The organism is Paenibacillus sp. FSL K6-1217, from assembly GCF_045040735.1.
In the GTDB taxonomy this organism is placed as follows: Bacteria; Bacillota; Bacilli; order Paenibacillales; family Paenibacillaceae; genus Paenibacillus_AQ.
Window position 1 is genome coordinate 1,672,477 of the sequence record NZ_CP150271.1, and the last position, 115,343, is coordinate 1,787,819.

Sequence of the window (115,343 nt, forward strand, 5' to 3'; positions counted from 1 at the left end):
CGGACCAGCTCAAGCTCCGCCAGATCCCCGGCCAACCCTCGCGAACGGGCCACAATCTCCGAGAGCGGAATATCCAGCTTATGGACAAAAGAGAAATCCGCAATCCACCCGCTGAGGTACTGATCCAGGCGTTTATAGCTGTCGCGGTAGGCTTCCCACAACAAGCTGAGCTGACGGCAGCCCTCTTGAGGCTCGTCCCAGCCCACGCCATTAATCAGCTCATAGATATGCAGGAAGATATAAGAGAGGTCGGTCTTCGGGTACCGCCCCTGCCGGACCTCATCCCGCCAGAAGAAATACCATCTGCTCTGCGCGCCGGTCATATGCCCGTAGGTAGGCCAATAGCTTTTGAACGGGACGAACAGCGCCGCAGGCTCCTCGTGCTCTACAAGCTCACGTGCCCGCTGGACGAACTCACTCTCTGTGGTGGTTACCGGCTCCACACTCTCTTCCATATCCCAAAGCTTAAGCTGGACTGTATCGTAACCGGATGTTTTCTTCTTAACCGGCTCTGACTTAGGCTTCCGGCTGCCTTCATCTACAGTACCGCGCGGCGGAATCGCCACATTCTGCTCCGTACTCTCCCAGACCAGCTCCGAGAAATGCAGCCCCTGCCTGTCTTTAGCCATGCTCATCGCCCCACCCGTATGTCTTGGTAATTCTCACATTATATCATATACCCTATGCAGCGGATGCAGCCGTTCCAGTCATGTGCAGGTACGGTTAATGAAACTACTCTTACTGCAACTCTGCTTCTTTCTCGATACTACTCACTTCTACTCACTTCTACTTACTGTTACTTACAGCTTCTCCCTACTTCTTTACAGCAACTCACATCTACTTAGCTATTCCCTACCACTTCATGTTACTATTACTCCCCACCCGCTCTGCCGGACTGAGATTCCGTTATGCTGAACAAATCAGGCAAATATGACGGTCAAGCGGACTCAGAATCCCTTAATTGAACGATAACGTCTCATTTCAGGGCCGAATAACCCAAATAAGCGCTTCTCAGTCCGCTCGGGCCTCATAAAGTAGCTTTTTGAAGAAATAACGGATTCTCAGTCCACATCACCGCTAAAATATCCGAGGTGCCGTCCGCATCTATGTAGTCGCACAGTTGCACAGCAGGAATCCACCTGCCCTCAGGTTTCCCGCCATAAATCAATAAAAAGACCTTGAGAGACTAACTCCTCAAGATCTTGGATGAGAGCGCCTGTCACCGCACCGCAACTTGATTTTACCTGCCGGGCAATGAGAACGTTCGTTTGTGTCTCCATAAGAATATACTATACTCACCCTGCGGGCTGCAAGCGGAGCAAGGCTGCAGGAGTTTAACTTGTACTTGTACTCCCACCTGTTCCCTCGCCCCACCCTCACCCCCTCAAATAATCACTAGGGCTGCGCCCGGTAATCATCTTGAACACCTGACTGAAATAGGCGGGGTTGTTGAAGCCTACCATTTCACTGATCTCATACACCATATGCTGGCCGGATTGCAGGAACTCGATGGCCCGGTCCACCCGGTACTGGTTCAGGTAGCTGACGAAATTCTCACCGCTGATCCGTTTGAACAGCTGGCTTAGATATTTCGGATGCACATGCAGCTCCTGCGCAAGTCCCATGAAGCTGATCTCCTGGTTATAGTGGGCTTCCACGTAGTTTTTGACGCTCTCTACCAGCCGGTTCTTCTTGACATTCATCTCGGTGAAGGCCGCTGTCAGGAATGCCGGAATCATCTGGCCCATCCACTCCGTTAAGCTTCTCCAGGTATAGTAGCCCGTCACGGCCTGCAGAAATTCGGACATGCTCATAGGAGGAGTGCGGCCGGGGCAACAGGCATTCCAGTAATACATTAATGTAGTGAACAGTCCGACACACACCGTCTGTATATCCTGAATATTATTCTGGTCCTCCTGCCGGAGCCTGCCGAAGATGATCTCCCAGGTAGCCCATATTTTGGACGACTCCTTACACAGCAGTACCTCATTCCACTCCTGGAGCAGCCGGGAATAGTCCTCCAGTGTCCAAGGGCTGGTGCCCCCGCATGGCTCATAAGCGTAGATCGGGCTGGTCTCCTGAAATTCAGCGGCGGCAAGTGCCTCCCTGCTCTCCAGATACGAATCCATCAGTTCATGTATAGCAGGCTTGACCGATCCGATTCCGGCATAGGCCTGGAGCTGAATATAATTCCGGATTTTATCCATCGTCTCCTGAACGACCTCCTTCAGAACCGGGATCGGCTCTCCCGCCTCACGGTCCAGCAGCAGAACCACCAGCAGATCGTCGGAATAGTCCAGCACATGCCCCTGCACAGAGGGATGACCGGCAAGCTTGTGCTGAAGCGTCTCCCTGCAGATATTCCCAGCTCCGAAGCGCAGCAGCTGCCACTCGCGCTCCTTCAGCTTATGCAGCGGCGCAGGACGGTTCAGCTGGATGCTGGCCGCCGCCAGCCGCTGCGGACGGGCAATCTGCAGATATCCGAGCCGTTCCTCGGAGCATTCCTCCGCACTGTAGCGGGTGGTCAACAGCTCCATAAGCAGGCGTTCCCGCACAAAAGGAAGGGTGCGCCCGATCTCCTGCTGATAACGCTCCTCCAGCCGCTTCTTCTGCTCTCCGGCCTCCAGATCCAGCAGCACAGCGCGGAGTACCGCTTCTATCTCCTCTACCCGGGCCGGCTTCAGCAGGAAATGGCTGACTCCCCAGCGCATCGCCTGCCGGGCATTCTCGAACTCCTCGTAGCCGCTAAGGATGATAACCGGCAGCTCGGGTGCCAGCTCCCTCAGCGCCTCTGTAAGCTCCAGGCCGCCCATGCCCGGCATATAGACATCGGTCATCACCAGATCGGGGGAGAGCCTGCGGAACAGCTCCAGCGCTTCATGGCCGTTGACCGCTGTTCCGGCCAGGGTCAGGCCCAGCTTCTCCCAGCTGACATGTCTCGTTAGGGCTTTCAGAATATGCGGGTCGTCATCCACCAGCAGTATAGAGCGGCTCATGTCTGATCTCGCAGCAGCCGCTCCAGCTGCTCCTCCGTCTCAATGACTGGCAGCGTAATCATAGCCGCAACCCCTTTCTCCGGCCGGTTGGTCAAATATAGTCCATACGGTTCACCGCAATACAGCTGAATCCGGCTCATCACATTCCGGGTGCCAATGCCACTCACCTGCTCCATCGACCAGCCTTCCGCCAAGCCCCGGCCGTTATCCAGCAGCGTGATTTGCAGGTAAGGCTGGCTTCCCGGCACCTTGACCTCCCGAACCTCCAAATGAATCTGCAAAGGACCTGAGCCCGGCTCCCGGCTACCGTGGAGAATTGAATTCTCGATCAGCGGCTGGAGGATGACCTTCGGAATGAAATAGCTCCGGACCGCCGGGTCCGCAATCGACTCCGTATACTCAATGGCAATCGGCAGCCGTTCCTGCTGGATGCTCACATAACACCGCGCATGCTCCAGCTCGTCGCGCAGACGGATGAGCATTCGGCCGCCGCTGAGGCCAATTCGCAGCATTTTGCCAAGCTGGGTAATCATGTAGCTGATATCCCGGGCATCGTAATCCATCGCCTTCCAGTGAATCATATCCAGGGTGTTGTACAGGAAATGCGGCTTGATCTGGGCCTCCAGCAGCCCCGCCTGCGCCTCCCGCTTCGCGGCGCTTGCTTCACGCTCGCTCTGCACCAGCTCCTGCAGCCGGTTCACCATGTGGTTGAAGCCGTAAGACATCTGCGTGTATTCCTCCGTCAGCGACTCACTCATACTGGCACGGAAATCTCCGCGTTCCAGCTTCCGCATCTCCTGAATCAGCCTGCGCACCGGACGGATCATGCTGCGGATGAAGAAGTACGCCAGCAGCGCCGACAGAAGCAGGCTGAGCAGGCCGATCCCGATCACCTGCCTGTCCGCCTTGCGAACCTCCTGCAGCAGCTCGCGGGTCGGGATGACCTGGACCAGCCGCCAGGAGATGGTGCTCGGTCTGGAGAACAGGACGAGATAGGACTGTCCGGCCTTCTTCAGCAGCTCATAGCCTTCATTGCCCTCATACGTATGCTGGTAGAGCCAGCCCGCATCCAGCACAGCCTTACCGGGAGAACCATTCTCCTTGTTCACCAGCAGCAGGAGATTGCCGCTTGTGTCCACCAGATGAATCTGCCCGTCCAGCACCGTAGGAATATCCTTGAACTGCTTCAGGATATCGTCTGCGGACAGCCGGATATAGAGGTAGCCGATCGTCTTGCCTTCATTTCCGAACAGATGCTGGATATGGCCGATCAGATAAGGCTCATCATCACCGCCGCTGCCCTCCAGAGGAACCCACAGCGAATCCGCCTGCTTCAGCTGGGGATACCAGCTCTCGTTCCTTATCGAAGAGACCGGAAAGACCAGATCCGTGGAGCTTTGCGGCACCCCGCTGAACAAATCACTGTAAATCTCAATCGAGCTTACCCCTTCGTTCAGCACCAGCGAATGCTGAAGAATCTCCGTAATCTCGCGCCTCCTGGAGATCATCTGATACTTGGAGGCAGGAGTAGTCTCCAGCCCCTCAATAATGCTCTTGTTCGCTGCAATGGAGTAAGCGGTCCCCGACACATTGGTCATGAAGTCGAAGCCGCGCTTCGTGCTCTCATTAAGCAGGGCAAGCCTGGTGGTGCTGATCTCCCTGAAAGTTACATCCGAGAAGGTACGGTACGCCAGCAGGACAATGAACCCGAGAAAGATCAGATTGAACGTAATAATACTGGCCGCCATCAGCGTGGAGAGCTTGCTCCGCCTGATCCGCAGCAGCCAGGTGCCGAGCATTCTTTTTTGCATCTGCCCCACCCTATGCTTTTCCCAAGATTCTATCCTTTCAGGCCGGATGTCGCAATTCCCTCCACGAAATACTTTTGCAGTGTGATGAAGAGGACGAAGCATGGCACCAGCGACAATACCGACATGGCGAACATCGGGCCCCAATCCGACTGGGAGCTGGAGTCCAGGAACAGCCGCAGCCCGAGCGGTACGGTATATTTGCCAATATCGCTTAAGAAAATGAGCTGGCTGAAGAAATCATCCCAGGTCCACATAAAGGTGAAAATCATCGTCGTGATCAGTGCAGGCAGCGCCAGCGGAATAATAATCCGGCTAAAAATCTGAACCGGGCCGCAGCCGTCAATGGTTGCCGCTTCGTCCAGCTCCTTCGGCAAGCCGCGGATGAACTGTACAGTCAGGAAGATGAAGAAGCCGTCCGTCGCCATCCACTTGGGCAGAACCAGCGGCGCAAAGGTGTTCACCCAGCCCAGTTGGTTAAACAGGATGTACCGCGGGATGAGCGTCACATGCAGCGGCAGCATAATCGTCATCAGCATCAGCGCGAAGCCCGCCGCCTTGAACCGGAAATTCAGCCGCGCGAACGCATACGCTGCCATGGAGCAGGTGATGACGTTGCCGAGCACGGCCCCCAGAGAGACCAGAGCGGAGTTCTGGAGGAACCGGGCGAAGGAGCTTCCCTGGAAGCCGAGCCAGCCGCTTACATAATTATGGAAATTCCACTGGCGGGGCCAGAACCAGATTTCCGAGAAAATCATATTCGCCGGCTTGAACGAGCTGCCAACCAGCCACAGCACCGGGTACAGCATGACAAAGGCGCTCAGACAGATGATGAAGTGCTTCAGCATAGCGGTACTTTTTGATGCGCTGCCTGTATCCATAGCTTATTTCCCCCCATCTTCATAATGCACCCACAGCTTGCTGCTGCCGAACAGCAGGAGTGTAAATATCCCGATCAGCAGCACCAGCACCCAGGCCATCGCCGAGGCGTATCCCATCTGGAAGAAAGAGAAACCCTTCTTGTACAGGTACAGGGAATACATCAGGGTGGAATTCACCGGGCCCCCGCTGCCGTTACTGATAATGAACGCTTGGGTGAACGACTGGAAGGCGGTGATCGTCTGCATGATGACATTGAAAAAGATGACCGGAGACAGCACCGGCAGCGTTATATGCAGGAATTGCCCCACTTTGCCCGCACCGTCCACCGAAGAGGCGTCATAATATTCCGGCGGTACCTGCTTCAGCCCGGACAGGAAGATGATCATCGACGAGCCGAATTGCCAGACCGACAGCAGGATAAGCGAATACAGCGAGTATTTGGGATTCGATACCCAGTCTGGCGCCTGTATCCCCACCATGGCCAATAGCTGATTCACAAGGCCCCCGCCGCCCAGCATCTTGCGCCACAGCATGGCAATGGCGACACTTCCTCCGAGCAGTGTGGGAATGTAATAGACCGTCCGGTAGATGCCGAGGCCCCGTATTCCTTTGTTGAGGAGCAGGGCCACGGCCAGGGCGAACATCAGCTTCAGCGGCACAGACACGAATACGAAGATGAAGGTGACTTTCAGCGATTGGATAAATAACGGATCTGCGGTGAGCATCGCCCTGAAGTTGTCCAGACCGATCCATCTGGAGCTCTCCAGAATACTGTAATCTGTAAAAGAAAAATAGAGTGAGGCCGCCATCGGCCCCAGTGTCAGGCACACCAGCCCCAGCAGCCAGGGCGACAGGAACAGAAGCGCAATCCCGTTCTGATTGTAACTTAGCTTTGTTTTAGGCCGCTTCATTCCTGCTGGTCTATCTACCGTAATCAGATCTGCACTCAATGGCTTCCTCGCTCCTCTGTATTTATTTGGCCTTGTCCAGTATGGCGTTCGAACCGGAGATGAACTGTTCGCTTACCTGCTCAATTCCGGCCTGACCGAAGGAGATCTGCTCACTGGCGCTCTTGAAGTTCTTATCAATCTCCGAGAAGCCCTGCGGGTAAGGCGGATCAATATCGCTTGAATGCTTGGAGACCACATCGATAAAATCAAAAATCAACTGCTCTTCGGCGGTAAGCGACGGCTTCAGCTGCTCCCGAACTGCGGAGTTAACCGGTACTCCCCGTTCAGCCCCCAGAATAGCGGTACCTTCCGGGTCGTTGACCATGAAGTCGATCAGCTTCGCTACCTCCTTTGGATGCTTGGTTTTGGCATTCCCGGAGATGAACTGGCCGGGCTTCAGATATTCGCCGATCTTCTGTTCCCCTTCCATATGAGGAATCACCTGCATCTTCAGCTTCTGGCTCTGGTCCTTCAGGACATTCTGATAGGTAATCAGCTGGTTGGACCAGGCGAAATCAAGGGCGGACTGGCCGACAGACAGCGGCCGGGTCTCCAGGGCATTCGTCATCGCGGCAGTCACCTCTGCCGTTGTAGCGCCGCCGCTGTCCCGCAGCCCCTGCCAGTAATTGAACCATTCATCGATGACCTCCTTGGAGACACCGAGCTTGTTCCCGGCGAACAGGCCGCTCCCGTTCTGGCGCACGAATACCTCGAAGATATTCGTAGTGCCCGAGATATCCGGCGTGCCATAATAGCCGTCGCCTTTCTTCTTAGCAATCGCATTCGCCATCTCAGCAAAATCCTTCCAAGTCCATGACTCCTGCGGCTCGGCAATCCCCAGCTCCTGCAACACGGAAGCATTATAGATCACGCCGGGAGCGTTCACTCCAAGCGTAACGGCATAGAGTTTGCTGTCGATGCTTCCGGCCGAGAGCATACTGCTGTCATGCCCCTCCGTCCGCAGTGTTCCATCCTGGGTATAGGGCGTCAGATCCAGCAGGGTGCCGCGCTTGGCGTAATCGGACAGGAACGCATAGTCCATCTGAATGATATCCGGAGCATTCGAGCCTGCCACCTGGGTAGACAGCTTATCGAAATAGCCGTCCCAGCCGGAATATTCCGGCTTAATCGTGATACCCGGATTCTTCTCCTCGAAGCGCTTGATCATCTTGGTCGTCAGATCGTGGCGTGTCTGCGATCCCCACCAGGTCATGCGCAGCTCGATAGCAGAGGCTGAACCCTCTGTCTTGGCGGAAGCCTTGGCCCCCTCCGGTGAATTCGCTCCACTGGATGAGCATGCAGCGGTAGTCAGCAGCAATATTGAGCTTAGAAGCAAGGCAAGTCCTTTGGTCCCCTTGATTGTCATCTGGTGCCTCCTCAAATTTGTGAAGTAAGCGGTTACATGAATGATTATACGGAACGCCCTGCATAGGGTAAATCCAGAAAAGTAAGGGGTTATATCAAATAAGTAAGACAAAAGCCAGCCGAAGAGTTCCGGCTGGCCAGTGAAATATGAATCTGTCCGTAAGCAATCTACTCCAGTTCCAGGCCCTTCGTTTCTTTCCCCAGAAACAGCACCGCTAGGGCGCCGATTACAATCGTAACGAAGAAGATCATGAAGATCGAGCCGATCCCTACAGCCTTGCCAACCATCAGACCGACCAGCGTAGGGGCGATAATGCCTCCAATCCGTCCAAAGGAGGTGGCAAGACCGGCCCCTGTCGAACGGATCGCCGTCGGATACAGCTCAGGCGTATAAGCGTACATCCCGCCCCAGGCTCCAAGGTTGAAGAAGGACAGGCAGATCCCAGCTGCCATCAGCATGCCTTCGGTCGTCGAGTTGCCGAACCAGGCGGCGCTGACTGCTGTCAACAGCAGATAGATGACCAGCACGAACTTGCGGCCGTATTTCTCAATGAAATAGGCGGCGGTGAAGTAACCCGGCAGCTGGGCGAGGGTCATGATCAGCACATACTCGAAGCTTTTGACCAGACTGAACCCCTTCAGCACCATCACCGTCGGCAGCCACAGGAACATGCCATAATACGAGAACACCACAGTGAACCACAGAATCCACAGCATGATCGTTGAGCGGCGGTGCTCAGCCGACCAGACTGCCGCCACCCGCTTCTTCAAAGGCACTGGAGGAGCTTTCTTGATCTCCGCGAACTTCGGTGAATCATCGATCGCCTTGCGCAGATAGAGCGCATATAACGCCGGTACCGCCCCGATGGCGAAGGCGACCCGCCAGCCGTAATCCGGAATGACGAAGTAAGCAATCAGCGCCGACAGAATCCAGCCGAGCGCCCAGAAGCTCTCCAGCAGCACAACGGCCCGGCCTCTATCCTTCACTGGCATGCTCTCGGAGACCAGTGTAGAGGCCACCGGCAGTTCTCCGCCCAGCCCGAAGCCGGCAATGAAGCGCAGCACACACAGTACGGCATAGCCTGCGGCGAATGCCGACAGTCCGCTTGCAACGGAGAAGATCAGCAGCGTCCACAGCAGCACCGATTTGCGGCCGAAGCGGTCCGCCATGATTCCGGCTGCAGCCGCTCCGACTGCCATCCCCACCGAGTTAATGCTGGTTAAATAGCCGATTTTCTCCGGCCCGAGTGTCCATTCCTTGGCCAGTGCGGCCACGACGAACGAGATCATCCCTACATCCATCGCGTCGAACATCCAGCTTAGACCTGCGCTGAAGAGCAGCTTCCGCTGCTTGCGATTCTGCAGCAGCGACATTTGATTCCACATGACTTAAGGCCCCTCTCCCCTGATTCCCTCTATTCCTCTAATCCCGGACTAGTATCACTTACACATTCTAGAAGCGGACGGTTCAAAAATCAAGGAATAACACCGCATTGAAATATTGCCGGGCCATCGCCTGAAAATAACAGGTCTGCACCGATATTGCAGCGATCAGCAGCATATTCTGCACCGCATCCCGCTGCCCCCGGCTCAGGTGGCTGAGCCGCTTCATCATTCCGTCCATGGCCGACTTGATCGCGCTGTCCGATTTCCACAAATACTCCTTTGGATTCCCGGTTAGAGCCTGCCCCTGCGCCGGCAGCGGGGAGCGGGTCTTAATCTCCTCGAACAGCTCGGCGTACCCGTGATACAGCTGTGCCGGCTCCACCAGATCATCGTCATCGCGTTCCGGCGCCAGGAACAGCATACGGAAGAGCTGGCGGATGCTCTCGAAATCAAGGGCAGCCTTGAGATCATCTATTATAAATAGAATTGCAGCCTGATTAATGGAGTACTTCTTCCCTTCACGCGGAGACCCGAGGTATTCCTTGAAATCCCGCTTTACCCAATTCTGCATAGCCGAGACGGATAATGTGGAATACTCAATCAGTCTGCCAAGCGAAGCAATTTCACCCAGGGACAGCCCTTTGACGCCGCCGCCTTTGATCAGCTTTTGCAGAATCGGGGGAATATCCGTAGACAGAAAAGCAGGCAGGCTCGTCCCCTCCCGCACCTCGTCACGGTGGAACTTGGTCCAGGCTTCCTGCAGAATATGGAGCGGCTTCCGCTCCGAGTTTGGCCCTAGAGACAGTAATAGTCCGGACATCTCTATCCGGCTAAGTGTAAAAGCTTCCATAGCTGGCAACCCTCCACCATTTGATATTTCACTGAAAAGTTCGTACAATAGGTTCATATGAACTCATAATATGAGTATAACCTATTTTAGGAACGAAAGGGATGGTAAAGATTATATGGGTATAGGACTTAGTTTGACGCTCGTGGCAATTTTGATTATTTTAACCGCATTTTTTGTAGCGACGGAGTTTGCAGTAGTGAGATTACGGGGAAGTCAGGTCAGCCAAATGGTGCTGGACGGCAAGAAGAATGCACTGGCGGTTCAGCGGGTAGCCGCTAACCTGGATGGATATTTGTCCGCCTGTCAGCTCGGTATCACGATTACTGCACTCGGGATCGGGGCATTGGCAGAGCCTGCATTTGAGCAGATGCTCCTTCCACTGTTTGAAATGGCAGGCATTAGCCACAACGCCAGTAAGCCCTTTGCTTTTGCATTGGCCTTCATTATCGCCACTTTCCTGCATGTCGTGGTCGGTGAGCTTGCACCGAAGACTGCCGCTATAAACATTCCGGAGAAAATTGGTCAGATTACCGCACCGCTGATTATTTGGTTCTACAGAATATTGTACCCTTTGATTTGGATCATGAACGGTTCCGCCAACCTGCTCGTCCGCATGTTCGGCATGAAGCCTGCCAGTGAACACGGTGATGCGCACAGCGAAGACGAGATCCGCCTGATCCTGTCCGAGAGCTATGAGAGCGGCAAAATCAACAAAGCGGAATATGGTTATGTCAACCGGATTTTCACCTTTGATGAGATGCTCGCCAAGGAAATCATGGTTCCCCGGACAGATATGGTATGCCTGTTCACCGATCATTCGCTGCAGGAGAACATTGATATTATCCGCAAGGAGCAGTATACCCGCTTCCCTGTGGCAGACGGCAGCAAAGACAATATCATCGGTATGATCAATACCAAGCAGCTCTACCTGCAATATGACAACAATCCCGATTTCGATTTCAAAAGCCTGATCCTCCCGATTCTTACGGTGTCGGAGGTTACGCCGGTGAAGACCCTGCTGACCCGCATGCAGAAGGAACGCGTGCATATCGCCCTGCTGCTGGATGAATACGGCGGCACCTCCGGCCTGATTACGATTGAGGATATTCTGGAAGAGATCGTCGGCGAGATCCGCGATGAGTTCGATGAGGATGAACGCCGCAATGTGGAGAAGCTGAGCGAGACCCATTATCTGTTCGACGGCAATGTCTCCCTGCTGGAGGTCAAGGATCTTACCGGACTTGATTTCCACGATGATGAAGTCACAACCATCGGCGGATGGCTCTACAGTCACCTGGAAGAGCCGGTGGTCGGCAAAAGCCATCAATACGAGCATGTCACCCTGACCGTCCGTGAGATGAACCGCCACCGTATCCGCAGTGTTGAGATCCTGATCGATCTGTCGGTCACCGAGGATTCTGCTCCAGGCAACGAATAAGGCGGATAGATAAGCCGCAACAAATAAGGCGCTCCCCTTGAGCTACTGGGGAGCGCCTTTCTTTGTTCTTTTACTAGGAAACTATAGTTTTCTACTGCTGTGGAAAAGATGTGTGTAAATTTGTGGATATGAGTTCTTTGAATGATTCGTAGAATAACTTTGAAGCTGAATGCGACTGTAGGTTAAAGGTATGATTAAACTGAATACAATTAGCTGGCACAGCGCATATGGACCAAATGTATGTGAAAAACAGCATACATTTTGCTCGCAAACAGGCGGACGGTCTGAGTGTATGTGAAAAACAGCATACATTTCGCTCGCAAACGGGCAGATGGTCTGAGTGTATGTGAAAAACAGCATACATTATGCTGAAAACGGGCAGACGGTCTGAATGTATGTGAAAAACAGCATACATTTTGTTCGCGCGAAGGTAATTCTCTTTATCCGTTAAAATGATTTTATTCCTATAGTTAATGCAATTAACTATAGACTTTACCCATATAGTATTCATCCACCCATTGTCCGTCCACCAGCAGCGATTTTGGCTTCAAGCCCTCGATTTCAAAGCCTTGCCTCTTATACAGCGCAACCGCCTGTTCATTATGCTGCATCACCGTAAGCTCCAGACGCACCAGGCCGCACTGCTTGGCCCACCGGTCCATTTCTCTGAACAACGCGCTGCCGATACCCCTACCCTGATATTGCTTCAGGATGCCGGTAATAATATAGGCGCTGTGCCGGTTGCGGCTGAAGCCCCCGCCTTCGACTGACAGGTATCCCGCAAGCTCACCGTCTGCTTCCGCTCCCAGAATAAGCGAGTTCTCCGCTTGGTCTAAGTCTCTAATCATGTCTTCCACCTGGGGAATGCCGCTCTGTCTCTCGCCCGGGGCCAGCAGCATAAAGGAGGTTTCCCCATCCAGACGATGCTGGAGGTTCAACAGCGCCGCTGCATCTCCAGGGAACAACTCCCTCAGTGTTACGTTCATTTCCATGCCTCCTGCAATAAAGAGAAAATATTTTCCTTGTATAATTAATGTCATTAACAAATATAATTAACCCAATTAACTAAGTGACGGAGCGGCAGATCATCAGCACATTTCCGTCCGGGTCCTGGAAGTTAAACCAATGGTCATTCTCAATATCGGTAAGGATCTCCGCTCCGCTGGCTTTGACATAATCATAGGCGGCATCGATGTCCTCTGTAAGCAGATGAAAGGTCGGTACCTTCAGTACGGCCTCAGTCGTGAATATTTTGCTGTCCAGTACAATCCCCGGTCCCTGCATCGGCACATCGTACAGATGCCCGAACAATACCTCGCCGTCCAGCGGCAGCCCCAGCAGGCTGCAATACCAGTTTTTAGACCTTTCGATATCACTAACCGGAATGAAGACAGCGCCAACCTGATTGCGTATCGGACTTGTCACAGCAGTATAGCCTCCTCATATAAGTGCAAGTTTTTGAATCCTATAGCCTTTAATGATTTCGATAAAATCTGTCAATTTCCTGCCTGTTTGGTGACGGGAATATAAGTTATGCTATAATCTTGTCAGATCCTATCCCTATTGTCAGGAGAATGAACTTGGCTAACCTTTTCTTTGGGCATCTGAAGCTGACGCCGCCCAAAATACTATCACTGGGCTTCGTGCTCCTGATCGCTGCCGGAACCCTGTTGTTATCGCTGCCCGCTGCTTCTACCGGCGGAAGAATCTCATTCATTGATGCGCTGTTCATGGCCACCTCGGCGACCTGTGTAACCGGTCTTGCCGTTGTCGACACGGGAACGCAGCTCTCGACCTTCGGACAGATCGTACTGCTGGTGCTGTTCCAGTTCGGCGGTCTCGGCTTCGTAACGATGGCTACACTGATCACCCTGGTACTGAACAAGCGAATCTCACTGAAGGAGCGTCTGCTGCTGCAGGAATCCATGAATCAGAATTCCATGCAGGGGATCGTGAAGCTGATCCGCCGGGTTCTGATCTATTCCCTGGTGATTCAGCTGACCGGAGCCATCCTGCTGGCTGCCAGATTTCTAGTGGATATGCCTGTAGGCAAGGCAGCCTATTACGGATTATTCCATAGCATCTCTATCTTCAATAATGCGGGTTTCGACTTGTTCGGCGATGTTCATGGACCATTCAGCGGTTTGACCCGGTATGTAGAAGATCCTGTTGTCAATATTACCTCCATGCTGCTGATCTTTCTTGGCGGAATCGGCTTCATCGTCTTGTCCGATGTGATCGACTATCGGAGGCGCAGGCGGCTGACACTGCATTCGAAGGTCGTGCTGGCAACTTCAGCCGTGCTGATTCTGGTCGGAGCCGTGATCTTCTTCTTGCTGGAGCTGAATGCTACGCTGAAGCCGCTGCATGCCGGAGGCAAGATTATGGCTTCCTTCCTGCAAGCCATAACGCCCCGTTCCGGCGGCGTGACGACCATCGAGATTCCGCTGCTGCGGGAATCCACGCAGTTCCTGATGATTCTGCTGATGTTCATCGGGGCTGCTCCAGGTTCAACCGGCGGCGGAATCAAGATTACCACCTTTGCCATTCTGGCCAGCACCGCCTACGCCAAGCTCCGGGGCAAAGAGGATATCGTGATGTTCCGCCACCGCATCTCGAAGGAGAATGTCTACAGAGCCATTACCATGACACTGCTCTCCCTGATGCTCGTAGTCATCTCCACCATGCTCCTGTCCGTAACGGAGAGCGCAGATTTCCTGAGCGTATTGTTCGAGTCAGTGTCCGCCTTCGGCACCTCGGGCATCACCATGGGACTGACCACAGAGCTTACCACGACCGGTAAGGTGCTGGTGATCATACTCATGTTCGTGGGCCGGACTGGACCGCTTACCCTGGCCTATGCGCTCAAACCGAAGAACAGCAAGGAGCTGTACCGCTACCCGGAAGGCAATATCACCATCGGCTAATGCAATGAAACGGTGTAACAAGCAAGCGGATACGTGAACTCTTACGGGAACTATTAAAAATGCGACCCTGCTCGTCCAAGGCCATCGGCCTAGGCGGGGGTCGCATTGTTGTATCCGGGCGAAGCTTAAGCTTCCTCCTCCGGGATCTCCTGGGTATCCAGTGCTGCATCCAGCAGCTGATTGTACAGATCATCGTCATGCTCCAGCAGCGCATCCACTTCCAGGAACTGCTCCTCACTCCCCGGCTCACCGGCGAAGCTCAGGCTGTAATCCCATTCGGTTCCACGGGAGCTGAAGAACGTAATTTCATAGGGGGAATGATGATTCTCTAATGTAAATACTGCTCTCCCTACAAAACTTCGGTCCTCCACGCGTTTCATTTCTGCTTTGGTGATTTCCAGGTTCATCCTCTTTCCTTCCTTTCATCTGATCATGCCCACAATACACAGTATAACATTGATATGTCAGCAATTCCTTTCCTTTTGCGCTGTAATTGACTTTTTTCATCCGGCGGTTAATAATTTAGTACAATGCTGATACAGAGCTAAAAATTATGGTAATGGAGGAAATCGCAATGACAGAAACAGAGCTTCAGGACAAGCTAAGTAAATATGCGGATCTCGCGGTACAAATCGGTGTGAATGTTCAGCCGGGACAGGTCCTGGTCGTGAACGCTCCGATCACTGCGGCCGAGTTCGTCCGCCTGATTACCGCCAAGGCGTATGCCATCGGCGCAAGCCAGGTCAAGGTGAACTGGAGTGACGAGTTCATCACCCGCCAGCAGTTCGAGCATGCCGCACCCGAAGTATTCACCAAGGCCCCAACCTGGTTCGCCGGTGAAATGACTGAGCTTGCAGAGGACGGCGCCGCCTTCCTGTCGGTCATTGCCGAGAACCCGGATGCCCTCAAAGGCATTGATCCGGAGCGGATAGCGAACTTCCAGAAGACCCGGGGTGCAGCGCTTACGAAATACCGCGAATTGCAGATGTCCGACAAGGTGAGCTGGAGTATTGTAGCGATCCCGTCCCAGCCTTGGGCAGACAAGGTATTTCCTGACGTTCCTGCCGAAGCGCGTGTGGACAAACTCTGGGAAGCCATCTTCCATACGGTCCGTCTGGACCGCGAGGACCCTGTTGCCGCCTGGCAGGAGCATCTCGATACGCTGGAGTCGAAGGCCAATGTCCTTAACGCGAAGAAGTACGCAAGCCTGCATTACATAGCCCCTGGAACTGACCTTAGCATCGAGCTGCCTGAAGGCCATTTATGGGCGCAGGGAGACAGCATCAATGCCAAAGGTCATTCTTTTGTCGCTAATATGCCGACGGAAGAAGTGTTCACCGCTCCGAAAAAAACCGGCGTGAACGGTACGGTCCGCAGCACGAAGCCGCTCAGCTACGGCGGGAATGTGATTGACGGATTCTCGATCACCTTCGAACAGGGCCGGATTACCAGTGTGAGCGCCGAGCAGGGCCAGGAAGCCCTGGAATACCTGATCAGTCTGGATGAAGGCGCCAAGTATCTGGGGGAAGTCGCGCTTGTGCCGCATAAGTCCCCGATCTCCGAATCAGGGATTCTCTACTTCAATACCTTGTTCGATGAGAATGCCTCCAACCATCTGGCTATTGGCACCGCCTATGCCTTCTGTCTGGAAGGCGGCAAAGAAATGAATCAGGAAGAACTGACCGCCCGCGGCCTCAACACCAGTGTAACCCACGTTGACTTCATGATCGGCTCCGCCGAGATGGATATCTACGGAATTACTGCTGACGGTACGCGCGAACCCGTCTTCCTGAAGGGCAACTGGGCCTTCTAAGCCCTGATAAGCTATTGTATTTCATTAGATGATGAATGGAGCTGAAGCTATTGCTGAATTTCAACCAAAAGCTGGAGAATTACGCACTGCTCGCTGTAAAGATCGGCGTTAACATTCAACCCGGCCAGACCCTTGTCGTTAATGCGGATATCGTATCGGCTGAGCTGGTCCGCCTGATTGTCCGTCAAGCCTATGAGGCCGGAGCGAAGCTCGTCAAGGTTAACTATTCCGACGAATTCGTCACCCGTACCCGTTATGATCTCGCGCCGTCCGAGAGCTTCCTGGAGCCGCCGAAGTGGCAGGCCGATGAATTGGAGGATCTGGCCCGGAACGGCGCTGCGTTCCTGACGATCATCTCGGCGAATCCGGACCTGTTGAACGGCGTTGAGGCCAGCCGGATCGCCGACCATCAGAAGACGGCAGGCCAGGCTATGACCGCTTACCGCGAGATGCTGATGGCTAACCAGGTCAGCTGGAGCGGCCTCGCCTTCCCTTCCCCTTCCTGGGCCGCCAAGGTATTCCCGGATGCTGCGCCAGAGCAGCAGATAGAACTGCTCTGGGACGCTATCTTCAAGGCTGTGCGCGCAGACCAGGAGAACCCGGTGCAAGCCTGGAGTATCCATCTGGCCGGCCTGAAGCAGCGCTGTGAGCTGCTGAACGCGAGGAAATACCGCAAGCTGCACTACACGGCTCCGGGCACCGATCTGACGATCGAATTGCCCGAAGGCCATATCTGGTGTCAGGCCGGTGCGGTGAACAGCCGCGGCATGTCCTTCCTGGCGAACATTCCGACCGAGGAAGTGTTCACTGCTCCGCTGAAGACCGGGGCGAACGGTACGGTCCGCAGCACGAAGCCGCTAAGCTATGGCGGCAACATCATCGACCGCTTCAGCCTGACCCTGGAGAATGGTAAAGTGACGGACTTTACCGCTGAGGTGGGCCAGGAAGCCCTGGCTTCCCTGCTGGCGATGGATGACGGCGCCGCTTATTTCGGTGAAGTTGCACTGGTGCCCTTCCACTCTCCGATCTCGGAGAGCGGCATCCTCTACTACACCACACTGTATGACGAGAATGCTTCCTGCCATCTGGCACTTGGCGCTTCCTACGCTTTCACCTTGCAGGATGGTATCAACCTGACCAAGGAACAGCTGGTGGACAGAGGCATGAACCAAAGCCTCACCCATGTCGACTTCATGATGGGCTCCCCGGAGATGAACATCGACGGAATTGCCGATGACGGTTCCACAGACCCGATCTTCCGTAATGGAGATTGGGCTTAAGCTTAATCATTGTACTATAAAAGAGACCCCGCTATTTCCTCTTGAGGAATATGGCGGGGTCTTTGTGTTTTTCAGGGGGAATTTTCCCCTGTGAGTGCTATGTGGTGAGAGTGCCATGAGATTTTATGAGTGAGTGGCTGATTGCACTTTCTGCAATAGAATTCACGGAAACTACGGTTAAAACACCTTCTGCTGTATTTCGTACAACAGATTTCCGGATTTCAGCTCCAAACCCCCGTTTTCTCAAAATTCTAGTGTATAAAGTGCAATAGATTCATTTTTTCGGCGAAATTAGCACTCATCTAATGTATAAAGTGCAACCGGAGGTGAAGTTAAGTGGGTCAATGCAACCAAACAGCCCAAATGTGAACATTTAGTCAAAGAATTTTCACAATATTGTTGAAATTAGTTCACAAATATGTCACAATACAATTATAGATAGTGTTTACAGTGCCAAATGAGGAATGTTCTAGTCCAAGAATAATCTAAGGAGGGAATTCTGATGAAAGAATCTTTTAATATTGACAACACGGATTCTACGGAATCGGAACGTCTGGAAGTCCAGGCTCCCAAAGACTTAAGTATCGTTGCCTCCGATGCCATCAAGTACACGGCCTACATCATGCTGCTGTTCGGGTTCTTGTACTTCCTGGTCGCCTATCTTGGCCCTATGCTGTAATGCTGCTTCACAATACACAAGAGATGCGGGACAATCATATATACGTAAGCGCTTACGGCCAGTCTGCTCCTGCGGGAATAAGATTAGCCGTTTTTATTTGTTCCCCATGTCAAAATACCAAAAACGGCAGCCCTCTTCATGCTGAGGACTACCGTTCTTAGTTTATTTCCAGGTTTATTTCCAGCCCAGCGCCTTGTTGATCCAAGCCACCGCCTCCGGTGCCCAGGCCGCTTCCATGCGTGAACGCAGCCAGGCTATCGCCTCTTCTCTCGACCCCGCAAAGGGCTGAATGTCTGCTTCCTTCATCCAATGACCCGTGGTTTCATAAGAGGTGCTGTTCCAGCCATTCGGCTCTCCGTCCGCATTCACCCGCTGCTTCACACCGGAGATTACGATATCCAGAGACCCTTGCAGCTCCGTTACCGCGTTGTCAAACGCTGTTTTCTTCTCCTTGGCCTTCATATCGGCCATAGAGCGCAGCTCCCGCGTCTCTATTCCCTCGTTCGCCCGGACAATCTCCAGCAGGCTCAGCGCTTCCCTGGTAGCCAGACCGCTCTCATACCGATCTATCATAGACTGCTGAGGCCCGGCCGCTGCCAGATACGCCGGAAGCCACTCGCGGGATACGAGTATGGCTTTTTTCTTGATGAACTTCCCGTAGCCGGCTAAGCCTTCTCCAGGGAATCTGACCCGCCAGCCCCAAGGGTCCAGTTCGGTATCGGTATGCCAATTCTCCGCCAGCGTCAGCCCGTTCACGGACGGATGCTCCGGGATCAGGGAGGCCAGCGGTACAATCCCCAGCCTGGCGACTACCTCAGCCATCTCTTCAAAGGTGGTTACACCTTCATGCTTCTCAGTTCTTCCCAAGTAAATCCGCCTCCTGCATCAATCTGGCTTGTACATCTAATTCAGCTTATCATTATTTACGGGCAAATTCATTCCTCTTCTTTCCTTCCCGCAGGTTAATCACATTTTTTAACTTCCCCCCGATAATTAGCCATTCTAAAACTGGCCCCGCATCCGCATGAGGCTTTGGCATTAGGGTTATTCATGGTGAATCCGCCTATCATACCGCTTTGTTCATAGTCAATTTCGAGACCATCAATATATGAAATACTCTTCGTGTGAACGACTATACTGAATTCACCTTTATTGAATACCATATCCTCTTCCGTTTGCTGCTCATCCAGGACAAGGGTATAAGATAATCCGCTGCAGCCCCCTTCTTCAACCCCTACTCTAAGAAAAGAATGCCGGGTATCTGCGCTTAATAAGATTTCGGCAATTTTCTCTGCTGCGATCTCACTGACCTCAATGTTCATTTTCATTCCTCCTGTACAAGCTTCATTTAGTTTCTGGTACTCCAGTCCATTAGACAGGGTATGAATGTAGCGAGAGCCACTCCTTTTGGCGTAAGTTCATAGAAGGTTTGCGGAGGGCATTTCAGACTTGTTTTCTTGACCAGATTATGGTGTTGAAGATCCTTTAGACGTCTGGAAAGGATTCTTTGCGAAATGGAAGGGATACTCCGGTTCATTTCGCTAAATTTCTTCGGACCATAAGAAAGAGTGAATAAGATATGAATCGTCCATTTAGACCCGATGATGTCATAGGCAATAAGAAGCTTCTCCTTATCCTCAATGGACAATGACCGGTACACCCTCTTTCTTAGGATCACCATTCCGGCTGGTTTGCTGTGAGATCCGTGTACTGGCAGTCAGACTTATGACGATCAACAAGAGATGGAAGCCCATGGCTACAATTAAGCCGGATTGCAGTGACATTCCAGCAGCCTGACAAACAACAAGGATAGAACCTCCAATCCCGATAACTACACCGGGTGTAAAAGAATCCGCAAATTGCAGATTTGCCGAGGTTTGGCCCGCGCCGCCTTCCCCGGCTTGAGAAAAGGCTACAACACCGCTGACCGGATGCGCCAATCCAATACCGACCCCGGCGATAATCTGACCCATAACGGCAACGGCAACAGAAACAACCGGTATCCAAAAGACGATGGCAATCCCTACGGCAAGCAGAAATACCCCCAGAATGATTCTCATATGACGTCCACGGCCCTGATCTGCCGCATCCCAGCGTCCTTGCAGATATGAAATGATACACCAGCTTAATGCTGCACTCGCTACGATTAAGCCGGCCTGAGAAGGGATTATTCCTTTCACCTCAATGAGGGCCAATACCAGGAAATTCTGTGTGCTGGCATAGGCAGCGAAGAACAGCCCGCGTGTTGCCAGAATCGCTGGCATCCCTCTCCGCAGCGTAAGCGTTCCCTTCGGCAGCAATTGACGGAGCGGTAATATCATACCTACGAGGCCAATCAGGGCGAAGACAAATCCCATCATACTCGGAAGCATACTTAGACCAACCAGGAAAAGGCCGGTACCCATCGTTAAGAGTAACGCCATCCAAGTAGATGAAGATCCGCTAGCCCCTCCCGTCTGCTGCACTTTCAATTTCCTGAAAGCCGGTAAACTAAGCACTGCTGAAACAACAAGTGCAGGTAAAATTCCCCAGAAAACAAACCGCCAGGACCACTGATCTGCTATAAGACCTGCTACGTATGGACCGAGCATAGACGGAAGAACATAGGCTGTACCAAAGGCTCCAAGTATTTTGGCACGTAACTCATCCGGGTAACTTAAAGAAATAGCCGTATACACACAAGTCATCATAGCTCCGGCACCCAAACCTTGCAGGGCCCGTGATCCTATCATGATATACATATCGCCTGCTGTTGCCGCAGCGACCAGTCCTGCGATAAACAACAGAAGCGCATAAGTGAATGGTGCAGCAGGGCCTCTTTTATCTATGATTCGACCGACGACCAGCGTTCCGATAATCTGCGCAAGCAGATACGTACTGAATATCCACCCGAACAGGCTAAGACCGTTCAAGTCTCCAGCAATTGAGGGAGCAATGGTGGTTACGGACAGACCTTCGAATCCCACGGCCATCACTGACAAGATAATTCCTATGGATAATGCAAAGTAACGCGGACTGAAAATACTTTGATGATTAGCCGACATGAATGGTGACCTCCAAGAAAATGTGATATGTATACATCGTATCCGGATACTTAGTAAACATTTTTGTTTATAATGTCTAAGCTACAGTCCGCCTTTGACTTTGTCAACATTTTTGTTTAAAATGTAGGGAATGATGTAGATTGAGTTGCTTCAAAAAGGAGGTGCAGCATGAGCCGGAATCAAATCAAAAAAGATGTCTCCACCAGTACCCGAAGAGCGATCATTGATCTGTTAAAGGAACGGGGGGGCATGGATGTTGTGGCACTCTCCTCGCAATTTTCGTTGTCTGGAATGGCTATTCGTCAGCATTTGAATGCGCTGAAGGAAGAAGGTTTGGTGACGAATGTGGAAGAGGCCCGTCCCATGGGCCGACCCACCAAGCTATGGATCTTAACTCCCGAGGCCAATCGTTTTTTCCCAACCGGCTATTCGGATCTGTCCATCAGTCTCATCCTTTCGATGAAAGAAGCTTTTGGTAATGAAGGGCTGGACAAGCTGCTGGATGTTCGAAATAAAAATATGCAGGAACAATATCTGCAGCATCTTGGCGCTGCATCGGATATTAGAGAGAAATTGGAGAAACTGGCCGAGATCCGAACGAATGAAGGTTATATGGCCGAGGTGAAGGAGCAGGAGGATGGCAGTCTCTTATTCATCGAGAAGCATTGTCCGATCTGTGAAGCTGCTGCTGTATGTACCGGGTTATGCAAGAATGAATTACATTTATTCAAGACGGTTCTAGGGAATGACGTTTCTATTGAACGGGGGGAGCACATTTTAAAGGGAGGAAGAAACTGCATCTATACCGTTAAGCAGAATACGCCGTGACAACAAAGAGCAACCTCACTCGGAGATTGCTCTTTGTTGTTATTTCAGGCTTGCATCGTCCGATCCCATACAGCGGATTCCCGCAATATAGGTATTAATCAGCCGGGTGAGAGTCACATTCAGGTCAAGCGGCATTCCAAATCCGCCTTGATGCTCCAGGGTAGACAATCCATGCAGGATACTCCGTAGTCCACGGACAGCATGCAGATTGCCTTCCTCATCCAAACCGAACGCGGATATCATTTGGATGATGAGCGTCAGGATCTTTGCACTCGCCGCCTCCAGAGCGGTATCCCCCTGTTCGGGTGCTTGGAGCGTCGTCTGGTAGAGCCCCGGGTGTGCTCTGGTGAATCCGAGGTAAGCCTGACTCATGGCATGTAAGGCTGCTTCTCCACTGAGCCCCTCCGTTGCCTGCGATATAATCTCATACAGCTGCTCCAGACCATATACCGCCATTAAGGTACGCAGCCCCGCGAGCCCGTTAATGTGATTATAGAGCGACGGGGAACGGACCCCCAGCTTCGCGGCTAATGCAGCCAGCGTCACTTCCCCGATCCCGTATTCATCCGCCAGCTCTGCGGCTGCCAGCACCAGTGTGTGCGTATCCAGACCTGCTCTAGCCATGTACCCTCTCTCCTCTCTTAACTGCCCCTTCAGCCTCAGCCGCCGCCCGCTTCATCGCTTCCACCGGATCTCTGAGCAGATCCCCGTGTCCTACCGCCAGTACAGCAGGGGCAAGATCAATCAGCTTGTAAGCACTAACCAGGGCTTGCTCCAGACTCCAGGTCGCCATGGCCGGAAAAGGAAACCACGGGACCTTCTTGCCGGACACCGCCGTGGCCCGGAAGGTCTGGAACGCATCACCAACGATCAGCGCTCCACTGCGCCGATCCTGGAAAGACATCGATCCCGGCGTATGTCCGGGAGTGCTGAACGCCGTCAGGGAGCCGATGGTATCCCCGTCATGCAGCAGGATGTCGGGCCGAGTCACTATTTTGCCGGGGACGCTGCCCTTAATGGGAGTCTGCTGCTCCCCGGCTCTTAGCGAGCGGTCACCTGCCAATAGCGCGGCATCCCGCTCCGAGATATACACCTTAGCCTCCGGCACCCGCTTCTTCAAGGCATCGAGCGCCCCGACATGATCCATGTGGCCATGAGTCAGGATGATGCGGGTCAGCGGCTTACCGAGCCTGGCAGCCTGACTCAGAATCCCTTGCAGACTGTAGGACATTCCTGCATCTATAAGTGTAAGCTCCTGTTCCTCTTCGACCAAATAACAGTTCACCGGAAACACACTCGGCAGCCACGTTAACTGAAACAAATCGCCTTCTTGTGTCACTCTCATTGGTTCTCCCCCTCAAAACTAATCTTATTAGTTTAAATATAAACTAATAAGATTAGTTTTGCAATAGCTATTTGCCCATATAAAAGTGAACGGCTTCCACAGCGGTGTGGCGACATCCAGTCCTTGCTCCTCGCGCCAGTCCAATGTGATCGGTTTTTCACTTACATTGGGTCCGCCCCCCTCGCAGCCCATTATCTCCTGAACAGCCAAAAACACCACCCGCAATGGATGGTGTCCTGAATGTTCTATGTTATCGATTTTTTATACCCTTCTATACATTTCTTCCGGTCAGCCAAACCGGCCCATGATATATTCCTGAGTCATCTGGTTCTCGGGGTTCGAGAAGACCTTCTCGGTCTTGTCGTATTCCACCAGAGAGCCGAGATAGAAGTAAGCGGTATAATCCGAGATCCGTGCGGCCTGCTGCATGTTGTGGGTGACGATCACGATACGCAGCTGCTCCTTCAGCTCCTTGATCAGCTCCTCCACCTTACCGGTCGATACCGGGTCAAGCGCCGAAGCCGGCTCATCAAGCAGCAGGATCTGCGGGTTAACCGACAGCGCCCGGGCGATACACAGACGCTGTTGCTGTCCGCCGGAGAGCGCCAGAGCGGAGTCCTTCAAGCGGTCTTTGACCTCGTCCCAGAGGGCGGCGCGGCGCAGGCTGCTCTCTACGATTTCATCCAGCGCCTGCTTGCCCTTAATGCCATGATATTTCGGGCCGAAGGCGATATTGTCGTAGATCGATTTATAGAATGGATTCGGCTTCTGCCAGACCATGCCGATCTTTTGCCGCAGCTTGATGACATCGGTGCCCGTAGCATTGATATCCACCCCGTCAATCCAGATGCTGCCTTTGGTGGTTGAGCCGGATATATCGTCATTCATCCGGTTCAGTGAACGGAGAAAGGTGGATTTCCCGCAGCCCGAAGGGCCGATTAGTGCCGTTACGGTATTCTGGGCAAAAGGCAGGCTAATCCCCTTAACCGCCTCATACGTGCCATAATAAATACTCAGATCCTCCGTTTGAAACGATTCGCGCACCACTGGTTCCGCTATTCCCATCTCTTACTCCCCCTAAAAGTTATGATTGCTTGTGTATAACAACCCTAGCTCATTCTCTTGGACGCAGTGAGCTTGCGGTAGATGAATCTGCCGAAGTAGCGGGCCGCCAGATTGAAGATTAATACGGTCAGCACCAGCACAGCCGAAGCCCCTGCGGCAATCTGCAACGCATCCGGTGCCAGGCCTTCACTGTTGACCTTCCAGATATGCACCGCCAGCGTCTCCGCCGGGCGGAACGGGTTGAGCGGCGAGGAAGGGCTAAGCGGATTCCAGTTGCTGAAGTCCAGGCGCGGACTGCTCATCCCTGCGGTGAACATCAGCGCAGCCGCTTCACCGAACACACGGCCGGCCGACAGGATCGTGCCAGTGATAATGGTCGGCAAGGCTACCGGAAGCAATACCGAAGTTACGATCTTCCACTTGGATAATCCAAGCGCGAAGCCTGCCTCCTTCTGCTGCTTGGGCACTGTGCGGAAGGCCTGCTCCGTAATACGCACCATCAGCGGAAGGTTGAAGAAGGTTAACGCAAGGGCACCCGAGATTAGGGAGAACCCGAGATTAAAGGTGTTGACGATCAGCAGGAGGCCGAACAGACCCACGATAATCGACGGGAAGGATGACAATACCTCCACGACCAGCCGGATGAAGTTGGTCAGCTTGCCGGGACGGGCATACTCGGCCATGAAGATTCCGGCACCCAGCCCCAGCGGCACGGTGATGATCAAGGTCAGCACCAGCAGGAACAGGGAGTTGAATAACTGCGGCCCGACGCCTCCGCCTGCGCGGATCTTTTGCGGTGCCGAGGTCAGGAAGTCCCAGCTGATATGATTGAAGCCGCGGATCAGGATATATCCGAGCAAGCTAATCAGGATCGCTACAATCAGCAGCGCGAAGGTTACAATAACGACAGTGGCTATTTTGTCAGCAGTTCTCGGCTTCAAATTCTATTTCTCCTTTCGAGCATTCTCACCAGCAGGACGAATACGAAGGTCATCAGCATCAGCACCAGCGCCATACTCCACAGCGCATTGTTCTGCGGTGAACCCATCGTTGTATTCCCCATGCCCAGCGTGATTACACTGGTAAGAGTGGACGCGGACTCGAACAGCGAGTGAGGCACGAACGGCGCGTTACCGATAACCATCTGCACGGCAAGAGCCTCGCCGAAGGCGCGGGCCATGCCAAGGACTACCCCCGTCATAATCGCCGGGAAGGTCGTCGGGAGAATAACCCGGGAAATCGTCTGCCAGCGAGTGGCACCGAGCGCAAAGGAAGATTCTTTCAAGTTTTGCGGCAATGAAGCAAGCGCGTCTGCAGCCACGCTGGTAATCGTCGGCAGAATCATGACCGACAGCACTAGCGCGCCTGCAGCCACCCCGATGCCCTGTCCGGGCAGCGTATCCCGCAGAAAGGGAACAATGACGCTTAAGCCTACGAATCCGTAGACAACGGATGGAATGCCTGACAGTAGCTCGATGACCGGCTGCAGCAGCTTTTTACCCCAGCCCGGTACAATCTCCGTCATGAAGAGTGCAGCGCAGATGCTGAGCGGACTTGCGATAAGCGCAGCCAGCAGGGTTACCAGGAAGGAACCCGAGATGAACGGGAAGGCCCCGTACGAAGGTGTGTCTGCTTCAGGCGACCATTTCGTGCCGAACAGGAACTCTGATACCTTGACCTCTCCGTTCACGAAGTTAGCCACGCCTTTGGAGGCTACGAAATAGACCATGGATACAATGATGACAATGAGCAGCAGCACGCAAAAGGACATATAAATACGTCCGATTAAATTCTCGATATGATGTTTTTCCAGCCGCTTGTTTGTTGGTTGTCCCCTCAAGATGCTCCCTCTTTCTAAAGTGAAAAGAGAGGCAGAAGAACTCCGCCTCTAATCACATTAAAGTTCAAATCATTTAACCTTGTGAACCGGTGCTGCTTATTTAGGTGTTACAGTACCGGCAACATCACGGGATACCTGCATTTTGGAAGCCGGAATGTAGCCAAGCTCTACAACGTCGCCAGTCTGTACTTCATCCGTCAGGAAGTAATCCAGGAACGCTTTTACCGTCTCGTTAGGTTCACCGTTAGTGTACATGTGCTCGTAAGCCCACACCGGATATTTACCGGCCACTACGTTGTCTACAGAAGGCTCAACGCCGTCATAGCTTAATGTTTTCACGGAATCATCCAGGTAGGACAGCGCCAGATAACCGATAGCTCCCGGTGTTTCGCCGATCATTTTCTTAACTGTACCGGAGGAATCCTCCTGGATCGAACCCTTCAGATCCTCGGTTTTGGTGCCAAGGGCGAAGCTCTCGAAGGTAGCACGGGTACCTGAGCTTGCCGGACGGTTAATGATCTGGATGGCCTGATCTGCACCGCCGACCTCTTTCCAGTTCGTGATTTTACCGGTGAAAATGTCCACCAGCTGCTGCTTGGTCAAGCTGTCTACGCCTGCCTTCGGGTTGCTTACTGCCGCAATCGCTACAACCGCTACCTGGTGATCGACCAGTTCAGCCGCTTTCGCTGCATCCTTCAGCTTCTCTTCGGCGAATACATCCGAGTTCCCGATATCCACTTGCTTCTCAGAGACCTGAGTCAAGCCCGTTCCGCTGCCGCCGCCCTGAACCTGAATGTCCACGCCTGCATTAGTATCCATGAATTTCTCAGCTACCTGCTCTACGAGCGGCTGGAGTGCTGTGGAGCCTGACGCCAGAACCGAACCGCTAAGCTTCGCACCGCTGCTGGATTCTGTGTTTGTAGCAGCTGGTGTATTCCCTCCGTTATTGGTTGTTGCCTTATTTCCCCCGTTGTTTCCGTTGCCGCATGCTGATAGTGCCAGTACGCTTGTAAGAGTCAGAGCCATGATCCACGATTTTTTGAATTGCATTTGTTTTTTTCCTCCTAAAGGTTTTGTGAGTGTCTGCTGCGTTCCATCTGCTTCGTACAAAACTCACTTGGGAAGCATTATTGTGTCTATCAGCGTCTCTTCTGACTCTTCTTATTCTAGGACCCGTTCGTTAGATAAAAGTACTGAGTTTGTAAAACGAAAGATAAAAGTTATAATATAAATTAAATAATTCAATAGAGATAATCTATATTGAAACAACAATAGCGGTCTTTTGGCCCCATCCCCGGAGGAATCTTGATGAACCTTGTAAAGCTGCAAATCTTAGTTCTTATCGAAAAATATAAAAAAGTAACGGATGTAGCCGCCGAGATGAATCTTAAGCAGCCTACCGTTTCCTTCCATATGAAAAGCCTTGAAAGCGAGCTTGGCGCTTCCCTGTTCCAGTTCCGGAGCGGCCGGGTCCTGCTGACGGATGCCGGACGCGCCTTGTATCAGTATGCGGTCCGCATTGTCTCGCTTAGCGCTGAGGCGGAGCGGACCGTCAAGCAGTTCACCTCGCTCGCCTCGGGGAATCTGGAGCTTACCGCCAGCGATATCCCTGCCAGTTATCTTGTGCCCAAACTGCTGTCCCAATTCACGCAGCGTTATGACGGGATCGATGTATACTTGTCCGTGCTGCCGGATGATGTGATCCGGGAGCGTCTGCGCAGCCGGGAGATCCAGCTCGCCGTGCTGCACAGTGCGGAGGGCCAGGATGATTCCTTCCATACGGAGGTGATTGCTGAAGAGGAGACGGTACTGGCCTTTGCGCCGGAGCATCCCTTCGCCGGCCAGCAGGAGCTAACGGTTGAAGCAGTGGCCCGCGAGCCTTGGGTACAGCATGAAGCCGCTTCCTTCCTGCGCGGAATCTCCGACCAATGGGCACAGCTCAATAACGTCAGAGTATGGAACCATGCGGTTCTGGGCTCGCCGGAGGCGGTCAAGGGAATGCTATGCACAGGCAGAATGGTGGGGGTGTTCTCCCGTTCGGGGATTGAGGCTGAGGTCTCGGCGGGCCGTCTGGCTTATGCCAGGCTGCCGGGAATTCTTCCGGCTGACGGCTCCTTTGTACTGGCCTGGCGCAAGGACTATACGCTGTCCCCGCTCCAGCAGGCTTTGGCCGGGATGGCTGCGGATTCAGCGGCTCCAGCTCTGAAGTGAATTTAGACAGTCAGGGAAGGCCAATACGACAAAAAAGTATCCCCGGAGCGCCTGTGGTACCGCGCTAACGGGGATACTTTGAGTTGGTGAGACTGTTATTTTTTGACGGCAACCAGGGTGAAGGTCTTGGGGATGCCCTTATCGTACACCTCGGACGACAGGTTGGGCTCCTCCGCCAGTTCCTTAATGACCAGCCCGCTGGCAGCAGCAGCAGTAACCAGCTCACCCAGCGTCCAGCGCCGCCAGTAGACTACCTTCGGCTTGTCCGCCGCTGCCGCAGCTCCTGAGGACGGCATGTATTTGGAATAGGACACCTGCTTCTCTTCAAGCGATGTATCAAAATAATCCCCGCTCACCTTATGCTTGCGCACCTTGGCCGTCGATCCCTTGGAGGAGATCAGCTTGGTCGTTACCGGATGGAAATCCCGCAGCACGAATGTCCCGCCCGGTGCCAGCAGCTGGTATGCTGTAGCCATGAACGGAGCCAAATCCGTAAAATAATGAACAATCCCCATTTCGGCAAAAACCACATCATAAGAGCCGTTAAGCAGCGCTTCCGGCAGCTCCAGGACATCCGACACGATATAGTCAAGCTGCACTCCGGCCGCCTGCGCGAGTTCACCGGCATAACGGGCATTGGCCTCCGAGAAATCCGCTACCGTCACCTCTGCCCCCAGCAGCCCCAGTGCCACCGCCTTCATACCGTTAGAGCCCATCAGATTCATGATTGTGCGGCCCTTCACTTCACCGAGATAGGTATTCAGCGGATAAAGCTTCCCCGCAGGGTCCCTCCGCAGCTTCTCCGCAGCCTCGGCAGGGGTTCCGAACCGGCTAGTCCAGGCTGCATAAGTATCCTCATTCCACAGCTCCTCACTGCTGGGTCCCGCCTCCTTATTGAAGCCATCCGGTTCCTTCTGATCATGTTCATTCATTGCTTTCGTTACCCCTTTATCTATTGGTCTATATAATATAATCGCAATTGCCTAAGAAGCGTCCGGCAGAGCCTGCCTGAGCTTCAGCGCTTTCCTGCGCCCGGCATACAGATAGACGCCCAGCCCGGCCATAACAAGCACGCCTCCCGCCCACTGCAGGCCGCTAAGCTGCTCACCGAGCAGCAGGAAGGCAAGAATGCTTGCGCCGACAGGCTCGCCCAGAATATTCATTGAGACGGTAGTCGCCGACGTATATTGCAGCAGCCAGTTGAACAGGATATGGCCGAAAACGGTCGGCACCACCGCCAGCAGGACGAAGATGCCCCATTCCCGGGCCGGATAATCGAAGAACGGTATGCCGGTTACGAGATTGTAGACGGCAAATACAGCGGCCGCAGCGATAAATACAATCAGGCTGTACAGATAAGACGGCATACGCGCCACCAGCTTTTGTCCAAGCAGCATATGTGCGGCTACCGCTACGGTTCCGCCTACCGACAGCATGTCGCCCTTCAGATTCTCAGCAGACAAGCCAATGTCTCCCCAGCCGATAAAAGTAACGCCGAAGATGGCAATCGCCATCCCCAGAATGGCAGAGATCGAGTTACGCTCTTTATACAGTATGTACGCACCGAGCATAATGAATAACGGCTCCAGCGCCATAATCATTGTCGAGCTGGCCACCGAGGTATAATTCAGCGAGCCCATCCAGAGCAGGAAATGCAGGGCAAGCATGACACCGGACACGGCCAGCAGCAGCCAGTCCTTCCGGCTCAGCCGGAACACTGCTCCGCTATAGGGACGGGCGAACGGCAGCATCAGCAGAGAAGTGAACAGCAGCCGGTACATCCCTTGAACCGATACAGGCGCGGAAGACCACTTAATGAAGATAGAAGAAAATGAAATGGCCACAATTCCAATGACCATCAGGAGAGGCACGGGAACGGGCGGTTTATTGGTACGCATGACAAAACGCCCCTTCATAGGATGTAAGACTCATTATGTTAATTTAACGCAAATGGACGAAAAATGCAGCTTTTTTTTACAAGGGAAGCGGCTTAGCTGTCTTTTTAAGAAAAGGCACGGAATCCGCCTATAACGGGTCCCATGCCTTATCGATGCTCAACTGACAGAGGCTGCTCCCCTGTTACGGCTTAAGCACTACCTTGATACAGTCCTCTTCCTTCTCCTGAAATACCTTGTAGCCATGCTCTGCCCGGCTGATCGGCAGGCGGTGAGTGATAATATCTGTAGGATCGAACTTGTTCTCCTTGATCATCTTATACAGCTCAGGCATATAATGAATCACAGGAGCCTGTCCCATCTTCAGTGTGATATTGCGTTCAAACAGATGACCCAGCGGGAACATATTGTAATTCAGGCCATAGACGCCGATTAACTGGATGGTGCCGAACTTGCGGACCACCTCAGAGGCGATGCGGAAGGCCCCCAGTGAGCCGCCCTGCAGCATCAAGGCCGTCTCCACCTTCTCCACCACCGTCTTCTTGGCATCCAGTCCCACACAGTCAATCACTACATCAGCTCCGCCGCGCGTAATCTCCTTGAGGTTCAGCTCCACATCCTTGGTCCGTTCGAAATTCACCGTCTCCACGTTATTCGTCAGCTTCGCATGCCGGAGCCGGTAATCCAAATAGTCCACTGCTATGACCCGGGACGCGCCTTTCATCCAGGCGAATTTCTGTGTCAGCAGGCCAACCGGGCCACAGCCGAGCACAATGACAGTGTCACCGGGCTTCACTCCGGCATTCTCGACGCCCCACCAGGCAGTCGGGACAATATCCGAGAGGAACAGCAGCTTCTCATCCTCCATCTCAGCGTCCTCCGGGACGACAAACGGCCCGAAGTTGCCGTAAGGCACACGCAGCAGCTCCGCCTGCCCTCCGGCGAATCCGCCGTAAGAGTCCGAGTAGCCCAGGTAGCCGCCGGTATCCTTGGCATCATTGGCATGATCACATTGGCTCTCCATCTCATGCTGGCAGAAGAAGCATTGACCGCAGGCTACATTGAACGGGACAATGACCCGGTCGCCCTTCTTGACCCGGGTCACCTCCGGGCCCGCCTCTTCCACAATTCCCATAGGCTCATGCCCGATAATGTAATCATCATGCATCCCCGGAATTTCCCCGTTATAGATATGCAGGTCAGAGCCGCAAATAGCGGTTGAGGTGATGCGGACCAGGATGTCGTCCTTCTTCTCCAGCCGCGCATCGGCGACCTCCTTGACCTCTACCTTCTTCTTGCCTTGATACGTTACAGCCTTCATCAGTGTGGGTCACTCCTTCGGAAGTAAAGTTATGGACATAGCAAAATAGCTTAGCAGCCATACTATGGTATAACCCCAAATCCTCCGGATTTATCCGTGCAGCAGCGGAGAATACATCATCAGTGCGTGGTTCTCGGCCACCACCTCATCTCCGGCCAGCTCTCCGCTATGCGTCAGCACCCTGCGGCGGATGGCATTACGGCGGATGTACCCGCCCCACGGCTCCAAGCTGATCCGGTGCCCATCTTCGTAGACCTCATAATGATAGAGCTGCTGTCCTTCACAGCGCCATTCGCCATGCAGATGAGTCTCATCCAGATACAGCCTAAGCTGATAAGCATGCTGAGTGTCATTGCGCAGCTGGAGATCCAGATAATTATAGGCACAGGTCGCCCCGCTGCCAAAAGGCTGAGTCCGCTGCTCATCAGGGAAGACATCATAGCTGTGCCGGTGCCGCTCGGTAACCGTCAGCGGGGTATGCAGCGTCATCCAGTAGATCAGATTGGACAATTGGCAGAGTCCGCCGCCAGTGCCGGAATGGAACCCGCCGTAATGAAGCACCATTCCGTCGAGGTAGCCTTTTCTTCGTGTAGGCTTGCCGATCCTGCGCCAATAGGAGAAGGTCTCGCCCGGTTGGATTACAAGTCCGTCCAGCTTCGCAACGGCCAGTCTCAGGTTCACAATTTTGTTGTGCTGGAGCTGCATATCGACATTGCGCAATTTGCGCAGCAGCGGTGTAGCATGACTGGCCGCCTCATACGGCAGGGCTTCACTGCGCTGCTCTTTGGCCAGACGTCCGCTTGCCGTGATCCATTTCCAGTACCTTTTCCAGGTGAAATAACGTTTGCCTGCATACAATCTCAGCTTGGAACGCCGGATGGGCTTCATGTTGTTGATTGCCGAATTCATGGAATGATTGCCTCCCTCTTCCACATTATTGTTCAATTATAGTACAACTGAACCTGCCGGAAGCTACAATTCTGTCCTATTTCTGATTACAGCAAAAGACCGGACTCCCTTGTATCGGAAGCCCGGCCATCGGTAACTCTATTCATATTCAGCCCGGCAGCAGGGCTATTTCCCCCGCTTATTATGCCAGATCAGCGCATGCAGCTGCGGCAGCACCCGGGCGCGGTTCATCTGCGGATCGGCAATGACCTGCCCGAACAGCCATTCCAGCCGCCCCAGCAGACGGCCTGAGATGTCGCCTTCCTCGGTGACGTTGTCGTTGCCCGGCTGAAGGAACAGCGGGACCTCAGGATACCTGAAATGTACCTTACGGGCATATTCATAATCCTCCTGGTTAAAAACAACGACCTTCAGGCTGTGTGCAGCCTTGCCCGTATTAGCGACTCTATGCATAATCTCATCCAGCTTGTCCCAGTCCGTGGCCATCCCGGAGCTGGGCGGCTTGGGGCTGATCGTCAACACATCCACATCGCTGAACCAGTCCTGCCACCGGCTGCCCTGCGTCTCGATCGCCGCCTGGATGCCGCGTTCGTGGAGCAGGGAGATGAACTCTCCCATCGCCTCCCCGATCAGAGCCGGATTCCCCCCGGAGATGGTGACACAATTGAAATTCTCTCCCGCCAGTTCCAGCAGCCCGGCGAGAATCTCCTGCGGCGTAAGCATCGTCACTTTATCCTTGGCCGAGCCGTCCCAGGTGAAGGCGGAATCGCACCAGCTACAGCGGTAATCGCAGCCGTAGGTGCGGACGAACATCGTTTTGACGCCAATGACCGCCCCTTCCCCCTGGATCGTCGGGCCGAACATTTCGATGACCGGAATTCTACTCATGGTCACAGCCTCCATACAGCCGGTAAGCCGGTCCCTCTTCAGGAATATCCGCAGCCAGCACCTCTGCCCAGGAGGTCGGTGTCTCCCATAGCTTAACCGAATACACCGGCAAGGCAGCGCGCTTCAGCTCATGGGCAATGTATGCCGACATATTCTCCGCCGTTGTGCGGAACGACAGCAGAGCCACCTTGGAGCCGGTTGCGGTAAGTGAATCCAGCACAGGCTCATTGCCCATCGCCAGAAAAGCATGATCCAGCCGGTCCACTACAGTCTGCTTCACCATCCCTTTGATATCGCTGAAATCAATGACGAATCCTTCATCCGACTGGCCCTCCTCCATGGAGGGTACACCCTTCAGGACTACCTCAAGCCTATAGGTATGCCCATGCAGATTGCTGCATTTCCCCTTGTGTCCGATCAGCTGGTGAGCGGCGTCGAAGGTGAAAATTTTGCAGACGGCTACTTCGCCCCGCATTATAATCCCGCCTCCCGGCGCTCTGCCTCGTATTGCTCCAATCCCCGCTTACGCAGGAGGCAAGCCGGACAGGTCCCGCAGCCGCTGCCGATGATTCCGTTATAGCAGGTCAGTGTATGCTCCCGGATATAATCGAACTGTCCCAGCTCATCCGCCAGCTTCCAGGTTTGCTTTTTGTCCAGCCACATCAGCGGGGTGTGAATAACGAACTCAACATCCATCGACAGATTAAGCGTGACATTCAGTGACTTCACGAATACATCCCGGCAGTCCGGGTATCCGCTGAAGTCCGTCTGGCAGACCCCGGTAATAATGTTGGCGTAGCCGAGCTGCTTGGCCAGAATGGCCGCGAAGGACAGGAACAGCAGATTGCGTCCATCCACGAAAGTGCTGGGCAGCTCTTCTCCTTCACCTGCGGTAATGTCAATATCGTCCCGGGTCAAGGCGTTCGGAGCAAGCTGGTTCAGCAGCCCCAGATCGAGAATATGTTGCTTCACACCGAACTTCGCGGCAATGGCCTTCGCGACTTCAATCTCGGCGGCATGGCGCTGATTATAATTGAATGTGACCACCTGAACCTCCTGGAACTGCTGTAACGCCCACGCCAGGCAGGTTGTGCTGTCTTGGCCGCCGCTGAAGACGACTAATGCTTTTCTATTTACCATACTGATCTCTCCTCCTTATTGCTCTGTGAAGCTGGCTCCTGCCGGATTAACGGTTGTCCACTTTCTCGGGATACAGATCATGATTCATCAGCCGGTGTTCGGCCATCGCCTCATATTTGGTTCCCGGACGCCCCCAGTTGCAGTAAGGATCGATGGATATGCCGCCGCGCGGTGTGAACTTGCCCCACACCTCGATATAACGCGGCTCCATCAGGGAGATCAGATCATTCATGATAATGTTGACACAGTCCTCATGGAAATCCCCATGATTGCGGAAGCTGAACAAGTAGAGCTTCAGTGACTTTGATTCCACCATGCGGATGTCGGGGATGTACGAGATATACATCACCCCGAAATCCGGCTGCCCGGTAACGGGACACAGGCTGGTGAACTCGGGACAATTGAATTTGACGAAATAATCACGGCCGGGATGCTTGTTGTCGAACGCCTCCAGAATCCCCGGATCATAGCCGAATTTGTACTGCGTGCCTTGGTTGCCCAGCAGGGTAACCTCCTGCATTTCCTCTTGCATTCTGCCTTCTGACATAACAAAAAACCCCTCTCTTTTCCTTAGGCCACTGGCCTGTACTGGAAAGAAGAACGAGATTTCGAAAACCTGGCTCTACTAAGAACGCCTTAGTTTTTTATAGAGGGAGTTCGCGAACCTCTCCTGCGCGCGGCGCAGATTCCTTCTTTATCTTGATGCTATACACTTATGCTGATACGTAGGTGCGTCTTGAACTATACCATGAGTGCAGCGGACTTGACAACCCTCACAGCTGATCCAGAATCAGTGAGCACAGCAGCCCCATCGCAGCGATGAACCCCGTAAGCGGACCGCTGTCTTCATAAGCTTCCGGCATCATGCTGGAAGAGATCATAGCGATAATTCCCCCTCCGGCAAAAGATGCAATCATCGCTTCTGTGAACCCGCTCGCATGATCCATGAACAGGTAGCCTGCACCGGAAGCCAAGGTGGAGATGGCCAGTACGCCGAGCCACAGCAGAATGATTTTACCTTTGCCATAGCCGTCTTCCTTCAGCCCTGCAGCGCTTGATAAGCCTTCGGGAATATTACTGATGAAGATGGCAATGACCAGCAGCACACTAACGCCCTGGCCCGCAATGAGACTTGCACCGATCATGATCGATTCAGGAATAGCATCCAGCACGGTACCGGCAAAAATAGCCAGGCCACCGCCCTTGGCATCGCTCTTCCCGGAAGAATCTTTCGCGGACTGCTTGCGTCCGCCTTTGCCTTGTCGCGAGATTAACCAGTCGAACACCGTGAACACCAGAGCTCCAGCAGTGAACCCGATGATCGTTGGGGCCAGCCCGCCGTCACTTGCAGAATCCTCTAACAATTCATACGCCGCCGCGCCCATCAGCACCCCGGTACCGAACGCCATAATGAAGCCGATCAGCTTCTTCGGAATCCGTAAGAATAAGGCCAGCAAGGCGCCGATCAGGACTGCCGAGCCGGACACGGCGCCCCATAGCAATGCGCTTCCCATTCGATTCACCTTCTTGAAGGATATTGGCATCATGACAATGCATAAGAATAGTTTACACACGAACGAGGCAAGGCAAACACCCTGCATAGTACAACAATTAACCCTGGGAGCAGCAAATAGCACGGATTCATTTGCACTCAAAGGGGTAACTTAGAATTAACAATCTCTTACTAACCGAAGGATGGGATCATACTATGGAAGCAAACGTACAGAAGCTTATAGACTGGCTGGAAGCCCGGAAGGATACAACACTTATCATCGAAAAACGGGAGCTGGACGATCTGGACACCGTCCATTTCAAGCTGGAGACTGTTGATTACCGGAACGCCGACGATGTTATTGATGATTATCTGGACAGCGCAGTCATTCTGCGCGGTACCGGCAGCACGATGAATGCGGACGGCGAGCTTGTGCCCCTGCCGCAGCCAGGATATGAGCTGGCTGTAAGCGGACTGCAGCTTCATGAAGTGTCCGAAGCCAAGGTGGATCTGCAGACGAGCCGGGCGAAATATTCGCTGGCCGTAAGCTGATCATCCGGAGGGCAGCGGCCACAAGAATCCAAAGAAGGTGCAGTTCTACGCCGGTATGTTGGCGTAGAACTGCACCTATTTTTGCCAATGCTGTGGCTTACAATTCTTCTCCGATGATCTCCACTTCAGTCTCCAGCTCCACATCGAACTTATGCTTCACCGCTGAGCGTACATGCTGGATCAATCCGATATAATCACTGGCCGTGGCATTGTCGGCATTGATGATGAATCCGGCATGCTTGCGCGACACCTCAGCGCCGCCGATACGCGTACCCTGTAGGCCGCTCTCCTGAATTAGCTGTCCGGCGAACCGGCCCGGCGGCCGCTTGAATACACTGCCGCAGGACGGATACTCCAGCGGCTGCTTCGATTTCCGCAGATACGTTAACTCATCCATGGAAGCCTTGATCGCGGCAGGATCGCCTGGAAGAAGCTTGAATCTGGCTTCCAGTACAATATATTGTCCGCTGGAGAAGAGGCTGGTACGGTATCCCCATTCCAGCTGGTCGCTGTGCAGGGTAAGGAGCTGGCCGTTCTGATCCATCACAAGCGCACTGTGCAGCACATCCTTCACTTCCCCGCCGTAGGCTCCCGCATTCATATATAGCGCCCCGCCTACCGTGCCGGGAATGCCGCAGGCGAATTCCAGACCGGTCAGCTCCTGATTAAGCGCATAGACTGAGACATCGATAATCTTCGCCCCGCACTGCGCGTAGAGCAGGCCGTCACGGATGCCCATCTCTGCCAGATCGGAGGTCTGGAGCACGATACCGCGGATCCCTCCGTCCCGGATAATCACATTGGAGCCGTTGCCGAGGATCGTAAGCGGAATTGCATGATCATGGGCATAAGTAGAGATTCTCTGAATTTCATCATATGTAACAGGGGCAGCCCAAATATCCGCTTCGCCGCCCATACGGGTATAGACCAGATTCTTAAGGCTCTCGCGGCGTTTCAGCGAGCCTGCTGTAACGAGTTGCTGCAAATCCTCATATATGTTGTCAATATTCATTCTTCATGCTCCTAACTCTATGAACAAGATAATGGTGATGCTCATGCTGCCGGGCAATAACGGCTTTCTGCAACCACAACTTTAACAACGAACAGGCTCCCTTGTCAATGACAGGAGCCTGTTAAGAAGCTGCATACAGCATTATTATGATTCAAAATTCCCAAATATACCCTATTCGACTGCTGCTGCGCACTCAGACCGGAATTCCTCACGCCGCGCGGACCGCTCCTCTTCCTTCATCCGGGGACAGGTATAACACAGCCGCCCGCCCTCTGTCCGGTAATACATACAGCAGCGGTTACGCATCTGAACCGTCTGCTGCGGGTCGGTGAGGGACTCGATTCTCCGCACCTTCACCTGGAACGGATTTCGCGGCATCCCGAATACAGCGGCAGGCAGCTCCTCCTTCAGATAGGCGTAATCCTCCTCCATCCGGCGGAGCAGGAGCGGATCAGTAAGCTCAGCGGCGAAGACTTCCGCATAATAATTGAATTTGGTCGGCATCTGACCCCAGATCTCCCCGGGCGAAAGGCCGCTCACCTGTGAAGCCATGCGGATCAGCGGACCGGCCGTGCTCTGGTAGAAGGCGGCGAGCATCTCATTACGCCAAGCCTTCCGGCCAGGCTCATCTGCCGGAGCTTGTCCGATCCCCCATTCACCCAGGGAGAACGCAACACGGCAGTATCCGTTCGCCGGAACAAGATGCAGATGCAGATTCCGTAAGCTGAAGTCCGGTACGCACAGGAAGCCGGTCACGGAATACTGGACAGCAAGTGCAATAATGCTTAAGTAACCGCCGAAGTACGCACCGGCTGCTTTATCATCGAGCGCCTTCATCAGCGGCCGGTAAGCCTCCATGAAAGCCGCCATCCCAGCCTCTTCCACCAGTTCAGCAGCGGCGAAGGAATGTACAGTCCCCTCCGGTACCGCAGGATGGAGATCGAACTTGGAGCTATATTCTTGCATCAGATGATCATTCATGCTGCCGTCCACTCCCCGCTTGCACAATTCTGTATCATCCAGCCTACAACCCGACTGCCTTATAGGCCGCCAGCTCGTAAGGCAGACAGAGCGGGACCCCTGTACGCGGGTCAGGCACAATATCCGCCTCAATGCCGAATACCTCACGCAGCACCGCCGGGGTCATTACCTCGTTCGGAGCGCCTTCACTGATCACATTGCCGGATTTGATCGCTACCATATGCTGCGCGTACCGGGAGGCATGGTTCAAATCATGGACAACCATTATGATCGTCCGGCCTTCCTGCTCATTCAGCTTCTGCAGCAGCTGAAGCACCTCCAGCTGATGGGCCATGTCCAGGAAGGTCGTCGGCTCGTCAAGGAACAGAATTTCCGTCTGCTGGGCCAGCGCCATGGCAATCCAGGCCCGCTGCCGCTGTCCGCCGGAGAGCCGGTCAATCGGACGGTCGCGGAATTCATTCATGCCGGTCAGGGCAATAGCATCGGCAATGATGCTGCGGTCTTCAGGCGTCAGGCTGCCGAACCCCTTCTGATGCGGATACCGGCCGTATCCCACCAGCTCGGATACTGTCAAGCCATCCGGGGCAGTCGGGTTCTGCGGCAAGATCGCCAGCTGGCGGGCTACCTCTTTGGTGGACAGGTTATGAATGGACTTCCCGTCCAGCATCACACTCCCGCTCTTCGGCTTCATAATCCGGGCCATTGTCTTCAGAATCGTGGACTTCCCCGAGCCGTTCGCCCCGACGAGCGCCGTAATCTTCCCAGTCGGAAGCGACAGATTCAGCTCCTTTACAATCATGGTCTCCGCATAGCCGATGCTCAGCTGCTCTGTATTTAAACGTTCCGACATGATATACACTCCTTAGAATTTATATTGGTAGAACTACCTATGTTAAGCCTTCGCTGTTGCCATAAGATATAAAAAGTACGGGGCTCCGATGATCGCCACCACAATACCTGCCGGCACCTCTGCCGGCTGCAGAATCCAGCGCCCGATGGTATCTGCCGCAAGCAGCAGCAGGGCTCCAATCAGGGCAGCCGCAGGCAGCATGATCTGATGGCGCGGGCCGACCAGCCTGCGGGCCAGATGCGGCGCGATCAGTCCGACAAAGCCAATGCTTCCGCTTACCGATACACAGGCTCCTGCAAGTGCCACCGCCGCCGCCAGCAGCCACCGCCGTTCCCGTTCGAGCGGCAAGCCCAGTCCCTTGGAGAGCTCATCGACCAGGTTCAGCACATTGAGCACCCGGGCTTTGTAGAACGCGAAGGGCAGCAGGATTACTATCCAGGGCAGCAAGGCCAGCACAAAGCGCCAGTCTCCGCCCCAGATTTTGCCGGCCAGCCAGATGGCGACGAACTGATAATTCTGCGGGTCCAGTCTTAACGACAAAATGAGCTGAAACGCATATATCCCGGCCCCTACGGCAATCCCGATCAGAATCAGCCGCGTAGGCGAGAGCCCGTCGGCCTTCCTGTAAGACAGGAAATAGACCAATGTTGCTGTAAGCGAGGCCCCCGCCAGCGCCAGCAGCGGAAGCACGAAGATAGGAGCTGCTGTAGTAGCCGGTACAAAGGAGATAAAGATCAGTACGGCGAATCCGGCTCCGGCATTGATCCCCAAGGTGGAAGGCTCGGCGAGAGCATTGCGCGACAAGCCTTGCAGAATGGACCCGGCCACCGCAAAGCCCGCACCAATCAGCAGGGAGATCACGATCCGCGGCAGCCGGAAATCAAACAGAATCAGCTGCTGCTGCTTGGTACCGTTGCCGGACAGGGTATGTAGAACTTCGAGCGGTGATAAACGCATGAATCCGGTATTCATACTGACCAGAAACAGAATGACGATAAGCACAGCAAGCAGTGTAAGAATACCGGCATCTCTGGAACGGTGCGGCTTCGCCGGGGGGTATGACATGGTCCTGTTCATTGCAGCTCCCCCTTGCGCTTACTGGCCAGATAGATGAAGAACGGTACACCGAATACTGCAATCAAGGCCCCTACCGGTGTCTCGTACGGCGCATTAATCATTCTGGCCGCAATATCGGCAACCATGACCAGAATACTGCCAAGGACTGCGGAGCAGGGAATAATCCAGCGGTAGTCCACCCCAACGAGATAACGCGTGATATGCGGAACCATTAATCCGACAAAAGCGATCGGGCCCACAGTGGAGACCGCCGCTCCGGCGAGGATGACCACGATAACCATCCCTGTGGTCTGTACCAGACGGGTGCGCTGCCCCAAGCCTGCGGCAACATCCCGGCCCAGGCTTAACAGTGTAATGGAACGTGAGAGCATCAGCGAACCGATCAGGGCTGCCGCGACCCAAGGAGACATAATCTGCAGCTGCTTCCAGCTCGCTCCGCCAATCCCTCCTGCCATCCAGAAGGCGATATCCCGGGAGAGACTGAACAGAATGGCAATACCCTGGCTGACCGCCAGCAGCATGGCACTTACTGCTGCACCGGCGAGAGTCAGACGAAGCGGGGTCAGCCCGGTATGAGAGAGTGAACCGATCCCGAACACCAGCAGCGAGGCCACAGCCGCTCCAATGAAGCAGTACATCATGATGTACGTGAAGGATAACGAAGGTGCGAAGGCAAAGGCCAGGGCCAGCCCAACGCCCGCTCCGGCATTAAGTCCGAGCAGCCCGGAATCCGCCAGTGGGTTGCGGGTCATCCCCTGCATGATCGCACCGGCAACGGCAAAGCATGCGCCGACCAGTGCTCCTGCCGCAGCCCGGGGAATCCGCAGCTCCCGGATGACCTGATGCTGCGGCAGCTCCGGATTGAACCGGAAGACCGCCTCCCATACGGTAGCCAGCCGGATATCCGCCGCACCGACCGATACGGATATCATCAGGCCGAAGAGGATCGCGGCGATCCCCAGCACCAGAATCACAGCCGCGGCAACCGGCCGCGACCGGACAGGCGGGTTCCCTTCATCAGAAGGAGCTTGTGGAGCAGAATGTGTGGATGAAGCCATACGCCGTCTCCTTATCAGAATTATTAGGGATATATAGATGATTATGATTCTCATTATCGCAAAGATATGAATATTGTTCAACCCGTTAATAGACAAAAAAGAGGCAGGCGTTTATATCCCGGGGATATAACCACCTGCACGGTAACAGAGTTATTTTACAAAACTGCTCAAAATATCATCAATGGTCTTGGAATTGGCTATAGGACCGCTGTACAGCCAGCTGGTATCTTTGCTGAATTCGTGGACATTCCCTGCCTTAACGGCCGGAATCCCCTTCCAGACCGCCCCATCTGTAATCTCGGCTCCGTCTGCCTTGTCACTGTTCACCAGAATGATATGCTCTGCAGTCAGCTCGGACAATTTCTCAAGTGAAATCGGATTCCACGGTGCTCTGGACTCCGCAGGAATCTCGGTCACCAGATTCGGGAGCTTCACTCCAAGATCGCCATATAATACTGCACCGCTGCTGCGGGTCTCGTCAACAATGAAGAAATTCTTGGACACCAGCCACAGCACAGCTACGGAATCATCACCGATTGCCGCAGAGACAGCAGCTTTGGCTGAGGCCGCCTTTTGATCATAATCAGCTATAGCCTTCTCTGCTTCCGGAGTCTTATTCAGCAGTTCACCGATCTTGAGCAAGGCTGCGCGCCAGTCACTGCTGACTTTGTCGCCGAGTACATAAGTGGGTGCGATTTTGTTCAGCTGGTCATAGAGACCGTTCTGAACGGAGCCTTCCGACTGGACGATGTGGAAATCCGGCGTGAAGCTGGTGACGGCTTCCAGCGGCAGGTCATAGCTGATCGGCGGAACGTCCTTAAGCTCAGCGGCAAGGTAAGCCTGAGTACCGTTCTTAGTAGACCACTGGGCAACCGGAGTCACGCCGAGTGCCACCAGATAATCCTCCAGATAAGAAGCAATGACACGCTGCGGATTAGCAGGGACGGTCACCTTATGCCCCATGGCATCCGTTACAGTCTTCTCCACGGCGGCTGCGACGGTTGCTGCCGGCGCCATAGTAGCCTCCACCGTTGCCGTTGGCGCGGCAGTTGCTGCACCGTTACTGCCTGCATTGCTATTATTATTTCCACAAGCGGACAGCAGCAGCGTTGTAGTCATAAGTCCGGCCACCGCCAGTTTCCCGCTTATTGATCCTTGCAGGTTGAACGAAAACATTGAATTCCCTCCTGTATGTTGCCTTCATGATTGGCAAAAGTCCTGTTACCTTTACCTTGTCTATACTGATGATATTGATTCTCATTCTCTATGTCAACCAATAACTTAAAATAACGTCAAAACGGCCGTCTCCGCATCAAGCAGAAACAGCCGTTTATCGTTTATATAATAAGGAAGCTTTATTTATGCAGGTGATACGGAACCGTGGCGATTACAATATCCTTCTGATTCATCAGATAAGAGCGGATGAACAAGCTGGTCTGATTATGCAGTACAGCCTGCCACCAGTGCTTGGTTACGAACTGCGGAATCAGGACGGTAATATGATCTGTTGAAGCGGTCTTCCATTCTACCGTATCGATGAATTTCACCAGCGGGCGGATAATGCTGCGGTAGCGGGAGCGCAGGACAATCAGCCGTACTCCGGGGTTCCACTCCTCCCACTTCTGTTCCATCTTGTGAATCTCTTCTTCATCGAACCCTACATATACAGCGACCACATTATTGGTCAAGGACTTCGCATAGCTGATCGAATGCAGGACAGCGCGGGTTACACCGGCGACAGGAACGACAACGGTGCTTCCTTTGATACAAGGCTTGTCGGTAGCCGGACAGATCCGCAATTGGTCGGCAATATTCATATAATGGCGGTGAATCCGGTGGAACACGATGATCACAACCGGCAGGAAGATGAAGGCCATCCACACGCTGGAGAATTTGGTGATAATGAAGATCAGTGTAATTGTTAACGTGGTGAGCATACCGACCGTATTCACGGCGAACTTGCTCTGCCAGCCTTTCGGCTTCGTTCTGTACCATTGGACCATCATTCCCAGCTGCGACAGCGTGAACGGAATGAATACCCCTACTGCATATAAGGGAATGAGTCCTTCCGTATTCCCGTGAAATGCCGCTACCAGCACAGCCGACATCACGCCGAGGAAAATAATCCCGTTAGAGAAGCCCAGCCGGTCGCCGCGTACCATGAACGCATGGGGCAGATATTTGTCTTTGGCGAACATGAACGCCAGCAGCGGGAAGGCCGAGTACGCCGTATTGGCTGCCAGGAACAGGATCACCGCCGTAATGCCCTGGATGAAGAAGTACAGCCCGCCCCGTCCGAAGGTAGACTCGGTAATCTGTGAGACTACCGTGGCCTTCTCATTAGGCATGATGCCGTACCAGTAAGCGAGCAGCGTAATGCCTGTGAACATCACCCCGAGAATGAGGCCCATAAGCATCAGCGTTTTGGCTGCATTTTTCTCCGCCGGCGCTTTGAAGTTAGGAATGGCATTGGAGACCGCTTCTACCCCGGTCAGGGCGGAACAGCCGGAGCTGAACGCCTTCAGCAGCAGGAACATACTCACGTTCGACACTGCCGAACCAATCTCGGGAACCTGGGCATGAGCCCCGCCGGTTGCATATTTGATGAACCCCGCGATAATCAGCACGAAGATGGAGACGACGAACAGATAGACCGGGATGGCGATGAAGGAAGCCGATTCGGTCACCCCGCGCAGGTTGACAATCGTTAAGAGCAGAATAACGGATACCGCTATAAGTACACTATGATTATGAAGATTTGGAAAAGCCGAAGTGATCGCATCCGTCCCCGCCGAGGCGCTTACCGCCACCGTCAGAATGTAATCCACCAGAAGCGAGCCGCCGGCCAGTAAGCCGGTATGAACCCCAAGATTGGTCTTGGCCACGATATAGGCACCTCCGCCCTGCGGATAAGCGAAGATCGTCTGCCGGTAGGACAGAATCAGAATGGCCAGCAAGCCCAGTACGGCTAATGCAATTGGCAATGAGTACCAGATAGCGGTGAACCCGGCGGCCACCAGTACAATCAGAATTTGTTCTGTTCCGTAGGCTACAGACGAGAGCGCATCAGAAGACAGAACAGCCAGTGCTTTCACCTTGGATAACTTTTCATGATCGAGTTCGTTCGACTTCATCGGACGCCCGATCAATAGTCGTTTTACCTTGCTTACCATTGTAGTAACAGTTCCTCTCTTGGTTAAGTTGAAACGGGGTTTCCGTGCGCTGTTTTCATAAGTGGATTTCATAAATGCAGGCAACAAAATAAGCATACGGAAATGATCCGCATGCCTTAGAGTGCATGGTCATTATCCCACTAGTGGCTTACGAGGTTAGCTGGCGGATTCGGACTGTGGTAGCCCTACGGTTACAGGCCCTTGCGGCCTGACCGATTCACCCCTTTTGGCCTTGGCCAAAGTGTGGTTCCCCCGTTTTTCCTTCCGGAAAATTCAGCGCATATTCAACTTCTCACAAGGACTAATATTAAGCTACAATACGTCTTCCGTAAAGCGTGGAAACAAATGAAAAAAGAATGAAAAGAACTCAAAACAACCAAATCCATCATCCGGTATGTCCTGATCTTTCATTCTCTTTCATTATCCCTGTAACACGTGATTTTACAGGGTTTTTGCTTATTATTTTTTGCTAAAATTAAGGGTATTCTCTTCTCTTCCTTCTGCCCGGCAGCTTCTTACTCCGCGTCCTCTTCTTTGCGGCCGTTCCAGAGCAGAATGGAGATTAAAGCAAAGGCTATCAGTGCCAGCAGAGGGATCGTTATAAATCCGAACCAATTCAGATAATCCTTGTTGCACGGTACGCCGATGGTACAGGGAAGCACCTTGCTGAGCGCCGGTATTTTCTGCTCCGCATAATGATAAATAGAGATGCTGCCGCCGATCAGACTGAGGGGGAGCACATAAGGAATGATCCGCTTGTCCGCCCGGTAGGTGGCGATCCCCAGCAGGAACAGCTGCGGGTACATGAAGATACGCTGGAACCAGCACAGCTTGCAGGGCTCGTAATGAAGGACCTCACTGAGATACAGGCTTCCCGCTACAGCAACCACACAGACGAACCAAGCCAAGTAGAGACAGTTACGCCGGCAGAAGGCAGAGAAGGCGGTCATGGGGTAGTCGCAGCTCCCGCTGCTGCCTGGATCTTGGCGTCAATCTCCTCCATATCGAACGGCTTCTGCACCTTGATGCCGTTCACGAACAAGGAAGGCGTATTCGTTACGCCCGCATCGGTGCCGGCCTTAATATCCCTGTCCAGCTCCTTCTCGTAGGTGCGTTCATCAATATCCTTGCGCAGCAGGTCGTAATCCACTGGCAGCTCCAGCTGCTTGGCGAGACTAACCAGGAAGTCAGGCGTAGCCCATTCTTTGTCCTCTGCACCCTGATTCGCATAGATGGCATCGAAGTATTTCCAGAAGGCTTCCTGATTCTGGTGATAGACCGACCGCGCAGCCAGTGTGGCTGTTCTGGAATCCGTACCGAGGAAGGCCAGGTTCACGAAATAGAAGGCTGCTTTATCCTGATCCACATACTGCTTAACGATCTGCGGCTTAATCCCTCCTGTAAACTGGGCACAGGCTGGGCACTTATAATCGCCGAACTCGACAATCTTCACCGGAGCATCCTCCTTGCCAAGCCGCAGCATTTCACTGTAATTGAAGGCCAGCGGCTTACTGTCTGAGCCGGCAGGCGAAGAATCCTTCGAAGCCAGCATGAATAATCCTACAAAAATAATGATGACGATGGCTACCGTACTCACGATCAGAATTCTCGTCTTCTGCTTCTGCTGCTCCAGCTCTGCCCTGCGCTTCTCCTGCTTGCTCATTTGAGGAGCCGTGACATGGTTTTTTTTCGTTTTGCTCAAAGAGAGTTCCTTTCCGTCCTCTGGACTGTCGTGATAAAAGAATAGTTACTTTCAAATTATATAATGTTCACTCTCTTGTTGGCAATCGCTGTATTATACAGCCTCGTTGTCCTCCGCCTTCTCCCCGTTCCCTGTATCCTTGCCGAAGAAGACCTCCGGGGAATCCTCCAGCGACTGCAGCCTGATTCTGAAGAAGAACTGCGTGCCGCCTCCCGCTGCCGGCTCTGCCCAGATCTCTCCTTGCATCAGGTCCACCAGCTTCTTGCAGATCGCAAGCCCCAGACCCGTGCCCGGGTATTTGCGGGTATGCGACCCGTCCACCTGGGAGAAGGACTGGAAGAGCAGCTGCAGCTTATCCGGTGAGATGCCAATGCCGGTATCGCGCACCATAAATTGCAGCGCCTGAGCGGCCTCCCGGACGCCATAGGACTCCACCTTAACCGTCACCGTACCAGAGGGCGTGAATTTCACAGCATTGCCGATCAGGTTGATCAGAATCTGGCGGATACGCTTAATATCCCCGGTGTACTTGTCAGGAAGGCCCTCTTCAATCTCCAGCTCCAGGGATAACGGCTTGTCTTGTGTGCTCACTATGAACAGATCCACACAATCCTGAAGCAGTGACTTCAGCCTGAAGGTGTCCTTGTTCAGGGTCAGGCCATCCGCCTCCAGCCGGGAGATGTCCAGAATATCGCTCATCACCTGCAGCAGCGCGTGGCTGCTAGTGCTCTGAAGCCGGAGGAGCTCCAGATGCTCAGGATTAGTGATCTCCTCAGCCAACAGCTGGTTGACGCCGATAATGCCGTTCAGCGGAGTGCGAATCTCATGGCTCATGGTGGCCAGGAACTCGCTTTTGACTGTCACAGCGCTCTCAGCGGCATCTCTGGCCTCCAGCAGCTCATACTGATACTTCATCAGGGCAGTAACATCCTCGGCTACGAGATAGACCCACTGCTCCGTGTGATGCAGCAAAGGAAAGACGGTGACACTGCAGATCAGCTGCTCCCCGCTCTTGATCCGCACCTTAAGCTCCAGCTTGGAGGATTGGCCCCGTGAAGCACGTGTTACGGCCTCCCGGACAGCCGCTTCATCCCGCTCACTGTACAGTACCGCCTTATAATTCCCCAGTTCTTCTCTGCTGTATCCCGTAGTGTTCCGCACGGAAGGATTAGCACTGATGATCTTCTTGCGCGCAGGATCAATGCACAGCACCATGTCAGGACTCTGCTCGAAGAGCGCAGTGTACCGCTGCTCATTGAAGGCCGCCGTCTGGAGTACCCGCTGCCGGTCCCTGAACAGCAGGGCCAGGACGATCGACACAATGAACAGGAAGGAGCCGCACAGGATCATTCCCAGTATGGAATCATTCAGGTAGAGCAGTTGCCCGGCAGCAGCGGACGGTTCCCCCACAACGAATGAAGCGCCCGCCATGGCAGCGTAATGGATGCCTGTGAACGCGCCGGTCAGGGTCAAGACCAGCAGCAGTTTTTTGAAGCTGAACATATTGTAGGCAGGCTCCAGCCACTTCGGATCGTAGGATGCGGTGACCACAGGGACGATCAGAGCGAACAACACCGCCAGTATAATGGAAAAAGCGCCTTGCTCATAGGTTGCCGTAAGCTCCATCGACAGAATGCCGCTGAAATGCATGATCAGGATGCCGCTGCTGAACAAGAGACCGCCCAGAGCCAGATAGATCCTGCTGCGGGTGTGTGCGTTATTCAGCATTACTAACAGCATGTAAGAAGCTGCCACAGGAATCATGAGCGAGAACGCCAGCAATGGCAGGTTATACGATACCGGAACGCCCAGATTCATCGCGCGCATCCCGATAAAGTGCATGCTCCACAAGCCTGTACCCAGCACCAGGGAGATCAATAGGATATAACGGGAGCTCCGCTGGCCGCGAAGTAACCGTTCCGTCAGATCCAGCGCCGTGAAGCAGGAGAGAAATGCTATCGCAACCGATAAGAGGACCAGCAGATCATTGTGAGTGTTCAACGGATGTTCCAACGCTCCCGCCCCTTTCTTGAATCGGATATAGTGCATGTATTTACACTTCCTTACCCGCCTTAAATCCGGACGAATCGGAGAACCGCAAGAACTAATTATTCTTATAATGAAAAAATCATCCATATAATGAAAAAAAAGCACAGCGCTATAGTAGCGCCATGCTTATAGTGTATGCAGCAGCTTATGCTCCGGCTTCTTCTGTCAATAACTGCAGCTTCAGCAGCTTGATCCGGGAAATCCGCTTATTGTCGGTTTCTTCGACCACGAATAAATGATTGTCGAACTCGATGCTCTGCCCTTTTTGGGGCGGATTGACTTCCAGCTTGGAATACAACCAGCCGCCGATCGTATCATAATCATCAGTTTCCATATGAATGCCAAGCTTGTCGTTGATCTCTTCAATCAGCATCAGTCCGTCTACGGAGAACTCATCCTCACCCAGCTTCTCAATGCCGGGCCGCTCCTCGTCGAACTCATCCTGAATCTCACCGACAATCTCTTCCATAATGTCCTCCAGCGTAACCATCCCTGAAGTACCGCCATATTCATCAATAAGAATAGCGATTTGGGTCTTGGCGCGCTGCATGACCTTCAGGAGACTGCTGATCTGAATCGATTCCGGTACCGTCAGGATCGGACGGATCAATTCATGGTAATGCGGTGCCTTATCGCGGATCATATCCTTAACGTGGATGAAGCCGAGAATATGGTCCTTGTCGCCGTCACAGACCGGATACCGGGTCCGCATTCCATCGAAGGCAATCTCCAGGTTCTCCTCCGTCTCCAGATGCGTGTTCAGGCAGATCATCTCGGTACGCGGAATCATAATCTCCCGGGCCATCGTATCGGCAAATTCAAATATATTATCCACCAGCGTCATTTCTGTGTTGTCGATCAAGCCGCTTTTGTTACTCTCCTGCATCAGAATGCGGATTTCTTCCTCCGTATGCGCAGTAGCCAGCTCGGAAGCCGGTGTCAGACGAAAGATCCGCAGCAGTCCCCGGGCCAGCCCGTTCACCACCCAGATGAAAGGAAACATAATCCGGTAGAAAACGTTCATCGGACCGGCAGTTAACAGAAGCACCGCCTCAGCCTTGTTCACAGCAATGGTCTTCGGTGCAAGCTCGCCGAGTACGATATGGAGCACCGTGATGAACATGAAGGCAATAATCAGGGAGATGACAAAAACGCTAGTCTCATCAAAGCCCATACTCCTGATCAGCGGCCCGACAATCGTAGCCACGGCAGGTTCTCCCAGCCAGCCCAGCGCAAGTGAAGCAAGGGTCACCCCAAGCTGGCAAGCCGAGAGAAAACCATCCAGATTATGGACAATCTTCCTGGCGCCCAGCGCTCTCTTGCTGCCTTCCTCAATCAGCGATTCAATGCGCCCGCTGCGCACCTTCACCATCGCATACTCCACCGAAACGAAAAATCCGTTAAGCAGCACAAGCAAAATAATAAGTCCTACATGTAATATACCGGGTAAAGGGTCGCTCAATTTATACTCCTATCCACCGTAACCTGTACGGCTGGATAGGCCCACCTCCTTCGTTTGCTCAAAATGTCAGACTCGATTACGCTAAGAGAACCCTTGCGTATCAATTCCCCAATGCCCTCATCTCCTATACAAAATCACGGATTATAAATAATACTTTCATTATATAAATATATTAGGTGAAACAGCAAGCATGCGTGTCCCCTCGAAAAATACAGCATATGTAAGTACGGGAGCATAAGGAACGGCTGACCGCCTCTAACCAAGGCGGACAGCCGTTTTTGGGTTATTCTATGGATAAATGGCCGGAAAAGCGCTTAGCAGTTGCGAACGCCCAGCGGATTCCCTACAACGCCCGGATATTGATAGACAAGCGGCTCTTCGAAAGTGGCGTAATCGAAGTTAACCATCAACAGCACCACCCGCTGCCCTGTAGCACGGTCGCTGATGATCAGATGGTCACGGCCCGCAGCTTCAAGCACCCCGGTATAGACCTTGGCATTCCAGTCTTTGTTGTTCTCATACGTGAAATAGAAGGTGCCGACCTTGCCAAGGTTCAGACGGAAAATGTTCTCGACATAGGACTGTTCATATACAGGTGCGGTTGTAGAGATCACCGTACCGCCGGGCATCATGGGACTGCCGCTGCTCACCTGGGGCGGCATGGCTCCCATGTTGCCCATAGTTCCCATTTTACCCATATTGCCGATGTGACCCATATTATTCATGTTATTCATGTTATTCATGTTATTCATATTGCTCATGTTATCCATATTGTTCATGTTGCCTGCGGGGTTGCTGCCCATCATGTAAGGAACTGGGCGGTACGGTTGAACGATCATGTACGGATTACCTCCTAAGGTTTAATCATAATCTTGGTCTTGCCTAGTATACTGCCGGACAATCCCCCTGTGTCGGAGTGAAGAAGCAGTGCGCCTTGTAGCGTCCGGTATTCTGCTGATTGTACCAGCTTGCCGGGCAGTCGCCGACAGGGCGGAAGAACCAGAGCGCATTCGAGGCCGGCCATGTTCTCTCCCCGTTAATCGCACGTTTCGCCAGCCGGATATCGGCTTCCCGCGCCCGCTGATAGAAATATCCCTTCTGCGGGGCTTCGAAGCCGCCGGGGCTCTGGTACACCATGTCATTCACACTGCGGATGTTGTTGAAATCCAGGCAATTGCCAAGAATCCGGTTCACGCCGACATTGCCGACCATCAGCATGCCTGACTCCCCATCCTCTTCAGCCTCTGCCCGCATCAGCCGTGCAAGCACTCTTACGTCCTCCGAGTTTGTTTTGATGACAGCCACACGTTCTCCTCCTTGCATTCATTTCATTGACGGCTATAGGACCTTACTGACTGCAATATTCTCCGGTGTTGTTGTGCTGCTCGCTGTATTGTATGTGCATTCGCCCAAGAGGTGACAGTCTGCGCCCAAATTCCTGCCGCTCTGTATCCCGCCCCTTGCCGGCGCTACACCAAAAACCCCCATGCTCCACAGCGGGAACCAGGGGGATGCCTTTACCATCTATTGTACATTGCCGTCTTCCCTACTCCGCCGTGGAGTAATGGGCGCGCCGCTGAAACCCGTGATAACGTGTTCCCTGATACGTCAATATGCCTTGATCCCCCTCAGCGCTCATCCCGTATTCCTGTCCCTCCACCTTGAATTCCCTGCGCACCCCATCCTCCGCTTCATAAGTCAGATAGTAAGTGGTGCTGGTCCGGCTGGAGAGACTATCCTCCTGAGACTGCTGCTGGCGTACTTCGGTACGCTTGCTCACAATACGCGCGGGAATGGACTGCAGGGGGGCATTATTGTTCCGGCTCCACTGAAGCAATCCCCGGCCTGCGGATACTGCGATGATCCCCACGACCACAGCGAGAAAGACCGGCAATACCGTTCCTGTAAAATCGAACATCCAGGATGGATCACTTCCCGTTCCCATTGTCTCTTCCCCCTTATTCCCACGTAGTTAGTTTGCCTGCCCATACAGGCTTCTCTACATGTATATGCCTCTTATCTGTAAGACAGCACCGGGAGGAACGCAAGTAGAAACGGCTTCGCCGTCCTTTGCAAGGACGGTACCGTTTCAGCGAGAAATAGAAGGATAAGTTATCGTGTGAAACATATAAGTTCTTATAATTGCAAAAAGACCACTCAAGCTCCGGTGCTGCCGGGAGCTTAAATGGTCTTGGGTAATACCCGAGGGATGGTTACATTAAGCATGTACGAGGTCTAACAATTGTCTGGTTTCGTTCGCGTCTTCCGGCATCATGCCGTTGTCTGCCCAGCAGGCTCTGCATTGTTCTTCGGTCTGGCACAGGTGCGCGTCATCGCAGTTGTAGCATAGTTGCAGCAGGTTTCTTGTCATATAATCCGTTTCAAAAGTTGTCATTGTAATCTCTCCTATTCGGGTTGGAAGTTTGTTTGAAAGTTTGTGAAAAAAGTAACTTGTTCTCTATGTGTTAAATATATCACAGGATTCAAAGTTTGTCATGTGATTTTTTTCACATTTTTAAAGAAAATTTTAAATAAGATTTTTCCTTATATTAAAGAGTCATTGCAGCTGAACTGATTCTGATCTGAAGCTGCAAAAGAGGCTGCCCGTCAGAACGGACAACCTCTTCGGTAGCTTACATTACCCGCCAGCTCTCTCCGCCGTTGGTGGTCTGAAGCAGGATCGACCTGCGGTCCTCCTCCTTCGAGATCAGCAGCCAGCCGACATCGCTTGAGATGAATTGCAGCTTCACGACCTCGGGATATTCCAAGAGCTTGGACTGCAGCACAGTGCTGGCTGGAAGAGCCGTCCAGGTCACGCCCTGGTCTACCGTCTTGTAGAGCAGATTCCCTTCCAGCGACCAGCCTGCCTTAGCATTCAGGAAGTCGGGTGCCACATTCCGGTTCATGCCGGACAGTGCCGGCCGCCCGAATGCGGTGAATTTCCAGTTCTCTCCCCCGTTGGCCGTAAAATAGCCGTTGAAGGTCATGCTTCCTTCCTTATCCTTCTGACAGCCGACCGGCATCCAGCCCCCCGCCGCATCTTCCCCGAAGAATTCAGGCACACCTGTAACAACCCGGTCACATCCGGCAAAGCTGTCATTGACCAGGAATTCCGAACCGGATACCCAGGTCGTCCCTCCATCCTTGGTAATATAAATCTTGGGCAGGGCACCGGTCTGGAGCATAACAAATCCGCGGTTCTCGTCATTAAAGATCATTCCGGTTGCAACCCCGGCATGCGGAATCGAGAGGCTCGGCAGATTCGGATTATACTGCTCATTCTGCATCACCTGATTCCAGGTTGCTCCGCCATCCTTCGTGGCATACAAGGCTTTGCTCTCTTTGGTGGCACTCGCATCCCACTTGGTCATCAGCCAGCCGTTCAGGCTAGAGCTGAAATAGATGGAGGATAGTTTGTTGGAATCCGGGAACGCTGAGATCTGCCAGGTGTGTCCCCCGTCTGTGGTGCGCAGCACCACGGTCTCGGTGGAGCCGAACGAGCTGCGTATAATCCAGCCATGCTCGGGATCGGTGAAGAAAATCTCTTTGCCGTAGACCGGGTTGCTCAGAAACTGCACGTTCGTGGCCGGAGAGATATTCGCCCAGGTCTTGCCGTTATTCAGTGTCATGTACATGCGCAGCTCGTTGCGGGTGACTCCCCAGGCCAGCCCCGCTGAGGGGTTCAGCAGCCGGAAATCGGTCAGCCGCGTCTGGATCTGGTATTTCTTCGCATTTTCGGTATCGACATTCTTGTTATCTGGAGTGATGACGGTAATCATCTGCCCTTCTTCCGGCGCTTCAGTCGGCTGAGGCGGCCGGGACGGCTCCGGCGGGGGGGCGGACGAGCAAGCCGAGAGAACCAGCAGAGTCATAAGAAGCATCAACACCATTCTTAGAACCTTGGAATCTGAAGCTTTGGCTGACAATGCTCTCTCTCCTTTTATTCAATAATTATTCTTCCATAATTATTTCTTCGGATTCAGATTACTGCGCTTATAGCCGTATAACGAGTAGATAACCAGTCCGAGCGCTACCCAGATCAGGAACCCGATCCAGGTCTCTCTCCCGAGATTATACATTAAGTAACCGCAGGTTGCCGCGCTCAGCAGTGGAATCAGCGGAACCCAGGGAACCCGGAAACCTCTGCGGAGATCCGTCTTCGTCCGGCGGAGCATAATTACCCCGAGGGACACCACCAGAAAGGCAAACAACGTTCCGATGCTGGTCAGATTCGCCAGCCGGTCCAAAGGAACGAAGCCGGTAAGAATGGCAATCAGGCTGCCCACCACCCAGGTGCTGCGCACCGGTGTGTGCGTCTTAGAGCTAACCTTGGACAAGCTCTTCGGCAGCAGCCCGTCACGGGAGATGGCGAACAGCAGCCGGGTCTGTCCGAACAACAAGACCAGCAGCACTGTAGTCATCCCGGCAATGGCCCCGATGGAGATCAGTCCGGCAATCATATTCTGGCCCACGAACCGCAGCGCAAAGGACACCGGGTCGCTGACATTCAGGCTCTGATAAGGCACAATGCCTGTCAGGACCAGGGATACAGCGATATATAAAACGGTGCAGATGGCAAGGGATGAGATGATCCCGATGGGAAGGTCACGCTGGGGACGCTTCACTTCTTCTGCGGCAGTAGATAAGGCATCAAAGCCGATATAGGCAAAAAAGACAGTAGCAGCGCCATTCATCACACCATGAATCCCAAACGGCAGGAAGGGCGTCCAGTTCTCCGGCTTCACATAGAAAATTCCGGTGATGATGAACAACAGCACCACGGAGAGCTTGATGACGACCATCACTGCGTTGAAGCGGGCGGTCTCCTTGGCTCCCCTTGTGAGCAGATAGGAGATCAGCAGGATAATGATTACGGCAGGCAGATTAATGAACGTTCCCTTATCCGCATTATACGCTCCAGACAAAGCTGTGGGCAAATGTATCCCGAAGCCTTCCAGCAGTCCCTGAAAATAACCGGACCATCCGCTGCTTACCGCTGCTGCGGCAACCCCGTATTCCAGTACAAGATCCCAGCCCAGCACCCAGGCCAGCAATTCGCCGAAGGCCACATAGCTGTAAGCATAAGCGCTGCCGGATACCGGCAGTGTCGAAGCAAATTCGGAGTAGCACAAGGCGGACAGCACACAGGCGATCCCCGCGATTATGAAGGATAGCACCAGTCCCGGACCGGCATGCTCGGCAGCCGCTACTCCCGTCATTACAAAGATCCCGGTGCCGATAATGGCGCCCACACCGAGCATCGTCAGGTCCAAGGCGCCCAGTGTCTTGCTAAGCTTCTCCGCTCCGGCATTCTGGGGAATGGCCAGCGGTTTTTTGCGGAATAAATCCATACTTCAATTCGCTCCTGTCAAGTGGTTGAGTGGATAATAGAAAAACCTTTGTTAGCTTACCCCAATTCGGGTAATGGATTAAAAGCGGACAGCTTGAAAACACTATCCCTAGAGATTATGATGGATAAGATTGGACAGCAAGTGGAATGGCTTTGCCTTCCTTATCTTACCAAAATACAAATGCTGGAGGAGATTTAACCATGGCCCCATTTAAGCCCAATCGTGTTGTAGTCATCGGTACCGGTGCAGTCGGAACCACTACAGCCTATACGCTGCTGCTGCGCAAGCGCATGCCCGAGCTTGTACTGATCGATGTGAACCACCAGAAGGCGCTTGGTGAAGCGCTGGATATGAACCATGGTATGCCTTTTGTCGGAGGCGTGAAGCTATGGGCAGGTACCTATGAGGATTGCCGCGATGCCGACATTATTATTGTGACAGCAGGAGCCTCCCAGAAACCCGGTGAAACCCGGATCGACCTGCTTCGCAAGAACATCTCGATCTTCAAAGATATCATCCAGAAAATCACGAAATACAACCACCATGCCATCCTGCTGATTGCCACCAATCCGGTCGATATCCTGGCATATGCCACCCTGAAGATCAGCGGCTTCGACCGCAGACGCGTTATCGGTTCAGGAACCGTGCTGGACAGTGCCCGCTTCCGTTATCTGATCGGCAAGCACAAGGAGATTGACCCGCGCAGCATCCATGGACAGATCATTGGGGAGCATGGCGATTCCGAGCTGCCGGTCTGGAGTCTCGCCAATGTCGCGGGAATTGATCTGGGCTTCGATGAAGCCGAACGCAAAGAAATCTTCGAGGATACGAAGAACGCCGCTTACGAGATTATTGATGCCAAAGGATCAACCTCCTATGCCATCGCGCTGGCCCTGGACCGCATTGTTTCCTCTATCCTGAACAATGAAGGCTCCGTACTGAACGTATCCACCTTGCTGAACAACTACAATGGTGTCTCCGATGTATTCCTCGGCGCTCCATGTGTCGTGGACCGCTCCGGTGTGCGTGAGGTGCTTGATCTTCCGCTCAGCGAAGAAGAACAGAGCTTGTTCCAGAAGTCCGCTGATAAGCTTAAGAGTGAAATCGCCAAGCTGGAGCTATAATTCCAGCCGCAACAAGCCGGCCGCCAATCCGCAGAGATTGGCGGCCTTTTTGAACTCCAAATACCAAGCATTCACCAGCCGCGAAGACGCGTTAAGCGACTAAAGTGAATGATGTGGTAGATTTCACAATCCGTTTTTCCCTTTCTCATGGTAGCAATTCAGCGGCGAGTTGTCATCCTAAAAATGCACATTCCCTGTAATTTGTGCGTTAGGGTATGAACAAAAGTTCATAGTTCAAGTGATATTAATGCTGGACAGGAGGACTATAAGCTGCCGCTCAGCCTGTCAGCACTGCTGATCTGCAGTCTCGACATGGCCTCTTCCTTCTCCCGGCTCGTAATATGCGTATATACTGTAGTTGTCTGAATGGAAGAGTGGCCCAGCAGCTCCTGCACGGTACGCAGATCCGCACCCTTGCGCAACAGCATCGTGGCGAACGAATGCCGCAGCTTATGACTCGAATAGGCATGCTGCTGGGAGGAAGGCAGCTCACTCTGGAAGCGGCTGAAGGTATCTGCAGCAATGCCTTGAATTCCCCGGATCGACAGTCTGCGTCCCTTCTGTGAGATGAACATAGCCTCTTCTTTGCTGCGCCAAGGGACCAGCCGGTCTGCAATCGCCTGATCGAGATACGGGGCCACATCCTCCGGAACCGGAATACCCCGCCATTTGCGCCCTTTACCGAAGACCCGCAGGGAACGTCTGTCTACATTATAATCACTCAGATTCAGCGTATGTACTTCCCCTACCCGCAGCCCCATATAGGACATGAGCAGGAAGACTGCCAGATTGCGGCTTCTGTACTTGCCTTCTACCGCCGCCAGGAACCGCTCCAGCTCTTGCTCCTCCAGATAGACGGGCTCCCGGTTTTTGTCGGTCTTGGATTTCTTGATTCCTGCCGCCGGGTTGATGGCTAACAGCTCCAGCTCCGACAGTGCCTTGAACAGACAATTGACCGAGGCGTGCTTGCGGTTACGGGTGGCATCGCTGACCCCACGTTCACGGACCGAGGTCAGGTAGGAGACCACATGCAGCTTCTTGACCGTTCCCAGCTCCCTGCCGTTGAGGCTGTCCAGGAATTCCCGTGCATCGGCAAGATAGGATTTCTGGGTATGTGCTGTGTAACCGGCATCCTTCATCCAGATCAGGAAGGCATCCAGCTCTTCTTCATATGTTAGTTCCAGCTCATTCATGACCTGTCCCCTCCTTCTTAAGTACAACCATTATATCATTCCTCCGCAGCGGCTTCTCTCCATCCGGCCTAAATACAAGGAAAGTTGGATCATACATCCTGATCGGCTGGTTCTTCCTGATTTCAGTCCCGATCGGCATGCTAGTACAAAATCACCTGCGGGCTGCATCAGCCAGCGCACCTGCACGCCTGCACATTGTATCCGGTTTTCCGTCTATCGGCCCACATACCTCTATGCGAGCACAGGCCGCGCCCGTCCATGCAGGACAAGCGCGGCCTATTCTTTTACAAGCATTAAATTCCAACAGCTATTCGTTCCACTGAATCGGAATCCGCAGACGGAATTGTTGTACATCCTCTCGATAGGAGAGGGAGCGGGCCATAATCTCAAGCTTATCGGAGGGCTGTACGGGCGGGAAAATCAGCTTAAATGCCAGTTTATCCCGGCTAATCCGCACCGGCTGTCCTGTTTGTGTGATTGGCTGATTTTGTCCTTGCAGTAAAGTTAGCTCGGTTAACTGGCTCATCACCTGACTGGCCTCATAGTATACAACTGTCTGCTTCTCCTCGTAATCAACAGCCGTAACTGTAACCGTTCCTCCCTGATTCCCCTGCAGCGTTAGCGGTAATGATCCGTTCAGGCTCTGGCGATCTTCTTCTGATTTAATTTGCTTATTTTCTAGTGTCTCATAGGCGATCAGGGTCATATATTCCGGTTTGGGATTAAATTCTGTCAGCGGAGAGAAGTTGAAATAATAGTACTCATCAGTCGCCCCATCTCCACCTTTATTCATATACAAGGTCCCAATATCATCTTCAAGCATTACATAAAGCCATGGATGAGGATAACTTTTCATCACAATCACTTGCGAAGTTACAGGACCCAGTGTCAGCTTGTCTACAGTATATAGTGAGTTATCGTACGTGAAATCCAAATCCTTAGGATAGACGGTTGTGCTCAGCGCAGCACTCTTCCTCCTATCCATCAGGACAGATACATCCCAGTTCCCCCTTGTTGTCCCGATACAATCAATACTCATATTAAGCCTAAGTTGATCCGGCAGATCCTTGTCCCCAAAGCTTAGACGGGTTGTACCTACGAAGGTATGATCTCCTGTAATCGTAAAATCGTGGCTCGAGATTCTTTGCGGATGATGTCCTTCGAAATTGAGTTTATAGAAAACTGCCGCTTCCTTGCCGGTAATGCGCTCTGAGGATGATGGGTAGGTCACCTCATAATTAATCACCAATGAAATACCGTCATAGTATTCCTCTACCAGATTGAAGGTAATGCCTTTATCGGTAATCAGTGCGTCTGCCGGATTGCTGAGATGCTTCTGTTCAATCGGCTTCAACTCCCCGCGGTCGGCACCTTTGTCATACAGATAATCGAAGAAAGGAATGACGCGCAGCGCCTCTGCTACGGGGGGTGAGATGAACCCGATCCCAATAATTGATCCGGCTGTAACAGCCAGCATAGCTGTGGCGCCCATGACCCACTTCCTGTACGGTGATAACCGGCGTCTGCCCCTTGGAGCTTCCTTTACTCTTCCTATATGTAGCTGCCACAATTCATCAAAATGAACAGAAGTAGGCATACTGTGTATCATGTGTTCCGCTTCCATTTGTAATTGTGCGGTTACTACCTCGGATTGAGCATCCAGCCCGTCCTTAGCTGTCGTCATTTGATCCCCTCCTTCATCATCAGCACGCCGGGGTCAAGTTCGCCGCATTCTCTCAGCTTGCGCAGTGCCGCATGAAGCCTGGATTTGCAGGTTCCCAGCGGAATACTTAATACCTCTGCGGTTTCGGGAAGCGATAATCCGGCATAATAGTGCAGGGAGATCACTTCCCGCAGCTTCGCGGACAAATGGCAGACCGCCTGCCATAACTCCAGCTGATTCTCACTATGCAGGGCGAAGCTCTCGGCGGAGTGCTCTTTTCCCTCTATAGGAACGCCTGCCAGCAGTTGTGTCCAAGTCTTCCTGCGCAGCAGATTACGGGACGTATTGACTGCAATCCGGTACAGCCAAGGCCGAAGCGGCCTGGAGGGATCGTATAAATGATATTTTGCAAAAGCACGCAGAAAAGTCTCCTGGGTAATATCATCGGCCAGCACCCGCTGCTTGGTCATCATAAGGGCAATCCCATAAATATAAGCGGAGTGTGCTTCAAACATGTCCTTGGCCTGCTGTTCTGTGATGGGATAATCCTTCACGCTCGCATCCCCCCTTTCTTACTGGATATACGCTTTGACCCGGGCGATCCGTTCGCTTTACGTTTCAGAAACTTGTCAGGCGGTTATGGATGAGAAGAGCTTGACCTAATCTGCTAGAAGAAGGAGACTATAACTATGTCTGATCATAAAAAAGTTATTCTTGAACCAGCAGCTCAGAAATTCGCCGATGATAATGCCAAGCCTCCCTTCCTGCCCGATCTGGGTCCTGAAAAAGGCCGCGAAACGGTCAACACCGTTCAGGCGGGCGATATCGAAAAACCCGAGGCAGATCTTCAGGATCTGACTATAGCTGGCGGCCCCGGCGGTGAAGTGAAGGTGCGTATTGTCCGTCCAGTAGGAACTTCCGGCACTTCCCTGCCGGTCATTCTCTATATTCATGGAGCAGGCTGGGTATTCGGCAACAGCCACACGCATGACCGGCTCATCCGTGAGCTGACTGTGGGTACAGGTGCTGCCGTGGTATTCCCTGAATACAGCCTGTCCCCGGAAGCCAAATATCCAACGGCCATTGAAGAAATCTACGCAGTTCTGGAATGGATTGTTAGTGAAGGCTCCACATACGGACTCGACGCCTCCAGGCTGAGTGTCGCTGGAGACAGTGTCGGCGGTAACATGACTGCGGCCATCACCCTGATGGCCAAAGAACGCGGCGGTCCGGCCATCTCCAAGCAATTGCTTTTCTATCCGGTTACAGATGCTTCCTTCGATACCGAATCGTATCATCAGTTTGCAGAAGGCTATTTCCTCCAGCGCGAAGGTATGAAGTGGTTCTGGGATCAATATACCACCGATCCTGAGGAGCGGGCACAGATTACGGCCTCTCCGCTGCGGGCCAGTCTGGACCAGCTTAGCGGTCTGCCGGAAGCCCTCATTATCACTGGTGAAGCCGATGTGCTGCGTGATGAAGGAGAGGCTTATGCGAATAAGCTTCGCGAAGCAGGCGTTCCCGTTACGGCCGTACGTTTCCAGGGCATTATTCACGATTTCGTGATGCTGAACGCGCTGGCAGACACTAAGGCTAACCAGGGAGCTTTGCTGCTGGCAACGGCTTGGTTGAAGCACTAAGCACTATGACACTGGCACAGCAGGAAGACTTGCTGGTCAGGTTTTGCGTTACGTTAACGCAAGCTCTGTAAGCTTAAATGTACTTTGTACAACTTAATAATCTAATTATTAACCTATTTTCCATTTAGATGTATTTCGTGCAGCTATTACATCATAAGTAGATGAATCTAAGCTATTACGGCAATATAGTTGTACAGAATGCACTTATACGATCGAACCACACCTTTTCGTCTCATTTAGTTGTACAAAATACATCTCAACTCTTCCTGTATTTTCACTTGAAAACGTAACGTAAGCCCTACATGGCTACATTGGCCATAAACCCCAAATATTAGCTCTGATGCTACGCAAAATAAAGCAAGCCCGTACCAGAGAATTACGGTGCGGGCTTGTTTACATCTATGAGGTTGCCGGAACCGGCAGCAGTCCCGCTTAGAGGAACCTACTTAAGACCTGCCTGCGGAGCCTCTATTTCCGTTGGGAATAGAACTCCGCTGCTTTGAGCAGCATATCCTTCAATGAACCGAAGGAAGTGGTCTTCGCTACATGCTCATCCAGCTGCTCCTGCGGGAGCGACTTTATCTCCTCTGCCGAGCCGGCAGAGAATCCTCCTTTTTGCAGCAGATCCTTCAAGGACTCGAAGGGAGTGAACTTTTGCAGAAAAGGGCTCGATAGCAGCTGTTCCAGCGGGAGCTTCTGCAGCAGTTGCTCGACAGGCAGCTTGTCCAGCGGTAATTTCTGCAGCAGCTCGTAGGCGCGGCCTTCTTTGAGGGAACCGACTACTCCTTGTATTTTATCGCCTAATCCTCCAATGTTAAATCCCATAAGATCAACCTCCTGAATAACTGTAGTTGATCCTTATTACCCTGAATTAAGATCCGCGAATTAAAATGGTTAACATAATAATTATTATGTTACTCATTGGCATTTCTCAATCTCATCTGTCCGAACGTAGAAATTCCCCTATTCTCCGGGCGGCTTCCAGAAGACGCTCTTCCTCCTCTACCAACGCAATCCGCACATACCCTTCCCCTTGGCTACCAAACGCATCTCCCGGAATGACCGCTACCCCGGTCCTTAGCAGCAGGTCATGAGCGAAGCGGCGCGATCTTCCGGCTTCACCCACACTTCCATAGGCATCCGGGAGGCTTGCCCAAATGAACATCGTCGCTTCCGGCAAGGGCACCGCCCATCCTTCAAGGTGCAGAGCCTCTACCACAAGGTTCCGCCGCCGTTCATACAGCGCAGCTACTCCTTGGTCCGGCCCGGCTGCCATCGCTTGTTCCAGCGCCACAACCGCGGCTTCCTGAATCGGCTCGAAGACGCCGTAATCCACATTGCTTTTCAGCTCCCGCAGCGCCCCGACGGCCTGAGCATTGCCCGCCATGAAGCCGATGCGGCATCCGGCCATGTTGAAGCTTTTGGAGAAGGAATGAAATTCAACGGCGGTATCCCGCGCTCCGGGGACCTGTAAGATGCTGATGGGCCGGTATCCATCGAAGCCCATCTCTGAGTACGCCAGATCATGCACAACCAGCACATCCCACTTACGGGCAAGCTCCACGAGCCGCTCCATATAAGCCAGATCCACCGTAACCGAAATCGGATTGCCGGGAAAACTGAGCAGGATAAAGGATGCTTCACGCCAGACCTCCTCAGGAATCCGCTCCAGATCCGGCCGGAACGCATTCTCCTCCAAAAGCGGCAGCGGCCATGCCCTCACTCCTGCTATAGCGAGCGCCCCTGAATAGATAGGATAACCGGGGTCAGGCACAATCGCCAGATCGCCGGGATTGCAGATGGCCAGAGCCAGATGCGCCAGCCCGTCCTGCGAACCCATCAGGGACACAATTTCCTCCTCTGGATCTACCACCGCACCGAAACGCCACTGCATCCATTTCGCCGCTTGATTCCGAAACGCCGCACTTCCCTTGGACGACGGATAAGCATAGCTATCCTCCCGCAGTACCGCTTCGCTTAATGCCTGACGAATCTCGGGCAGCGGGCCCTGGTCTGGACTGCCAATTCCCAGATCTATGATCTCCATACCCGATTGCCGGGCTTCGGATTTCCATGCCGCCACCTCGGCGAAGATCGATGATCCCAGATGAGACAGTTTGTCTGATCTCCATTTATGCTGCTTGCTGCTATGAATCAATGGACTCCCTCCAGCGTATGTTTTTTCAATAGTATAGCATGGGTTCCCCTCTCCGAAGAGGAGAAAGAACAGGCAAATCCTTGGTGTGGACATTATTTACATTATTAATATATTATTCTACTAAAATCACTCTATTTAAGGTGACCATCAGTGCAGAAATTCATATAAAAGTCGATTAGAAGTGAAACAGCGTATAATTTATGTTATACGCTGTTTTTTTGATGTATAGGAAACTATAGGTTCCTGCTTCTGCAGAAACGGTGTGTGTACATTTACAAAAGTTCATGGTGCTCGCAAGCAGACATACGGCCTGAATGTATGTCAAAAACAGCATACATTGTACTCGCAAGCAGACATCTGGACCCAATGTATGTCAAAAACAGCATACACCGTGCCCGTAGCAGACATCTGGACCCAATGTATGTCAAAAACAGCATACATTGCGCCCACAAGCAGGAATATGGACCCAATGTATGTCAAAAACAGCATACACCGTGCCCGTAGCAGACATCTGGACCCAATGTATGTCAAAAACAGCATACATTGTGCTCACTCGAAGGTAATCTTATTCATCCATTAGGATGTTTTTTTCACTGCATTGGTCTGCCTTAATCGCTCCAGTTTTGTGATCCGGACGATAACCGCTGTCTCCTAAAATAACGCTTGCCTTAAAGTGCTCTTTAAGGTTTAGGATAAGGAAGAACCCGCCCATTCCGTCTGAAAATAACCGATAAGGAGTGATCCGGTCAAATGGCTTTCACAATCAAAGAAGCTTCAGAGCGGCTTGGTTGCCCTGCGCATACGATTCGTTTTTATGAGAAAGAGGGATTGCTCCCTCACATTAAGAGAGATAAGAACGGGAATCGGCTGTTCGAACAAGATCATCTGGATTGGATGAGGCTGATGACCTGTTTCCGGGCAACCGGGATGAAGCTGTCATTGCTGAAGGAGATGGTAAATCTTGCGCTTGATGGAGATTCCACGATTCCACAGCGCAAGGCAATCTTAAACCAGTACAAGGAGGAATTATTTCGACGCCAGAACGAATTGGCCGAAGCACTCGACGCTGTCAATAACAAACTGTCCATATACGAAGACATCGAGAAAGGTACCCTTCCTTCTGAGAGCCAATTGTTAATTAACATGGAGGAGTCTGAGTAATAACAATCACAGAAAGAGGGATTAACCAATGAAGCAAAGAATTGTGGGCAACAGCAATATCCTCGTCTCTTCGATCGGTCTGGGAATTATGGGGATGTCTCCAGGCATTTACGGGGTGACTAATGATGAAGAGTCGATTCAGACGATCCATCACGCGTTGGACATAGGCGTCACGATGTTCGATACGGCGGACGTCTACGGAAACGGGCATAATGAAAAGCTGCTCGGCCGTGCTCTTCAAGGGCGCCGCGAGCAAGCCATTATCGCTACCAAATTCTCATATACTCCAAATTATGAGAGCATCAGCGGCCATCCTGATTACGTTAAGCAAGCAGTAGAGGATAGCCTTCGCCGTCTGAATACAGATTACATCGACCTATACTACCAACACCGCGTTGATCCGCAAATCCCGATAGAGGAAACGGTCGGAGCGATGGCAGACTTGGTCAAGGCAGGTAAAGTCCGGGCGCTCGGCCTGTCCGAGGCTTCCGCCTCCACCATTCGCCGCGCTCATGCCGTGCATCCGATCTCCGCGCTGGAGAGTGAGTATTCGCTCTGGAGCCGTGATATCGAAGAGGAGATTCTCCCTGCTATAAGAGAGCTGGGGATTACCCATGTGGCCTACAGTCCGCTAAGCAGGGGCTTTATCTCCGGCGAGCTCCGCACCTTCGAGAATCTGGCCGCAGACGATCTTCGCAGATGGATGCCGCGGTTCCAAGGAGACAACTTCCGGAAGAACATTGAGATTGTCGACAAGATCAAGGAGATCGCGGTGGAGAAGAATTGTACCCCCTCCCAATTGGCCATTGCCTGGACGATTGCTGGCGGTGCGCTGCCTATCCCGGGTACGAAGCATATCAAGTATCTGGAGGAGAATGCGGCCGCGGCGGATATCCTTCTCACAAAGGAAGACCTCGAACGCATTGAGCAGGTCAGCCCCAAACATATCGTTCACGGCACACGTTATATGAAAGAACAAATGACACTGCTGGACGGCTAGACTATATGAAGAAAAAGCAATGGTCCACGGAACCCGTGGACTATTTGTATGTGGAGATGATTAGAAGATGGAATAATTCATGATTAGAAGATGAAATAATTGGTGTAACTACACATTATTGTTCTCAATAATATGTAGAAGCTCATTTATAATGACATCAATCTCCTTACCATTCGTGTTCAGCTTTTGTGTGTTCATTTCTTTGTAATGCTCTAACCGGCTGATGCTATTCTCAATTTCATTCTCGCTCCTCGAATCCTGACGCATGCGCTTTATCAACTCTTCTTCAGAGCACATTAACGTAACTTTTATAAGCTCATATTCCTTTTCCTTTAAGCCTGCAAGAACTTCCTCTAATATACTTTCCTTATGGATCACCCAAGAGAAGAAGATATACTCGAACATAGAATTATCAAGATACTGACTGAGCATATAATGGATGTTATTCATTACCATCGTTTTGTTTTCTTCCGTAACATTCCATGGATTCATTTGCCAGCACCAATCTCCATCAAGCCATACCGAATGTTCTAATTCTTTATACAGCTTACTGACAATTGTACTTTTTCCGACTCCCATGGTTCCGTTTACAATTACAAGTTTTTTCATAATGCCCTCCTTCGAATGCTTTTGCTAAACTACGTCATACAGCAATAAAATATGACTCCCATCGAATCGCCGCTGCCACCCGGGCATAGGATAGAGTATTACAGACGAAAGTGGGAGTACACATGTCCAAGAACAAGCGCGGCAAAGCACTCTATACCACCCCTTCCCGGGCCAGGGGCACCTGTCCGATCTGCGGAAGCACCCGGATTAAGCTTTTGTATCTGGGCAAAGGCCCTGGAGGCGAGAAGCTAACGGTCTGCAAGAAATGTGACGGCAAGCAGCAGAATGCAGTCTGAACTACCCGTAACGCCAATCGCACGGCACACAAAGAAACGGTTTGCCCGTCCACTTAGGAGAGCAGCCGTTTCTTTTTAACTATTAAAACCCCGATTTCACCCATAGCTTGGAGATATCCAGAAATCCGAAAGAGCCGGGCTGCAGGCCGAACAGATTCTGACTTAATTGCGCTTTTTTGTTCATATGACAGCCATACAGCACCCAGCAGTTATCCCGCAGTTTACTCTCCGCCACATCAAGCAGCTCCGCCCTCTCCCCGGCTGCCAGCCGGGCGAATGGCTCCAGCAACTCGATCAGCGCCTGCTTATGACTGTCCAGCAGGAGGATATGCAGATAGTTCGATTCGTTGCGAAAATAATTGATCATCCCCCACTGCCAGTCATCCTCCAGCACCTCTTCGCAGATCACAAGATCCGCATGGTTCATCAGGTTCGGCAGATTATATTCGGATAAGGGGTACAGCTCTAGCTGCAGCCCGATCTTCCTGCTGCGCTCCTGCAGCCATAGTGCCTCTTCCCGATCCTCATGGCATGTGCGGTAAGCCAGCTTCACTGTCTCGCCGCTGTACCCGCCTGCCTGAAGCAGCGCCTGCGCTTCCTCCAGAAGCGGTTCGCTGAACTCATGCTTACTGCTCTGCCAGGGAAGGAAGCTGTCCGCCGGCATAATCCGGTTGCCTCCCAGCTCGCGGATCAGGGCCAGCTGATTATAGAGGATGCGCAAGGCCTGCCGGACTGTAGGGTGATGGTGTACGCCTTCTTTTCTAAAATTAAACAGCATGTATCTGCACCCGACAGCCGGATAATCGATACTATGACTCCTTCCGTCCTCCACTGCCGGCACGCTGTTCAGACTGGTACTGGCATCGGTCAGCTGATATTGACGTACCCCCGAGGCCAAATGCGGCAGGTACCAGATCTCGACCCTGTCCAGCAGAGGGCGTATTCCATAGTAGTGATCATAGGCGCCGAGTACAAGCACATCCTGACTCAGATCCACTACCTGATAAGGCCCCGTGCCAACCGGATGCTCAGCGAAATCTACATCATACGGTACAATCGACATATAGATCGAGCTGAACATATGCAAAAAGAAGAAATTCGGCTGTACCAGATCAAACCGGATACGATAGTCCCCCTCCAGCTCCACATGAATGATATCCTCAAAATGACAGATCGCCGGACTGTTTAGCCGGATCAGACGCTGCAAGGTTTCTTGTACATCCCGTGAAGTCATCATGCGGCCATGGTGGAAGCGTACACCCTTGCGCAGGTAGAACAGATAGCTCGTACTGCTCGCATTGGCCTCCCACGTGTGAGCCAGCCCCGGCAGGAAGCCCCCGTTCTGTGCATCATAGGTAATCAAAGTACTGCAAATATGCCCCAGTAAATAGGTCTCAAAAGCGGTGTATACGGTAGCCGGGTCCAGCTTCTCCATCGCACGGTTACGGGAGATTCGCAGCACCTCCTGCCCGGATTCGGAACCGGGTTCACTCCTGAAGCCCATTTGCATGTCAAGTACTGCCAGCAGGCGTTCTTTGAGCGGCTCGTTGACCGGGTATTGGCCGATCAATTCGATGGCAGGCTTAATCCGGCCTTTGCTGACCAGCTCCTGGAATCCCTCCTCCAGCACCTCATCCACATGACGCAAAAAAGTCATCTGTGAGCGATTTCCTCTCCCTCTTCCGGGTATCCAGGCAATCAACTGCTGCTCCTCCAGCTTCCGCAGAATAAATTTCACATTACGCGGTGTGCAGCACAGGATACCGGTCAACTGCTCAATCGTCACCGGAATCGGCTGCTGGAGGTTATAAGCCGGAGCCAGGGCTGCGGCCAAACAGAGATAATGCGTGCTGCTGGTGTCCATAATCTAATCTCCTTTTAAAAGGTGAAAAGTCACATGTAATTCTTACACTTTTATTTCCCCCTTTGTTCTATACAATTATACATAATCATTCGATAAGAAGCATGCTTCATATTCAAAAACATGGACTAGGAGACGGGGAGTTAAATGAAACAACATCTGCGCCACATTCACCCGCTGGCCTGGACCATCATCATCGGAACGATGTTCGGCCGGCTGGTTACTTCAATGAGCATTCCTTTTCTCTCTATTTATCTCACGCAGGTGCTTGGCGCTTCCGCTACCCAGACCGGGTTCACGGTGGCCGTCAGCTCGCTGGCAGGGGTAATGATCAGTTTTTACGGCGGTTATATCTCAGATGTGATCGGGCGCCGGATCGTCATGCTGGTCTCTGTGTTCGGCTGGGCCTGCGTATTCTTCGGCTTCGCCGCAGCGCAGCATCTGTGGGTCTTCTTCCTGGTGAACACGCTCAACGGACTGTGCCGCGCCGTATTTGAACCGACTTCGCGGGCATTATTGTCGGATATTACCCCGCCGGAGCAAAAGCTGCTGGTCTTCAATCTGCGGTATGCCGCGGTGAATCTGGGTGTGGTCTTCGGCCCGATTATCGGCCTCCAGCTCGGCTCCGCCAAGTCCACCTTCCCGTTCATGATCGCAGGGATCGTCTATATCGCCTATGGCCTTGTTCTGTTCCTGCAATTCTCGGTCCACCGTGCCAGCATGCCTGTGCATGGAGAAGCCCGGACCCCCAAGCTGCTGGATGCGCTCGCAGTTACCAGCCGGGACAAGGTATTTCTGCCCGTTCTGCTGGGAACCATCTTTTGTGTACTCGGATATGGCCACTTCAGTTCCACACTGGCGCAGTATCTCGCGATGAACCCCCATTTCAGCAATGGCAGCCAAGTTTTCTCTTATATGCTGTCGCTTAATGCAGTAACGGTGCTGGTCGTTCAGTACCCTATTGTGCGTACAGCCAGCAAGTTCCCGCCAATTATCCCGCTGATTCTGGGCAATGTCTGCGTAGCCCTTAGTCTGCTGCTGTTCGGGATGCCAGGAGGAGTCCCTCTGCTGATGTTCAGCGTGATTCTGTTCACTGTCGGGGAAGTCCTGCTCTTCACGATGATGGATATGCTGATCGACCGGATTGCCAAACCGGAGTGGAAAGGCACTTACTTCGGTACGATTGGCTTCAATAATATAGGCAGCGTCATCGCGCCTATTCTCGGAGGATTGCTGCTGGATCAATTCGGCGTTCTGAACGGGCCCGCTGTATTCGTACCGCTTGCGCTGACCACGGCGCTCGGTCTTCCTTTCCTGATTACCGCGCATAAAAGACTTCGCATCCGCGAAGCCGCCGAAGCAAGTGTACAGCGTGAGCTTGGTGCTTGAGGTGTTAACCACATGAATAATCCCCTGACCTGCTGTAAAACGGGTTTGGGGGGTTATTTACTTTCATGCAAGTAACCCCTTAATAGTTAACATAATATTTATTACGTTACCAAATGGCAATGTATTTTATTCCAGCCCTGCTTCTAATTGCCGACGTACTCTTTTAACTCTGCTGGGTAGTCCCACACAAAGTCAGCTTGAACTACTAGTAGCCGCACCAAACGTCGTACCAGCCCAACCAGATACTGTTTTTAACATACATTCAGCCCAGTTACCTTACCCCAGTCGATTGTATGTTGTTTTCAACACACATTTGGCCCCATGTACCTCACACCAGTCGATTGTATGCTGTTTTTAACACACAATCAGTCGATGTACCTTACGCTAGCCGATTGTATGTTGTTTTTAATACACATTTGGCCTAGCTGCCAATGTATATGCTTATAACACCCACGCCCAGCAAAAAGCAGACAACACACACCGTAAGTAACGATGCGGGTCGCCCGCCCATCTTGATACTGCTACAATACAACCCCGTCCCGCTTCAGCTGCTCCTGCAGCTGCTGGATATCGAGCGCCTGCGGCTTAATCCCTGCGGCTGCGGCAAGCGCTGCCGCCGTCCCGGCCGCCTGGCCCGTAGCCATGCAGCTTGGCGTCAAGCGGGTCGTAGCCAGCGCTTCGTGCGAGGTCGAGATGCATCGGCCTGCGGCCAGCAGATTGGACACATTGGCCGATAGCAGGCAGCCGTACGGAATGTCGTACGCGCCGTCTCCGGCGATGAAGGAGGCCGTGACCCCCTTGCCGGACGGATCATGAATATCGATCGGATAGCCGCTGCGGGCAATCACATCACTGAACTTCCGGCCTTCCACGACATCTTCTTGGGTCAGCAGGTAATAGCCTTTAATCCGCCGCGATTCGCGGATGCCGATCTGCGGCGCAACCGCTGAGATCGAGGCCCGTTCGAAGCCTGGAACATCGCGCGCTAGAAACTGGGCCATGAGCAGCACCTGCTTGCGGCCCTCCTGCTCCGCCAAGGTCAGATCCTGCGCATTCGTGGCGTCCAGCCCCTGAACGCGGGTGCAGTTGATCAGCACCTCGTCGTCTGCCGGACCTGCAAAGAACAACACCTGGTCGCGGTTGATCGGCACCTCTGCCCGCTTCCATTGCGAGTAGAATCCGCTTACTCCGGTCAGCGGCAGGTCCGGCAGCTCGGCGATTGGCGTTTTGCTGTAGAACTCTTCGGGATGGCTGATCATATACGCTTTAACCTTGTGCAAATCAACGCCGCGCATTCTGAACTTCATCGTCATCGGCTGGGAACGGTTATCCCCGTCCCGGCCTTGCAGCGTTTCGGCCCCGGATAGCTTGGCTACGTCTGCATCTCCGCTGCAATCCACGAAGATGCGCCCCGTTACAGGTGTACGCCCGGACTTATTGGTCACCACCACCTGTTCGATCACGCCGTCACTGGCCATCACCTCATCCACAAAGCTGTGCAGCAGCAGCTTCACCCCGGCTTCGCGCAGCATATCTGTAGCTACCACTTGATAGATTTCAGGATGGTACGGCGTCAGCGTATGCACGAAGCCGACCGTATCCCGCAGGTGGCCCGGCGAACCGCCGCTGGCCTGCAGCCGTTCTACAATTTCCTGGGCGATGCCCTTGATCACCTGCTCGCCGCTATCGGTGTGAAAGGTCATCCACGGATAGACCATAGCCGCGGTGGACATCCCGCCCACGAACCCGTAACGTTCAATGAGCACCGTCTGTGCCCCCAGCCGTCCGGCGGCAATGGCCGCCGTGATTCCAGCCGGGCCGCCCCCCACGACAATGACATCTGCCTCTATTGCAGGATTCATCTCATCTACTCCTTTTCGGTATGTGCTACTCCTTCTCGGTGTGTGCTTATTCCTTCAGCCCTGTCATAGCTACGCCCTCGATGAACCGCTTCTGCGCCAGGAAGAATACGATCAGCAGCGGCACGGTTGCCATGACGGTGGCGCTCATCAGGTAATGCCAGGCAGTGCCCACTTCATCTGTGAACAACGATAATCCAAGCGGCAAGGTCATCAGCTCCCGTGTATTGATGAAGATAAGCGGGTCGAAGAATTCATTCCAGATGGACACGAACGTGAAGATCGTCAGTGTCGCCATGCCGGGACGGGCAATCGGCAGCATGATTGTCCAGTAAATACGGAACCGGCTGCAGCCGTCGATCATCGCCGCCTCCTCCAGCTCCGTGGGTACGGTAATGAAAAATTGCCGCATCACGAAGATGCCGAACACGCCGCTTGCACCGAAGATAGGTAGCAGAATCAGCGGCAGATGCGTGTCAATCCAGCCCAGGTCGCGCATGAACAGGAACATTGGGATCGCCGTCACTTCATGCGGAATCATCATGGCGCTGAGCAGCACCAGAAACACGGCATTTCTTCCGGTAAAAGGAATTTTGGCAAAAGCATAGCCTGCCAGCGAAGCGAAAAATACCGTTCCCGCCACCACGACAAACGAGATATAGACGCTATTAAAATAGAAGCGGTGAAACGGGATCAGTGTAAAGACATCCACATAATTCTGAAACCGGAATACCGGCGGGATCAGCTGCGGCGGGTTGGTGAAAATATCCTGCGGCTGTTTGAAGGAGGTGGACAGCATCCACAGAAACGGAACAAGCATAATCAGCGATACCACCGTTAACGCGGCATACACTCCTGCTGCTGACCACTTTCGGCTGGGCTTAAGCATCGCTCTCATTGAATACCCACCTCTTTCGCAGCTGCCACTGCAGCAGAGTCAAGATCAATACGACAAAGAACAGCACAAATGCCAGCGCCGAAGCGTAGCCCATCTGGAACAGCTTGAACGCTTTTTCCCAGATGTAATAGACCAGCACCTTGGTGCTGTTACTCGGCCCGCCCTGGGTCATGACATAGATCTGGCCGAACACCTTCAGCGAGCCGATCACGGTCATGACAACGGTCAGAAATACGGTGGGTGTAATCATAGGCAGGGTCACGTTGAAAAAGGTTTTGGTCTTCCCCGCCCCATCCAGCTCAGCCGCCTCGTATAAGGAACGCGATACCTGCTGGATCGCAGCGATGAAGAGCACCATGTTCAGCCCCACGTTCTTCAGTACGCTCGTCAGGATGACGGCCGGCATTGCCAGCCTCTCATCATACAGCCAGGCGGCCCCTTTAATGTTGAACATCATCAGCAGCTGATTAATCAGCCCGGAGTCGGTGGCGAACATGTACTTCCAGACGATGGACCATACAATCAGCGAAGTCATTACGGGAACGAAGATTGCAGTACGGAAGATGCCGATGCCCTTCAGGCTTCGAGATAACAGCAACGCCAGCATCAGTGCCAGCACAATGTTAAACGGCACCAGACCCAGGGTGAAATACGCCGTGTTGCCGAAGACCTTCCAGAACAGCGGGTCAACCGCAATATCCTTGTAATTATCCAGACCGACAAACCGGTGTTCACCAAGCAGCGGCCAGTCATTTAAGCTCATATAGAGCGCTTTCCCCATCGGAAATAACAATAACAACGTGAAACCTAGCAGCATTGGCGATATAAAAAGCCATCCGGTCACCTGCGCCTCTCGGGCAAGCGGACCTTTGCTTCGTCTCTTGACCTTTCTGTTCATGCCGGAATTCACCGCCTCTAGCTCAATCTGTCTATTACATTACGGAACGAGCTAACCGCACGCCGCAGCCCATCTTCTGTCTTGCCCGTCACCACCGCACCCAGCATGATCGCCTTCACTCCAGCGCGCTGCAAGGACGGTACATCCCCCGTAACCAGCTTGCGCTGGGAAGGCACCAGCACGGGAAGGCCGGAATGATCGGCCAGATACCGGTATTTCAGCAGATCTGCCAAGCTGAGGCCCGTACCATATTCGCTGCCAGGCACTATGGATGCTTCAAGCGCCGTGATTTCGAACTGTGCCCCTTCCCGAACCTGACTGAGATCATAGGTGTCATTAATGGCAAAGGTCCGGTCCAACCCGTGATCCTCCAGCATGAAGGACGGCAGGTGATGGGCATATATAGAATAGAAATCGAACCCGAGCGGAGCAAGCCGCCGAATCTCTTCTTCCGACACACCTTCCAGACTGCCTGAGGGCACAACACCCAAGGGACCGTCAAAGGTAGAGCGGATTTCGCTGAAAATGTCTTCATAGCCCTCAAGCGGGCCGAAATGCGTACCGCTGGCCCGGTGGCCGACATTAAAATGAACCTTCAGAGCATCGGCGCCCTCCTCAAGCGCTGCCTTCGCCAGTCTCACATCATTGGCAGGAAGGCTGATAAACAAGGACAGGCCGCTTTGCTCCAATCTGCGCTTCAATTTACCCATTGTATTTCGCTCCCCATTTCGGGCGGTCCGTCAAGCCGGACGCTGCACTCTGCTGAACGCCGGTTGACGGCCCCATGCCCGGACTCTTATTTCAAAATCGCCTCGACATCGGTCTGCATCTGCGTCATGTTATCCTTGGCGGACGCTGAGCGGCCGAACAGGCGGTCAAAGCCTTGCAGCACCGCATTGTCGATATCCTGCCAGCGGATATGGCCCGGAATGATGCGCGCCTTAGGCATTTCATCGATAACGGCTTGTACGATATGCTCGGCAGGTGGGTTGTTCGGCTGATTCAGGAACGCATCGGAATTGAGCACCGATGTACGCGGCGGTACGAAATACGTAGATGTCGCTTCAATGCCCGGCTGGCTGGCGAACAGCTTCAGCAGCTTTTTGGCTTCCTCCGGATGCTTGCTGTCCTTGAACAGGGTATAGCCCGCTTGGCCCAGCATCGGAACGCTGCCTGCGGAGCCGGCTGGCATCGGCGCAATACTCCATTCAAATCCGGTGATTTCGCGCGCCTTCGAGACGTAGCTGTAGTTGTCGAAGAACATTCCCAGATTCCCTGCGTCGAAGCTGATCTGTTCGCCTGCTTTCGGGTGGGATTCGTCCTCATACATCATCCGCTCCAGCAACTCCATCGTTTCTACGCCGTATTGATCATTCCAGGTGAATGCGGTTAGATCCTCATTAAACGGGCCACTCCCATAAGACCAGGAATACGATGACAAGATGGCCCAGGTCTTCCAGTCGCGGAAGAAATTCGCGCCGTACACCCGGCCCCCAGCGTCTTTGACAGAGATCGCTTTGGCAGATTCCTCAAAGGTCTTCCAGGTCCATTTTCCTTGGGTGGCCAGTGTATTCGGATCTGTCAGTCCGGCCTTGTCGAACAACGTCTTGTTGTAGAACATAACCACCGGCGGTGTAGAGAACGGCAGGCCGAGCAACTGATCCCCGTCCCGAAACAAGTCTAGCGTGCTCGGAATGTAATCGTCCAGGTTGAAGGAAGCATCGTCTTTGAAGGAGGAGACATCCGCCAGTATACCGTTGGCCTTGAACTGCGGGATCATCCGCTCCGAGACCCAGGCGATATCGGGAAGGGATTTCCCTGCGGCCAGCACGGATATTTTCTGCTGGTAATCGGTGAAGGGAACGGAATCCATGGTAACCTTGATGCCCGGATTGTCTGCTTCAAATTGATCGATAAGCTTGTCATATACATCCATATGCCCTTGATTGCCCCACATCAGAAACTTTAATTCCACATCTTCCTGTTTCCCGGGATTCTCTGCATTTCCACTTGCTTCGGGCTTGGCACAGCCTGCCGTTAAGCCCAGCAGCAAGGTTGAAAGAAGCACTGCTCCTGCTTTTTTCATGAACATTCCCCTTTGACATGTTAGTTTTAATGACTCTTTTAGTATAAAGGAGACGTATTCCCTGTAGAAATCATCCATAATACAGGAATGGTTCGTTTTTTTTATATTTTGCGTTAGTTTAGTTAACATTTCATTCTTGATTATCAAACTGATTGCGGTATTCTCCAGCCGTCATCCCTGTCTGCTGCTTGAACACCAGCATGAAATGCTTCGGGCTTTGATGGCCGGATAGCCGGGCGACATCATAGATTTTGAGCTGGGTATGACTGAGCAGCCATTTTGCACGTTCCATCCTGGAATCGGTCACATAGTCCGAATAATTGCTACCCGACTCCCCTTTGAACAACTGGCTCAAGTATGTAGCATTCAGATTGACATGCGAAGCTACCGTCTGCAGCCGCAGATCACCGTCAATATGCAGTCTGACATATTCCTTAACATCCCGTATGATTTTGCGTGTATCTCCACCGCCTTCAACCTTAAGCGGTTCGGATGTCTGTTCCAGGGATGACAAGCCGTGACGCTTATTGAGCAGCAGCCGTGCTTTTTCCAGTACACTGACAAGTTCATGACGTTCTACCGGCTTGAGCAGGTAGTGGAGGACGCCGTATTCAATCGCTTTTTGAGCATATTCAAATTCGCCGTATCCGCTCACAATAATGACCAGCAGCCCGGGATACATCGACTTCACCTTTTCAGCCAGCGCCAGTCCGTCCATTTCCTTCATGCGGATATCGGTAATCATCACGTCGGGCAGCTCGGACTTTAAGTACATAAGCGCCTCCCGTCCGCCCGGCATTTCCGCCGTCACCTCGAAAAAGGGCGCCGACCGGCTAATCAGCTCGCGCATCCCTTGTCTGATCACGATTTCGTCCTCTACGAGCAGCACTTTATACATCCTCTTCTCCCCCTGATTCCGGTATCGTTATCGTAATGGTCACGGCCAGCCCTTGCCCCGGACTTCCGTCAACTGTAAGGCTCCCGCCTTCCCCGTACAGCAGTTTAATCCGCTGGCCGATATTGCGCAGTCCCAGACTGTCCTCGTCGCTGCGTCTGAGCGAATCCATAGAGGGGTCTTGTTCAATCTCCCGGTTCAGCGCTGCAAGCTCCTCCTCCTCTAAACCATTCCCGTCGTCACGGACCGTAATCAATAACTCGTTGTCAAAAAGCAGTGCTGACACCCAGATCGTCCCGCCTTCTTCACGCCCGGCGATCCCATGATCGATGGCATTCTCCACCAGCGGCTGGATGGTAAGCTTCGGAATCCGCAAATGCAGCACTTCCTCTTCAATCTCGTTATGAACCGTCAGCTTGCCGCCGTAACGGATCTGCTGGATACGGACATAGGAGTCCACGAATGCGATTTCCTCCCCCAGCGACACGAGCCGTCCGGCCTTGTCAATGGTATAGCGAAGCAGCTTGCCCAGTGCGGATACCATATCCGATACCTCATCGTGCCTGCGCTGGACGGCCATCATATTGATCGATTCCAGCGTATTATAGATAAAATGCGGGTTGATCTGGCTCTGCAGGGCAGACAGTTCAGCCTCCTTTTCCCGGAGACGGGTGACCAGCACCTCATGGAACAGACGGTTGATCTCGTCCATCATCTTATTAAATCCTCGCCCGAGCTGCCCGAATTCATCTCCCCCCAGCGGACTGACCCGCTTGTTGAAATCGCCCCGCTCCACCCTGGACATATTGCTCTTGAGCTCCACCAGAGGGAGGGTGATTCGATAAGATACCGCGTAAGCCAGCAACAGCACCGTCACGAGACAAAAGAGAGCCAGCCATAACGTAAAAATCATCAGCGCACGCGACTCCTTCAGAATGACTCCGATCGGAGTCAAGCCGATGACGGACAGGCCCGAATACGGGGACTTATGGCTGACGAACAAATAATCCGTGCCTCCCAGCCTCTCCCGCTCACCGCCTTGCAGTTCCTTGATCCGCCCGGAGTGGATCAGCTCACCGTAAGCCGACTGCCCGTGATCCGGCTTCTGCTCATACAGCAGGCGCTGATCTCTGTCGATGATCATCAGTCCCGTGGACTCTTCAATCTTCAGCTTAGAGAAGACAGATCCGAAGGCCTCCTGCTTAACATCGATAAGGATGTAGCCCAGACGCTTCAGCGTTCTGGGTTCTTTGATCACCCTGGCTATCGAAATATAGAATGAGGAGTCCGTCCCGGCATAGTAAGACGGATGATGGGGAGGAAGAATGATCCACTCGCCGTCCGACCGGTCCAGGGTGCTGAACCATTCATCGCGCCTGGCATCCCATGAGGTGTTGACGGCCAGCGGTTCCACATTGGAGAACAGGGTTCCGCTGTTGCTCAGCAGATGAATGCCGCGGATTTCCGGACGGTCGTACGCCTGTGCAGAGGTGTAGAGCTTCATTTTCTGATAATCGTCGGACAGCGCCCATGTTCCTGAGCCCATAGAACCATCGTATTTGGCCAGAATAGACAACACCTGCTCGTCATAGAGCGGCATCAGCGACAACCGTTCCAAGTCCTTCAGCAGTCTATCCAGATTGGCGTTGGCCTGTCCGGCAATATCAACCGTGAATTGCTTGGTCTTCTCGTTCAGGGTGGATGAAAAATGACGGTACGTCACCATTCCCTGCACACTTAACGGAAGCAGCGTCAGCATGGTGAACAGGAGCAGCAGCCTGGTGCGCATTTTACTTCTTCTCAACCGTAGGATCAGTCCCCGCAGCATCTCAAGCCCCCCTTTTGTTATGTAAGCTGACATCTAAACCTCTGTACAGTTTATCGTATAATGGTATGCGAATGAATTCTATCCTCTTGTTTTTGGAAAAGGTACGGAACAACAAAGTAAATAAACCCCAGACCTGCCGGAAAGCTGGGGTTGGGGTTATATTAGAATGAGACGTCTCACTTACTCTGCTCTTGTTTGACTCTCTGCCGGGCAATTAGTTAACATAATATTGATTATGTCGCCAAGTGTTGATTGTAAATGTGATTCCACTCCTGCACCTGACTGCTGACGTACTCCCTCAGCTCCGGCGGCCCCACAATTTCAGCATGTACCATTAATGGCAGCACACTCACACAGGCCGAGCTATAATCATACATATTCACCGTAACTAGCTGTGCTTCTCCTTCAGACTCTGTATTCATGATCTCCAGCCCCTGTAGCATCTGCTCATTCTTAATGCCAGTGCGAATAACTACCGGATAGAACTCCCGCGCTCTGCTGGTCTGAACGAAGGATAGCTCTGCTTGACTCCAGTATGCTTGGAGGGAGAACTGCTCAGAGATCGCATAGGTCTCCTCTAATAAAGTAACGGCTGTGAACCGTTCGCACTTGAATGTCCGGACCTCGCCTGCCCGCTCGCAATAGGCCGCAAGATACCACTCCCCCTGCTTCACGATCAGCCCATAAGGATGCAGCTTCCGCAGTGAGGTCTCCCCGTTTACCTTGCGGTACTCTGCCATGAGCATCCTCCCTCTCCACACCGCCGTGCGCAAGGCCTCAAGATATGGCACCTCAGGCTGTGTGCTCCACCAAGGTTCAGCATCGAACAGGAAACGGCTTAACGCCGTGCGGATATCCTCCTGATAGGGAGCGGGCAAGCTTGCCTCCAGCTTCAATAGTGCGTTCTGGAGCAGCAGACTTGCCCCGTCCGCTCCGCCCGCGGGCATTCCCCTTCCCGTTAAAAAAAGCTGCACCACCTCTTCCCCATGCAAACGCCGCAGATTCACAGTGTACCCTTCCATCAGCGATATTCCGCCGTTCGGCCCGGTGGTAGATACCAGCGGAATGCCTGATTCCGCCAGGACATCAATGTCCCTGTAGATCGAACGGACAGAGGTTTCCAGTGCTTCGGCCAGCTCCTTGGCCTTCATTTTGCCACGGGATTCAACCAGTAACAGTATTGCAATCAAACGGTGCAGCCTCATCCTACGCCTCCTAATCATCTATCAGGTCAACTATTCTTGCCATACTGTTGTCAACAATGACACGTTATGATGAATGTATCAAATTCAAGGAGCTGTTGTAAATGAATGTCGGCATACTGGGAACAGGGTTCGGGGCATATCACGCCTCTCTTTTGAAGCAAATGAAGTTTGTGGAACGGATTGTGGTCTTCGGGAGGAATGAAGCCAAGCTACTGAAGCTCAAGGATGAGCTGGGAGTAGAGATCACGATGAATGCTCAGGATATTCTGTCCGATCCCGCAATTGACGTAGTGGATATCTGTCTGCCGTCTGCGCTTCACGCCACCTATGCGCTAGAAGCCCTTACCCAAGGAAAAGATGTATTCTGCGAGACCCCGGCGGTGCTGGGGCTGGAAGATGGACAGAGACTGCTTCAAGCGGAACAGCGGACCGGGCGCAGAGTTCTCGTCAATCAATTCATCAAATTCGATTATGCCTACGAATATCTGGAACAGGCAGTTCGTGAGGAGACCTATGGCAAGCTGCTGCATCTGAATATGCGCCGGGAGACTGCTCCGCTCTGGGGAGATCTGGGCCTCTCGGCCATCGCTTTCAATCTGATGATTCATGAGCTGGATTTCATCGCCTGGCTGATGGATTCGCCGGTACCTTCTGCGGTCTGGGGAACCTCCGGGGACAAGGATGGACAGGCACTGGTCCTGGCCTCCTTCCTGCAGCCCGAGTGGAGTGTACAGCTCACCGTTTCTTCGCAGATGTCGGGGAGTTATCCTTTTACTATCGGGTATGATGCCTATTTCGAGCAAGCGAAGCTGGAGTTCCGTGAGTGCAGTGGTGCAAATGGAGTGATCCAGGACAGCCTTACCGCGTATACTTCCGAGGGACAAGTGGCGATACCGCTAATTCCGAATGACGCCTACGCCAAAAGTCTGCGTCACGCCCTCCTGAGCCTCAGGGACGGGACGGACTCCTGCCTGGCGCTGCGACAAGCGCTGAAGTCTCTGAACCTAGCCTTCCAAATAACAGATCAGCTTAGAGCCTCCCCGTTGTAACGGGAATCTTTTCACACATTCGCCTACAGTTGGTGTTGTTTTTCCAGCTGCTATCAGGTATCCCCCATACCAAATCCATGCTATTGTACAAATCCTCGCCCGGACGGTTGACAGCGAAGCCCTGCTTAGGTAGAATTGTGCCGCTCTTTTTCCTTGGTTAAGTGGTTAAGTCCGGGAGAAGTATGAGTTGGAGTGATGCCGTAGGGTGAGCAAGTATTTTAGGTTCTTCTATTGTGAATTCTTCATATGTTGAAATATTTTAATTAAGGATTTGGAAGTAGTGCCGATTCATGCTGAATATAAACTTAACTTTAAAGTTCAAGTTAACATAATAATTTTTATGTCATTTTTATACTACGTTGTTTTAACGCATTACCTCTTCAATACACTGATGCGACTTTTCATTGCCGATGCACTTGGTTACCGCCTCCCTCTACTCACCTGCTGACATCGTCTGCGCGAAGCGCTCCAGCTTATCCATGGACAGTCCGCCTCCAGTCTTGGGGCCCTTGCCTTTGACCATCCGCAGAACGCATTTGTCGAGGATAGATATCCGGTCCGGGTAGATCTCATCCCCTATGATTTCCTTGGCAATCGCTTTGTTATAGATGATGTCAGGATAAGCCTGCTTCAACTCCTCCTCCCCCTTCTTCCCGGTCATTCCCGCACAGATGAACAGCCCGAGGCGTTTCCGTAGCAGCTCCTGCTTGTATTGGGCAGTGAATACGGCCATGTCCTTGCGGATTCGGCCATAATAGATGGAACCGCCCAGAATTACAGTGTCATAAGCCGCCAGGTCCGGCACCTTGCCATACCGTAGATTCACTACCTCTGCCCCGCCGAGTCTGGATTGCAGCAGGAATGCAGACTTTTCGGTACATCCGTATTTGCTTGCAACTACGATTAAACTTCGATGACTCATTGAATCAGCCTCTATTCTATAGATAATGGGCCTCCAGGCTGCCCGGATTCCTGAGTGTTGCGCAGGATAAGGATGAGACAACCGATGACCAGCAGGTTGAACAGCGGAAACAGGATCAACTCGGCCATGGACACATGAACTCCTGCTCTCAGCATTCCAATAATCATGGAGCTGATGGAGGTCAGCAGAGTTGCGGCTTTTACCAGGAGAATCGAAGCAAGAAGATTGCCGTATGGCTGTCTGCGGATGAGCATTGCCCCTGTAACCACCATGAGCGGAAGCAAAACGCCTAAATCCAGGGCCTGAATTACTAGCGTGGTATAATGCTCCAGCCCTTCAGGCGTGATCCCCTGCTGCCAGGCGCCTGCAATCCGGCCAAGCCATAACATGATAATCAGGAAGGCAAACAGCAGGATAATAGAGCCGATGCTTCGGGCCGGGAGCTTCGAGCTGAAGGATATCCCGTCCCGCTCCAGCGAGCGAAAAACCAGTATAAACGCAAACAAACCCGCCGAGAACAACATGACATAGACCAGAAATAGAGGATTATACATCGCCAGGAAAGAGTAGGATGCGTACGTATAAGTGAAGTATCCGAGTGTCCCGGCAAGCAGCAGCCGCCCTCTGACTCGTCCGCTGAGACTCAACAGCAAGGATATCAGCAGCAGAGGAACGCCGGCGAATAGCGTAACACCGTCCTGGGCGATCGCCTGGGCTGCTGCGGATACCGAATCATCCTTGTAGATCCCGCTTCCGTACAGCTCCACTTGTTCTCCCCGGATGGATATATAGTAGGAATGACTCCCTCTGCTTCCAGCCCCATAGCCTGAGAACAGCCCAAGGCCTGACGCAACAATGCTAAGAGCCAGAACAATCAGAGTTAACACGCTTATGGCTCTGCTATGCTTCATGCTGCCCCTCCTGACCCCGTGCGATATGCACCATAGCTTCAATATGGCCGGCAATCAGCGCCTCCCTCTGCTCCTCAGGGAGCTGCTTCTCCACGGTCAGTCTCAGAATCAGCCCGAAAGCCGCACTCCAGATGACTTGGGCCGTCAGCTCTATTTCCCGTTCACTCCGTGAGGCCATCCCTCTGAACTGGCGCAGATTGCTGCAGAGCATTCGGATCGCGTTGCGCTCCCGTGCCGCGCCTTGGTGCAATACCGCCGTGTGGCTAAGTACAGCCGGTGAGTCGTTCAGCATAACCGTCCGGTAGGAGGAGCCTTCCGCAGTGGTCATTCGGATATACTGGGCCAGTGAGCGCCTTAAGTGGTCCTCCACGGATTCTCCAGCCGGCAAGGGATCTGGTCCGTTGACCAGCCCAACCATGAATTCGTCGTAGCCCTGCTGTAGAAGCTGCTCCACAATTTCCTCCTTCCCCTCAAAATAGTGATAAATACTCCCCGCGGAGTAATCCATCCGCTGGGCAATTTTTCGGATCGACAGCTGCTGGATTCCCTTCTCCTTCACTAATTCTCCGGCAGTGGCCAGAATCAGATTCCGCATCGCTTCGCGTTCCTGCGCTTTCCTCTCTTCCTTGCTCATGACGATCAGACACCTCCTTTTGTGTGATGGCCGTTCATTGAACACTGTATTATCTTTGAACACTGTTCAACAAAAATTATATGCATCTGGAGCGTGTAATGGTGTGACTATTGATACATTTGTAACAATCAATCCTCTGTTAATGCTTATTCTTAACCAAGGTTTCAAAAAAGCCTGAGCTTCCCCGAGGGAATCCCAAGCTTAAGAGTTAATCAATATTGGCGATCTTCCATTCTCCCTGCTTGTTCTTCAGCAAAGAAATTTCATACGTACCATCCCTAATATAGCCCTCCGAAGTCATGCGGGTGAAGCTGATGTAGAAACCTGCCCGCTTGGTTCCTTCAATTGGAATCCCTACCATTGTCAGTTCATTGAACTGGTAGCTGTTCTTCTCATCCAGCAGGAATTGCAGTGCATCTTCAAGCTTCGGAGTTATCATTGTGGCTGCGAACTTCTCCTGATCGCGCGTGGACCACGCTTCAATACAATCCATTGTCTCCCGCAGCGCCTGCTTGTTACCCTGACTTGTCCCTACATCAGGAGCCTTAAAGAATATTCCCGGCTTAATCGGGGGCGGCTTCACAAAGGATTCAACGTTACTGACCATAGATATGAAAATCGGGAGCAATGCATCCGCTTGCTGTTCCAGCATATGAATCTCTGCCTGGTAAGTAACGTCTTTGGCTTTGAAAACAAACACTTCAACGCGCTGGTCACCTTCCCGCTTGCTTCCGGTATACTCCTTGTACTTCAGCAGCTTCGGGTCCATGCCGGGTTCCAGATTCTCATCACGCGCTGCCAGGCCAAGTTTAACGAACGTAATATAATTCCGTTTGTCCGCTGTACCCCAGGCGGTTCTCCCCTCCTGTTCGTAGCGGACCATGGATTCCGGGAGGAACACACCGAGCGGCAATCTCTGATCCGCTGAGAAGGCGGTCGGAATTTTGACTCCATCCACTACATAGTCTATCCCGCTCTCCGAATAGTCCCGAACCTCGGGAATCAGCGTTGCCGACTGGGGTGCTGGGGTTGCTGTTGCAGTTGGCTGGGGAACCGCCGATGCAGGAGAAGCTGTTGAGTCTCCAGGTACTGTAGCCGCTTCGGACGGCTGCGCGGCTGCCGCTGTGCTTCCGGCACCAGAAGCATCCTGTTTTGCTGCATCGCTGCAGCCTGTGCTCAGCACGAGCACCAGAGCGATACATCCTGCTCCCAATAAGCTTTTATGCTTGGACACAATCATCACCTCACTTACCAGACGCTTCCAGTAGATTAAAGTTGCGCTGAAGGCTGGCAAGAATCGGCGGATGGAGCGACTTATTTCTTAACCCTATTACTATTTAATGTGCTGAAGTATTGGCTGGGATTGCCTTGGCGGGAGTTGAACCGCTCCTGGAAATCACCGCCGGTGTAGGTTCCGATAACCCGGTGCCAGAAATCCCGCGCAGGCGTGTTCGCACGGATCTGCGAGACCTTCCAGCTGCCTGGGAACATATCGAACAGCCGGTGCGCCGCCCAGGTTCCTACGCCGCTGCGCCGATAGCGCTGCATCACAAAAAACTCCGTCATATAGAACTCGCCCTCCGGGTCGCGAAGAAGACGGTCAATCAGGGCAAAGCCTGCGATATTGCCGTCTACTGTGAACAGGTAGGCAAATTTGTTTTTTCCGCTGTTCCAGTAAGCTTCCAGCCCTGGATAGGACGGGAACAATCCTTCACGGTCGACTTGCAGCTCCAGATAGCGGGTAAAGTCATACAAATAGAACTGCATCAATCTGCTGATAATCTGCTTCTGCTCTTTAGGAACCAACTCAATTCCAAGTTCCATCAAGGTTCACCTCTGCCGTTTTCGTTTACTACCCATCATATAACTTTGTCTCCTCAGGAGCAAGGCTTGTCCATTTCCGCACCACTTCCAGACCAACGGACAGCAGAAACATGGTAAGATAGAAAGACAGCCCTCCCGCTGGGAAATTATAAAGAAGGTGAAGCACATCAGTATTCAAAAAGCGACCGACCGGGCAAACCTGGATCAGCGGCTGCCGCAGATGCCGTGGTTCGTGCAGCAGTTTATCGACTATAAACGGCCGGATCTGTCCCCTTCCACACTGCTGGAGTACATTCGGGACTATGAATCCTTTTTCGGCTGGCTGCGGGGTGAAGGTCTCTCTGTAGCGGCCAGCAATGCTGATATCAAACTGCTTGAGCTGGAGACCCTGCATATGGACAGCATTGTCGGCTACCGTCTGCACTTGACCACCCGGGCCGAGAATGCCAATTCGCGGGTGACCGTATCCCGTAAGCTGTCTGCGCTGCGCTCGCTGTTCCATTACCTGAGCCAGATTGCCGAGGACGAGAATTTCTACCCGCTGCTTAAGCGTAACATTATGGCCAAGGTCGAGATCAAGCGGATTCACAAGCCGAAGGATACCGCCGCCAAGCTCAAAGGTAAAATTCTGGAGGACGAGGAGCTGCTGGAGTTCGTGGGCTACATTTATGAAGGATATGGCACAGATGTGGAAGCCAATAAGCAGGCTTATTATTCCTGGCAGCTTAACCGTGAACGGGATGCCTGTATTGCCAGTCTGATCCTCAATTCCGGCCTGCGCGTCTCCGAGGTGGTCAACCTGAACGTGGATGATCTGGATGTCAATAACAAGCTGCTCTATGTCTTCCGCAAGGGTCATAACGACGAGACCTTCAAGACCCCGGTCTATTTCCGGGAACAGTCTAAGGATGATCTCAGCTTGTACCTAAGCCTACGCCAGAGCAGATATAAGACGCCGAAACGGGAAAAAGCCCTCTTCATTGCCCTGCCCAACGGCAGCAAGGAAGGTAAACGGATGACCAAACGGGCGATCCAGGAGATGATCATTAAATACGCCAAACGGTTTGGCAAGCCTTATCTGACGGTGCATAAGCTGCGGCACTCTTTTGCCACCGACTATTATCTCCAGAACGATATCTACCGGACGAAGGAACAACTGGGCCATGCTTCTACGGAGACTACCGAGATCTATGCCCACCTCACGGATAAAACGATGTCCGAAGCGATTGAACGCCGTATGGACAATGAACCGCCGCAGTAACCTGCATAGACTGCTATATTAATCACATTAATATTTGGAGGAGTACGTTTGTTAGACAATCATTCCATGCCTGAATCCCATACAAATCCCGGACTGCCGGAGCTGCAATCGGATTGCCTGAACTGCTTCGGGCTGTGCTGCGCGGCGCTTCATTTCTCTGCCTCCTCGGACTTCGCCATAGACAAGCCTGCCGGACAGCCCTGCCCCAATCTGCGGGAGGATTTCCTCTGCGGTATTCATACGGAGCTAAGAGAACGCGGCTTCCGGGGCTGTACCGTATATGACTGCTTCGGCGCCGGGCAGAAGATCTCCAACCTGACCTACGGCGGACGCGACTGGCGTCAGGCTCCCGAGACTGCAGGACAGATGTTCGAGGTGCTTCCCGTCATGCGTCAGCTCCATGAGCTGCTGTGGTATCTGCATGAGGCATTGACGCTGCGCGGGGCCGAAGCCCTGCACGGGTCACTGATGACAATGCTGGAGCAGACGCAGGCCCTCACCCTGCTCAGCCCGGACAAGCTGCTTCAGCTCGAAGTACACCTGCACCGGGCTGAAGTCAACGAGCTGCTGCTGCGTGCAAGTGAGCTCGCGCGCACCGCTGCCCTCAAGCAGCTCTCCCCGGCTCCGAAGCGCCAGAAGAGCTATGGCCGGGGCGCGGATCTGATTGGCGCCAGACTGCGCGGAGCCGACCTCCGCTGCCTCAGCTTGCGTGGCGCGTATCTGATTGCTGCGGATCTCAGCGGGGCCGACCTGCGGTACGCTGATCTGATTGGCGCGGACTTCCGCGACACCAATCTAAGCGGAGCCGATCTGCGGGGCAGTCTCTTCCTGACTCAGGCGCAGCTGCAAGCCGCCGTGGGCAGCCCCGCCACCAAGCTGCCGGAATCCTTAAGGCATCCGGATCATTGGTGTTGACACGTGGAAACGGCTGTGCGGTCCTTTTAAAGGACGGTACCGTTTCAGCGAGAAATAGAAGATGTGAAACATATAAATTCTTATATTTGTACAACAAACCGGATGATGTTCTATCCGGTTTGTTTGTGATGTTCAGAGGGTGGATTAACGTTTTCCCCTTGCCATTTGCCCGCCATTGTTTTATATTGACATGACAGCAGGTCTAAAATAAATGAGGTGAACGGATAAGATGACTCCCCGCACGAAGGAACAGAACGAAGAAATACGGCTGCGGCGGCTGGTACAGATCCGGCAAGCGGCGGCAGATGTATTCCTGAATAAAGGTCCTTTATTGGAAATCCGAGATGTGGCTGCGGCGGCTGGTCTCGGTTATGGTACGGTCTATCATTATTACAGCAACAAGGCTGATTTGCTGCACGACCTGCTATGGGATGCACTGGACCGGGCCGTGGAATGGCTGAAATCCTCGCCGATGGTACAGCCTAAGCCACCGTTAAAAATTCCGCTGGAGGGTTCTGCCGCCGGGGTGCGGCTCTTACGGCTATGGGCGGATGATCACGCTGTATATCTGCTGTGTAAGCAGGCTGGTGAGGGCTTCCCTTCCCTGCCCGCTGCCCGCTCTGCTCCGCTTATCGCCGAGTTCCGGCGGGAGGTCCTTACCCCGTTGTCCACGTTGCTCGGCACCGGACTTACAGCGGGCTCGGCGTTACCCGGCGGAACAGCAGGCGATGCGCAGCATGGATTGCAGCATACGGAGATGCTGTTAGCCGCCTTGGTGGGCTGCGCCGCGCTCTCCCTCCGCCGAGGACAGCTGGATGAAGATGCACCAGAGATCGTCAAGATTCTGAAATTATAAACAGCTGAAATTATAATAGGCCAATATTCCAGAAGAAATAAGGAGCGAATCACACATAATGATTATTCTTAAATCCCCCAGGGAAATTGAAGAGATGAAGCAAGCCAGCCAAATTGTTGCCGATTGCTACCGCGAGGTGTCCAAAAACATTCTACCTGGAATCACTACGCTTGAAATTAATGATTTTGTGGCCAAACATATCACCAAGCTCGGCGGCAAGCAGTTCACCAAAGGCTACAACGGATTCCCTGCCGAGACCTGCATATCTATTAATGATGTGGTTGCTCACGGGATTCCATCCAGCAAACGGGTCGTGAAGGAAGGTGACTTGCTGAAGCTGGACATTGTTGCGCAATACGGAGGTTGGTTCGGAGATTCGTGCATGAGCTACGCTGTGGGTGAGATCAGGCCGGAGGCGCAGCGATTAATGCAGGTTACGAAGGAATGCCTCGACCTGGGAATCGCCCGGGCTGTTCCGGGAGGACGGCTGGGTGACATCACATCGGCTATTCAGCAGCATGCCGAAGCACACGGGTATTCGGTCGTACGCGATCTGCTGGCACACGGCATCGGACGAAGCCTGCATGAGGAGCCAAGCTACGTCCATATCGGCACCGCAGGCAAAGGCATCCGCCTCAAGGAAGGCATGGTATTTACCATTGAGCCTATGATTAACGAAGGCACGTACCAGATCACCATAGACGATGATGAATGGACAGCGAGAACCGCTGACGGCAAGCTGTCCGCGCAATATGAGCATACCATTGCCATCACCGCAGATGGACCGCTGATTTTAACGGCCCAGTAATTATTGTGGTAGAACGTTGACACACATAGGCTAGATATTGATGTGCTCATACAAACCCTAAAAAACCCTCCCGTTTCTGTCTAGGGACTGTCCCCTATTAGAGAACGGGAGGGTTTTTTTGTTTGTCACCCTTGTGACCGGGTTTTGTGGTTACGGCACTGGATGCTGTCGAGCGATTGGGTGATATTGCTCGTTGGCTGCTGGTTAGTGTTTTGAGGTTAGTTTTTGAACTTACTATTATGAATTTTTCATATGTTGAAATTTCGGAATTTAACTAATATGGTTGGTTAATTGTTGGTTACCAGCTCTCACTTCTTCAATCCCTATTTGAGTTCTGAGCTCATCCATTCCTGTTGTTGAGTTATTGAGTTGTTATTCTATTGTGAATTTTTCATATAATGAAATTTAATAATAAAAGTTTAATTGGTTAGTTCTTTGACTTGCCGGTTTGCTGGCAGTCGCCACTAGAAATGCAAAGGATTTGCCGCGCCCCCATTTAGATTCAGGCGATGCTTAAGTGCAGTTTGTACAACTAAATCTTCTGATTTTGCGCCGATGATCCGTTTAGTTGTATTTCGTGCATTTAAACTAACCAGTTTCCTCGATTCTGGCCTATACGGGCAAATTTAGTTGTACAGACTACAATTAGATCAAGAAATCCTTGCTTTTTACTGTTTTTAATTGTACAGAATACATCTATCACTGAAAGTCCGCCTCAAGCGAACGTGGTCCAGTCATTTTTCCATTTATCCGTTCATGCATCCGTCCGTCCATCCGCCCATCCGCCCTTCCGTTCTTCCATTGTCGCATCTCACTTCTAACTAAACTCACCTCTTAAGTTCGGATGCTCCCCAATTCATTTAGTCAAAATTCACCCTCTGATCTCACCCGGCAGCTTCAGAACAGTTACCTTGTCCCCGGCAGTTAATTGTCCGCTGTCCGGCGGGATGACGATCAGGCAGTCGCTGTCTTTGATCGTGACCGTGACGGATGACTCATCGACGGCGGCCGGATAAGCATAGAGCACTGCTTCGCGGATCTCCAGACGGGCGCGGACATAGCGGGTGAAGCTGTTCTGCCGCTTATAATTCTCACCCAGCACCGCTGTCCACTCCGGCAAATACGGCTGCGCCGCGCCCTGCATCAGCCCGATAACAGGGCGGGCAAACAGCTGAAATCCCACGAAGCAGGCACCGGGATTGCCGGATAAGGCGAGCAGGATGCTCCCGCCGCGAACGGCCGCTGTGGTGACGCTGCCGGGGCGCATTGCTATTTTATTGAACAACATCTCTCCGCTCTGCTCGCGGATCAAATCCCCCATAATATCGTAATCCCCAACGGATACACCGCCGGTGGTAATCACCAGATCATAGCTCTCCAGCGCCATCTGCACCTTATTCCTGGCCAGCTCCAGATCATCGATGATCGCCCCCAGCATCACGGGCTCTCCGCCCGCCTCCCGGATAAGCGCCCCCAGCATGGGAGAGTTGCTGTTGCGGATTTTGCCCGGGACTAACGGCTCGTCCACCTCCAGCAGCTCGGTTCCCGTAGCGAAGACCGCCACCTTGGGTCTGCGGCGGACAGGGACCTCAGGCACACCGAGCGCTGCCAGCACAGCAATTTCACCAGCGCCGATTAGCGTCCCTTCAGGAAGCACCGGCTCTCCTGTTCTAAGCTCCAGCCCGCAAGGGGTAATGTGCTCGCCCTGCTCTTGCGGCTTGCGGATGCCGACATAAGTGACTCCGTCCTTCATCCGGCTCTCCGTAGCCTCCATCATGATCACGGTGTCTGCACCTTCCGGAATCTGCGCTCCCGTCATGATGCGCGCAGCGGTTCCTGACGTAATCTCTTGTGAAGCTACAGTGCCGCAGGGAATGACATCCACGACCTCAAGCCATACCGTATGATGCTCTCCCGCCGCTAAAGTATCGGCCGCTATGACAGCGAAGCCGTCCATGCTTGAGCGGTCAAATGCCGGAAAGGGATGCGGTGCAGCGACAGACTGTGCCAGATAACGCCCGCTGCTGAGGTGCAGAGGTACAGCTTCCTGCGCAAGCAGCGCAGCAAATGGCTTCAGCCTGTTTTGAGCATCTGCAACCTGAAGCGCTGAGCGCTGATATTTATCATTGCTATATTCCCTGTTATTGTCCTGGTTGTATTCCTTGTTAACGTTCTCTCGGTTAGTCACTCCTCAATTCACTCCTTCTGCTACATCCGGCGGATTGCCGCACATTGTGCTGATTATGCCCTATTCTAACATGAAGGCACGCCAAAAGGGATGCACAGGCTTGAATCAAGCGCATGCATCCCTTAGTTCTATCCCGGTTCTATTCAGCTCTCAGCAGCGCAGCTCCCTGCTCCAGTTCAGCTTAAGACGCACGGATCACTCTCACATCAGCCGAAAGAACATTTTCACCCTCATAGAGCATGAACCGTCCGTTCTGCCATTCCACGCGCAACAGCCGTGAGTCATCCGACTGGTATTGCCAGACATGCTGCTCCCCGCCGTTCATATAAGGGGTCTGCCCGGTAACGGCGGCATATCCTTCATATTCTTCCTCCAGATAAAAGGTACGGTCATCCAGCTCAAGCGTAGCCGGAACCTCGGAAGGACTGTCCAGACGCCCATCGATCGGATGATACAATCTGTATTGCAGCTCTTCCCGTTCTTCTATATACAGATAGGCGATCCGGCTCCCGTCGCGCAGTGTCAGTACGACTGCATTACGGCCGCTGGTCTTCGTCCGGCCTGTCACTTCATAGGTTACCAGGGAGACCTCACAGATATCTCCGGGTGACAGGGTCAGCATGCTTGCGGGCACCTTAGGCGCCTCCGGCTTCGAGAACAGATTGCCGATTCTTTTCCAAAGACCCAAAGCCATCATCCTCCTACAGAATGGTTAACATATCCTTCTTCTTATCCGCGAATAAATGCTGCAATAATCAATGCTCCCGTCACATGCAGCGAGCCTGCCATCAGACCGTAGCCGACCTTCCCCAGCTGGGTGCCATGATCGAGTTCCAGGTTCCCCCACCGGCTTAACAGCTGCTCTACCGCCTTCTCCAGCACAAACAACAGAATAAAAGAGACAACAGAGACGATAAGAGCGGTCCCGAGCCGGTTCGCCGCAGCGATGGATGCTGATAAAATATAGCCTTGTGCCAGCAGCTTCATGACCAGCCGGGTAGTCACGGCCATATTCCCTGCCTTCAGCTCTTCCATATCATTATAACGGGTAAACAGCGAATCCACGAGCATCAGCACACACAGCAGTACTGCGCCGCTGACCGTCCATACTACCATGGACACCAGGGTATCGAAATCCATTACTCCAGCCCCCGCTTGTTCATATTTCCTAACAGGTAAGACAAACATAAAGCGAAGGAGAAACCGCTGGTTCTGTCTCCCCTTCGCCTGTGGACAATCGCCTGAAGTCCGGCTTATGCCTATATGTTATTGTTTCTCGTATTGCTTCATCAGCGCAGCCAGCTCATCTTCAACCGCCTGGTCTTTGCCCAGCTTCTCGAACTCATCATCCAGTGATTTGTTGCCCGAGCTCATCTCGTTGCTGGCTTCGGCCTGTGCTTCGGCTTGCAGCATCTTGTCTTCCATCCGTTTGAGTCCGGCAGAAGCGGAGTCGGAGCTGAAGCCGCTCATTGCTTTGTTGATTTCGGTCTGCGCCTTCGCAGCGTTGTAACGGGCCACGAGTGTCTCCCGCTTGTTCTTCATCTGGGTAAGCTGCTTGCGCATTTCTTCCAGCTTGCCGCGCAGGTTGTCGGCGGAAGCCTTGTTCTGGTCGAAGCTGGCTTTGTACTCCACAAGCTTGGCTTCTGCCGATTTCTTCTCTTCGAGCGCACGGCGGGCCAGATCAGCGTTACCGGCCTGAGCGGCTGCATGAGCCTGCTGATTGCGCTTGTTCACGAGCGCTTCCTGCTCTTCGTACAATTGTTTGAATTTCTTCTCAATGGCGATCTGGGCAGCTACTGCTTTCTCGGCATCCTCCAGATCCTCCGTCATGTCACGAATGTACTGGTCCGTCATTTTGACCGGATCTTCCGCTTTATCGATAATCGCATTCACATTGGACATGGTCAGATCACGCAATCTTTTAAATATAGACATGGTTCATTCCTCCAAAATTAAATTGTTAGTTGCTTATTGGTATCTATTACGCAGGCAGAAGAGTATCGTTTCAAAAATTTGCTTCAGCCTTCTGTAATAAATATTGCTCCACCTTATCATTCACAATATTCACGACCGCAAGGATGCCCTCTTTGCTCAGATCGTCATAGTGAATGCCCATCACAACCGTTACCGTCCGGTTCAGCGCGGCAGCAGCCTTCAGCGCAACGGCTTCACTGATCGTGTGCTCCTTATGATGAGGAACGGCAGAGGTCATAGCCCGCGCGGTGTCCCCGTCCATATACGCCGTGCTTGCCGCACCGATATGGCGCACTCCGCCGGTAATCAGCAGCAGCAGATCACGGCCCACCTCTGTCTCGGACAGCACAATATCGTCAGGATGCACCGGATTCATTGTCAAGCAGGACACCCCCTCCTCTTATATTAACCATGGGCTGTGCAGATCTCTCATTCTGCGGCAAAAAGTTCATTGTAGAACGGCTTGCTGCCTATACAATACCACGGATCTCATCCAGTGAGGAAATATTCTCTTCCTTCATAAACTGCTGCAATTCTTCGACCAGCGTGCTGCCCGCCCGCAAGTTCATGAAGTTATAGGTGCCAACCTGTATTACAGTCGCTCCTGCCATAATAAATTCAATAATATCTGTTGCAGAAGTGATGCCGCCCATGCCGACCACCGGAATGGTTACCCTGCGGGATACCTGATGCACCATACGCAGAGCCACCGGCTTAACCGCAGGTCCGGACAACCCCGCATAGAGGTTATTGAACACACTGCGGCGGCGGCGGACATCAATCTTCATCCCCGAGATGGTGTTGATCAGGGAGACGGCGTCCGCACCCTCCGCTTCGCACATCACGGCCATCTCCGCAATATCCTCGGCATTCGGCGACAGCTTCACGGCCAGCGGCAGACTAGTAGCGGCACGTACCGCACGGACCACTTCCCGGGCCGCCGGAGTCTTCACGCCAAAAGCGATCCCGCCCTCCTTCACGTTCGGGCAGGAGATGTTCAGCTCAATCATATCCACGGCCGGCTTCCCGGCCAGGAGACGGGCATCCGCGTCCCGCTGGATCAGCTCGGCGCCCAGCACGTAATCCGGCAGCGTATTGCCGCCCAGATTCACGATGCGGGCGGTATCCAGCGTCTCCCAATACGGCAGCTCCCTGGCCAGAAAGGCCTCCACTCCCGGATTCTCAAGCCCTACGCTGTTCAGCATGCCGGAAGCCGTCTCATATACGCGGACTCCGGGATTGCCGGGTTTGGCATGAAGCGTAAGCCCCTTGCCGGAGATTCCGCCAAGCAAGGACACATCATATAACCGGCCGTACTCATGGCCGAAGCCGAACGTGCCGGAGGCCATTATAATCGGGTTCTTGAAGGAAACACCCGCGATCGTTGCCGTTGTATTAATCATGGAATAATACCTCCTCAGCCAGGAAGACAGGACCGTCTGCGCAGGCTTTGCGCTGCCCGTCCTTGCAGGAGACGCTGCAGACCAGACAGGCGCCAATTCCGCAGGCCATCCGGTTCTCCAGTGACAGATAGACGTCAGGACGCTTGCCCGCGGAATCCGCAGCGGTTCCCTTAAGCTGTGCGGCCTTCAGCATCGGATGCGGACCGCAGACAAAGATATGGTCATATGCCGGGAAGTCTACGCTGTCCAGAATCAAACCGCCTACATCGACGGTCAGCCCGGCAGCCAGAGGACGGAAGGCTTCTGTACGGAAGGGCTCGCGGCTGAAGCCCAGATAGATATCGCTCCCTGGAAGCTGCTGCGCACAATAATACAGCGGAGCAATTCCGATCCCCCCGCCAACTAGCGCAACTTTGCCTTCCACCTGCGGGAAGCCGGTTCCGAACGGTCCTTCCAGCTCCAGCTGACCGCCCGGATTCAGTCCGGCAAGGATCTCCGTGCCCTCGCCAACTACGTGATACAAGAATTCAACACCGTGCTCATTCACCTGATGTATGCTAAGCGGTCTGGACAGCAGCGGATAGGCTCCCCATGCCCGCAGCATGTAGAACTGACCCATCCCCCCGCCGTTCCCCCCTTCAACTACCAGGTGGTATACTCCTTCAGCCAGCCGCTCATTACTAATCACCGTCGCCACGTTATCAAGCTCCTTCAAATTTAATCTTATTAACCATGCCTGAGAAGGAACTTAAAATCTGTGACATTGTTCACAAACACATCCCTCTATTTCTTGTTCCAGATGCCGCGCTCATAAGGCTTGGGCAGATCGGACGGATTGATTCCGCCCAGTGCCTCGGCAGCGTGAAGTACCCAGTACGGATCACTGAGCATGCCTCTGCCTATTGCCACCAGTTCAGCCTTCGCTTCTGTAATGACCGCCTGCGCTTCCTCATACGACTCCAGACGCCCTACTGCGATAACAGGGACCTGCAATCCGCTGCGTATGTATTCGGCAAGCCCCACCTGATAAGCCGGTCCTGGACCTGGTCCGCCATTGGACACGGCCGGCCCCTCCCCGCCCGAGGATACATGGAACAGATCTACACCTGCCTCCTTGTAGCGGCGGCAGAACTCCAGTGCATAGGCTTCGTCATAACCGCCTTCCACATATTCCTTGGCGGAGACCCGCATGATCAGCGGCATCTCCGCCGGCAGCACCTCACGTACAGCTTCCACCACCTGTTCCCCGAACAGGATGGGATCTTGGCCATACTCATCGTCCCTGACATTGGAGAGCGGAGAATGGAACTGATGAATGAGATAGCCGTGCGCTCCATGCAGCTCTACAGTATCGAATCCCGCTTCGACTGCACGGCGCGCCGCTTCCCGGTAGGCGGTGATCAGCCCGGCGATCTCTTCACGGCTAAGCGCCTTAGGCATTGCATAGTTGCCGTCGAACGGAATCGCTGAAGGAGCAACCGGCGGGGCGGCATCGACAGCTTTGCGACCGGCATGACCGAGCTGAATCGCTATCTTCGCTCCATAGGCATGAACGGCCTCCGTCAACCGCTTGTACGCCGGAATCTGTCCATCGTCCCAGATCCCGGTGTCCTGATTCGAGATCCGTCCGTCCGGATGAACCCCGCTCATCTCTACAATAATGAAGCCAGTTCCGCCGACCGCACGGCTGACATAATGCACATGATGCCAATCCGTTGGAATACCGTCCTGCTTCTCAACCGCATACTGGCACATCGGCGGCATAACCACGCGGTTCTTCAGGGTTAGAGCCTTAAGTTCATAAGGTGTAAACAAATCAGCCATACTTGTCTCCATCCTTCCCGTATCTATGATCCATCTCAGTATACAACGATTTGGGGAAGTGATAAATCTTTGAATACTCTGCGGACGGTACGGCATAAATTCACGGCTGCTTGGAAATAACAACCCTTATATTCTAAACTAACCGGACCCGTGGTTGGAGGAGGCATCGTTCCGATGAAAATGGCAACAATCCGCCGCATTGTGCTGCTTATATCCGTCATTGCCCTGGCCCTGCCCGCCCCTGTACGGGCTGCAGAGCTTGTGTCTGCCTCCGCTGCCCCAGCAGGAATGCCTATGCCAGTGCCGGAACAAGAGAGCCTGCTCCCTGCCCGGCCACAAGCTTCTATAGAAGATGAAACTGCAGTGCCGGCAGGATCTGCGGCCTCCCGGTCTTCCGCAAGGCGCAGTAAAAAAAGCAAAGGCCTGTCCCTCAGCCAATTGCTGCGCAAATACCCGGAGACGATCAAGACCCAGGGTCCCCGCCGCAAAACGGTCGCCCTGACCTTCGATGATGTGCCTGATCCGCGCTTCACCCCGCAGCTGCTGGATGTGCTGCGCAAATATAAAGTCAAAGCCACGTTCTTCGTGGTCGGCAGCCGTGCAGAAAAACACCCCGCCCTGGTGGCACGGATGATCCGCGAAGGCCATGCCATCGGCAACCACTCCTACAATCATCCTCAGTTCAGCAAGCTGAGTATGAATCAGTTCCGAATCCAGATTATCCGGACGGAGAATATTCTGCAGCTGCTTGCCGGATACAAGCCGAAGCTGATCCGCCCGCCTTACGGCGATATCAACGAGCCGCAGCTCAAATGGGCGAAATCCCATGGCTACAAGCTGGTGAACTGGAATGTCGACTCCCTCGACTGGAGAGGCCTGTCCAAAGCCCAGGTGAAGCACAATATCCTCTCCCGGGCCGGCAGAGGGGCCATTATCCTCCAGCATGGGGGCGGGGGCAGAGGCAGCAACCTTCAGGGAACGCTGCAGGCGCTTCCCGAGATCATCAGCACGCTGCGGGGGCGCGGGTACAGCTTCGTGACGGTCCCCCAGATGCTCCAGGTCAGCAAGAGCAAATAGCCGCTGAATACACTGGAATAAGTGGAAACGGCTTTGCCGTCCTTTTAAAGGACGGTACCGTTTCAGCGAGAAATAGAAGGATAATATATAGCGTGAAACATATAAATTCTTATATTAAAAAAGGAAACAAAACCGGCGGAAGCAGCCAGTTTTGTTTCCTTTTCATTGGAACGAGTTACGCCCCGTGTGGTGCAAATGTTCATGATTCGTTTATTCAATAATATATAAATGTACATACTGATAGCCGAAATCAGCTACAAAGCTCTGGCTGCCCGGAATAAAGATATCGATCCGGTTGCCCTTGATCGCACTACCCATATCCGTGGCGGTCGCTACGAAGGCCTGCTTCGGAAGGCCAGGATGGGTATAACCGGTGACGAGTACTTTCGTACCCAGCGGAATTACGCTCGGGTCAACGGCGATGGTTCCCAGCTTAAGTGCGTTGCCGAAATAATCAACTGCCCCCCATTTGCCATTCTCACTGGCTGCCGAGGAGTAGGCCGATGCTTTGACCTGCAGCACTTTGGCATAATTGAATTCCTTGCCCCAGGCTTGAACGGTATTCGCGGCTGGCTGTACACTTAAGGCTGGAGCTTCCGCATCCGCTACAGCTTCTACCGATGCTGCTGTAGTATTGGCTACTGCGACACTCTTGGCTTGAACATTGCCGGGAATCGTGAATTTCAGTCCGGGATAGATATTAAGCGCAGAAATCTGCGGATTTGCATTCATAAGCTCATCTACACTTAGCCCATAGTGATTGGATAGCGTATAATAAGTTGTAGCCTCGCCTGCGATATGTACGCTGTCGGCTTGAACGGGAGCTGCGTGAAGCAAGGTGCCGAGTCCCAGTACAGCCGCCAGGGTTGTGATGGCTCTGATCTTGAATTTCATGAATAGCCTCCTTCAATTGGTGACGCGCGGTTTGTTAACTAACAGTAATGAATATATCACAACTTTGTAACCATTGGCTAGGTTTTTGTTACTCTTGGAAATAATTTTCCTTTAATAAAGCGTTTCCGTAAATGAAAATATTACATATTCTTAATAATTACAACGGAACTCGACAGAGATATGCCATGTTTCCTGATTATTCGCAAAAATTTTACACAGTTTTAACATTTCTCGCTTAAGCAAATAGTAGAATGAACTAATACGATATCTTAAGTAGACATTGAAGCAACCTTGGAGGGTCCATGAACGTGAATACAGATGAGAAAAAAACAAGCAGTATTAGTCCAGCAACAGCCTATCTTAACCGTGACCTCAGCTGGATCGAGTTCAACCGCCGCGTGCTCGGCGAGGCACAGGACCCGGAGAACCCGCTGATCGAGCGGGCCAAATTCCTGGCCATTGTGTCAAGTAACCTGGATGAGTTCATCAGCGTCCGGGTAGCGGGCATCCAGGATCAGATCCGGGCGGGATATACCAAAAAGGATTTCACCGGCTACACCCCCTCCGGCCTCTATAAACGCCTCAGCAAACGGGTGAGCAAAATCGTCGCCGACCAGTACCGCACTTTTAAGGATATTTCACGCAGCCTGCATAAAGAGGGCATTGTTTTCGTTGACTATGAGGATCTAACACCGGCGCAGGAGCAGTCGATCGAGGAATACTACCGTGATATTATTTTCCCTGTGCTGACCCCGATGGCCGTGGACCAGAGCCGTCCGTTCCCGCTGGTACACAGCCAGTTCATCTATCTGGCCGTTGTGCTGACACGGAAGAACAGCCAGGAGGATGAGCCTTACTTTGCCATTCTGCAGATTCCGTCCAATCTGCCGCGCTGCATTCCCTTGCCTCACCGCTCGAACAGCAAAAAACGGCAATTCGTCTTCATTGAAGATGTGATCCGCCATCATATCCAGACCTTGTTCAGCGGTTATGATCCTGTAGCAGTCAGCGAATTCCGCCTGACCCGCAATTCCGATCTGACGATTGATGAAGAGGGCGCGGAGGATCTGCTGGAGGAGATTGAGAAGGAACTGCGCAAACGCCGCCGCGGCGTGCCGGCCCGCCTGGAAGTACAAAAAGGCATTCATCCCTACGCACTGGAGCAATTGCAGGCTGAATTCGAGCTTGAGGATTTCATGTTTGAAATTGAAGGTCCGCTGGATCTTGGCTTCCTGCGCAGCTTCACCGGTAGCCTGAAGGGCTTCAGCTACCTGCTCTATCCGCCTGTCGAGCCGATGTATCCGGCGGAGTTCGATGAGAATGAGGATTTCTTCGAGGTGCTGAGCGGGCGCGATGTGCTGGTCTATCATCCGTACGAATCCTTCGATGCGATGGCGGATTTCATTATCCAGGCCTCCGAGGATGAGCAGGTGATGGCGATCAAGATGACGCTGTACCGGGTCAGCGGCAATTCTCCGCTGATCACTGCCCTCGCCAATGCGGCCGAATCGGGCAAGCAGGTTACGGTGGTCGTGGAGCTGAAGGCCCGCTTCGATGAGGAACGCAACATCGCCTGGGCGCGCAAGCTGGAGCAGTCCGGCTGTCACGTGGTCTACGGCCTTGTTGGCCTGAAGACCCATGCCAAGGTCACCCTGATCGTCCGCCAGGAAGGCCCGGAGCTGCGCCGCTATGTTCACGTGGGAACCGGCAACTACAACGACAGCACAGCCAAGGCCTATACCGACCTCAGCCTGTTCACCGCCAATCATGAGATTGGCCTGGATGCGTCCGAGCTGTTCAATCAGATGACCGGCTACTCCGCCAATTACAACTGGAATTCCTTCATAGTAGCGCCGACCAATATGAGCCTGTCGCTCCAGAAGCTGATTCTGCGTGAGGCCGAGCATGCCGCCGCAGGCAGACCTGCACGGATTATCGCCAAGATGAACTCCCTGTCGAACCAGGAGGTTATTGATTATCTGTACAGCGCAGCCCAGGCGGGAGTATCCATAGATCTGATCGTCCGGGGGGTCTGCTGCCTGCGTCCGGGGATTGAAGGGCTTAGTGATCGGATAACGGTGCGCAGTATTGTGGACCGCTTCCTGGAGCATTCCCGCATCTACTACTTCGAGAACGGCGGCGATCCCGAGGTCTATCTGTCCAGTGCCGATTGGATGACCCGGAATCTGACCCGGCGGATCGAGCTGATGTGTCCGGTGAAGGATAGCGGCATCCGCGATCAGATCGTCAAGATTCTGGATCTGTCGCTGATGGACAATGTCAAATCCAGCTTCCTTCAGCCGAACGGATATTATGAACGGATAGACGACAAAAAGGCCCCGCTCCGGAGCCAGTTCGCCGCTATGGATGTTACCCGCTGGAAGGGAAGCCGAGCTTTACCTTCACCGACCAAGCATTCCTGAAGGCCTTGAGCGCATTCTCAATGTCCTCCAGGCCGATTAGCACCTGTCCGCCCTGAAGCTCCAGGTCCAGCGTATGGTTATGCAGACGGGACTTCAGCCCGCTGACAATGCCAATCTCGGTACTGTCGAGCGCAATGCTGAGCTGCACCAGTGTACCCAGCTTATGAATCCATTCCTCGTCGGAAGCCAGCAAAATGTCCTTGTGTACCAGGGACAATTTCTGCTTCCGGCTTTTTGTGCTGTAGGAGGCAATGTACGCACTGAGAATCAGCTGACGGTGCGTCAGACCGCGGATGGGTGAATTCATGAGCCAGTAGTGGGTATGCCGCTTGGATTGATAATAGTTAATGTTCGAGCCTGTCCGGTGCAGCATGATCGCCACATAGACCAGCATCTCATGCTCCTCCCGGTCCCCTTCCCGCTCAAAGGCCCCCAGCAGGCTTAGCGCCAGCTTGTAAATATGGTCGAGATGCCGCTTGGAGGTACGGATATCGAAGCGGATAATCGTATCCAGACTGTATTCCAGCGCGCTGTCACGCACCGGCTGCTCCGGCTCAAGCAGATCATGCAGCATCCCCTCACGCAGGCCTTCTCCGCTGATCAGTGCCCGGCTGGCTCCAATATAATGATAGACGGTATGAAAAATAATCAGCCCCGACACGATGATATCCGCCCGGCTTTTGGACAGCCCGTCCAGCTCCTTGCGCTTCTCAAACGGGGTCGCGGGCAAAACCTCCATGAACCGTTCGATCGTCTCCTTCTCCAGCACATAGCCATGGGAATTAGGCAGCGAATACTCCCGGCTCCGCTGATCCAGCTTCGCCAGTGAGCGCAGCGTTCCGCCTAGTCCGTACAAGGGCAGCCCACCGCCTGTTGTAAGCCAGTCGTGCTCCACCAGCCTCCCGGTTACGTATAATTGCAGCTTGCGGATCTGGTCTGCATTCCAGTTGCCGCCCTGGCTGAACATCTGATTCGTATTCACTGCACCGAACGGGAACGAGATGCTCTGCTGATAACGCCGTCCGCGGAATAAGGTCACCTCGGTACTGCCCCCTCCGATATCAATCACGAAGCCATCCTGGACATCAAAAGCATTGATCACCCCAAGGAAGCCGAAATACGCCTCCTGATGCCCGCTGACAACTTCAATCCGGATGGAGGAAGCATCAGACAGATAGGTGATGATCTCGGCTGAGTTCGCTGCATTACGGATGGCGGCGGTAGCTCCGGCACGGATGTTATCCACTTCAAAATCATCACAAATCTCCTTGAACTGGTGAAGAACAGGGATAATCGTATCCATATCCTTCTTCTCCAGCCTGCCTTCCTTCGTAATTTTCTCGCTGAGCCGGGCAGAGTACTTACATTCCTTGATGATTTTGTAGCCGCCTGCCTGTGTCGTGTCATATATTACAAGTCGTATGGAGTTGGAACCAATATCAATAATGCCGATCCGGCAAAGATCATCTCTCATCTGTATGTACTCCCTTTCAAGTAGATTGATCATTCGTATACTATATCATACAACGTTTGCAACATATTTGCGTTCTATACATCTCGTCCAAGTAAATAGCCACTATTTCGACTTTTACAAGGAATTCGTAGCGAATAGATTTGCAACATCTTCACGTTTATATAATGGCGTATCCGTATATTTTGTTACCCGAAATGTTACCCGAGTAACTTTTTTGTCCACAATGTGGATAACTTCATGAAAAAAGGCCACCCGGTTAAGGATGGCCTCTTTGTTATTTCGTGGTGCCCGGATTATTTTTCTGTAGCTCATACAGACCTGTAGCAGAGAATCCCGCAATAGCCCCCGCCCATAGACGGTAGATCAATTCCAAGTCAGTGAAGATGTACGATGCTGCGCCCACTCCTAAACCGATCGCAATACCGATTACAGGGATTAAGTTCTTGGGAAGAGTAACGGTAGCCTTCACGCCGTTCAGGACCACAGTAACGAATACAGTAAGGGCAGTCGCCAAAGCCAGCACTTGGTTCAATGCATCATTCATTTTAAATCCCTCCTTATAATGTGTAAATGAGTACGCGTTTGGTGTTGACGGCATCCGGGTCAAGAAATACATTGCGGACCACACCAAGGTCCCGCAGGTCTGTACCTTTAATGTAGCTGGTGCCATCATAGTTCTTCGTGTCTACCTTGGTGTCGCCTACGTACACACTCCGCAGCGCGTAGGACCAGCGAGCGCCCAGGGCGTTCAGGATTAGCTTAGCCGGGACCCAACTCTTACCTTCGATCAGCAGCCCGTCAAACGGTGACATGTCTCCGATCAATATTGGTACTGGATACGTACCGGGCGGGGTAACTCGTACTCCGTACTGCACGCCCAGGTATTCGCAGATGCCTTGAGCCATCGCTACAGCAAGCCGATTTTGAAACTCTTCATTAAAGAGCAATTCTTCCTCTGCCGGATTCGTTAAAAAACCCGGCTCGATCAGCGCGGCGGGCATCGTCGTGTTCCGGCATACCGATAGGTTCTGATACCGGCATTTTCGGTCGGTCAGACCGGTTACGGACATCAGGTATTTATGGATGATGGTCGCGAAGGGTTTGTCCATGTCCTTGGTGTATAGCGTCTCAGAGCCTTTAGCAGATGCTTCACCGGCGTTCGCATGGATAGACAGGAATACGTCTGCCTTCGCTTTATTGGCGATCTTGGCGCGATCTACAAGCTCCACAAATACGTCTGTTGAGCGCGTGAGGATTACTTTAATCTCCGGGTTCTTTTTCAGCAACTCGTTGATCTTCAGCACCATGGAGAGATTAAAGTCTTTCTCCAGCTTACCGGTAGCTCCATTTCCACCCGGGTCTTTCTTGCCGTGTCCACCGTCAATTATGACTGTCTTCATCGGGTACCGCCTTTCCGGGGCGCTTGCCCCCTGTGATAATGTCGATGATGTAATTAAATTCCTCGCTGGCAATCTCTTTGAACGTCCAGCACCACGGTATTCTTTTTGCGGTAGGAACGGATCTCCGCCCAATTTTACGACCTGTTTGATTGTCCACGCCTTAAACTGTACCTCCTCACTCTGGAAATATGGAAAATGCCTCTCCAGGTAATTTCTGAAGAGGCGCATTCCGCTGATTCGTCCGATTTGGTACACAGTAAATATGATCAACCCGTCCCACTTGAAGTTATCCGCAGTTTTGTACAGGAAGTATGGCAGGTCGTATAACAGATACTGAATTATTGCTAACATCTACCGGCACCACCTCCGGGTCAAGTAACTCCGCCATCTCTGCCCCGTATAGGTGCGCGATCCAGTCCAGCGCCCAGAAGGTTAGGCCATCTTGAAATTCGGTTTCGTCAAATTCAATATACCTCATGGCTTAGCCTGCAATCTCGGGAACTCTTTTTCGAGTTCTTTTCTTGCTTTTTGGCCGGATGTGGTCAATTTCTTTTTGATGCTCTTAATCTTCGACTTGTTGGATAAAGACTCTTTAACTTTACCCAAGCTATTCCGGGTATTTTCACCCTGCAACTGAGACAGACGCGAGAACTCTTCGCCGGTAAGTGGAGTGCCGTCAAGCTTCTTGTTAGGCACGCGCGGCGCAATTCCTTCGTCTCCGGTTTCTGCAATCAAATCAACAATCATCCGTGCCTCATCAGATAGTTTGTAACGCGATGGGAATCCCGGATTAAGGAATACGTTCGCAGCGCTGTTATTTTGGTAGTGTTGCTGTTCGTTACCCAGCGAATCGTATTTCTTCGGCAGTTTCCCAGCCAGCCCAGGAATTTTTGCCTGAGCCTTGTTAAGCGTCTGTTCAAGCAAAGTCGGATCTGTTGTCTCACGTTTGGTATTGTCAGTGAGTTGCTTGACCTGATTAAAGATGGTCGGGATAAACGATGCCGGTACATCCGACAGAACATCGGCTATTTTATCCGTCACCGTCTGGCCGGGGTAACCTTCAGCAGCTCTCGCCAAGCCTTGCAGCACTGATTGCTCAGTGAGTGTATTCAGTCCGCCTGCAAAACTGTCATACGCTGCACCCAGTGCACCAGTTGCTACCTTGCCCTTTGATTCATTGTTACTCATGTTCTTTTGGATATTTGCGCCCATTGAGATAGCCACAGATACCGGCTGCATCCAGTCATAGTTGTAAAGAAGGTCTCCTTCTTTGATTTTGCCTGCATTTGGGTCAAATCCACTCTTCACAAATCGTTCAAGCGCTGATAAGTTGACTTGATATTGTCCCTGCCCGGCTGCTGACTGCAATGATCTGATATCGCGGTCTTTGTTGGCTTGCCCTGTCAGAATGTCATTCTGGATCAGGTAGTATCCCAGCCCGCTAAGGCCAAATGTGCCGATGATAGCCCGGGATAACCCTTGGACAACCGCAGCAGGATCTTTTTCCACACCATTTCTAAAGATCGGCTTAGCGACTTGCCAAGCACTGCGAATAAATCCGGCCGGGCTGTATTCAAGTGCACGGGCCAACAATGCGCCCGGTGTTTTTGGATACTTTAGTACCAAATCTCCGAAGCCGAAGTCTTTGCCCAAATTCAGGCCACGCTTGAACTTGGTCAGTCCCTGAGAAATGAGATTGTTATCCTGAAAGGTCACATACTTACCATAGTTGTCCGCAAGTTGCCGCACATTGTCGTCTGCTTTGGCGATGAAGTTCTGTACATACTCTTTGGTAGGTTTAACACCGCTGTTGATTGCATCCAGCGTTGCCATTTCTCCGAGAGACTTATTAACCGCCCGGCTATATGCTGCATTGTCAAAGCTTCTGAGAGACGCTCCAAGGGCTTTTTCTGTGTACCGCAAAGGATTATACTTCCCGGTAAATGCAGGGCTTGCAAGGTCAAACTGCGTCTCCAGACCGTTGATGTTAACCCCACGCGCTCCGGCGCTGCCGCCCTTTAACCAGTTTGACCAGTACTTACCCTGATTGAAGCTTCTAAAGGTAACAGTACGGTCAGATCCGGTAAGTTTGGACCTAGCAATATCAATCGGCGTAGACACATACTTATTGATTCGCTCCAGTCGATAAAACAACTCATTGCCCAGCACGTTACGGACCTGAGTCTTCGGGTTAAGGAGTTGCGCCTGTGTCTGTGCGCTGGCGATTTTTCGTAACAATGATGGCTTATCCAGCGACTGGAGTATCGTTTGTAGATCTTGGGAGGCGGTACGCTTGGCTTCACCAGATAGCGCAGATACACGTTGAGCAATATTCAGCAGGGATTCTGCCTCTTCTCCCGTGAGCTGTTTTTCCTTGATAACCTTCTGTGCAAGTCGTTCAGCATCACTGATGGTTTCCCGGCCTATCTTCTTGCTAGTCAGGTTAAACGCATCTTTAGAGCTTTCATATAACCGTGTAAGCTGCGGACGAATATCCTCGCCCAGATCTTTAACCATCTGCTCGGACCAATCCGCGAATTTGATTACGCCCTTTCCCATCTTAGCTGCACCAATTACAGCATAATCCGCCCAGATATCAAGTGGGGTCGAACTAATACGTATTCCCTTTGCTCTTAAGCGCTCCTTAGCGGCCTGTTCCTGAGCATCCAAGAATGAGGACACATTATCCCTAACCCGTTTATCTTTAGGCGCTGTAGGCGCTTTGGGAGGCTTTGCAGGTTTGGTTGTCTCTTTGATAAACTGCTTAGATTCCTTCACGAATCGTTCCAACTGGCTAGCTTCATTGGATGTAAGTTTTTCGCCTGATTTTGCTCTCTCTAGGATGTCGATTACATTGCTCGACAGATCCTTAACCCCGGTCATTTTCTGCGTGACTCCCGCAAGGCTGACAATATCTTCAGCCATCTTGGGCGTAACCTCAGCCTGTTTGCCAAGCTTTGATGCTGTCTCGTTGACCTTATTGGCAATCCGGCGTGCGTGGATCAGTACACCTTCTGGCGTAAGGCGGTCATATATCGACAGCGATTGGATAAACTGCCCTGCTTTTGTGGCTTCTGTGGCGATTTTATCCGCAATATTAACAGACATTTCATAGTTGTTTTGCTTGTTGTAATGGTCAATTAGTCGCTGCGCAACCACAGAATCCTCTGCGCTGAATTTAGTTGTCCCAAGGATACGGTTTGTTTCATTGCTCACATCCCGGGCCACACGTTCGTTTGCAGCCTTGACGGTTTCCAGGTTGGTGATAGGCTGGTATTCATTGTTCAGTTTCGCTTTAAGTGGCTCTGGTGTCTTATCTGATGCCTTCAGCGTCTCGGTAAACCCCCGTTGTTTCGGAGCTCCTGGAGTTGCCTCAGTAACCGGAATTGGTGTGTCTGATGGTGGAATTTGATCTTTTCTAGCCAGTTGCAAGGGCTCTACAACAATATCCGATGTCTGTTTAACTGGACCATATCCTTCAATGAAGTTCTGCATCCGGTCCAGTGCTTCAGTCTCACTCATTCCGCGAGCTTTAGCCGATAGCACGTTCTCTCCGATGTCCTTCAATTCATCGACACTCTGTAGGCCGCCACGGGATTTTATATCATTAGCGACACGAGACAGTAACGATTGGTTCCCGCCCTCCGTTCCTTGCTGAATCCTTTTAAACAGCGTTTGATACTCAGCATCGTTGGCCGGGACTGTGTAGTCAGGTGCTGTACTTGTTCTAACAGACATTTCAGAAGATGGCCGCGCCTGTCTTTCAAGGGTAGAAGTGGATGTGTCAATTTCAGGTGCTGCTGGTCCTGGAACGCGACCGCGTAAACCAGAAGCCAGTGAACCAGCTGCTTCAGATAATATAGCTCCTCCTCCAGCCAGTAAACCACCTGCGGCTGAACCTAACTTAGCATTATTTATAATCTCTTCAGTGCTGTCCTGACCCTGCATTAACCCGAAACCGGCTCCTTGTGGGGCCCCAGCCACAGTCTCTGTTAAAATCACCCTTGCGACTTTATCTGCTATTTCTTTGCTCGCATTTGGTATAAGAGAACTACGAAGCAACGAGTTACTTAAATAGTCTGCATATTGCATTACAGGTTTCGTGTTTGCTAATTTACCTGCCGCTTTATAAGTGCTTCCAATGATCCCTTGTCCATATGGAGCACCTGACTGCTCTAAAAGTGGAGTTACGAATGTATTTATGACATCAGATACCTTATCTGCTGCTTTGCTTCCAGTAGAGTCGCGCTGTACAACCCCAGAATTACCTGAAAGAGAGTTGGATACAAACCTCCCTGCTTTTGTGTTTCGAGTTAAATAGTTCAGATTACTTGCTGCATTCTTTACGCCTTCAACAATATTAGTGATAATCGGGTTGTCTGAAGGTGACTGCGTGTTGTTTATTCTCTTCTGTTGAATAGCGTATTCGGTGTTAGGATCAATTTTTGCATCCAACAAGTTACTCGCATTTTTAGGACCACCAGTACCAACGGTAAGCAATTGTGATGCTGGAAGCTTACCGGAGAATATATCTCCGGCGCGGTTTCCAAAGTCGTGAGATTGCGCTTGCGTTTTTGGTGGTTCCAGCTGCCGAGCTTCTGCTTTTGGTCTGGTATCTGGCATCAATCCTAAATCCATCCGATCTGCATCAAATGCGCTCATGGAGGATTTAGTATTGCTGTATGTGGTAATTCCTAGCTTCTTACGTTCTTCATCAAATGCACTAGCCACTTTAGCACCTCCTAATACCAGTTGTTTTTATCCCAAAATTGAAGCGCCTTTACCGGGTTGCCGTAACGATCTTTAATATACTTTAGTCCAGCAACCGCCTGCTGGTATGGATCTGACCAGTTCACGCTGCTGCCACCGTAGTTTTTGCGGGTGCCATCCAGAAACTGAAATAACCCCGCTGCGGTAGATTTGGGATTCTTCGCATTAGGATTGAACGATGATTCACGGGCCACCAATTCAAGCGTAGGCTGCAACCAATCCTCAGAGAGTCCAAGAGTTTTAAGTGCTTGTGATACAGCACTGCTTGCATTTCCATAAGCTTTGAAGTTACCCTTTGCATCTTTGGCTGCCTTATAGTAGTTGTCATAAGCCCCAATACTGGATTTTGATCCTGATGTACTGGGGCTACTCAGTTTCCCGAGTAACCAGCCGGAAGGGGAATGCCATAACGAGAATAGAGTTTTGCAATATCACTGTCCGGAAGTCCAGATTGTAGAATTTGAGCCTTTATATCATTAAGATTAGTGATATTTCCATCATCGTCACGGTTCACACTCTTATCTAGGTATGATGTAGCATACGATTCAGCAGTTACGGCATCCTGCGCCTTTGCTGCTGCTCCTGTAGAGTATGGAGTTCCTGCTTTAATCCCAAAACCTTCTAATCCCGAGGGCGCCGTTCCGTTGGCCTTCCACACATCCATCAACTGACCAAATTGAGAATTTGCAATGCTGGCATCACTTCCAGTGCGAGAGGTATTCGCATTCATGCCAGATATGTTAATTTGCTGCTGCTGAAGCGCGTAATCCAGACCATACCGGCGTGTGTCTTCATCAAACTTAGCTTGGTCAAACTGGTTACTCCAGTTCTGCTGTCCTTCGTTGAAAGTCTGCTGTCTGGTTTGAAGGTTCTGGTTAAACTGTGCATTCTGCTGATCTGCAGTAAGCGGTGCATTTGAGTTGGAAGCTTGGCGAAACAGACCCTGCCAATCGGTTTGCGGATTCACCACTCTGCCGGTCAACTGGCTCACAAGGTTGGCTGCATTCAGGTTGTCGTTACGCTGATTGCGAGTGTTATCGATGCCGCGCTGATTCTGATCTGCCAGATAGTTCAGCGCTGTGTTCGCATTACTGAACTGATTTTGGCTCCGCGTATCATTAACTCCCTGTTGGTTCATCAACGCTTCCAGGATATTATACTGATTAGACCGGTCACTCTGCGCTCGGTTTTCATATACTCCTTGTTGTCCGGACAGTGCGCTAACCAGGGAGGATAAGTTAGCCAATCCCTGCTGCTGTTGCGCTTGATTGGCTGAGATTAGCTGTGGGATAACCTGCAACTGCATGTATTCATTCGCCTGATTCTGGATACCCTGCGCTCGGTCTGAAAGGTTGCTAGATCGCCCAAACCCGGAAGCCCCGAGTGACTCCTGCGCGGCCCGTGTACTCTGCTGCGCACCTCTCTGGGCTGCGGCCTGCTGTGCTGCATACTCCGGTGAGGAGTAAGGATCATACGGTGTAGGGTTGTTGATACGTTGGGTAAGCTGCGCTAGTACATCTGCAATCTGATTGTCGTACGGATTGGCCGCTACCGGTTGGTTAAGCGCGGCCAGTTGCTGCGTGATTTGTGAATCGTAAGGGTTAACCACGGATTGCGGGTTGACCACTTGCTGCGTAAGCTTATAGGCGTTATTCAATTGGTTTATATTACCCTGTTGCGAATTCAACATCGCCTGGTTGACGTAAGATACACCGTTCTGATTTACGCCCGGCTTGAATATGTTCTGCCCATCTATCGTGACATATCCGTTCTGGAATCCGATCCGCTGATTATCCACGCCCATGTTGTTGAGCGCTTGCCGGGTTTGTATGCCGTATGCGCTATTAGGAGATACGTTAGCCGGGGCTGCGACCTGCGCTGCTGGATTGGTTGCTGCGACAGCTTGGGCTGTGCTTGTTGGGACTTTAGGCGCTGCTCCAGCAGTCGGTTTATTTGTGAGTACTGCCATAAATTACCCTCCTTTGCATGCAAAAAGGACCCCGTGTGGAGTCCTCTTGTCCGATCTTATGTTACTTACAGTGTATCACCCGTAGGCAATACTTTTTGATTATTTTTGTATCATCCTGGTCCTTGCTGCATAAAAATGGTTGTGTTAAGATAAACTCAAATAGAGACGGTCCACCAACCGTCTCCAGCACAAGCATCTTGAGTGGAAGCACCTCTTGGATCGTGTTGACCAAAGAAATGACCCTACACCCTGGCGGATACCATAGAGTGGGGTCATTTTCGTTTATCGATGTATGTTAACAACGCTACGAGAAAGATCCCGAAGGTTAGTAATTCACCGAACGAAATGTTCATGGCCTCACCTCCTTTCGGAGAGGGCCACCCACTCAAGGTGTGTTGTACTGGATTATTATAGCAGACTGTACTCTATTGGAGTATGGTCTTTTTATTGTCCTTGCAGCTCCGCGAGTTGGGCTTGGAGTTCAGCATATTGCGCCTTTAGGTCGGCAAGTTTCTTCTGATACTCAACGTTGTCGGGTTTGTCTCTGAGTTGAGCTTCAGTCATTGCGATACTTCCAGCTATAGTAGCTAATTTACTTTTAAAAGAAGCAATCTTTTGTTCTTTAGCCTTTTCAGGAGAAATCGTTGGCCTATTGGTGGTTTCTACTGAAGTAGGTGTTTCCATTGGCTCAGGATTAGCCATCACTTCTGGCGTTGCGGTTGGTTCGCTCATTTTAATAGTCTTCCCTTCTACAGTCAGACCCACCCCGGCTGCTTGTGATACCGCGCGCACCGGAGCGTAGGCTGATCCGTTGATGATTACAGCGTCTGCTATTTTAGTACCACCCTTTTCTACAGCGAACAATCCTTGTACCTTTTGTCCGATAAGACTTGAAGAATCAGCAAATGCAGATACACCCGCGAACAAGAAGGCGCCAACAATAACACCAGAAACAAATTTCTTCAAAATAACATCCCCCTAAATAATAGTTATTTTTATTATCGGCGAATGCTGGTATATTTTGCAATCAGGAAACTGTAAATGTTCCACCACCGCTATTCAAGTTATCAGGGTTTCCGTGGTTATGGTTAGGAATCGTAACTGAGTGACTGTGCGAAATATTCGCCTTTCCTGCTATCGCAGCCCAGATTGCGTCTAGTTCATCCTGTAAAGTTACCGCTGTTTCAGAATTTAATACTTTACTCCAGGAAGGGACAGCAACATACCCAGAGCTTCCACATATGATATTAGTTAACCCTGATTGGGAGCCTACCACAAGAGTAGTGTTTGCTAGTAGTCCCGTAAATCCAAATGCAGGTCCAAGAATCATAATGACATCCCCGCCGTTACGAAATGTAATCGTAGGTTCATTGGTAATACCAGGTTCTACAGTTAAGTAATTGTTCGCATCCGTGTAAACCGCCAGCAAGTCCCCGGTGTTATTGATCTCAGCCCTAGGGAACGCATTTCTACGAGTGGCAATATACGATCCATAGATTTCTATAGACTCGATCAATCCGGCCGTGATATGCCCCAGGTCTGCTGTGATTGCCGACAGTTGACCAACCGTGATTTTATCTGCGGTGACGGCGCCAGCGTTGATCTTTTCTGTTGTAATGGCGCCAGCCTGTAGGTTTTTGGTCTCCACGGAATCTGCCGCAAGCTTCCCGGCGGTGATGCTCTCTGCGATTACGACTTTAGCGTCTAGCCGGTTGATGTTCAGTGTGTCCAGGGTGGAGAGTAGATAGGTTAAGTATCGGTGCGTACCGATGATTCCGTCTCTCAGTTCATCGAGAGTAGCGTCTGAGCTTACTTTAGGTATTTGTGGTGTAGGCATAAATCCTCCTTAATGCTGCACACGGCAGACTTTAAAGTAACGCTGCAAATCGTAGATGGAGACAGGACCGGTACCAGCTACCCTGTAGCGCATCCAGTAGGTGAGTGGGATGGTGTCCAGTGGGATAATGAGATTCTTGTTGAGCGACACAGACCCGGTGCCGAGTGGATTGTAAGAGATAGGTACAAATGATTCCCCGCGGTCTGCCATTGAGACGCTGACGGTCAATGTTGTTCCGTCCGGAAAGTTACCCTGTAGGTGCAACTCTTTGTATTCCTTCTCAGCCTCTCCTATTCCCTCGTCAAAGGCCTTGGAGGTGACTAGCCAAGGGATTGCAGCCCCGTTGTCTGTGGTGCCTGTATTGACCTTGTAGGTCTGTCCTGAAGCGTCTCCTACGTATAGAACATTGTTGAACTGCTCACCGGCACGGAAGGTTTCCCCCAGAGCGCAGACCCGCCAGATGTTATACCGGGTATCGAACACCAGCCGAATGTTAGGTTCTGATGCGCCGTCAATGACAAGGTTGAGATAATACCGATGTTCATCGCTGAAAGCATTGCATTTGTCGATCTGAGCTTGATTAATGCGGTTCAGGTAGGACCGGACCTTACTGCCGATCGGCGTGGGATTCCCCTCGGTGAATTGGTACACATCATTCTGACCGAGGAAGATCAGGCGTCCGTTGACCTCCTGGACCGTTCGATTGCTGACACAGCCGATAGAATTAGAGATTTCCACGATTTTGTAATCAAAGTAATTGACCCCGTACAGGCCTGCCATGCTATCGCGTTTAAACAGGTACTTGATATCTCGGTATCCATATAGGGCTGTAATGTCTCCACCCGCGAATGTGTAATATTCCACGGACCCACTGTTTTCGGCGCTGCTCCAGTCCGCAGGCTGTTGGAATCCACAGAAGTACAGCACATCACCCTTAGCGATAAACACCCGCGATGGATCTGCTGTGATGTAGTTGCCTACTGGTGGAGTTCCGCCCAGCGTGGCGAAGGTGGTGCCGTTCCAGTATCGCGGTGCGTCCACACCATTGACGAAGATAATGGAGGGAACACCGTCCACTTCAAAGTTCGCTGTGTCAAAATAAGCGTCTGTCATGCTGCCTATGGTCGTCCACGTACCGGAATTGTCGCGCTGGATGGTTCCACCTACCGCCCGGAGTAGTTGAGCATTGCCCAGCGAAGCAATCATGCGTGTCTGAGCACCACCAGAAGCCCCGTAGGACGTTTTTCCTTTACGGGTGGTTAGGCTAGGGTAGTTGTCCGTATCCCAGCCGTATTCATCCGTAGATTCGGTGTCGGCGACATCCATCGTTAACTGCTCCGTATTGATTCCGCCACTAAAATTGCTCTCTCCGCGCCTTTTATTCGTTTTCACGTTAAGTACTGCCATGATATCACCTCAATACGGGATCAGTCCGTCAGGATATACTCTGCGCCGGCCGCGGTTGTTAACTAAAGAATGCCCCCTGCGATTAGGGAGCATGTCTTTGGGAGGACTGTATTCAGGGTAGGGTTCACGGTACTGCTTTTGGTATTCTCTCAGCAGCGCCTGGAAATCGTTCGCGAACACGTTCTTGTCGTCATACTCTCCACGCGCCCGGGCGATGCGTTCCAGGCAGCCGAGGATAAGAAGCTCATGAAAGCTCTCTTCCAGGTCAGGTACAGAGTTGAGTGTAAGCGCAGCAGGCTTTTTGTTGTAGTAGACATATACGACCAACCCTTCGTTGTGTGTCTCCGGTAAAGGGTTGAGGAAGAGTTTGCTGTTCTCTACAACGCTGTACCAGTGTCCCGTGCGGTCAATGTACCGATTAGAGTCGATAGAAACGAACTGCAACTCATCGAATGTTGGATTATCGTAATCAAACTGCGGGTACATGCCGCGCTGGATGACCACACTCTTGATATTTTTGGGATCGCAGTCGGCTGGCAGGTCATACTGTGAGATGTTTGCGATAGTGGTAAATGTATGCGGTGGTGCTTCGTGCTTGACGGATTGGAATATCTGCCTCTGTGTCTCATTCATCCACTGAATCTTTTGTGCTTGACTGTAGCTGTTACGGTATGTGGTGTCTATCGTGTTGAGCAAATCGGATACGGATGGCAAGGTGATTCACTCCTTTCTATTGCGTAGTAGGGTCCTACTAGGCATCAACGGATTCCGAAAATTCAGGTAGGGCTTTTAAGTACTCGTACGCCTGTTTGTCCCAACGCAGAGCGTCTTCGCTGTCATCAGGGGTGAAATTATAACTTCTGTATCCGGCCGGGGCTTTCCCTTCTTCACACAATGGCTGCGATACGTATATTTCAAGGCTGACCGAAGCCAGATCTTTATTGCCATTCACGCCCTGCACCCGAATATAGGCTTGTTCTATCGTCATGCCGGATTCAAGCGTGATCTTTTGAATAAGCGCCATAGCGTCCTCCCTACCAGGTCGAAATGCCGACCCGTTTCCATGTATTTGTGGCGTGACAGATATAAAAATAACTGGAATCTGCTGCCCAATCCCCTACCGATCCTGTTGCGGAGGCAGATGCAGGGACAGATACGCGATTATCCGTCTTTTTAAGCACTCCCGCACGGTTAACATATTTTAATCCGCCGTCCGTGTCTTCGAATATCTCTCCGACATTGACACTAGCTGATGCAGTTTGAGCAGTAATGCAGTACCGCTTGGCTTGTAGTTGTCCCGGCCAGCGAAGGTTAAATAGATTGTCTAACGCCAGCGCAAATGAATTCAACCCGTCCGGACTAATGTAACGGTACACTGATGGACCAACCTCGAAGGCAACTATGGGGAAATTTTGATAGCTTCCTGTCAGATTTCCGTCAGCGATCACATTAATGAACGACAGCTTCGTATTTGTACCCTGAAAGTTAATTCCGTATTTCTGCGTCTTCCCGCTGGATCGTGTATCGGTTGTCACTACATTGGTCAGCCACACATCATCATTATTAAAGAAGACGCCAATACCGTCCGTGCCGTTGTTGTAGGAACGCAGCGCTGATATTCTCGCCGTCTTCACGCCCTGCAAGATGAAGCCAGTTCCTGAAGCTCCACTGATATCCAAACCCGTCATTGTGATGTTCTTCGGATTTTTAACCACGCTAGGTGCGGCAGAGGGGTATACATAGACGCCGTTCCCCGTTACTCCCTTACTCTCCAACCCGCCGATATCAAAGTTTTCGCAGCCGATAAACTCAATGGGTCCCTGTGTTTTTAGGTTGGTAATTTTCACATTATCGAAATTGAGCGCAGCCAAACCTTTCGTCCCTGTAAGCGTAATGTTCGAAATATTGATGTTTTCGAGTGTGCCCGCCTTATCGTTAGTGAGCATTTTCACGGGCTGCACATTCGAATGAACACTCAGGTTATTGATGTAGATATTTCTAAGTGAGTCTCCATCACCGTGAAATTCAAAATCAACGCTGGCAGAGTTATAAGCAATGCTATCAATTATAATTGTGTCGGCATACAGTCCATTCACATTCACGATCGCCCAATCATTCCGTGTATTGTCACTCAGTTTAAT

General features: G+C 52.4%; 111 protein-coding genes and 2 riboswitches (2 of these 113 only partly in view). Of the genes, 21 read left to right on the plus strand and 90 right to left on the minus strand.

The features are described from left to right. The 8 genes from MHH28_RS07145 to MHH28_RS07180 all read right to left on the minus strand — a co-directional run. A protein-coding gene (locus MHH28_RS07145) for a TerB N-terminal domain-containing protein (protein ID WP_405113420.1) crosses the window boundary here: on the minus strand, positions 1-629 show its beginning. 1,162 nt of this gene lie to the left of the window's left edge; 629 of the gene's 1,791 nt are visible here — the first part of the coding sequence; its start codon is at positions 627-629; its stop codon lies beyond the left edge, outside the window. Between the two features lie 747 nt (positions 630-1,376). Then, positions 1,377-2,996, minus strand: a complete 1,620-nt coding sequence (locus MHH28_RS07150; protein WP_405113422.1) for a response regulator — start codon at positions 2,994-2,996, stop codon at positions 1,377-1,379. After that, positions 2,993-4,807: a sensor histidine kinase gene (locus tag MHH28_RS07155; protein ID WP_405113424.1), complete on the minus strand. Its 1,815-nt coding sequence runs from the start codon at positions 4,805-4,807 to the stop codon at positions 2,993-2,995. Before MHH28_RS07155 ends, MHH28_RS07150 begins: the two co-directional genes overlap by 4 nt. 29 nt (positions 4,808-4,836) lie before the next feature. Beyond that, positions 4,837-5,685, minus strand: coding sequence for a carbohydrate ABC transporter permease (locus MHH28_RS07160; RefSeq protein ID WP_405113426.1), 849 nt, complete (start codon positions 5,683-5,685; stop codon positions 4,837-4,839). Between the two features lie 3 nt (positions 5,686-5,688). Then, positions 5,689-6,597: a carbohydrate ABC transporter permease gene (locus tag MHH28_RS07165; protein ID WP_405116902.1), complete on the minus strand. Its 909-nt coding sequence runs from the start codon at positions 6,595-6,597 to the stop codon at positions 5,689-5,691. Between the two features lie 61 nt (positions 6,598-6,658). Then, positions 6,659-8,002, minus strand: coding sequence for an ABC transporter substrate-binding protein (locus MHH28_RS07170; protein WP_405113428.1), 1,344 nt, complete (start codon positions 8,000-8,002; stop codon positions 6,659-6,661). 167 nt (positions 8,003-8,169) lie between these two features. Continuing rightward, positions 8,170-9,387 carry an MFS transporter gene (locus MHH28_RS07175; protein WP_405113430.1) on the minus strand — a complete coding sequence of 406 codons (1,218 nt, stop codon included), beginning with the start codon at positions 9,385-9,387 and terminating at the stop codon, positions 8,170-8,172. A gap of 82 nt (positions 9,388-9,469) precedes the next feature. Then, entirely contained in the window at positions 9,470-10,237 is a 768-nt protein-coding gene (locus MHH28_RS07180; RefSeq protein ID WP_405113432.1) for a DUF1836 domain-containing protein, read from the minus strand. 115 nt (positions 10,238-10,352) lie between these two features. Here MHH28_RS07180 and MHH28_RS07185 point away from each other — a divergent pair, with 115 nt between their 5' ends. Next, positions 10,353-11,675, plus strand: coding sequence for a hemolysin family protein (locus MHH28_RS07185; RefSeq protein WP_405113434.1), 1,323 nt, complete (start codon positions 10,353-10,355; stop codon positions 11,673-11,675). Between the two features lie 479 nt (positions 11,676-12,154). Here MHH28_RS07185 and MHH28_RS07190 read toward each other — a convergent pair whose 3' ends face one another. Further along, positions 12,155-12,661 carry a GNAT family N-acetyltransferase gene (locus MHH28_RS07190; protein WP_405113436.1) on the minus strand — a complete coding sequence of 169 codons (507 nt, stop codon included), beginning with the start codon at positions 12,659-12,661 and terminating at the stop codon, positions 12,155-12,157. A 79-nt stretch (positions 12,662-12,740) separates the two neighbouring features. After that, positions 12,741-13,100, minus strand: coding sequence for a VOC family protein (locus MHH28_RS07195; RefSeq protein WP_405113438.1), 360 nt, complete (start codon positions 13,098-13,100; stop codon positions 12,741-12,743). A gap of 149 nt (positions 13,101-13,249) precedes the next feature. On the opposite strand from MHH28_RS07195, the gene MHH28_RS07200 reads away from it, so the two are divergent. Beyond that, complete coding sequence (locus MHH28_RS07200; protein WP_405113440.1) at positions 13,250-14,602, plus strand: TrkH family potassium uptake protein; 1,353 nt, start codon at positions 13,250-13,252, stop codon at positions 14,600-14,602. Between the two features lie 125 nt (positions 14,603-14,727). Here the strand turns inward: MHH28_RS07200 and MHH28_RS07205 are convergent, their stop codons facing one another. Continuing rightward, positions 14,728-15,009 carry a hypothetical protein gene (locus MHH28_RS07205; RefSeq protein WP_405113442.1) on the minus strand — a complete coding sequence of 94 codons (282 nt, stop codon included), beginning with the start codon at positions 15,007-15,009 and terminating at the stop codon, positions 14,728-14,730. Positions 15,010-15,176: 167 nt separating this feature from the next. Between MHH28_RS07205 and MHH28_RS07210 the strand changes: the two genes are divergently transcribed. The 3 genes from MHH28_RS07210 to MHH28_RS07220 all read left to right on the plus strand — a co-directional run bounded on the left by MHH28_RS07210 (position 15,177) and on the right by MHH28_RS07220 (position 18,374). Beyond that, positions 15,177-16,415 (plus strand): aminopeptidase, encoded by a 1,239-nt coding sequence (locus tag MHH28_RS07210; protein WP_405113444.1) that lies wholly within the window; start codon positions 15,177-15,179, stop codon positions 16,413-16,415. A 50-nt stretch (positions 16,416-16,465) separates the two neighbouring features. Then, the gene (locus tag MHH28_RS07215; protein ID WP_405116906.1) at positions 16,466-17,695 is read left to right on the plus strand and encodes an aminopeptidase; all 1,230 of its coding nucleotides are present in this window, start codon (positions 16,466-16,468) and stop codon (positions 17,693-17,695) included. Between the two features lie 502 nt (positions 17,696-18,197). After that, complete coding sequence (locus MHH28_RS07220) at positions 18,198-18,374, plus strand: hypothetical protein (RefSeq protein WP_405113446.1); 177 nt, start codon at positions 18,198-18,200, stop codon at positions 18,372-18,374. 174 nt (positions 18,375-18,548) lie between these two features. On the opposite strand, the gene MHH28_RS07225 is transcribed toward MHH28_RS07220, so the two are convergent. The 4 genes from MHH28_RS07225 to MHH28_RS07240 all read right to left on the minus strand — a co-directional run bounded on the left by MHH28_RS07225 (position 18,549) and on the right by MHH28_RS07240 (position 21,418). Then, entirely contained in the window at positions 18,549-19,241 is a 693-nt protein-coding gene (locus MHH28_RS07225) for a hypothetical protein (RefSeq protein WP_405113448.1), read from the minus strand. Between the two features lie 95 nt (positions 19,242-19,336). Next, positions 19,337-19,696: a HesB/IscA family protein gene (locus MHH28_RS07230; RefSeq protein WP_405113450.1), complete on the minus strand. Its 360-nt coding sequence runs from the start codon at positions 19,694-19,696 to the stop codon at positions 19,337-19,339. Positions 19,697-19,722: 26 nt separating this feature from the next. Continuing rightward, complete coding sequence (locus MHH28_RS07235; protein WP_405113452.1) at positions 19,723-20,055, minus strand: winged helix-turn-helix transcriptional regulator; 333 nt, start codon at positions 20,053-20,055, stop codon at positions 19,723-19,725. Beyond that, positions 20,012-21,418, minus strand: coding sequence for an MFS transporter (locus MHH28_RS07240; RefSeq protein ID WP_405113454.1), 1,407 nt, complete (start codon positions 21,416-21,418; stop codon positions 20,012-20,014). Before MHH28_RS07240 ends, MHH28_RS07235 begins: the two co-directional genes overlap by 44 nt. Before the next feature lie 168 nt (positions 21,419-21,586). On the opposite strand from MHH28_RS07240, the gene MHH28_RS07245 reads away from it, so the two are divergent. Beyond that, entirely contained in the window at positions 21,587-22,246 is a 660-nt protein-coding gene (locus tag MHH28_RS07245) for a helix-turn-helix transcriptional regulator (RefSeq protein ID WP_405113456.1), read from the plus strand. A gap of 39 nt (positions 22,247-22,285) precedes the next feature. On the opposite strand, the gene MHH28_RS07250 is transcribed toward MHH28_RS07245, so the two are convergent. The 6 genes from MHH28_RS07250 to MHH28_RS07275 all read right to left on the minus strand — a co-directional run bounded on the left by MHH28_RS07250 (position 22,286) and on the right by MHH28_RS07275 (position 27,546). Next, positions 22,286-22,870 carry a WHG domain-containing protein gene (locus tag MHH28_RS07250; protein WP_405113458.1) on the minus strand — a complete coding sequence of 195 codons (585 nt, stop codon included), beginning with the start codon at positions 22,868-22,870 and terminating at the stop codon, positions 22,286-22,288. Then, positions 22,863-23,591 (minus strand): MBL fold metallo-hydrolase, encoded by a 729-nt coding sequence (locus MHH28_RS07255; protein ID WP_405113460.1) that lies wholly within the window; start codon positions 23,589-23,591, stop codon positions 22,863-22,865. Before MHH28_RS07255 ends, MHH28_RS07250 begins: the two co-directional genes overlap by 8 nt. 288 nt (positions 23,592-23,879) lie before the next feature. Further along, positions 23,880-24,656 carry a phosphate ABC transporter ATP-binding protein PstB gene (gene pstB / locus MHH28_RS07260; RefSeq protein WP_405113462.1) on the minus strand — a complete coding sequence of 259 codons (777 nt, stop codon included), beginning with the start codon at positions 24,654-24,656 and terminating at the stop codon, positions 23,880-23,882. Between the two features lie 44 nt (positions 24,657-24,700). Next, positions 24,701-25,597, minus strand: coding sequence for a phosphate ABC transporter permease PstA (gene pstA, locus MHH28_RS07265; RefSeq protein WP_405113464.1), 897 nt, complete (start codon positions 25,595-25,597; stop codon positions 24,701-24,703). Further along, on the minus strand, positions 25,594-26,427 hold the full coding sequence (gene pstC / locus MHH28_RS07270) for a phosphate ABC transporter permease subunit PstC (protein WP_379256465.1): 834 nt from the start codon (positions 26,425-26,427) through the stop codon (positions 25,594-25,596). The genes pstA and pstC overlap by 4 nt, the downstream gene beginning before the upstream one ends. 165 nt (positions 26,428-26,592) lie before the next feature. Continuing rightward, complete coding sequence (locus MHH28_RS07275) at positions 26,593-27,546, minus strand: phosphate ABC transporter substrate-binding protein PstS family protein (RefSeq protein ID WP_405113466.1); 954 nt, start codon at positions 27,544-27,546, stop codon at positions 26,593-26,595. A 258-nt stretch (positions 27,547-27,804) separates the two neighbouring features. Between MHH28_RS07275 and MHH28_RS07280 the strand changes: the two genes are divergently transcribed. Next, a complete protein-coding gene (locus tag MHH28_RS07280; protein WP_405113468.1) occupies positions 27,805-28,707 on the plus strand; it encodes a LysR family transcriptional regulator in 903 nt (300 codons plus the stop codon). A 95-nt stretch (positions 28,708-28,802) separates the two neighbouring features. On the opposite strand, the gene MHH28_RS07285 is transcribed toward MHH28_RS07280, so the two are convergent. The 9 genes from MHH28_RS07285 to MHH28_RS07325 all read right to left on the minus strand — a co-directional run bounded on the left by MHH28_RS07285 (position 28,803) and on the right by MHH28_RS07325 (position 36,374). After that, a complete protein-coding gene (locus MHH28_RS07285) occupies positions 28,803-29,639 on the minus strand; it encodes a class I SAM-dependent methyltransferase (protein ID WP_405113470.1) in 837 nt (278 codons plus the stop codon). Positions 29,640-29,690: 51 nt separating this feature from the next. Beyond that, positions 29,691-30,605 (minus strand): DMT family transporter, encoded by a 915-nt coding sequence (locus MHH28_RS07290; protein WP_405113472.1) that lies wholly within the window; start codon positions 30,603-30,605, stop codon positions 29,691-29,693. A 181-nt stretch (positions 30,606-30,786) separates the two neighbouring features. Next, the gene (locus MHH28_RS07295; protein WP_405113474.1) at positions 30,787-31,923 is read right to left on the minus strand and encodes a zinc-dependent alcohol dehydrogenase; all 1,137 of its coding nucleotides are present in this window, start codon (positions 31,921-31,923) and stop codon (positions 30,787-30,789) included. A 90-nt stretch (positions 31,924-32,013) separates the two neighbouring features. After that, the gene (locus tag MHH28_RS07300) at positions 32,014-32,832 is read right to left on the minus strand and encodes a VanW family protein (protein WP_405113476.1); all 819 of its coding nucleotides are present in this window, start codon (positions 32,830-32,832) and stop codon (positions 32,014-32,016) included. A 165-nt stretch (positions 32,833-32,997) separates the two neighbouring features. Further along, complete coding sequence (gene queE, locus MHH28_RS07305; RefSeq protein ID WP_405113477.1) at positions 32,998-33,720, minus strand: 7-carboxy-7-deazaguanine synthase QueE; 723 nt, start codon at positions 33,718-33,720, stop codon at positions 32,998-33,000. After that, positions 33,713-34,195 carry a 6-carboxytetrahydropterin synthase QueD gene (gene queD, locus MHH28_RS07310; protein ID WP_405113478.1) on the minus strand — a complete coding sequence of 161 codons (483 nt, stop codon included), beginning with the start codon at positions 34,193-34,195 and terminating at the stop codon, positions 33,713-33,715. The genes queE and queD overlap by 8 nt, the downstream gene beginning before the upstream one ends. Beyond that, on the minus strand, positions 34,195-34,860 hold the full coding sequence (gene queC / locus MHH28_RS07315; RefSeq protein WP_405113480.1) for a 7-cyano-7-deazaguanine synthase QueC: 666 nt from the start codon (positions 34,858-34,860) through the stop codon (positions 34,195-34,197). Before queC ends, queD begins: the two co-directional genes overlap by 1 nt. A 46-nt stretch (positions 34,861-34,906) precedes the next feature. Continuing rightward, complete coding sequence (gene queF / locus MHH28_RS07320) at positions 34,907-35,407, minus strand: preQ(1) synthase (RefSeq protein ID WP_036726570.1); 501 nt, start codon at positions 35,405-35,407, stop codon at positions 34,907-34,909. Between the two features lie 83 nt (positions 35,408-35,490). Next, positions 35,491-35,534: riboswitch (PreQ1 riboswitch) on the minus strand. A 99-nt stretch (positions 35,535-35,633) separates the two neighbouring features. Beyond that, complete coding sequence (locus tag MHH28_RS07325) at positions 35,634-36,374, minus strand: ZIP family metal transporter (RefSeq protein ID WP_405113482.1); 741 nt, start codon at positions 36,372-36,374, stop codon at positions 35,634-35,636. A 194-nt stretch (positions 36,375-36,568) separates the two neighbouring features. Between MHH28_RS07325 and MHH28_RS07330 the strand changes: the two genes are divergently transcribed. Further along, positions 36,569-36,904, plus strand: a complete 336-nt coding sequence (locus MHH28_RS07330; protein ID WP_405113484.1) for a hypothetical protein — start codon at positions 36,569-36,571, stop codon at positions 36,902-36,904. A 97-nt stretch (positions 36,905-37,001) separates the two neighbouring features. Here the strand turns inward: MHH28_RS07330 and murB are convergent, their stop codons facing one another. From murB to MHH28_RS07415, 17 genes are all read right to left on the minus strand, one after another. Next, positions 37,002-37,916, minus strand: coding sequence for a UDP-N-acetylmuramate dehydrogenase (gene murB, locus MHH28_RS07335; protein WP_405113486.1), 915 nt, complete (start codon positions 37,914-37,916; stop codon positions 37,002-37,004). 171 nt (positions 37,917-38,087) lie between these two features. Next, a complete protein-coding gene (locus MHH28_RS07340) occupies positions 38,088-38,897 on the minus strand; it encodes a (2Fe-2S)-binding protein (protein ID WP_405113488.1) in 810 nt (269 codons plus the stop codon). 43 nt (positions 38,898-38,940) lie between these two features. After that, complete coding sequence (locus MHH28_RS07345; protein ID WP_405113490.1) at positions 38,941-39,747, minus strand: ABC transporter ATP-binding protein; 807 nt, start codon at positions 39,745-39,747, stop codon at positions 38,941-38,943. A gap of 42 nt (positions 39,748-39,789) precedes the next feature. Then, a complete protein-coding gene (locus MHH28_RS07350) occupies positions 39,790-40,812 on the minus strand; it encodes a FecCD family ABC transporter permease (protein WP_405116909.1) in 1,023 nt (340 codons plus the stop codon). Between the two features lie 8 nt (positions 40,813-40,820). Further along, on the minus strand, positions 40,821-41,882 hold the full coding sequence (locus MHH28_RS07355; RefSeq protein WP_405113492.1) for a FecCD family ABC transporter permease: 1,062 nt from the start codon (positions 41,880-41,882) through the stop codon (positions 40,821-40,823). A gap of 150 nt (positions 41,883-42,032) precedes the next feature. Beyond that, the gene (locus MHH28_RS07360) at positions 42,033-43,058 is read right to left on the minus strand and encodes an ABC transporter substrate-binding protein (RefSeq protein ID WP_405113494.1); all 1,026 of its coding nucleotides are present in this window, start codon (positions 43,056-43,058) and stop codon (positions 42,033-42,035) included. A 179-nt stretch (positions 43,059-43,237) separates the two neighbouring features. Next, positions 43,238-45,055 carry an APC family permease gene (locus MHH28_RS07365; RefSeq protein ID WP_405113496.1) on the minus strand — a complete coding sequence of 606 codons (1,818 nt, stop codon included), beginning with the start codon at positions 45,053-45,055 and terminating at the stop codon, positions 43,238-43,240. A gap of 129 nt (positions 45,056-45,184) precedes the next feature. Continuing rightward, positions 45,185-45,344: riboswitch (cyclic di-AMP (ydaO/yuaA leader) on the minus strand. 226 nt (positions 45,345-45,570) lie between these two features. Then, positions 45,571-46,005, minus strand: a complete 435-nt coding sequence (locus MHH28_RS07370; protein WP_405113498.1) for a disulfide oxidoreductase — start codon at positions 46,003-46,005, stop codon at positions 45,571-45,573. Continuing rightward, positions 46,002-46,757 carry a DsbA family protein gene (locus tag MHH28_RS07375; protein WP_405113500.1) on the minus strand — a complete coding sequence of 252 codons (756 nt, stop codon included), beginning with the start codon at positions 46,755-46,757 and terminating at the stop codon, positions 46,002-46,004. Before MHH28_RS07375 ends, MHH28_RS07370 begins: the two co-directional genes overlap by 4 nt. Positions 46,758-46,850: 93 nt before the next feature. Next, a complete protein-coding gene (locus MHH28_RS07380) occupies positions 46,851-48,806 on the minus strand; it encodes an ATP-binding protein (protein ID WP_405113502.1) in 1,956 nt (651 codons plus the stop codon). 145 nt (positions 48,807-48,951) lie between these two features. Then, positions 48,952-50,268 carry a hemolysin family protein gene (locus MHH28_RS07385; protein WP_405113504.1) on the minus strand — a complete coding sequence of 439 codons (1,317 nt, stop codon included), beginning with the start codon at positions 50,266-50,268 and terminating at the stop codon, positions 48,952-48,954. 314 nt (positions 50,269-50,582) lie between these two features. Continuing rightward, entirely contained in the window at positions 50,583-50,984 is a 402-nt protein-coding gene (gerQ, locus tag MHH28_RS07390; RefSeq protein ID WP_405116912.1) for a spore coat protein GerQ, read from the minus strand. 166 nt (positions 50,985-51,150) lie between these two features. Beyond that, the gene (locus MHH28_RS07395; protein WP_405113506.1) at positions 51,151-51,573 is read right to left on the minus strand and encodes a cell wall hydrolase; all 423 of its coding nucleotides are present in this window, start codon (positions 51,571-51,573) and stop codon (positions 51,151-51,153) included. A 241-nt stretch (positions 51,574-51,814) separates the two neighbouring features. Beyond that, positions 51,815-52,213 (minus strand): DUF2500 domain-containing protein, encoded by a 399-nt coding sequence (locus MHH28_RS07400; protein ID WP_405113508.1) that lies wholly within the window; start codon positions 52,211-52,213, stop codon positions 51,815-51,817. A 273-nt stretch (positions 52,214-52,486) separates the two neighbouring features. Continuing rightward, on the minus strand, positions 52,487-52,663 hold the full coding sequence (locus MHH28_RS07405) for a hypothetical protein (protein ID WP_405113510.1): 177 nt from the start codon (positions 52,661-52,663) through the stop codon (positions 52,487-52,489). A 238-nt stretch (positions 52,664-52,901) separates the two neighbouring features. After that, positions 52,902-54,194 carry a WD40/YVTN/BNR-like repeat-containing protein gene (locus tag MHH28_RS07410; protein WP_405113512.1) on the minus strand — a complete coding sequence of 431 codons (1,293 nt, stop codon included), beginning with the start codon at positions 54,192-54,194 and terminating at the stop codon, positions 52,902-52,904. Positions 54,195-54,233: 39 nt separating this feature from the next. Beyond that, positions 54,234-55,619 carry an APC family permease gene (locus MHH28_RS07415; RefSeq protein ID WP_405113513.1) on the minus strand — a complete coding sequence of 462 codons (1,386 nt, stop codon included), beginning with the start codon at positions 55,617-55,619 and terminating at the stop codon, positions 54,234-54,236. 200 nt (positions 55,620-55,819) lie between these two features. Between MHH28_RS07415 and MHH28_RS07420 the strand changes: the two genes are divergently transcribed. Beyond that, positions 55,820-56,743, plus strand: a complete 924-nt coding sequence (locus MHH28_RS07420; protein ID WP_405113515.1) for an L-lactate dehydrogenase — start codon at positions 55,820-55,822, stop codon at positions 56,741-56,743. 263 nt (positions 56,744-57,006) lie between these two features. Here MHH28_RS07420 and MHH28_RS07425 read toward each other — a convergent pair whose 3' ends face one another. The 3 genes from MHH28_RS07425 to MHH28_RS07435 all read right to left on the minus strand — a co-directional run bounded on the left by MHH28_RS07425 (position 57,007) and on the right by MHH28_RS07435 (position 60,153). Next, positions 57,007-57,936, minus strand: coding sequence for a tyrosine-type recombinase/integrase (locus MHH28_RS07425; protein ID WP_405113517.1), 930 nt, complete (start codon positions 57,934-57,936; stop codon positions 57,007-57,009). A 307-nt stretch (positions 57,937-58,243) separates the two neighbouring features. Then, a complete protein-coding gene (locus MHH28_RS07430; RefSeq protein ID WP_405113519.1) occupies positions 58,244-59,620 on the minus strand; it encodes a DUF4179 domain-containing protein in 1,377 nt (458 codons plus the stop codon). Beyond that, positions 59,617-60,153: an RNA polymerase sigma factor gene (locus tag MHH28_RS07435; protein ID WP_405113521.1), complete on the minus strand. Its 537-nt coding sequence runs from the start codon at positions 60,151-60,153 to the stop codon at positions 59,617-59,619. The genes MHH28_RS07430 and MHH28_RS07435 overlap by 4 nt, the downstream gene beginning before the upstream one ends. A 135-nt stretch (positions 60,154-60,288) precedes the next feature. Between MHH28_RS07435 and MHH28_RS07440 the strand changes: the two genes are divergently transcribed. Then, positions 60,289-61,239 carry an alpha/beta hydrolase gene (locus MHH28_RS07440; protein WP_405113523.1) on the plus strand — a complete coding sequence of 317 codons (951 nt, stop codon included), beginning with the start codon at positions 60,289-60,291 and terminating at the stop codon, positions 61,237-61,239. Between the two features lie 468 nt (positions 61,240-61,707). Here MHH28_RS07440 and MHH28_RS07445 read toward each other — a convergent pair whose 3' ends face one another. Then, positions 61,708-62,064 carry a hypothetical protein gene (locus MHH28_RS07445; RefSeq protein ID WP_405113525.1) on the minus strand — a complete coding sequence of 119 codons (357 nt, stop codon included), beginning with the start codon at positions 62,062-62,064 and terminating at the stop codon, positions 61,708-61,710. Between the two features lie 112 nt (positions 62,065-62,176). Continuing rightward, positions 62,177-63,397: an aminotransferase class I/II-fold pyridoxal phosphate-dependent enzyme gene (locus MHH28_RS07450; RefSeq protein ID WP_405113527.1), complete on the minus strand. Its 1,221-nt coding sequence runs from the start codon at positions 63,395-63,397 to the stop codon at positions 62,177-62,179. 750 nt (positions 63,398-64,147) lie between these two features. Between MHH28_RS07450 and MHH28_RS07455 the strand changes: the two genes are divergently transcribed. Together MHH28_RS07455 and MHH28_RS07460 are read left to right on the plus strand one after the other, a co-directional pair. Continuing rightward, positions 64,148-64,558 carry a MerR family transcriptional regulator gene (locus MHH28_RS07455; protein WP_405113529.1) on the plus strand — a complete coding sequence of 137 codons (411 nt, stop codon included), beginning with the start codon at positions 64,148-64,150 and terminating at the stop codon, positions 64,556-64,558. 28 nt (positions 64,559-64,586) lie between these two features. After that, positions 64,587-65,558, plus strand: coding sequence for an aldo/keto reductase (locus MHH28_RS07460; protein WP_405113531.1), 972 nt, complete (start codon positions 64,587-64,589; stop codon positions 65,556-65,558). Between the two features lie 108 nt (positions 65,559-65,666). Here the strand turns inward: MHH28_RS07460 and MHH28_RS07465 are convergent, their stop codons facing one another. Next, positions 65,667-66,167 carry an AAA family ATPase gene (locus MHH28_RS07465; protein ID WP_405113533.1) on the minus strand — a complete coding sequence of 167 codons (501 nt, stop codon included), beginning with the start codon at positions 66,165-66,167 and terminating at the stop codon, positions 65,667-65,669. 122 nt (positions 66,168-66,289) lie between these two features. Here MHH28_RS07465 and MHH28_RS07470 point away from each other — a divergent pair, with 122 nt between their 5' ends. Beyond that, the gene (locus MHH28_RS07470; protein ID WP_405113535.1) at positions 66,290-66,463 is read left to right on the plus strand and encodes a hypothetical protein; all 174 of its coding nucleotides are present in this window, start codon (positions 66,290-66,292) and stop codon (positions 66,461-66,463) included. A gap of 82 nt (positions 66,464-66,545) precedes the next feature. On the opposite strand, the gene MHH28_RS07475 is transcribed toward MHH28_RS07470, so the two are convergent. Beyond that, entirely contained in the window at positions 66,546-68,327 is a 1,782-nt protein-coding gene (locus tag MHH28_RS07475) for an ABC transporter substrate-binding protein (protein WP_405113537.1), read from the minus strand. A gap of 144 nt (positions 68,328-68,471) precedes the next feature. Here MHH28_RS07475 and MHH28_RS07480 point away from each other — a divergent pair, with 144 nt between their 5' ends. Further along, entirely contained in the window at positions 68,472-69,713 is a 1,242-nt protein-coding gene (locus MHH28_RS07480) for an MDR family MFS transporter (RefSeq protein WP_405113539.1), read from the plus strand. 521 nt (positions 69,714-70,234) lie between these two features. Here the strand turns inward: MHH28_RS07480 and MHH28_RS07485 are convergent. From MHH28_RS07485 to MHH28_RS07520, 8 genes are all read right to left on the minus strand, one after another. Then, on the minus strand, positions 70,235-71,575 hold the full coding sequence (locus MHH28_RS07485; protein WP_405113541.1) for an FAD-dependent oxidoreductase: 1,341 nt from the start codon (positions 71,573-71,575) through the stop codon (positions 70,235-70,237). A 46-nt stretch (positions 71,576-71,621) separates the two neighbouring features. Further along, on the minus strand, positions 71,622-72,470 hold the full coding sequence (locus MHH28_RS07490) for a carbohydrate ABC transporter permease (RefSeq protein ID WP_405113543.1): 849 nt from the start codon (positions 72,468-72,470) through the stop codon (positions 71,622-71,624). Beyond that, positions 72,454-73,251: a carbohydrate ABC transporter permease gene (locus MHH28_RS07495; RefSeq protein WP_405113545.1), complete on the minus strand. Its 798-nt coding sequence runs from the start codon at positions 73,249-73,251 to the stop codon at positions 72,454-72,456. The genes MHH28_RS07490 and MHH28_RS07495 overlap by 17 nt, the downstream gene beginning before the upstream one ends. 134 nt (positions 73,252-73,385) lie before the next feature. After that, entirely contained in the window at positions 73,386-74,078 is a 693-nt protein-coding gene (locus MHH28_RS07500; protein WP_405113547.1) for a hypothetical protein, read from the minus strand. Positions 74,079-74,164: 86 nt separating this feature from the next. Beyond that, positions 74,165-75,454, minus strand: coding sequence for an ABC transporter substrate-binding protein (locus MHH28_RS07505; RefSeq protein WP_405113549.1), 1,290 nt, complete (start codon positions 75,452-75,454; stop codon positions 74,165-74,167). Between the two features lie 130 nt (positions 75,455-75,584). Continuing rightward, positions 75,585-76,352, minus strand: coding sequence for a response regulator (locus tag MHH28_RS07510; RefSeq protein ID WP_405113551.1), 768 nt, complete (start codon positions 76,350-76,352; stop codon positions 75,585-75,587). Beyond that, the gene (locus MHH28_RS07515; RefSeq protein WP_405113553.1) at positions 76,345-78,153 is read right to left on the minus strand and encodes a sensor histidine kinase; all 1,809 of its coding nucleotides are present in this window, start codon (positions 78,151-78,153) and stop codon (positions 76,345-76,347) included. Before MHH28_RS07515 ends, MHH28_RS07510 begins: the two co-directional genes overlap by 8 nt. Before the next feature lie 257 nt (positions 78,154-78,410). Further along, positions 78,411-79,382 (minus strand): helix-turn-helix transcriptional regulator, encoded by a 972-nt coding sequence (locus tag MHH28_RS07520; protein ID WP_405113555.1) that lies wholly within the window; start codon positions 79,380-79,382, stop codon positions 78,411-78,413. A 101-nt stretch (positions 79,383-79,483) separates the two neighbouring features. Here MHH28_RS07520 and MHH28_RS07525 point away from each other — a divergent pair, with 101 nt between their 5' ends. Next, the gene (locus tag MHH28_RS07525) at positions 79,484-80,431 is read left to right on the plus strand and encodes a Gfo/Idh/MocA family protein (RefSeq protein ID WP_405113557.1); all 948 of its coding nucleotides are present in this window, start codon (positions 79,484-79,486) and stop codon (positions 80,429-80,431) included. 433 nt (positions 80,432-80,864) lie between these two features. Here the strand turns inward: MHH28_RS07525 and MHH28_RS07530 are convergent, their stop codons facing one another. The 5 genes from MHH28_RS07530 to MHH28_RS07550 all read right to left on the minus strand — a co-directional run bounded on the left by MHH28_RS07530 (position 80,865) and on the right by MHH28_RS07550 (position 84,722). Then, positions 80,865-81,353 carry a flavodoxin domain-containing protein gene (locus MHH28_RS07530; protein WP_405113559.1) on the minus strand — a complete coding sequence of 163 codons (489 nt, stop codon included), beginning with the start codon at positions 81,351-81,353 and terminating at the stop codon, positions 80,865-80,867. 11 nt (positions 81,354-81,364) lie between these two features. After that, positions 81,365-82,264, minus strand: coding sequence for a hypothetical protein (locus tag MHH28_RS07535; protein WP_405113561.1), 900 nt, complete (start codon positions 82,262-82,264; stop codon positions 81,365-81,367). Beyond that, a complete protein-coding gene (locus tag MHH28_RS07540; protein ID WP_405113564.1) occupies positions 82,254-82,898 on the minus strand; it encodes a TetR/AcrR family transcriptional regulator in 645 nt (214 codons plus the stop codon). Before MHH28_RS07540 ends, MHH28_RS07535 begins: the two co-directional genes overlap by 11 nt. A 208-nt stretch (positions 82,899-83,106) precedes the next feature. Beyond that, positions 83,107-84,132, minus strand: coding sequence for a hypothetical protein (locus tag MHH28_RS07545; protein ID WP_405113566.1), 1,026 nt, complete (start codon positions 84,130-84,132; stop codon positions 83,107-83,109). 80 nt (positions 84,133-84,212) lie between these two features. After that, positions 84,213-84,722 (minus strand): GNAT family N-acetyltransferase, encoded by a 510-nt coding sequence (locus tag MHH28_RS07550; protein ID WP_405113568.1) that lies wholly within the window; start codon positions 84,720-84,722, stop codon positions 84,213-84,215. Between the two features lie 166 nt (positions 84,723-84,888). On the opposite strand from MHH28_RS07550, the gene xerS reads away from it, so the two are divergent. The 4 genes from xerS (at position 84,889) to map (ending at position 88,562) form a co-directional block, all read left to right on the plus strand. Next, positions 84,889-85,983: a tyrosine recombinase XerS gene (xerS, locus tag MHH28_RS07555; protein ID WP_405116915.1), complete on the plus strand. Its 1,095-nt coding sequence runs from the start codon at positions 84,889-84,891 to the stop codon at positions 85,981-85,983. Positions 85,984-86,049: 66 nt separating this feature from the next. Then, on the plus strand, positions 86,050-86,898 hold the full coding sequence (locus tag MHH28_RS07560; RefSeq protein ID WP_405116918.1) for a pentapeptide repeat-containing protein: 849 nt from the start codon (positions 86,050-86,052) through the stop codon (positions 86,896-86,898). Between the two features lie 229 nt (positions 86,899-87,127). After that, complete coding sequence (locus MHH28_RS07565; RefSeq protein WP_405113570.1) at positions 87,128-87,754, plus strand: TetR/AcrR family transcriptional regulator; 627 nt, start codon at positions 87,128-87,130, stop codon at positions 87,752-87,754. Positions 87,755-87,812: 58 nt separating this feature from the next. Then, positions 87,813-88,562: a type I methionyl aminopeptidase gene (gene map, locus MHH28_RS07570; protein WP_405113572.1), complete on the plus strand. Its 750-nt coding sequence runs from the start codon at positions 87,813-87,815 to the stop codon at positions 88,560-88,562. Positions 88,563-89,433: 871 nt separating this feature from the next. On the opposite strand, the gene glp is transcribed toward map, so the two are convergent. From glp to MHH28_RS07610, 8 genes are all read right to left on the minus strand, one after another. Then, complete coding sequence (gene glp, locus MHH28_RS07575; protein ID WP_405113574.1) at positions 89,434-90,750, minus strand: gephyrin-like molybdotransferase Glp; 1,317 nt, start codon at positions 90,748-90,750, stop codon at positions 89,434-89,436. Between the two features lie 181 nt (positions 90,751-90,931). After that, positions 90,932-91,438, minus strand: a complete 507-nt coding sequence (locus MHH28_RS07580) for a DUF4178 domain-containing protein (protein WP_405113576.1) — start codon at positions 91,436-91,438, stop codon at positions 90,932-90,934. A gap of 41 nt (positions 91,439-91,479) precedes the next feature. After that, a complete protein-coding gene (locus tag MHH28_RS07585; protein ID WP_405113578.1) occupies positions 91,480-91,890 on the minus strand; it encodes a DUF350 domain-containing protein in 411 nt (136 codons plus the stop codon). Positions 91,891-92,016: 126 nt separating this feature from the next. Beyond that, positions 92,017-92,685, minus strand: a complete 669-nt coding sequence (locus MHH28_RS07590; RefSeq protein WP_405113580.1) for a PspA/IM30 family protein — start codon at positions 92,683-92,685, stop codon at positions 92,017-92,019. 70 nt (positions 92,686-92,755) lie between these two features. Continuing rightward, the gene (locus tag MHH28_RS07595) at positions 92,756-93,100 is read right to left on the minus strand and encodes a hypothetical protein (protein ID WP_405116921.1); all 345 of its coding nucleotides are present in this window, start codon (positions 93,098-93,100) and stop codon (positions 92,756-92,758) included. Positions 93,101-93,194: 94 nt separating this feature from the next. Continuing rightward, positions 93,195-94,127: a dihydroorotate dehydrogenase gene (locus MHH28_RS07600; RefSeq protein WP_405113582.1), complete on the minus strand. Its 933-nt coding sequence runs from the start codon at positions 94,125-94,127 to the stop codon at positions 93,195-93,197. After that, positions 94,120-94,824 carry a dihydroorotate dehydrogenase electron transfer subunit gene (locus MHH28_RS07605; RefSeq protein WP_405113584.1) on the minus strand — a complete coding sequence of 235 codons (705 nt, stop codon included), beginning with the start codon at positions 94,822-94,824 and terminating at the stop codon, positions 94,120-94,122. The genes MHH28_RS07600 and MHH28_RS07605 overlap by 8 nt, the downstream gene beginning before the upstream one ends. An 86-nt stretch (positions 94,825-94,910) precedes the next feature. Beyond that, the gene (locus MHH28_RS07610) at positions 94,911-95,951 is read right to left on the minus strand and encodes an NADH:flavin oxidoreductase/NADH oxidase (RefSeq protein WP_405113586.1); all 1,041 of its coding nucleotides are present in this window, start codon (positions 95,949-95,951) and stop codon (positions 94,911-94,913) included. 174 nt (positions 95,952-96,125) lie between these two features. Between MHH28_RS07610 and MHH28_RS07615 the strand changes: the two genes are divergently transcribed. Then, positions 96,126-97,028, plus strand: a complete 903-nt coding sequence (locus MHH28_RS07615; protein WP_405113588.1) for a polysaccharide deacetylase family protein — start codon at positions 96,126-96,128, stop codon at positions 97,026-97,028. Between the two features lie 210 nt (positions 97,029-97,238). Here MHH28_RS07615 and MHH28_RS07620 read toward each other — a convergent pair whose 3' ends face one another. Beyond that, complete coding sequence (locus MHH28_RS07620; RefSeq protein WP_405113590.1) at positions 97,239-97,922, minus strand: 3D domain-containing protein; 684 nt, start codon at positions 97,920-97,922, stop codon at positions 97,239-97,241. Positions 97,923-98,224: 302 nt separating this feature from the next. On the opposite strand from MHH28_RS07620, the gene ppk1 reads away from it, so the two are divergent. Continuing rightward, positions 98,225-100,345, plus strand: a complete 2,121-nt coding sequence (gene ppk1, locus MHH28_RS07625) for a polyphosphate kinase 1 (protein ID WP_405113592.1) — start codon at positions 98,225-98,227, stop codon at positions 100,343-100,345. Here the strand turns inward: ppk1 and MHH28_RS07630 are convergent. The 14 genes from MHH28_RS07630 to MHH28_RS07695 form a co-directional block, all read right to left on the minus strand. After that, positions 100,293-101,819 (minus strand): Ppx/GppA family phosphatase, encoded by a 1,527-nt coding sequence (locus tag MHH28_RS07630; RefSeq protein WP_405113594.1) that lies wholly within the window; start codon positions 101,817-101,819, stop codon positions 100,293-100,295. The two genes, ppk1 and MHH28_RS07630, sit on opposite strands and share 53 nt — an antisense overlap. Positions 101,820-102,093: 274 nt before the next feature. Further along, a complete protein-coding gene (locus tag MHH28_RS07635; protein WP_405113596.1) occupies positions 102,094-102,363 on the minus strand; it encodes a holin in 270 nt (89 codons plus the stop codon). Positions 102,364-102,376: 13 nt separating this feature from the next. Then, positions 102,377-103,219, minus strand: a complete 843-nt coding sequence (locus tag MHH28_RS07640) for an N-acetylmuramoyl-L-alanine amidase (RefSeq protein ID WP_405113597.1) — start codon at positions 103,217-103,219, stop codon at positions 102,377-102,379. Further along, the gene (locus tag MHH28_RS07645) at positions 103,200-103,376 is read right to left on the minus strand and encodes a hypothetical protein (RefSeq protein WP_405113599.1); all 177 of its coding nucleotides are present in this window, start codon (positions 103,374-103,376) and stop codon (positions 103,200-103,202) included. The genes MHH28_RS07640 and MHH28_RS07645 overlap by 20 nt, the downstream gene beginning before the upstream one ends. Positions 103,377-103,693: 317 nt before the next feature. Continuing rightward, positions 103,694-107,950, minus strand: a complete 4,257-nt coding sequence (locus MHH28_RS07650) for a hypothetical protein (RefSeq protein ID WP_405113601.1) — start codon at positions 107,948-107,950, stop codon at positions 103,694-103,696. A gap of 11 nt (positions 107,951-107,961) precedes the next feature. Next, positions 107,962-108,183 (minus strand): transglycosylase SLT domain-containing protein, encoded by a 222-nt coding sequence (locus MHH28_RS07655; RefSeq protein WP_405113603.1) that lies wholly within the window; start codon positions 108,181-108,183, stop codon positions 107,962-107,964. 176 nt (positions 108,184-108,359) lie between these two features. After that, positions 108,360-109,958, minus strand: coding sequence for a hypothetical protein (locus MHH28_RS07660; RefSeq protein ID WP_405113605.1), 1,599 nt, complete (start codon positions 109,956-109,958; stop codon positions 108,360-108,362). A 272-nt stretch (positions 109,959-110,230) separates the two neighbouring features. Continuing rightward, complete coding sequence (locus tag MHH28_RS07665) at positions 110,231-110,311, minus strand: putative holin-like toxin (protein ID WP_368665038.1); 81 nt, start codon at positions 110,309-110,311, stop codon at positions 110,231-110,233. Between the two features lie 91 nt (positions 110,312-110,402). After that, positions 110,403-110,924, minus strand: coding sequence for a hypothetical protein (locus MHH28_RS07670; RefSeq protein WP_405113607.1), 522 nt, complete (start codon positions 110,922-110,924; stop codon positions 110,403-110,405). Between the two features lie 61 nt (positions 110,925-110,985). Beyond that, positions 110,986-111,795 (minus strand): hypothetical protein, encoded by an 810-nt coding sequence (locus MHH28_RS07675; RefSeq protein ID WP_405113609.1) that lies wholly within the window; start codon positions 111,793-111,795, stop codon positions 110,986-110,988. A 9-nt stretch (positions 111,796-111,804) separates the two neighbouring features. Beyond that, a complete protein-coding gene (locus MHH28_RS07680; protein ID WP_405113611.1) occupies positions 111,805-113,202 on the minus strand; it encodes a hypothetical protein in 1,398 nt (465 codons plus the stop codon). Positions 113,203-113,211: 9 nt separating this feature from the next. Then, a complete protein-coding gene (locus MHH28_RS07685) occupies positions 113,212-113,916 on the minus strand; it encodes a hypothetical protein (protein ID WP_405113613.1) in 705 nt (234 codons plus the stop codon). A gap of 37 nt (positions 113,917-113,953) precedes the next feature. Beyond that, positions 113,954-114,226 carry a hypothetical protein gene (locus MHH28_RS07690; RefSeq protein ID WP_405113615.1) on the minus strand — a complete coding sequence of 91 codons (273 nt, stop codon included), beginning with the start codon at positions 114,224-114,226 and terminating at the stop codon, positions 113,954-113,956. Positions 114,227-114,236: 10 nt separating this feature from the next. Continuing rightward, positions 114,237-115,343 carry the 3' portion of a hypothetical protein gene (locus tag MHH28_RS07695; RefSeq protein ID WP_405113617.1) on the minus strand. Its footprint extends 573 nt past the window's final position, so only the last 1,107 of its 1,680 coding nucleotides appear in the window; its start codon lies beyond the right edge, outside the window; its stop codon occupies positions 114,237-114,239.

Excerpts from the sequence above, each read along its gene's own strand:
- MHH28_RS07565 (WP_405113570.1), top strand. The coding sequence starts at position 87,128 with ATGACTCCCCGCACGAAGGAACAGAACGAAGAAATACGGCTGCGGCGG.
- MHH28_RS07560 (WP_405116918.1), top strand. The coding sequence starts at position 86,050 with ATGCCTGAATCCCATACAAATCCCGGACTGCCGGAGCTGCAATCGGAT.
- queD (WP_405113478.1), bottom strand. The coding sequence starts at position 34,195 with ATGCGGGGCGAAGTAGCCGTCTGCAAAATTTTCACCTTCGACGCCGCT.
- MHH28_RS07170 (WP_405113428.1), bottom strand. The coding sequence starts at position 8,002 with ATGACAATCAAGGGGACCAAAGGACTTGCCTTGCTTCTAAGCTCAATA.
- MHH28_RS07525 (WP_405113557.1), top strand. The coding sequence starts at position 79,484 with ATGAATGTCGGCATACTGGGAACAGGGTTCGGGGCATATCACGCCTCT.
- MHH28_RS07255 (WP_405113460.1), bottom strand. The coding sequence starts at position 23,591 with ATGAGAGTGACACAAGAAGGCGATTTGTTTCAGTTAACGTGGCTGCCG.
- MHH28_RS07415 (WP_405113513.1), bottom strand. The coding sequence starts at position 55,619 with ATGGATTTATTCCGCAAAAAACCGCTGGCCATTCCCCAGAATGCCGGA.
- MHH28_RS07380 (WP_405113502.1), bottom strand. The coding sequence starts at position 48,806 with ATGCACTATATCCGATTCAAGAAAGGGGCGGGAGCGTTGGAACATCCG.
- MHH28_RS07220 (WP_405113446.1), top strand. The coding sequence starts at position 18,198 with ATGAAAGAATCTTTTAATATTGACAACACGGATTCTACGGAATCGGAA.
- MHH28_RS07330 (WP_405113484.1), top strand. The coding sequence starts at position 36,569 with ATGGAAGCAAACGTACAGAAGCTTATAGACTGGCTGGAAGCCCGGAAG.
- MHH28_RS07175 (WP_405113430.1), bottom strand. The coding sequence starts at position 9,387 with ATGTGGAATCAAATGTCGCTGCTGCAGAATCGCAAGCAGCGGAAGCTG.
- MHH28_RS07295 (WP_405113474.1), bottom strand. The coding sequence starts at position 31,923 with ATGAAGGCTGTAACGTATCAAGGCAAGAAGAAGGTAGAGGTCAAGGAG.
- MHH28_RS07300 (WP_405113476.1), bottom strand. The coding sequence starts at position 32,832 with ATGAATTCGGCAATCAACAACATGAAGCCCATCCGGCGTTCCAAGCTG.
- queF (WP_036726570.1), bottom strand. The coding sequence starts at position 35,407 with ATGTCAGAAGGCAGAATGCAAGAGGAAATGCAGGAGGTTACCCTGCTG.
- MHH28_RS07205 (WP_405113442.1), bottom strand. The coding sequence starts at position 15,009 with ATGAACCTGGAAATCACCAAAGCAGAAATGAAACGCGTGGAGGACCGA.
- murB (WP_405113486.1), bottom strand. The coding sequence starts at position 37,916 with ATGAATATTGACAACATATATGAGGATTTGCAGCAACTCGTTACAGCA.
- MHH28_RS07400 (WP_405113508.1), bottom strand. The coding sequence starts at position 52,213 with ATGGGAACGGGAAGTGATCCATCCTGGATGTTCGATTTTACAGGAACG.
- MHH28_RS07275 (WP_405113466.1), bottom strand. The coding sequence starts at position 27,546 with ATGCAATTCAAAAAATCGTGGATCATGGCTCTGACTCTTACAAGCGTA.
- MHH28_RS07675 (WP_405113609.1), bottom strand. The coding sequence starts at position 111,795 with ATGCCTACACCACAAATACCTAAAGTAAGCTCAGACGCTACTCTCGAT.
- MHH28_RS07520 (WP_405113555.1), bottom strand. The coding sequence starts at position 79,382 with ATGAGGCTGCACCGTTTGATTGCAATACTGTTACTGGTTGAATCCCGT.
- MHH28_RS07455 (WP_405113529.1), top strand. The coding sequence starts at position 64,148 with ATGGCTTTCACAATCAAAGAAGCTTCAGAGCGGCTTGGTTGCCCTGCG.
- MHH28_RS07365 (WP_405113496.1), bottom strand. The coding sequence starts at position 45,055 with ATGGTAAGCAAGGTAAAACGACTATTGATCGGGCGTCCGATGAAGTCG.
- MHH28_RS07490 (WP_405113543.1), bottom strand. The coding sequence starts at position 72,470 with ATGAGAGCGATGCTTAAGCCCAGCCGAAAGTGGTCAGCAGCAGGAGTG.
- MHH28_RS07445 (WP_405113525.1), bottom strand. The coding sequence starts at position 62,064 with ATGGGATTTAACATTGGAGGATTAGGCGATAAAATACAAGGAGTAGTC.
- MHH28_RS07210 (WP_405113444.1), top strand. The coding sequence starts at position 15,177 with ATGACAGAAACAGAGCTTCAGGACAAGCTAAGTAAATATGCGGATCTC.
- MHH28_RS07425 (WP_405113517.1), bottom strand. The coding sequence starts at position 57,936 with ATGAATGAGCTGGAACTAACATATGAAGAAGAGCTGGATGCCTTCCTG.
- MHH28_RS07495 (WP_405113545.1), bottom strand. The coding sequence starts at position 73,251 with ATGGGGAAAGCGCTCTATATGAGCTTAAATGACTGGCCGCTGCTTGGT.
- MHH28_RS07530 (WP_405113559.1), bottom strand. The coding sequence starts at position 81,353 with ATGAGTCATCGAAGTTTAATCGTAGTTGCAAGCAAATACGGATGTACC.
- MHH28_RS07325 (WP_405113482.1), bottom strand. The coding sequence starts at position 36,374 with ATGGGAAGCGCATTGCTATGGGGCGCCGTGTCCGGCTCGGCAGTCCTG.
- MHH28_RS07620 (WP_405113590.1), bottom strand. The coding sequence starts at position 97,922 with ATGAAATTCAAGATCAGAGCCATCACAACCCTGGCGGCTGTACTGGGA.
- MHH28_RS07690 (WP_405113615.1), bottom strand. The coding sequence starts at position 114,226 with ATGGCGCTTATTCAAAAGATCACGCTTGAATCCGGCATGACGATAGAA.
- MHH28_RS07585 (WP_405113578.1), bottom strand. The coding sequence starts at position 91,890 with ATGGATTTCGATACCCTGGTGTCCATGGTAGTATGGACGGTCAGCGGC.
- MHH28_RS07440 (WP_405113523.1), top strand. The coding sequence starts at position 60,289 with ATGTCTGATCATAAAAAAGTTATTCTTGAACCAGCAGCTCAGAAATTC.
- MHH28_RS07370 (WP_405113498.1), bottom strand. The coding sequence starts at position 46,005 with ATGACCGCCTTCTCTGCCTTCTGCCGGCGTAACTGTCTCTACTTGGCT.
- MHH28_RS07640 (WP_405113597.1), bottom strand. The coding sequence starts at position 103,219 with ATGAAGACAGTCATAATTGACGGTGGACACGGCAAGAAAGACCCGGGT.
- MHH28_RS07465 (WP_405113533.1), bottom strand. The coding sequence starts at position 66,167 with ATGAAAAAACTTGTAATTGTAAACGGAACCATGGGAGTCGGAAAAAGT.
- MHH28_RS07360 (WP_405113494.1), bottom strand. The coding sequence starts at position 43,058 with ATGTTTTCGTTCAACCTGCAAGGATCAATAAGCGGGAAACTGGCGGTG.
- queC (WP_405113480.1), bottom strand. The coding sequence starts at position 34,860 with ATGGTAAATAGAAAAGCATTAGTCGTCTTCAGCGGCGGCCAAGACAGC.
- MHH28_RS07180 (WP_405113432.1), bottom strand. The coding sequence starts at position 10,237 with ATGGAAGCTTTTACACTTAGCCGGATAGAGATGTCCGGACTATTACTG.
- MHH28_RS07600 (WP_405113582.1), bottom strand. The coding sequence starts at position 94,127 with ATGATTAATACAACGGCAACGATCGCGGGTGTTTCCTTCAAGAACCCG.
- MHH28_RS07535 (WP_405113561.1), bottom strand. The coding sequence starts at position 82,264 with ATGAAGCATAGCAGAGCCATAAGCGTGTTAACTCTGATTGTTCTGGCT.
- MHH28_RS07235 (WP_405113452.1), bottom strand. The coding sequence starts at position 20,055 with ATGGTGATCCTAAGAAAGAGGGTGTACCGGTCATTGTCCATTGAGGAT.
- MHH28_RS07610 (WP_405113586.1), bottom strand. The coding sequence starts at position 95,951 with ATGGCTGATTTGTTTACACCTTATGAACTTAAGGCTCTAACCCTGAAG.
- MHH28_RS07635 (WP_405113596.1), bottom strand. The coding sequence starts at position 102,363 with ATGAATGATGCATTGAACCAAGTGCTGGCTTTGGCGACTGCCCTTACT.
- MHH28_RS07355 (WP_405113492.1), bottom strand. The coding sequence starts at position 41,882 with ATGGCTTCATCCACACATTCTGCTCCACAAGCTCCTTCTGATGAAGGG.
- MHH28_RS07420 (WP_405113515.1), top strand. The coding sequence starts at position 55,820 with ATGGCCCCATTTAAGCCCAATCGTGTTGTAGTCATCGGTACCGGTGCA.
- MHH28_RS07630 (WP_405113594.1), bottom strand. The coding sequence starts at position 101,819 with ATGAGAGATGATCTTTGCCGGATCGGCATTATTGATATTGGTTCCAAC.
- MHH28_RS07185 (WP_405113434.1), top strand. The coding sequence starts at position 10,353 with ATGGGTATAGGACTTAGTTTGACGCTCGTGGCAATTTTGATTATTTTA.
- MHH28_RS07150 (WP_405113422.1), bottom strand. The coding sequence starts at position 2,996 with ATGAGCCGCTCTATACTGCTGGTGGATGACGACCCGCATATTCTGAAA.
- MHH28_RS07345 (WP_405113490.1), bottom strand. The coding sequence starts at position 39,747 with ATGTCGGAACGTTTAAATACAGAGCAGCTGAGCATCGGCTATGCGGAG.
- gerQ (WP_405116912.1), bottom strand. The coding sequence starts at position 50,984 with ATGGGTCACATCGGCAATATGGGTAAAATGGGAACTATGGGCAACATG.
- MHH28_RS07340 (WP_405113488.1), bottom strand. The coding sequence starts at position 38,897 with ATGAATGATCATCTGATGCAAGAATATAGCTCCAAGTTCGATCTCCAT.
- pstB (WP_405113462.1), bottom strand. The coding sequence starts at position 24,656 with ATGGGAATAGCGGAACCAGTGGTGCGCGAATCGTTTCAAACGGAGGAT.
- MHH28_RS07500 (WP_405113547.1), bottom strand. The coding sequence starts at position 74,078 with ATGGGTAAATTGAAGCGCAGATTGGAGCAAAGCGGCCTGTCCTTGTTT.
- MHH28_RS07510 (WP_405113551.1), bottom strand. The coding sequence starts at position 76,352 with ATGTATAAAGTGCTGCTCGTAGAGGACGAAATCGTGATCAGACAAGGG.
- MHH28_RS07155 (WP_405113424.1), bottom strand. The coding sequence starts at position 4,807 with ATGCAAAAAAGAATGCTCGGCACCTGGCTGCTGCGGATCAGGCGGAGC.
- MHH28_RS07540 (WP_405113564.1), bottom strand. The coding sequence starts at position 82,898 with ATGAGCAAGGAAGAGAGGAAAGCGCAGGAACGCGAAGCGATGCGGAAT.
- MHH28_RS07480 (WP_405113539.1), top strand. The coding sequence starts at position 68,472 with ATGAAACAACATCTGCGCCACATTCACCCGCTGGCCTGGACCATCATC.
- MHH28_RS07485 (WP_405113541.1), bottom strand. The coding sequence starts at position 71,575 with ATGAATCCTGCAATAGAGGCAGATGTCATTGTCGTGGGGGGCGGCCCG.
- MHH28_RS07240 (WP_405113454.1), bottom strand. The coding sequence starts at position 21,418 with ATGTCGGCTAATCATCAAAGTATTTTCAGTCCGCGTTACTTTGCATTA.
- MHH28_RS07595 (WP_405116921.1), bottom strand. The coding sequence starts at position 93,100 with ATGAATCCGGTGCATCCTGACGATATTGTGCTGTCCGAGACAGAGGTG.
- MHH28_RS07250 (WP_405113458.1), bottom strand. The coding sequence starts at position 22,870 with ATGGCTAGAGCAGGTCTGGATACGCACACACTGGTGCTGGCAGCCGCA.
- MHH28_RS07680 (WP_405113611.1), bottom strand. The coding sequence starts at position 113,202 with ATGGCAGTACTTAACGTGAAAACGAATAAAAGGCGCGGAGAGAGCAAT.
- MHH28_RS07280 (WP_405113468.1), top strand. The coding sequence starts at position 27,805 with ATGAACCTTGTAAAGCTGCAAATCTTAGTTCTTATCGAAAAATATAAA.
- map (WP_405113572.1), top strand. The coding sequence starts at position 87,813 with ATGATTATTCTTAAATCCCCCAGGGAAATTGAAGAGATGAAGCAAGCC.
- MHH28_RS07245 (WP_405113456.1), top strand. The coding sequence starts at position 21,587 with ATGAGCCGGAATCAAATCAAAAAAGATGTCTCCACCAGTACCCGAAGA.
- MHH28_RS07165 (WP_405116902.1), bottom strand. The coding sequence starts at position 6,597 with ATGAAGCGGCCTAAAACAAAGCTAAGTTACAATCAGAACGGGATTGCG.
- MHH28_RS07350 (WP_405116909.1), bottom strand. The coding sequence starts at position 40,812 with ATGTCATACCCCCCGGCGAAGCCGCACCGTTCCAGAGATGCCGGTATT.
- MHH28_RS07460 (WP_405113531.1), top strand. The coding sequence starts at position 64,587 with ATGAAGCAAAGAATTGTGGGCAACAGCAATATCCTCGTCTCTTCGATC.
- MHH28_RS07230 (WP_405113450.1), bottom strand. The coding sequence starts at position 19,696 with ATGAACATTGAGGTCAGTGAGATCGCAGCAGAGAAAATTGCCGAAATC.
- MHH28_RS07505 (WP_405113549.1), bottom strand. The coding sequence starts at position 75,454 with ATGAAAAAAGCAGGAGCAGTGCTTCTTTCAACCTTGCTGCTGGGCTTA.
- MHH28_RS07665 (WP_368665038.1), bottom strand. The coding sequence starts at position 110,311 with ATGAACATTTCGTTCGGTGAATTACTAACCTTCGGGATCTTTCTCGTA.
- MHH28_RS07160 (WP_405113426.1), bottom strand. The coding sequence starts at position 5,685 with ATGGATACAGGCAGCGCATCAAAAAGTACCGCTATGCTGAAGCACTTC.
- MHH28_RS07290 (WP_405113472.1), bottom strand. The coding sequence starts at position 30,605 with ATGCGTACCAATAAACCGCCCGTTCCCGTGCCTCTCCTGATGGTCATT.
- MHH28_RS07430 (WP_405113519.1), bottom strand. The coding sequence starts at position 59,620 with ATGACGACAGCTAAGGACGGGCTGGATGCTCAATCCGAGGTAGTAACC.
- MHH28_RS07470 (WP_405113535.1), top strand. The coding sequence starts at position 66,290 with ATGTCCAAGAACAAGCGCGGCAAAGCACTCTATACCACCCCTTCCCGG.
- MHH28_RS07405 (WP_405113510.1), bottom strand. The coding sequence starts at position 52,663 with ATGACAACTTTTGAAACGGATTATATGACAAGAAACCTGCTGCAACTA.
- pstC (WP_379256465.1), bottom strand. The coding sequence starts at position 26,427 with ATGTCCTTTTGCGTGCTGCTGCTCATTGTCATCATTGTATCCATGGTC.
- MHH28_RS07550 (WP_405113568.1), bottom strand. The coding sequence starts at position 84,722 with ATGGAACTTGGAATTGAGTTGGTTCCTAAAGAGCAGAAGCAGATTATC.
- queE (WP_405113477.1), bottom strand. The coding sequence starts at position 33,720 with ATGAGTAGAATTCCGGTCATCGAAATGTTCGGCCCGACGATCCAGGGG.
- MHH28_RS07660 (WP_405113605.1), bottom strand. The coding sequence starts at position 109,958 with ATGGCAGTACTCACAAATAAACCGACTGCTGGAGCAGCGCCTAAAGTC.
- MHH28_RS07475 (WP_405113537.1), bottom strand. The coding sequence starts at position 68,327 with ATGGACACCAGCAGCACGCATTATCTCTGTTTGGCCGCAGCCCTGGCT.
- MHH28_RS07190 (WP_405113436.1), bottom strand. The coding sequence starts at position 12,661 with ATGAACGTAACACTGAGGGAGTTGTTCCCTGGAGATGCAGCGGCGCTG.
- ppk1 (WP_405113592.1), top strand. The coding sequence starts at position 98,225 with ATGAACGTGAATACAGATGAGAAAAAAACAAGCAGTATTAGTCCAGCA.
- MHH28_RS07285 (WP_405113470.1), bottom strand. The coding sequence starts at position 29,639 with ATGAATGAACATGATCAGAAGGAACCGGATGGCTTCAATAAGGAGGCG.
- MHH28_RS07590 (WP_405113580.1), bottom strand. The coding sequence starts at position 92,685 with ATGTCTATATTTAAAAGATTGCGTGATCTGACCATGTCCAATGTGAAT.
- MHH28_RS07200 (WP_405113440.1), top strand. The coding sequence starts at position 13,250 with ATGAACTTGGCTAACCTTTTCTTTGGGCATCTGAAGCTGACGCCGCCC.
- MHH28_RS07615 (WP_405113588.1), top strand. The coding sequence starts at position 96,126 with ATGAAAATGGCAACAATCCGCCGCATTGTGCTGCTTATATCCGTCATT.